This is a genomic window from Fictibacillus sp. S7, from assembly GCF_004127935.1.
GTDB classification, from domain to species: Bacteria; Bacillota; Bacilli; order Bacillales; family Fictibacillaceae; genus Fictibacillus_C; species Fictibacillus_C enclensis.
The window spans coordinates 2914639-3029202 of the sequence record NZ_QJKL01000001.1 but is presented as its reverse complement, the minus strand read 5'-3'; the positions used below and the strand labels follow the sequence as shown (position 1 = coordinate 3029202).

Genomic DNA, 114564 nt, shown 5'->3' with positions numbered 1-114564 from the left:
GGTCGAGGGCTTATCCTTAATTAAATCAGTAAGTTTGGATGAAGTTATCTAGTTTTGAGGGAATATGCCTCAAAAACAAACCATTTGTCAGCGACAAGAGATTCGAGGAAGCAAAACGACGACTCTCCGGAGTGTACTTTACCGTATATGAGGAAGAGGAGGAGTGAAGCTGACGAAGAAAATCGCCGGTGATCACAAATCGATAGATGGCTGGTGGCAATAGCGAAGAGGTCACCCCCGTTCCCATACCGAACACGGAAGTTAAGCTCTTCAGCGCCGATGGTAGTTGGGGGCTTCCCCCTGTTAGAGTAGGACGTTGCCGGGCAAAAATTAAGCACTGTTGAGAAATCAGCGGTGCTTTTTTGTTTTGTCGAAAGATGAAAATGACGTGATATGCAAGTAAATCGTGTCGAACCGCAAGTATCCTAGCCACCAGGGGATCAGCAGAGCCTCAAATCCTCGAACCCTCCTGAGTTCCAGCTTTGCCCGCACAAAAAACCCCTCAATTAGTCCTTTTTCTTTTCAAAAAAACAAAATCTTGCCCCAAAAAGCTCCTGACTGGTCCCAAAAATTCATTACGATCCTGCGATTACTTCGCAACAGATCATTCGTGAGCTGCGGCTTCCGCGGGTGATTGGGGCTGCGATTGTAGGAGCTGCATTTGCGGTAGCAGGAACACGTATGCAGGGGATTGCCCGGAACCCTTTGGCGGATGCAGGTATTTTAGGAATAAACGGAGGCTCCATGCTGGTCGTCGCACTCTGTTTTGCCTTTTTCCCTCATCTACCGTATTCGCTCCTGATGCTCTTTTCGTTTCTTGGGGCGGTTCTGAGCATGTTATTTATTGCGCTTGGTTCGATGTCCCCCGGGGGGATGTCTCCGCTTAGACTTACAGTTTAAAGGATTTTCTTCCTCACGTGAAAGACGAGTTGAAAAATACAAAAAACTTGGGCCTGCAGCTAATCCTGATATGAAAGCCCTGCTTGCTTTAAAGCGCTCCGCTGTTTATATGGACGAAGAATATGGTGGAAAAGAACTTGACAAATTCAAAAAAAATTGCGCCTGTTCATGTTTTTAACCTTGATGAAGGGACATGGAGAGACCATTTGAAAAAAATAGGGAAACTTGTTAATCGTGAAAAACAGGCTAATGAATTTGTCGAAGATTACGAGAAGGAAACAAAAGAAGTAAAAGGCTTAATCAAACAAGAACTTGGAAAAAACAGCAGGGCAATGGCGATTCGTGTAACCGCCAAAGAGCTGCGTGTATTTGGCACCGCTCGTCCCATGGGCCCCTTTTTATTTGATGATTTAGGGCTTACTCCTGCAAATGGGGTTAAAAAAGTGGATGCCAGCCATATCAAGTAATCTCCCAGGAGGTGCTGCCTGTTTTTAGGCAGATGCAATTTTTGTCGTAGTGAATCAGGACGATCAATCAAAAACCGATCAATCAAAACCGCCTTTAAGCAGATGGAAAACTCTGCGATCTGGAAAGGGTTAAAAGCAGTAAAAAACAAACATGTTTATGTGATTCCCGATCAGCCGTGGCTTGATTATTCGGCGATAGGCAATAGATGGCGATGGACCAGGCAAAAAAATCTTTTCCAAGCAATAGGTTGTTTCAGTAGAAGTCCCGGCGGTATTTTTGAGGGGCTTCTTTTTTTAATCCTTCAAAAAGGAACGATTAACAGGAAAAATATCGGGTAATACTGTGAGAGAAATACCTTGTTCCCCTATGAGTCAGAAAGTATTCATTAGTTGCATAAAACCTGGGAAACGGACTATAATATATACATATAGTCAAAGATAGTCAAAGTCAGAGGGGAGGGTAGCAGGTTGAGAAATATCTCAGACATTATTGAAGAATATTTGAAGCAGGTCCTTGCAGGTTCGAATGATAAATTTATTGAAATCAAACGGACGGATATTGCTGAAAAATTCCAGTGTGTCCCTTCCCAGATCAACTATGTTATTAATACACGATTCACCGTAGAAAAAGGATTTGTTGTGGAAAGCAAACGGGGGGGCGGGGGATATATCCGCATTATTAAGGTCAAAACAGAAAATTACGTCCACCTGATTGACCAGCTGCTGCTTTTGATCAATGACCGCATTTCACAGGGGAATGCCGAAAATGTGGTGCTGCGGCTGCTGGATGAACAGATCATATCGGAACGCGAGGCGAGAATTATGCTGAGTGTCATTGACCGCACTGTTCTTCAAGTGTTAGACCTTCCTGAGCGTGATCAATTGAGAGCCGAATTATTAAAAGGCATGATTCGGACGCTAAAATTTAGAACCAGATAACGTTGTATCACATTTATTAATAGGGGAGGAGAATAAAATGTTTTGCCAGGATTGCCATGAACGGCCTGCCACTTTGCACTTTACAAAGATTGTAAACGGACAGAAAACAGAATTTCATATTTGTGAGCATTGTGCAAAAGAAAAAGGAGAATTCCTTCCAGGGTCGAATACATTCTCTATTCATCAGCTGCTTTCCGGACTTCTTTACGGAGATCCGGCGATATCGGGAACAGCTTCTCCGGGACTTTCTCAGCAATCAGTTCTGGTGTGCCCGAAATGCGGCATGACATATCAACAGTTTGCCAAAATTGGCCGTTTTGGATGCAGCCATTGCTATGAAGTATTTGACTCCAAGCTTGATCCAATTTTAAAGCGGGTGCACGGAGGAAATACAAAGCATGAGGGGAAAATTCCAAAGCGGATTGGCAGCGGACTTCAGGAAAAACGGGAATTGGAGAATTTAAAGAAATCGATGCAACAGTATATCCTGAGTGAGGAATTCGAAAAAGCTGCTGAAACCCGTGATAAGATCCGGCTTTTAGAGAAGCAAAAGCATCAGGAAAAGGGGGAATAGAGCGTGTCACTTGAACATTTTATAAGTGAAGCCATCAGTCCCTGGATGAAGGAAGAAGGACCTGATTCTGATATTGTGCTAAGCAGCAGGATCCGGCTCGCCCGAAACCTGGAAAATTATAATTTCCCGGATTTTGCTTCCAAAGAAGAATCTGAAACCGTGATTCGTAAATTACACGAAGCGAATGGGGACCAGGGGTTCGGAAATTGGGGCGAATTTGAAATTCTTTCACTGGATCAGCTAAAACCCCTGGCAAAAAGGGTATTGGTAGAAAAGCACCTTATCAGCCCTCATCTTGCCGAACAATCCAAATATGGAGCGGTCATGCTGAATGAGGATGAATCGGTAAGCATTATGATCAACGAAGAAGATCATTTGCGAATTCAGTGCCTGTTTGCAGGCTTCCAGCTGAAAGAAGCGTTAAAGCTTGCCGGAGAACTGGATGACTGGCTTGAAGAAAAAGTGGATTATGCGTTCGACGAAGAAAGAGGCTACCTAACAAGCTGTCCGACCAATGTTGGAACTGGGCTTAGAGCTTCTGTTATGATGCATCTTCCGGCTTTGGTTATTACCAAACAAATAAGCCGCATTATTCCGGCCATCAACCAGCTGGGGCTGGTGGTGAGAGGAATATATGGAGAGGGAACAGAAGCTCAGGGAAATGTGTTCCAAATTTCCAATCAAATTACGCTTGGGAAATCGGAAGAAGATATCGTTGAAGATTTGCGTGGCGTTGTCCTCCAATTGATCCAGCAGGAAAGGGCCGCGCGAAACAATCTCCAGCAGGGATTGAAAATTCAACTGGAAGACCGAATCTTCAGGTCATATGGCGTCTTGGCCAACAGCCGGATCATCCAGTCGAAGGAAGCGGCGCAATGCCTATCCGATGTAAGGCTGGGAATAGATCTGGGAGTGATCCAGGGGATTTCCCGATCGATATTAAATGAGTTAATGATACTTACACAACCGGGCTTTTTACAGCAGTATGCCAATGAAATGTTAAATCCGGATGAGCGTGATATCCTTCGGGCCGCGCTGATCCGGGAAAGAGTTGAACTTGAAGAAGCTTAAAATCCGAATGGGAGTGTGAATGATTATGATGTTTGGTCGATTTACAGAACGAGCTCAAAAAGTACTTGCGCTGGCACAGGAAGAAGCCATCCGTCTTGGCCACAATAATGTTGGAACGGAGCACATTCTGCTTGGCTTAATCCGCGAAGGAGAAGGAATTGCTGCTAAAGCGCTCCATGTCCTCGGACTCGGTCCTGAGAAGATCCAAAAAGAAGTGGAAACACTGATTGGACGCGGTCAGGAATCCGTGCAAACCATCCATTACACTCCAAGGGCAAAAAAGGTGATTGAACTGTCAATGGATGAAGCGAGAAAGCTCGGACATTCTTATGTGGGAACAGAACATATTCTTTTGGGTCTGATTCGTGAGGGAGAAGGAGTAGCAGCCCGTGTACTTAACAATTTGGGCGTCAGCCTGAACAAGGCCCGCCAGCAGGTGCTTCAGCTCCTTGGAAGCAATGAAGCATCCTCCAACCACAGAGGGGCTTCCACCAATGCCAATACACCGACTCTGGACAGTCTTGCGAGAGACTTGACCGCAATCGCCAAGGATGGCAGCCTGGATCCGGTCATCGGCCGATCTAAGGAAATCCAGAGAGTCATTGAGGTGTTGAGCCGCAGAACAAAAAACAACCCGGTTCTGATCGGTGAGCCCGGTGTAGGTAAAACAGCGATCGCCGAAGGCCTTGCCCAGCAAATCATCAACAATGAAGTACCTGAAACCCTTCGTGATAAAAGGGTAATGACATTGGATATGGGAACAGTGGTTGCGGGAACAAAATACCGCGGCGAATTTGAAGACCGTCTGAAGAAGGTGATGGATGAAATCCGCCAGGCCGGAAATATCATTCTTTTCATTGATGAACTTCATACCTTGATCGGGGCAGGCGGGGCAGAAGGCGCAATTGATGCCTCCAATATCTTAAAACCTGCGCTTGCACGCGGTGAACTCCAATGTATCGGTGCTACCACGCTTGACGAGTACCGTAAATACATTGAGAAGGATGCAGCGCTTGAACGCCGATTCCAACCGATTACGGTGAACGAACCGACGAAAGAAGAGAGCACACAGATTCTTCAGGGTCTGCGCGACCGTTATGAAGCCCACCACCGTGTGACCATTACGGATGATGCGATTGAAGCAGCGGTCACCTTGTCCGACCGTTACATTTCCGACCGCTTCCTTCCTGATAAAGCGATCGATCTCATTGACGAGGCCGCATCCAAAGTGAGACTTCGTTCCTATACCGCGCCGCCAAATCTGAAAGAGCTTGAACTTAAGCTTGAAGAAGTGCGCAAGGAAAAAGACGCCGCGGTTCAAAGCCAGGAGTTCGAAAAAGCAGCGTCACTCCGGGATACAGAGCAGCGTCTGCGTGAAGAACTGGAGAAAACCAAGAACGTATGGAAAGAAAAGCAGGGTCAGGAAAACACCGAAGTGACTCCGGAAGACATCGCTCAAGTGGTGTCCAGCTGGACGGGAGTACCGGTTTCCAAACTGGCTGAAGAAGAGACCGAGCGCCTCTTGAAATTGGAGGAAATCCTTCATAACCGGGTAATTGGTCAGCACGAAGCCGTCCAATCGATTTCAAAAGCCATCCGCCGTGCACGCGCCGGACTAAAAGATCCGAAGCGTCCGATCGGTTCCTTCATTTTCCTGGGACCGACTGGGGTTGGTAAGACGGAATTGGCCCGTGCCGTGGCTGAATCCCTCTTTGGTGACGAAGATGCAATTATTCGCATTGACATGTCCGAGTATATGGAAAAACACACGACTTCCCGATTGGTCGGTTCACCTCCAGGATACGTTGGACACGAAGAAGGCGGACAGCTGACTGAAAAAGTTCGCCGCAAGCCTTACTCTGTTATCCTGCTGGATGAGATTGAAAAAGCGCATCCTGAAGTATTTAACATTTTGCTGCAAGTGCTTGAAGATGGCCGCTTAACCGACTCAAAAGGGCGTACCGTGGACTTCCGAAACACGGTCGTCATCATGACGTCCAATGTCGGTGCAAGCACGCTCAAACGCAACAGCTCACTCGGATTCACTGTTCATACAGAAGATCAACAATACAACGACATGAAAACGAAAGTGATGGCTGAGCTGAAAAAGGCATTCCGCCCAGAGTTCTTGAACCGTATCGATGAGATCATTGTGTTCCATTCCCTTGAGAAAACACATCTCAAGCAGATCGTTACACTGATGGCAGAATCCTTGATCAACCGTCTCAAAGATCAGGGTATTGAAATTGAGCTTACCGATGCTGCATTAGATAAGATTACCGATGAAGGTTATGATCCGGATTATGGAGCACGTCCACTGCGCCGCGCATTACAGCGTAAAATCGAAGACCGGTTATCGGAAGAGCTGTTACGAGGAAACATCAGCAAAGGCAACACGGTCAAAATCGATGTCGACAATAACGACTTTGTTGTAGAGACCGTCGGAGCTTCTTCATAATCGTCAGGATCGTTTTGACAGAACCCGGGAGACATACATGTCTTCCGGGTTTTTTTCCATGATATTTGCGATTTGCCAGAATTCTAAATGCCCCCAATGGAAAGAGGGGTATGATGTTTGCTAAAATAAAGACATAGAGATAAAAAGAAAGAAATTGTCTACTGTCAGACGACAGTTGAACATAGAGGAGAACGTAATGGCCAAAAACAAATCTGTTTTTATGTGCCAGGAATGTGGTTATGAATCACCTAAATGGATGGGGAAATGCCCGGGCTGCCACCAATGGAACACCATGGTGGAAGAAGTCATCAAGAAAGATACCCCAACCAGGGGGTTATCCACCTCTTCCTCATCCGGCACACAGCAAAAACCCCAATCCATTGTTTCTGTAAAAAGCGAGCAGGAGCCGCGGATCAATACGCATACTGCAGAGCTGAACCGTGTACTCGGAGGTGGCATTGTACCAGGTTCACTCGTATTGGTTGGCGGTGACCCCGGTATCGGAAAGTCTACCCTTCTTTTGCAAACCTCTGCTAAATTGGCAGAGCACGGGCAAAAGGTGCTGTATATTTCAGGAGAGGAGTCCGTCAAGCAGACGAAGCTTCGTTCGGACCGCCTGGATATAGCGGCCGAAGAGCTGTTTGTTTTGGCAGAGACGGACCTCGATCTGATTGAAAAAGCGGTGAACGAAATTAATCCGTCGGTTGTGATCATTGACTCCATTCAGACGGTTTACCGGCCGGAAGTGACAAGTGCTCCGGGCAGTGTTTCCCAGGTGAGAGAATGTACTTCGCATTTTATGCGGATCGCCAAAACGAAGGGCATTGCTATTTTTATCGTGGGCCATGTGACAAAAGAAGGGGCCATCGCCGGCCCGAGGATGCTTGAGCACATGGTGGATGCTGTGCTTTACTTTGAAGGAGAGCGCCATCATACGTACCGGATCTTACGGGCGGTTAAAAACCGCTTCGGCTCAACTAATGAAATCGGCGTATTTGAAATGAAGGAGCTGGGCCTTGCTGAGGTGCTCAATCCGTCGGAAATTTTCCTGGAGGAACGTTCGAAAGGCGTAGCGGGATCAACTGTTGTTGCCTCATTAGAAGGAACCAGGCCCATGCTTGTAGAAATACAGGCATTAGTATCTCCTACAAGTTTTGGAAATCCAAGAAGGATGGCTACCGGCATTGACCACAACCGTGTTTCGCTTCTGATGGCGGTTCTTGAAAAAAGGGTCGGCCTTTTGCTTCAAAACCAGGATGCTTACCTGAATGTTGCTGGAGGAGTAAGGCTGGATGAGCCGGCTGTTGACCTTTCGGTGGCTGTAAGCATCGCTTCGAGCTTTCGGGATGCGCCCACACGCCCAACTGATGTGATCATTGGCGAGGTGGGATTAACAGGCGAGGTCCGGCGGGTATCGAGGATTGACCAGCGGATCCATGAAGCAGCCAAGCTGGGCTTTGAGAGGGCCATCATTCCGGATAAAAACCTTGGGGGCTGGACGATCCCTAATGGAATTGAGGTTATCGGTGTGTCTACTGTCGAAGAGACATTGCACTATACTTTGGGAGGATAACGTATGGATCATATTCTAAAAGAAGCAATCATCAGCAACATGCTGCAGCTTGTTGCGCCGGGAACGCCCCTCAGAGAGGGTATAGACAATGTGCTCCGTGCCAACACCGGCGGCCTCATTGTTGTCGGTTATAATGATAAAGTCACTCAGCTCGTTGATGGAGGGTTCTCTATCAACTGTAAATATTCTCCTGCATCTCTCTATGAGCTGGCCAAAATGGATGGAGCCATCATCCTGAGCGAGGATGCATCACGTATCCTGTACGCCAATACACAGCTTGTACCGGATACCTCCATTCCTTCCACGGAAACGGGAATTCGGCACCGAACGGCTGAACGGGTGGCCCGCCAGACAGGGAACCTTGTCATTTCCATCTCGCAGCGCCGAAATGTCATCACGCTCTATCAGGGTGTGATCCGCTACTCGCTGAAAGATATTGGTGTTATTTTAACGAAGGCCAATCAGGCGATCCAAACGCTTGAAAAATACAAAGTTGTGTTTGACCAGAGTGTTACCAACCTCGGCGCCCTGGAATTTGAAGAACTGGTGACGTTCCAGGAGGTATCCCAGGTCATTCATCGTATTGAAATGGTTCTAAGAATAAAGAATGAAATCATAAAATATGTTAATGAGTTAGGCGTCGAGGGAAGATTAATACGGATGCAGATGGAAGAACTTGTCGCAAACATTGAAGATGAGGCTGTTCTTCTGATCAAGGATTATGTAAAAGACAGAAAGCACGACCCGGCTCATATTCTGCGGCAGCTGAAGAAACTGTCGAGTGATGAACTGTTTGACGAGAATGTCATTGTTAAACTGCTGGGGCATTCGCCTTCCGCTAATGTGCAGGAGGAAACGGTTCATCCGCGCGGCTACAGGATCCTTTCAAAGATTCCAAGACTTCCAACTCTGATTGTAGAGAATTTGATCGGCACGTTCGACAGTCTTCCGAGCATTCTCCGGGCTTCCATCAAAGAACTGGATGAAGTGGAAGGCATCGGGGAAATTCGCGCCAAGAAAATTAAGGAAGGGCTGAAACGGATTCAGGAGCAGCTTTTTGTAGACAGGCATATTTAAATGACGAAAATTTTATGGAAATTCTCACATGAACACGTTTCAAAACAGACTTTCTGTAAATAATGGTTAAGGGAGGTGAAATGCATGCTAAAAAGGTTTGTACAGCTATTTTTTGTTGTTGTTGGCGGCATGCTTGGTTTTATCTATGTCCCTGACATTATCCGTATATTGAATTTGGGTGATTTGCCCAGCGAATTAACGTCTTCTTATGCGGGAGCGGTCTTAGGGGCACTTATATTCTTTTTATCTACATTTTGGGTAACAGATTACATCGTTGGGCTGATTCGATGGGTGGAAGAAACCGTCGTTAAAGCACCGGTCACGGATGTACTCTTTGGAACAATCGGACTTATATTTGGACTTATAGTAGCGTTTTTTGTGCAGCTTCCGCTTAACAACATCAATATCGTGGTCTTTAGTTCTGTTCTTCCTATCTTTCTTACCCTTTTGCTCGGGTATCTCGGATTTCAGGTGGGCTTTAAAAAGCGGGACGAACTCATCGCCCTTTTTTCCATTAACCGGGCCGGAAAAGAACGAAAAAAGGATGCTGAAGAAGAAAAGCTGAAAGGGAAGTACAAAATTCTGGATACCAGTGTCATTATTGACGGCAGGGTAGCCGATATTTGCCAGACTGGCTTTTTGGAAGGTCCGCTGATTATTCCCCGTTTTGTACTGGAAGAGCTTCAGCACATTGCTGATTCCTCTGATGTCCTGAAACGAAACAGAGGAAGGCGGGGGCTGGATATCCTGAACCGCATCCAAAAAGAGCTTTCGATCAAGGTTGAAATTTACGAAGGAGACTTTGAAGAGGTCAGCGAGGTTGACAGCAAATTGGTGAAGCTTGCCCAGCTGCTGTCTGGTGTCGTTGTAACCAATGATTTTAACCTGAACAAGGTTTGTGAGCTTCAAAATGTGTTAGTATTGAACATAAATGATCTTGCCAACGCGGTAAAACCTGTCGTTCTTCCGGGTGAAGAATTAATCGTGCAGGTGATCAAGGACGGCAAGGAACACAATCAGGGAGTCGGCTATTTGGATGACGGCACGATGATCGTAGTCGAAGAAGGCAGAAATTACATTGGCAAGACGATTGATGTCTTGGTTACCAGTGTGTTGCAGACATCTGCAGGACGTATGATTTTTGCGAAGCCGAAACTGCTGGAAAAAGCATTATAACTACAAGCTTACAGGAGAGCTGATTTCTCTGTATGCAGTCTAGAGTGGTGGAGAAGGTTGTTGGAGTATAGCATGGTAATCCCTGCAGCGGGACAGGGGAAAAGGATGAATGCAGGCAAGAACAAACAATGGATCGAGCTGAAGGGAAAGCCGCTGATTGCCCATACGCTGTCCGTCTTTGAGGAAGATCCATGGTGCCGTGAAATTATCCTCGTCGTGAACGAGGCGGAGCAGCATCAATTTCATAAGGCGGTGGACCGTTTTTCTTTTCAAAAGGTCACCAAGATTGTTCGTGGCGGAGCGGAGCGTCAGCACAGTGTATTTGAAGGACTGAAGGCAGTGGCGGAAACGGATCTTGCGTTGATTCATGATGGTGCCCGTCCTTTTGTCCAGCAAGACAGCATCCATAAACTCGTGGTTAAAGCAAATGAAACAGGAGCCGCTATTCTGGCGGTTCCGTTAAAAGATACGGTGAAAAAAGCAAAGGGCGAAACCGTGACGGAAACGATAGACCGTGCGAGCTTGTGGGCTGTCCAAACACCACAAGCTTTTCGTCTGCCTGTCGTTTTACAGGCCCACCAAATAGCGGCGGAATCGGGCTATCTCGGCACCGATGACGCCAGCCTGGTGGAGCAGACAGGGTACCCGGTTTCCATCATTGAGGGAGATTATTTAAATATTAAATTAACGACCGTACACGATCTTATTTTTGCCAATGCGATTTTGGAACAAAGGGAGAGAGAAACATATGATTCGAGTGGGACAAGGCTATGATGTGCACCAGCTGGTGGAAGGGCGGCCACTGATTATCGGGGGAATCACGATTCCTTCTGAAAAAGGCCTGCTTGGCCACTCTGATGCGGATGTGCTTTTGCATGCCGTTACGGACGCGTTGCTCGGTGCTGCTGGAGAAGGGGACATCGGCCAGCATTTTCCGGACACAGATGAAGCCTTTAAAGATGCCGATTCCAAAAAACTTCTTCAGGAGTCATGGGAGATTGTGAAGCAAAAGGGATACGAACTTAACAATGTGGATTGCACCATCATTGCTCAAAAGCCAAAAATGGCGCCATACATCGAGGAAATGCGTAATGTCATTGCCGGAATTTTTGGAGCAGAAACTGACCAGATCAATGTAAAGGCGACGACAACCGAGAAGCTGGGCTTTACGGGCCGCAGTGAGGGCATTGCTGCCAACGCAGTAATCCTTATTACCAAAAAGTAGACGAAAGTGGTACAATGAACAAAGCATAAAAATGAACGAGGTGGACGTAAAATGTCAAACGACGTAAGGGTAAGGTATGCGCCAAGCCCAACAGGACATTTACATATAGGGAATGCAAGAACGGCGCTGTTTAATTATTTGTTTGCCCGTCATCATAACGGTAAATTGATCATCCGTATTGAAGACACAGACCAAAAGCGAAATATCAAGGGCGGAGTGGAAAGCCAGTTAACGTATTTAAAATGGCTGGGCATGGACTGGGATGAAAGCATTGATATCGGTGGAGAGTACGGTCCATACACTCAAATGGAGCGCCTGGACATCTATAAAGAGCATTATCAGGATTTGCTTGACCGCGGTTTGGCTTATCCATGCTATTGTACAGAAGAGGAGCTTGAAGCTTCACGCGACGAGCAGGTAGCACGAAATGAAACGCCGCATTATTCCGGAAAGTGCCGTCATCTTACTGAGGATCAGCGCAAGGCGCTTGAAGCGGAAGGACGAAAGCCGAGCATTCGTTTTGCTGTGCCGGCAGACCACACCTATGCATTTTCCGATATGGTAAAAGGTGATGTTTCATTCGATTCCAATGGGATCGGGGATTATGTCATTGTGAAAAAAGATGGCATCCCAACGTATAACTTTGCGGTGGCCATCGATGATCATTTGATGAAGATTTCGCATGTACTGCGCGGGGATGATCATATCTCCAACACACCAAAACAGCTGATGGTTTATGAAGCATTCGGCTGGGAACCACCGGTGTTTGGCCACATGACACTGATTTTTAACGAAAATCGCAAAAAGCTCAGCAAGCGTGACGAGTCGATCATTCAGTTCATTGAACAGTATGAACAGCTCGGCTATATTCCTGAAGCGTTGTTTAACTTTATTGCACTGCTTGGCTGGTCTCCAGTTGGAGAGGAAGAAATTTTTACCAAGGATGAGTTCATCGAAATTTTTGATGCTTCCCGCCTTTCCAAAGCTCCGGCTATTTTTGACAAGCAGAAACTGCTTTGGGTAAACAACCAGTACATGAAAAAGCAAGACCTGGAAACGGTCATTGAGCTTACGATTCCGCATCTGGTGGAAGCCGGACGCTTAAAAGAGGACATGTCAGCAGAGGACCGTGAGTGGGCAGCCAAGCTTGTAGCTCTTTATCAAGAAAAACTCAGCTACGGCGCTGAAATCGTTGAGCAGACCGACGTGTTCTTCAAGAAACAGATTGAATATGAAGAAGAAGCACTTGAAGTGCTGAAAGGCGAAACCGTTCCTGAAGTTGTCGCTTCCTTCAAAGGGCACGTTGAAGCGATCACCGATTTCTCTGCAGAAGAAGTAAAGGCTGCGATCAAGGCAACCCAAAAGGAAACAAAGCAAAAAGGGAAAAATCTCTTTATGCCAATCCGCGTAGCAACCACAGGTCAAACGCACGGACCGGACCTTCCGCAGGCCATTTCCCTGTTCGGAAAAGAAGAGATCCTGAAACGCCTGGATCATACGGCAGCGCACCTTGCATAAATTTATCAGGCAAAATTAGTTAACATTTTGCCCGCAATGTAATATATTAAAAGAAATTAATTACAGCGACAGCAAGGATGAGGAGAGTAAGTTTCTCATTTTCATATTAGAGAGAACCACCTTGGCTGAAAGTGGTTTATGAAAAAGGAAACTGAAGTGCACCTCGGAGCCTTTTATCGAACCAATAGTAGATAAAAGCGGCCCTCCACGTTACGGAGTACAAGGGAAGAGCAAAAATACTGAATTTCCTCGTTGTTTTCGTATTTTTGTTGTTAAACAGAGTGGAACCGCGCCAAAAGCGTCTCTGTGCATATGCACAGAGACGCTTTTTTATATGCCCATGGGCGGGTTCCACGGGGTTTACAAGCGGAAATGGAAGATTTACCGGCGGAAATGAAGTAAATACAGGGCATAACAAAGGATTTACCCGCCGAAATCGCGCATTTACCCGCCAAAACAGGATTATGGTCAACTAGAAGGCAAAGGTTAGCCGTTTCAGCTTTTCTTGATCCAGCTTCAACGGCCAAAAGCTCGGTCGTTTCACTCTTTCACCACAACACAAAAGGCGTGTTGCCATTCAAGAGTTCCAACGCCTGCCGCTTTTTAACGGCCGTTTCAGCTTTTCTTAACTAAGGGGGGATTTCCATGTGGAAGCGCATGAGGGAGGATATACAGGCAGTTTTTGATAATGATCCAGCGGCACGAAGCAAGCTGGAGGTCATTTTAACGTATTCGGGCGTGCATGCGGTCTGGGCCCACCGGGTGGCTCACAAGTTGTTTAGGCACAATTTCTTGTTTCTCGCCCGTCTGGTTTCACAGATCAGCCGCTTTTTTACAGGAATTGAAATTCATCCGGGTGCGCAGATCGGGCGCCGGTTGTTTATAGATCATGGGATGGGTGTAGTTATTGGAGAAACGTGTATTATCGGAAATAATGTTACATTGTATCAGGGAGTAACACTTGGTGGTACTGGTAAGGAAAAAGGAAAACGGCATCCGACACTTGAGGACCATGCATTGGTTGCTTCGGGAGCTAAAGTATTGGGATCCATCACAATTGGGAAACATTCTAAGATAGGGGCCGGTTCGGTTGTTCTTCGGGATGTGCCACCGAACTCGACAGTAGTCGGGATTCCCGGTCGGGTCGTTGTACAGGATGGCGTGAAGGTCGGCCAGGAGCTGGATCACTGCAATCTTCCGGATCCGGTGGCTGCCCAATTCCGCGAACTGCAGGCGGAGATTGAAAGATTGCAGGAAGATATGGAACGTTTACGAAAGGGAAGTGAAGTGCGATGAGCTTAGTGATTTATAATACGTTAACCCGTCAAAAAGAGGTATTTAAACCCCTTGAGGAAGGGAAAGTAAAAATGTATGTATGCGGACCGACCGTTTACAACTACATTCATATCGGAAATGCCCGTCCGGCCATCGTATTTGATACGATAAGACGCTACCTTGAATACCGCGGCTATGACGTGAATTTTATATCCAATTTTACCGATGTGGACGATAAACTCATTAGGACGGCTAAAGAGCTCGGTACCGATGTTCCCACAGTAGCAGAACGTTTTATTAACTCGTATCATGAAGATGTTTGCGCGCTTGGTGTCCAGGAAGCGGACTATCATCCAAGAGTAACCGAGACCATGCCGGAAATTATCGATTTTATCAGCAAGCTGGTTGAAAAAGGCTACGGTTATGAAGCAAAAGGCGATGTGTATTTTAAAACACGAGCCTTTGACGGATATGGCAAGCTTTCACATCAATCAATTGATGATCTTCGTTCCGGGGCACGGATTGAAGTAGGCGACATCAAGAAGGACCCTCTAGATTTTGCACTGTGGAAATCAGCCAAAGAGGGAGAAATCTCATGGGAGAGCCCATGGGGGAAAGGCCGTCCGGGCTGGCACATCGAGTGCTCGGCCATGGCGAAAAAGTACCTTGGGGATTCCATTGACATTCATGGAGGAGGCCAGGATTTAACCTTCCCTCACCACGAGAATGAAATCGCCCAGTCAGAAGCGCTAAATGAAGCGCCGATGGCAAAATATTGGATGCATAACGGGTATATTAATATCAATAACGAAAAGATGTCCAAATCACTCGGGAACTTCGTGCTTGTTCACGATATGATTAAAGAGTTCGACCCGCAGGTGATCCGCTTTTTCATGATGGCCGTTCATTATCGCAACCCGATCAACTTTAGTAATGAATTGCTTCAAAGTGCCGAGGTCAGCTTGAACCGGATTCGTACGGCTTATGGAAATCTGAAGCACCGCCTGGAAGTCAGCGCGGATCTTGCTTCTGATGCCGAGCAATGGAACGAAAAAATAGAGCAATTCAAACAAAGCTTCATCACTGAAATGGATGATGACTTCAATACCGCAAACGCCATTGCAGTCCTGTTTGATATGGCAAGAGAGGCGAATGTGTACTTGCAGTCAGAAAACACCTCAACCGCGGTGCTTGCCAAATTTATCGGTCTTTTCGAAGAGCTTGCCGGAGTGCTTGGCCTGACGCTGACAGAAGAGAAAGAGCTGCTGGACGAAGACATTGAAGCGCTCATTGAAGAGCGGAACAACGCCAGGAGAGAATGCAATTTCGCCCGGGCGGATGAAATTCGTGACCAGCTGCGCGACCTGAATATCGTATTGGAAGATACGCCGCAGGGTGTTCGCTGGAAGAGGCAGTAAATGAGCAAACAAATCACTAATGCTGATGTTAAACAATTAAATGGAATGACCCTTGCGTATATGGGAGATGCCGTGCTGGAAACGTTTGTGCGGCATCACCTCATTCATTCAGGGCAGGTGAAACCGAACAAACTCCATACCCTTGCCACCAAGTATGTATCTGCGAAAGCGCAGGCATCGGTCGTTAAACGGCTGCTTGAAGAGGGCTTTTTTGATGAAGAAGAAACTGCTGTCATCATGCGGGGCAGAAACGCAAACCAAGGGTCAGTCCCAAAAAATACAGATGTCCAAACGTACCGGTACGGGACAGGCTTTGAAGCCATTATTGGCTATCACCATTTGTTGGGCCGAGAGGAACGGCTGGATATGATTTTTGAAAAAGTAGTGTCTTTCGTTGAACAGGCGGAAGAGGGAGGAAAACAATGAGCGAAGAATTTATTATCGGAAGAAACCCTGTACTCGAAGTGCTGCGTTCAGGAAGAGATATCAATAAAATTTTTGTGGGAGAAGGCTCTCAAAAAGGGCCAGTGAGCCAGGTCATACACATGGCCAAAGAAAATAATGTGCTTGTTCAGTTCGTTCCGAAAAAAAAGCTGGATTTGCTGAGTGATGGAGGAAACCACCAGGGTGTCATTGCGGCAGTAGCGGCTTATGAATATTCAGAGATCGACGATTTATTTCAAAAAGCGGAAGAAAAGGGAGAAGATCCTTTTTTCATTATTCTGGATGAAATCGAGGATCCCCACAATTTGGGCTCGATCATCAGAACGGCTGACGCGGTCGGAGCGCATGGCGTCATTATTCCCAAACGGCGGGCGGTAGGGCTTACGGCGGCTGTTGCCAAAGCCTCCACGGGAGCCATTGAATATATCCCGGTTGTTCGTGTGACGAATATTGTTCAAACGATGAAGGAATTGAAGGAGCGCGGCCTTTGGTTTGTGGGAGCCGACATGAAAGGGCAAGAAGACTACAGGGAAGCCAAGCTGGATTTGCCGATCGGCCTTGTCATTGGAAGTGAGGGCAAGGGGATGGGCCGCCTGGTGAAGGATACATGCGACTTTCTTGTACGGCTGCCGATGGAAGGGAAGGTTACTTCTCTTAATGCATCAGTGGCAGCAGGTCTGCTCTTATACGAGGTTTACCGCAAACGCCATCCGCAATCATCATAATGGAAAACATCCTGATCGTTGACGGATACAATGTGATTGGAGCCTGGCCGGAGCTGAGATCCCTGAAAGACTTGGATTTTGCGAAGGCCAGGGATATTCTCATTGAAAAAATGGCAGAATATCAGGCATTTACCGGATACAGAGTGATCGTGGTCTTTGACGCTCACTTGGTGCCGGGCATTGAAAAGAAATCAAAGAACTATAAGGTTGAAGTCATTTTTACAAGAGAGAATGAAACCGCAGATGAACGGATTGAGAAACTGGCTTCGGAGTTTAAGAATGTGAATACCCGGATTTTCGTAGCGACTTCGGACTATACCGAACAATGGGTGGTTTTTGCTAAGGGGGCTCTTCGAAAGTCTTCCAGGGAACTGAAAATCGAGATGGAGGATATCGAAAAGCGGATTGACCGAAAAGTAAAGTCGGCCAGGGGACGCAACTTCTCGAGTATCTCTTTGTCTGAAGAAATCGCTGAAATATTCGAAAAATGGAGAAGAGGACAAAAATAAACAATCTTGACGCAATTTCCTGCCATGCTGTATAATATTGTTATATTTTGCCTTGCATTCAGGCGCTGACCGGGGGGATTGTCGTGAGCATTTACCTCAAAGAAATGACGGTTCTGGATTATGAACAGATCGAAGACGAAAGTCTGGTAGAACATGTCCATGTAGGAGACAGTGCCGCGTTGGAATTTTTGATTAACAAATACAAAAATTTTGTGCGCGCAAAAGCAAGGTCCTATTTTCTAATCGGTGCTGACCGGGAAGATATTATCCAGGAAGGCATGATCGGCCTTTATAAAGCCATCAGAGATTATAAAGAGGACAAGCTTTCATCCTTTAAGGCTTTTGCCGAACTGTGCATCACACGGCAAATGATAACGGCCATCAAAACCGCAACAAGGCAAAAACACATACCGCTGAATTCGTATGTCTCGCTGGACAAGCCGATTTATGATGAAGAATCGGACAGGACATTGATGGATGTGATATGCGGAACAAAGGTAACCGATCCGGAAGAACTCATCATTAACCAGGAAGAGTTCGATGATATCGAGCTGAAAATGGGTGAGATATTAAGCGATCTCGAACGGAAAGTGCTGATGCTCTACCTGGATGGAAGGTCATATCAGGAAATATCCATTGACCTGGACAGGCATGTCAAGTCGATAGACAATGCACTTCAGCGTGTAAAAAGAAAACTTGAACGATATCTTGAATTACGGGAAATAACATTATAAGCAGGGGGGCTACCCCTGTTTTTCTTTTTGTATTCATAAGGCCGGTTGCTGCCGCCAGAGCCGTTCCGACCTTTATTGACAAGCCTTTTGCCCTGTGATAATGTGGTAAAAGTAATATAGATATCGTGGATGAGTGGGTCTAAACAGCATGGAAGGTGTTATTATGCGAAAAAAAGTTATTTTAGCCTGCGATCAATGCAGCAGCCGAAATTATACCACCATGAAAAACCAGGCAGCAAACCCTGAACGTATCGAGGTTAAGAAATTTTGCAGTCATTGCAATGCACACACTACCCACAAAGAAACGAAATAAGATGCCGGCTTGCCGGCTGTTTGCACATATATTAACTTTTAGCTAATGGGGGTAACATGATGGCTGACATTGCAGAAAAAACAAGAAAGTCTCCTGCAAAGTTTTTATCCGACGTTAAGAAGGAAATGAAGAAAGTTAGCTGGCCGAAGCGGGATGAATTGATTCGCTATACAACGGTTACGATCGGTACTGTTATAGTGATGGCGCTCTTCTTCTGGGTAGTTGACCTAGGCATTTCAAAACTTGTTGAACTCATTGTTGACTAATTTGTTTATATAGAAAGATAACTGGATACACTGCTTAGAGTATATCCGCTTAGGAGGGAAAGGACACGGGTTGTCCCGATAAATATGGAAAAAAACTGGTATGTCGTTCATACGTATTCAGGGTATGAAAACAAAGTGAAAACGAACCTGGAAAAGCGCGTGGAATCAATGGGGATGTCGGACAAGATCTTCCGTGTGCTCGTTCCTGTCGAAGAAGAAACGGAAGTAAAGAACGGCAAAACAAAAACAGCCATGAAAAAGGTTTTCCCTGGTTATGTTTTGACTGAAATGGTCATGACTGACGATTCATGGTATGTAGTTCGAAATACCCCGGGTGTTACAGGATTCGTAGGATCTGCAGGAGCGGGTTCCAAACCAACTCCGCTTTTGCCTGAAGAGGTTGAACACATCCTTAAAGGCATGGGTATGGAAGAGCCTCGCATCGAAGTGGACTTTGAGCTTAAGGAAGCAGTGAAAGTGAAGGAAGGTCCGTTTGCTGACTTTGTGGGTACGATTGAAGAGATCGATCCGACCAAGCGGAAACTTAAGGTTCATGTCAACATGTTTGGCCGTGAAACGCCGGTTGAATTGGATTTCAACCAGGTCGTCAAGCTCTAGTTTCAAAGTAATTTTAAAAACGCTTGAAATCCAACTTAAAAAGTGATAGACTTTTTAATGTTTGATATTTCTAAACAACTGCTTTCTCCTAAGCATGGGGGAAGCGTATTTTTGAGTGGGAGGGTATTGCACCCATATACCACATCACGGACTTAAGGAGGTGTGTCGCGTGGCTAAAAAGGTTATTAAAATGGTAAAGCTTCAGATCCCTGCTGGTAAAGCAAATCCGGCACCACCGGTTGGACCTGCATTAGGACAAGCTGGTGTTAACATCATGGGATTCTGTAAAGAGTTCAACGCTCGTACTGCTGATCAAGCTGGTTTAATTATCCCGGTTGAAATCACGGTTTTTGAAGACCGTTCATTTACATTCATTACTAAAACCCCTCCAGCTGCTGTACTTCTAAAAGTAGCTGCTGGTATCGAGTCTGGTTCTGGTGAGCCAAACAAGAAAAAGGTTGCAACTGTAAAACGTGATAAAGTTCGCGAAATTGCAGAATCAAAAATGCCTGACCTAAACGCTGCAAACGTTGAGTCTGCAATGCGTATGGTTGAAGGTACAGCACGCAGCATGGGAATTGTTATCGAAGACTAATCCTGATGCGTCAAACGGGTTGCGAGTAAAGGAGACATCCTACCGGTAAAACGGTTCGCAACCTTTATTAATGAAACAAAGCCTGAAAGCACCGGCGTTTAATTCCGGTGCCAGAGAGGCGCAGCGGCCCTCAAAATCTCGGGTGGCCGTTTAAGTGGGAGGTATATCCGCTAAACCACATAAGGGAGGAAATTTTTACAATGGCTAAAAAAGGTAAGAAATACCAAGAAGCGGCTAAATTAGTAGACCGCCAAAAAGCTTATGAGGCTACTGAAGCGATTGAGCTTGTAAAAAAGACTGCAACAGCTAAGTTTGACGAGTCTGTTGAAGTAGCAGTACGTCTTGGGGTAGACCCTAAGAAAGCGGACCAACAAATCCGTGGTGCTGTCGTGCTACCGCACGGTACTGGTAAAACTCAACGTGTATTAGTATTCGCTAAAGGCGAAAAAGCAAAAGAAGCAGAAGCTGCCGGAGCTGACTTCGTAGGCGATACTGACTACATCAACAAAATCCAACAAGGATGGTTCGACTTCGACGTAATCGTGGCAACACCTGACATGATGGCTGAAGTTGGTCGCCTTGGACGTGTATTAGGACCTAAAGGCTTAATGCCAAACCCTAAAACAGGTACTGTAACTTTTGAAGTTGAAAAAGCGGTTAACGATATTAAAGCAGGTAAAGTGGAATACCGTGTTGACAAAGCCGGTAACATTCACGTGCCGATCGGGAAAGTTTCTTTCGAAGACAACAAATTGTCCGAGAATCTTGGAACAATCATCGATACGCTTATTAAAGTTAAGCCAGCTGCTGCAAAGGGTACTTATATCCGCAACGTAGCGATCTCTTCTACAATGGGACCTGGAATTAAAGTTAACCCGTCTAACTTTTCTCTTAAAAAATAGTTGACAAACATTTTTTAAACTGATATAGTTTGGAATGTTGAAAATAAATATCTATGTCATGCCGTAGACAGCAGGGGCTTTATGCTTAATCATCCTGCCGAGGTGTGTAGCACAGAATACATCAATTTTTAATTGCTTGATTTCTGAAACTACGCCTTCATGTCTAACATGAAGGCTTTTCTTATGGCTACGGTATGAAGATGACTAGACTATTCTACAGGAGGTGTAAGGATGAGCAGCATTATTGAAACTAAGAAGCAGTTGGTTTCTGACATCGCTGGACAATTGCGCGAGAGCAAATCAACAATTCTTGTTGACTATCGTGGTTTGACTGTAGCGGCAGTAACTGAGCTTCGTAAACAACTTCGTGAAGCTGGAATCGAGTTTAAAGTTTACAAAAACTCAATGACTCGACGTGCAGCTGACGAAACCGGCTTATCTGAGATTAACGAGCATTTGGTTGGACCTACAGCGATTGCATTCAGCAATGACGATGTAGTGGCTCCGGCTAAAATCCTTAACAACTTTGCTAAGGAACACGACGCTCTTGAAATCAAAGCTGGTGTAATTGAAGGCCGTATCGCAACACTTGAGGAAGTTAAAGCTCTTGCGGATCTTCCATCACGCGAAGGACTTCTTTCTATGGTACTCAGCGTGCTTCAAGCGCCAATCCGCAACTTTGCGTTGGTTACTAAAGCCGTTGCTGAACAAAAAGAAGAACAAGGCGCATAAGCCTTTCGTTTTAAATCAAATAAGATTTAACTAACTAAGGAGGAAATTATAATGTCTAAAGAAATCATTGAAAGCCTAAAAAGCATGACAGTTTTAGAACTTAACGACCTAGTTAAGGCAATTGAAGAAGAGTTTGGTGTAACTGCTGCAGCTCCTGTAGCTGTTGCTGGTGGAGCTGCTGGTGCAGACGCTGCTGCTGAGCAAACTGAATTTGATGTAGTTCTTACAAGCGCTGGCGCTTCTAAGATCAAAGTTATCAAAGTAGTTCGTGAGCTTACTGGACTTGGTCTTAAAGAAGCTAAAGAACTAGTTGACGGCGCTCCAAGCAATGTTAAAGAAGGCGTTGCTAAAGAAGAAGCTGAAGAAGTCAAAGCTAAACTTGAAGAAGCTGGAGCTTCTGTAGAAGTGAAGTAATTTTAAATCTAAAAAAGGTTCGCCAACAGGCGGGCCTTTTTATTTGAAATCATTTGGGTAATACTGATACCAGGAATTCCTTTGGATGAAAGGGAGAAAAACATGAGTGGCCATTATTATTCAGAAAATCCTGATGCAAAAAGCAATCCGAAAACCTGGACGTTTGTTCTGAGAGACCGCGAATTGAAATTCACATCGGATGCCGGTGTGTTCTCCAAAAAAGAAGTCGATTTTGGGAGCAGGCTGCTGATCGAGGAATTTGTCTTTCCGGAAATCGGTGGAGATTGTTTGGATGTGGGCTGCGGGTATGGTCCGATTGGGCTTTCGCTCGCCAAAGAAGATGAAAGCCGTCAATTATTGATGGTGGATGTGAACGAACGGGCGCTCGAGTTGACCCGGGAAAACGCAAGGAAAAATGGAATCTCCAATATTGAGGTGCGAAAGAGTAATCTTTTTGACAATGTGCAGGAGTCGGAATTTGCAGCTATACTCACCAATCCGCCCATCCGTGCAGGAAAAAAGGTTGTTCATCAGCTTTTTGAAGATTCCTACGGGAAATTGCAAAGCAATGGAGAGCTGTGGGTTGTGATTCAAAAGAAGCAGGGAGCTCCTTCTGCCATCGAGAAACTGAAGGGAGTTTTCGATGAGGTGGAAATTGTTTCCAAGAACAAAGGATATTATATTATTCGCGCAAAAAAACATTGACTCTGCCTATGCTCTATGCTATTATTGTAAAATGCCAATGAATTCACATTTTCTGCCTTTGTGCTCAAATGCAGAAAAAACCTCGATATAACAACTATTTCTAGGTATATCAAGAGAAGAAATTGGACAAAATTATATAATCTGTTGCTCGATTGAAATTGTGGTTTTGTAAGAAAACCCTTTTTCTTTTTGTCTTTCTGGCATTCGATAGTAGAATGTTAGAGTATATAGGAACAAGAAAAAACGCTGGATTTGAGGGGTGAATCAGTTGACAGGTCAACTAGTTCAGTTTGGACGCCACCGCCAACGAAGAAGTTACGCAAGAATTAGCGAAGTGCTTGAATTACCGAATCTAATTGAGATTCAAACCGCTTCGTATCAGTGGTTTCTTGATGAGGGACTGCGTGAAATGTTCCAGGACATTTCGCCAATTGAAGATTTTACAGGAAATCTCGTGCTAGAGTTTATCGACTATAGCTTAGGAGAGCCAAAATATCCTGTAGAAGAATCAAAAGAGCGTGATGTAACTTATGCTGCGCCGCTTCGAGTAAAGGTGCGTCTCATTAATAAAGAGACTGGCGAAGTGAAAGAGCAAGAAGTATTTATGGGAGATTTCCCGTTAATGACAGATACAGGCACGTTTGTGATCAACGGTGCTGAACGTGTAATTGTTTCTCAGCTTGTTCGTTCACCAAGTGTCTACTACAGTGAAAAGATTGATAAAAACGGTAAAAAGGGTTTCACTGCCACTGTTATACCAAACCGGGGTGCCTGGCTTGAGTTTGAAACAGACGCCAAGGACATCGTTTATGTGCGCATTGACCGCACAAGGAAAATCCCTATTACCGTATTGCTTCGTGCATTAGGGTTTGGTTCTGATCAAGAAATCATAGACCTTCTTGGCGAAGACGAGTATTTAAGAAACACTCTTGATAAAGACAACACAGAGGGTACGGAAAAAGCACTCCTGGAAATCTATGAGCGCCTTCGCCCCGGCGAACCGCCTACAGTCGATAATGCCAAGAGTTTGTTAGACTCACGCTTCTTTGATCCAAAACGTTATGACCTTGCAAGCGTGGGCCGTTATAAAATCAACAAAAAGCTTCATATCAAAAACCGCTTATTCAACCAAAAGCTGGCTGAAACCCTTGCAGATCCAGAAACAGGCGAAGTTCTTGCGGAAGCAGGCACTCTGCTGGACCGGCGTACGCTGGACAAGGTGCTTCCGTACCTTGAAAACGGCATTGGGTTCCGTCATGTGACTCCGGCAGGCGGAGTAGCTGAAGATCAGGATATCCCGCTTCAGTCTATTAACATTTATGCTCCGGACGATCCAGACGGTGAGCGCGTCATTAAAGTAATTGGTAATGCGTACGTTGAGAAGTCTGTTAAAAACATTACAGTCTCTGATATTATCGCTTCTATTAATTACTTCTTCAACTTGCTTCACAGTGTGGGTAACACCGATGATATTGACCACCTTGGAAACCGCCGCTTGCGTTCTGTAGGCGAGCTGCTCCAAAACCAGTTCCGTATTGGTCTGTCCCGTATGGAGCGTGTGGTTCGTGAGCGTATGTCCATTCAGGATACAAACGCCATTACACCACAGGCATTGATCAATATCCGTCCGGTAATTGCTGCAATCAAAGAGTTCTTTGGAAGCTCTCAGCTTTCTCAATTCATGGACCAAACCAACCCGCTTGCAGAACTTACACATAAACGCCGTCTATCCGCATTGGGACCAGGTGGACTTACGCGTGAGCGCGCAGGATTTGAGGTTCGTGACGTTCACTATTCCCACTATGGGCGTATGTGTCCGATCGAGACGCCAGAGGGACCAAACATTGGTTTGATCAACTCCTTATCCAGCTATGCGAAGGTAAATGAGTATGGTTTCATTGAAACTCCATACCGTCGCGTTGACCCTGAAACTGGTAAAGTAACAGAGCGAATCGACTACCTCACAGCTGATGAGGAAGATAACTATGTAGTAGCACAGGCGAACTCCCTTCTTGGTGATGATGGTTCGTTCCTGAACGAAGACGTTATTGCCCGTTTCCGTGGTGAAAACACGATTGTCCGCCGTGATCGAATTGATTACATGGACGTTTCCCCAAAGCAGGTTGTATCTGCTGCGACAGCCTGTATCCCGTTCCTTGAAAACGATGACTCCAACCGTGCCTTGATGGGCGCGAACATGCAGCGTCAAGCGGTTCCTTTGATGGTTCCGGAAGCGCCGGTTGTCGGAACAGGAATGGAGCACGTGTCTGCAAAAGACTCTGGTGCAGCTGTTATCTGTAAATACGAGGGAATTGTTGAAAAAGTAACTGCGAAACAAGTCCAGGTGCGACGAATTCAAGTCGTGGATGGAAAAGAAGTAGAAGGTCAGCTTGACCGCTACAACTGTCTTAAATTTATCCGTTCCAACCAGGGAACGTGCTATAACCAGCGTCCGATCGTTTCTAAAGGCGACCGCGTAGTAAAAGGAGAAATCCTTGCAGACGGACCATCCATGGAAAAAGGAGAACTTGCGCTTGGCCGTAACGTTCTTGTCGGATTCATGACATGGGAAGGCTACAACTACGAGGATGCCGTTATCATGAGTGAGCGTCTGGTAAAAGACGATGTGTATACATCTATTCACATCGAGGAGTACGAGTCTGAAGCACGTGATACAAAACTCGGGCCTGAAGAGATTACAAGAGACATCCCGAACGTAGGGGAAGAGGCTCTTCGCAATCTGGATGACCGCGGTATTATCCGTGTTGGTGCTGAAGTAAAAGACGGAGATATTCTTGTAGGTAAAGTAACACCTAAAGGGGTTACCGAGCTTACAGCTGAAGAACGTCTTCTACACGCCATCTTTGGTGAAAAGGCACGTGAAGTTCGCGATACATCCCTTCGAGTGCCTCACGGAGGCGACGGGATTATCCTTGACGTAAAAGTATTTAACCGTGAAGACGGCGATGAGCTGCCTCCTGGTGTGAATCAACTTGTGCGTGCTTATATCGTGCAAAAGCGTAAGATCCACGAAGGAGATAAAATGGCGGGCCGCCACGGTAACAAAGGTGTTATCTCCCGCATTATGCCGGAAGAAGATATGCCGTACCTTCCAGATGGAACACCAATCGATATCATGTTGAACCCGCTGGGCGTACCTTCCCGTATGAACATCGGGCAAGTGCTTGAACTTCACTTGGGAATGGCTGCAAGACAGCTGGGCCTTCATATGGCAACGCCAGTATTTGACGGAGCCCGTGAGGAAGATGTTTGGGAAACCATCGAAGAAGCAGGAATGGCCCGTGACGGTAAAACCGTTCTTTATGACGGAAGAACCGGTGTTCCATTCGACAACCGTGTGTCTGTCGGGGTCATGTACATGATCAAACTGGCTCACATGGTTGATGATAAACTTCATGCCCGTTCAACCGGACCATACTCTCTTGTTACCCAGCAGCCGCTTGGTGGTAAGGCGCAGTTTGGTGGACAGCGTTTCGGTGAGATGGAGGTATGGGCACTCGAAGCATACGGTGCCGCTTATACACTTCAAGAAATTCTTACCGTTAAGTCCGATGACGTGGTCGGCCGTGTGAAAACATACGAAGCGATCGTCAAAGGCGAGAACGTTCCGGAACCAGGAGTTCCTGAATCATTCAAAGTATTGATCAAAGAACTTCAGTCACTCGGAATGGACGTTAAGATCATGTCCGGAGACGACACAGAAATTGAAATGCGCGAGCTTGATGATGAAGAAGATCAGGCAAGCGAAAAGCTTAATCTAAATCTTGAATCTTACACTGTGAGTGAATAAAAACAGGATATCATAAGGGAGGTTTGCTCCTTGATAGACGTAAACAATTTTGAGTATATGAAAATAGGCCTCGCTTCTCCAGACAAGATCCGTTCCTGGTCAAGAGGAGAAGTGAAAAAACCAGAAACGATCAACTATCGTACATTAAAGCCTGAAAAAGACGGTTTGTTCTGTGAACGAATTTTTGGTCCCCAAAAGGACTGGGAATGTCATTGCGGAAAATACAAACGCGTCCGTTATAAAGGCGTTGTATGTGATCGCTGTGGCGTAGAAGTAACTCGTGCTAAAGTTCGACGTGACCGTATGGGCCACATCGAGCTTGCTGCACCTGTTTCGCACATTTGGTATTTCAAAGGAATACCAAGCCGTATGGGTCTTGTACTCGATATGTCTCCAAGAGCACTGGAAGAAGTCATTTACTTTGCATCTTACGTGGTGACAGATACGGGTGAAACGCCGCTGGAGAAAAAACAGCTGCTTTCTGAAAAAGAATACCGGTCATACCGTGAAAAATACGGTCAGGGCTTTTCTGCACAAATGGGAGCGGAAGCGATCCGCCGTCTTCTTGAAGATATTGATCTTGTAAAAGAAGTCGACCAGCTGAAAGAAGAATTGAAAACAGCGCAAGGACAGCGCCGTACCCGTGCGATTAAACGCCTTGAAGTACTGGAAGCGTTCCGTCATTCAGGAAACGAGCCACACTGGATGATCTTGGATGTTCTTCCTGTCATTCCGCCTGAGCTTCGCCCGATGGTGCAGCTTGACGGAGGACGTTTTGCCACATCCGATTTGAACGACTTGTACCGCCGTGTGATTAACCGTAACAACCGTTTGAAGCGTCTTTTGGACTTGGGTGCGCCGAACATCATCGTACAAAACGAAAAACGTATGCTTCAGGAAGCGGTTGATGCGCTAATCGACAACGGACGCCGCGGCCGTCCTGTAACAGGGCCAGGTAACCGTCCATTGAAATCACTTTCTCATATGCTTAAAGGGAAACAAGGTCGTTTCCGTCAAAACCTTCTTGGTAAGCGTGTTGACTATTCCGGCCGTTCCGTAATCGTAGTAGGTCCTCACCTTAAGATGTACCAATGTGGTCTTCCTAAGGAAATGGCTCTTGAGCTTTTCAAACCATTTGTAATGAAAGAGCTCGTGGCCAAAGGTCTTGCTCATAATATTAAGAGTGCGAAGCGCAAAGTAGAGCGCGTTCAGCCTGATGTATGGGATGTGCTTGAAGATGTAATCAAAGAGCACCCGGTACTCCTGAACCGTGCCCCTACGCTTCATAGACTGGGTATCCAGGCATTCGAACCAACACTTGTTGAAGGCCGTGCGATTCGTCTTCACCCGCTCGTATGTACAGCATACAACGCTGACTTTGATGGTGACCAAATGGCGGTTCACGTACCTTTATCCGCTGAAGCACAAGCTGAAGCACGTTTGCTCATGCTGGCTGCACAAAACATCCTAAATCCGAAAGACGGTAAACCGGTTGTTACACCGTCACAGGATATGGTATTAGGTAACTACTACCTTACAATGGAGCGTGCAGGTGCAATTGGTGAAGGATCTGTCTTTAAAGATGCAAACGAAGCAATCGTGGCGTACGAAAATGGTTATGTCCATCTTCATACTCGTATTGCTGTTCCAGTTTCAACTTTAAACAAACCTTCATTTAAAGAACACCAGCAAAACATGATGTTGATGACAACTGTCGGTAAACTTCTCTTCAACGAGATTCTTCCGGAGTCGTTCCCATACATCAATGAGCCGACAACAAACAACCTGCAAATTGAAACACCAGAGAAATACTTCCTTCCTCAAGCTGCGAATATTAAAGAAGAAATCGCTAAACATGATGAAGTAGATCCGTTCAAAAAAGGAATTCTCGGGAAAATCATTGCAGAAGTATTTAAACGATTCAAGATTACTGAAACATCCAAGATGCTTGACCGCATGAAAGAGCTTGGATTTAAATATTCCACACGAGCTGGTATTACCGTTGGTGTTTCCGACATCGTCGTATTGCCGGAGAAACAAGGTATCCTTGAAAAAGCGGAAGAAAAGGTTACTACGGTAACGAAACAATTCCGCCGCGGTCTGATTACAGAAGACGAGCGATATGAGCGCGTTATCAACATCTGGAGCCAGGCGAAGGATGAAATCCAGCAAAAACTGATGCTTACCCTTGATAAGAGAAACCCGATCTTCATGATGAGTGACTCTGGTGCCCGTGGTAACGCATCTAACTTTACACAGCTTGCCGGTATGCGTGGTCTCATGGCCAACCCGGCTGGTAAAATCATTGAGTTGCCGATCAAGTCCAGCTTCCGTGAAGGTCTGACGGTACTCGAATACTTTATCTCTACACACGGTGCACGTAAAGGTCTTGCCGATACTGCACTGAAAACAGCTGACTCCGGTTACTTGACACGCCGTCTTGTAGACGTTGCACAGGACGTTATTGTCCGTGAGGATGACTGCGGAACTGACCGCGGCCTTAAAGTGGCAGCGATCAAAGAAGGCAACGAAGTAATCGAGAACCTATACGAGCGTCTTGTTGGCCGTACAGCCTTCAGAACCGTATACCATCCGGAAACGAATGAAGTTCTTGTCAGCAAAAACGAACAAATTACGGAAGACTCCGCTCAGGCTGTAGTCGATGCCGGAGTGCAAGAAGTAACCCTTCGTTCCGTATTTACATGTGATACCCGTCACGGTGTTTGTAAGAAATGTTACGGCCGCAACCTGGCAACAGGCTCTGACGTCGAAGTTGGGGAAGCGGTTGGTATCATCGCTGCACAATCCATCGGGGAGCCGGGAACACAGCTTACCATGCGTACCTTCCATACAGGTGGTGTAGCAGGAGACGATATCACACAAGGTTTACCGCGTATCCAGGAATTGTTTGAAGCACGTAACCCGAAAGGTCAGGCATTGATTTCTGAACTTGAAGGTACCGTAATTAACATCAACGAGTCCAAAGAGAAGCGTGAGATCCTTGTTCAAGGTGAAATCGAAACCCGTTCTTACACCGTTCCATATGGTGCCCGCATTAAAGTTGCAGAAGGTGATGTAGTAACTGCCGGTCAGGTACTGACTGAAGGTTCTATTGACCCGAAAGAACTGATCAAAGTCCGTGGAGCAGAAGGTGTTCAGGAATACTTACTGCGTGAAGTTCAAAAAGTATACCGTATGCAAGGGGTAGAAATTGGCGACAAGCACGTGGAAGTAATGGTTCGCCAGATGCTTCGTAAAGTCCGTATCATCGATGCCGGCCATACCGATGTATTGCCTGGTGCGTTGGTTGATATTCATACCTTTACCGATGCAAACAGAAAGATTCTTCTCGAAGGTGGAATTCCGGCAACAGGACGTCCTGTATTGCTTGGTATTACCAAAGCATCTCTTGAAACTGAATCCTTCTTGTCAGCAGCATCCTTCCAGGAAACAACTCGTGTCCTGACTGATGCGGCAATCAAAGGTAAGCGCGATGAATTGCTCGGATTGAAAGAGAACGTAATTATTGGTAAACTGATTCCTGCAGGTACAGGTATGTCCCTATACCGCAACGTTGGAATGGATTCTCCGGTCTCCACTGACGAAGAAACTGTAGGTTCAGAAGCAACAGAGCTAGTCTCTCAAGATTAACAAGAGAAGTGTTGACATTGGGAGCACAAGAGTGATATTATATCTGAGTGCTCCTAAGAAATGTTACTTTGGAGGATATAACGATGTCTTATGAAAAAGTGACACAGGCTTCTGATTTTATCGTAGGAACTAAGCAAACCATTAAGGCTTTGCAAAACGGGGAAGTTAGAGAGCTCGTCGTTGCTGACGATGCCGACCCTCGTGTAACCGGTAAAGTATTGCAGATTGCACAGGAAAGACTTGTCCCGATTACGAGAGTCGATTCCATGAAAAAGCTTGGCAAAGCTTGCGGGATTGATGTTGGAGCCGCAACTGTTGCGATAAAAGGATAAATTAAATGTTTTTGCGACGCCGCCTGCGTGGCCTCTCGCAAAAACTTTCTTTTGTCCAAAGATGAACCACCTGGTTCAGTGGTCTTAGAAAAAAGGATAAGAAGGGAGGAAAAACAAATGCCTACAATTAATCAATTGGTTCGTAATGGCCGTGAGTCAAAAGGTAAAAAATCTGACTCCCCAGCACTTAACAAAGGTTATAACAGCTTCAAGAAAGCTCAAACCAATGTTTCATCTCCGCAAAAACGTGGGGTATGTACTCGTGTTGGTACAATGACACCGAAGAAACCGAACTCGGCTCTTCGTAAATACGCTCGTGTACGTCTAACTAACGGAATTGAAGTGACTGCTTACATCCCTGGGATCGGGCACAACCTTCAAGAGCACAGCGTTGTGTTGATTCGTGGCGGACGTGTAAAAGACTTACCGGGGGTACGTTACCACATCGTTCGTGGTGCGCTTGATACTGCTGGTGTAAACAACCGTATGCAAGGACGTTCCAAATACGGAACTAAGCGTCCTAAAGCTGCTAAAAAGTAAGCTGAAATAAATAAAAAATAAATAGGAGAAAGGAGGGGACACAATGCCTCGTAAAGGACCTGTATCTCGTCGTGATGTGTTACCTGATCCAATTTACAAGTCTAAGCTTGTAACTCGTCTAATCAACAAAATTATGATTGACGGTAAAAGAGGAGTAGCACAAACCATTCTTTATAATGCATTTGACATTATTAAAGAACGCTCAAACACAGAGCCAATGGAAGTTTTCGAACAAGCTCTTAAAAACATCATGCCTGTTCTTGAAGTTCGTGCCCGCCGTGTGGGTGGAGCCAACTATCAAGTTCCAGTTGAAGTTCGTCCCGAGCGCCGTACGACTCTAGGACTTCGTTGGTTGACTAACTACGCTCGTCTTCGTGGTGAAAAGACAATGGAAGAACGTCTTGCCAACGAAATCATGGATGCTGCTAACAATGCTGGAGCTTCCGTGAAGAAGCGTGAAGATATGCACAAAATGGCAGAAGCGAACAAAGCGTTTGCTCACTACCGCTGGTAGAAAACACATGAGACAGTTTATTGGCTGTCTCTATCCCACTATAAAAAATTATTTCCTATGTATAGGAAGGAGAGAAATTCATGGCACGAGAATTCTCCTTAAAAAATACGCGTAACATCGGGATCATGGCTCACATCGATGCCGGTAAAACGACAACAACTGAACGTGTACTTTACTATACAGGTCGAATCCACAAAATTGGTGAAACTCACGAAGGTGCTTCCCAAATGGACTGGATGGAGCAGGAACAAGAGCGCGGAATCACAATCACTTCCGCTGCTACAACTGCTCAGTGGAAAGGTCACCGTATCAACATCATTGATACTCCTGGACACGTAGACTTTACAGTAGAAGTAGAACGCTCATTGCGTGTATTAGACGGAGCTGTAGCTGTACTAGATGCACAGTCTGGGGTTGAACCACAAACTGAAACTGTATGGCGTCAAGCAACAACTTACGGGGTTCCCCGTGTAGTTTTCGTAAACAAAATGGACAAGATTGGTGCTGATTTCCTTTACTCTGTAAAGACACTTCATGACCGTCTTGGTGCAAACGCACACCCAATTCAGCTTCCAATCGGTGCTGAAGATCAATTCGAAGCCATTATCGACCTTATCGAGATGAAAGCTGTATTCTACAGTAACGACCTTGGAACTGATATCACAATAGGTGAAATTCCTTCTGAATATCAAGAACAAGCAGAAGAGTACCGTGGAAAGCTTATCGAAGCTGTAGCTGAGCTTGATGAAGAATTGATGATGAAATACTTAGAAGGCGAAGAGTTGACTAACGACGAAATCAAAGGCGCAATTCGTCAGGGTACTGTAAATGTTGAATTTTACCCTGTAATCTGTGGCTCTGCTTTCAAAAACAAAGGTGTTCAGCTTATGCTGGATGCGGTTCTTGACTACTTGCCGGCTCCTACTGATGTAGAAGCGATCACAGGACATCTTCCTGATTCTGAAGAAGAAGTTTCTCGTCTATCAAGTGACGAAGCTCCATTCTCAGCATTGGCATTTAAAGTTATGACTGACCCTTACGTTGGTAAACTTACTTTCTTCCGTGTATATTCCGGTACATTGAACTCAGGTTCATACGTACAGAACTCTACAAAAGGTAAGCGTGAGCGCGTAGGACGTATCCTTCAAATGCACGCAAACCACCGTGAAGAGATCTCTACTGTATATGCTGGAGATATCGCTGCAGCTGTAGGTTTGAAAGATACTACAACTGGTGATACTCTTTGTGATGAGAAGGATCAGGTTATCCTTGAATCCATGGTATTCCCTGAGCCGGTAATCCACTTGTCCATCGAGCCTAAATCCAAGGCTGACCAGGACAAAATGGGTATGGCTCTTGCGAAACTTGCTGAAGAGGATCCAACGTTCCGAACTGAAACTGATGAAGAAACAGGACAAACGATCATCGGCGGTATGGGTGAACTTCACCTTGATATCCTTGTTGACCGTATGAAGCGTGAATTTAAAGTTGAAGCAAACGTTGGTGCTCCGCAGGTTGCTTACCGGGAAACCATCCGCCAAGCGGCTAAGGTTGAAGGTAAGTTCGTACGTCAGTCCGGTGGTCGTGGTCAATATGGTCACGTTTGGATCGAGTTCGAACCAGGTGAAGAAGGATCTGGATTCGTATTTGAAAACAAAATCGTCGGTGGTGTAGTTCCTCGTGAATACATCCCAGCGGTACAATCCGGTATTGAAGAATCAATGAAAAATGGTATGCTTGCAGGATTCCCATTGCTTGATCTTAAAGCAAGAATCGTTGACGGTTCTTACCATGACGTTGACTCCAACGAAATGGCGTTTAAGATTGCCGGTTCAATGGCACTTAAGAACGCTAAATCAAAATGTGACCCTGCTATCCTTGAGCCAATCATGAAAGTTGAAGTGGTTGTTCCTGAAGAATACATGGGAGACATTATGGGTGACGTAACTTCCCGACGCGGACGTGTTGAAGGTATGGAAGCTCGCGGTAACGCTCAAGTGGTTAAAGCGATGGTACCACTTGCTGAAATGTTTGGTTATGCAACATCTCTTCGTTCTCGTACACAAGGACGTGGAACTTATTCCATGCACTTTGACCACTACGAAGAAGTGCCAAAATCCATTTCAGAAGAAATCATCAAAAAATCAACTGGACAATAATGGTTGACAGTTGTAACAGGCTTGCTTTTCATGTAAGCTAGAATAGGCAGACAATCTGTCTGTTTATATAAATAAATCAACTAATTTTCACACATAATAAGGAGGAATCTTTCTCATGGCTAAAGAGAAATTTGATCGTTCCAAAACGCATGCCAATATCGGCACAATTGGTCACGTTGACCACGGTAAAACAACTTTAACAGCTGCTATCACATCTGTACTTGCTAAAAGAAGCGGTAAAGGTGCTGCAATGGCTTACGACCAAATCGACGGTGCTCCAGAAGAGCGCGAACGTGGAATCACAATCTCAACTGCACACGTTGAGTACGAAACTGACAAGCGTCACTATGCACACGTTGACTGCCCAGGACACGCTGACTATGTTAAAAACATGATCACTGGTGCTGCACAAATGGACGGAGGGATCCTAGTAGTATCTGCTGCTGACGGCCCAATGCCACAAACTCGTGAGCACATCCTTCTTTCTCGTCAAGTAGGTGTTCCTTACCTAGTTGTATTCTTGAACAAATGTGACATGGTAGATGACGAAGAACTTCTTGAACTAGTTGAAATGGAAGTTCGTGACCTTCTTACCGAGTACGATTTCCCAGGAGACGATGTTCCTGTAATCAAAGGTTCTGCTCTTAAAGCTCTTGAAGGAGATGCTGAGTGGGAAGAAAAAATCATCGAACTTATGGACGCAGTTGACGAGTACATCCCAACTCCTCCACGTGACACTGAAAAGCCATTCATGATGCCTGTTGAGGATGTATTCTCAATCACTGGCCGTGGTACAGTTGCTACTGGACGTGTTGAGCGTGGACAAGTTAAAGTCGGTGACGTTGTTGAGATCCTTGGTCTTACTGAAGAGCCAAAATCAACTACTGTAACTGGTGTTGAAATGTTCCGTAAACTTCTTGACTATGCTGAAGCTGGTGACAACATCGGTGCACTTCTTCGTGGGGTATCCCGTGAGGATGTTGAGCGTGGACAAGTTCTTGCTAAGCCAGGAACTGTTAAAGCTCACACTAAATTCAAATCTGAAGTTTACGTTCTTTCAAAAGAAGAAGGTGGACGTCACACTCCATTCTTCTCTAACTACCGTCCTCAGTTCTACTTCCGTACAACTGACGTAACGGGTATCATCCAACTTCCAGAAGGAACTGAAATGGTTATGCCTGGAGACAACATCGAAATGACTGTTGAACTAATCGCTCCAATCGCGATCGAAGAAGGAACTAAGTTCTCTATTCGTGAAGGTGGACGTACAGTAGGTGCTGGAGTAGTAGCAACTATCACTGAATAGTCTTTCATATAAAAAAGCATCCCGATTGCCGGGGTGCTTTTTTTGTTTTTATAATATAGAAGAAACACGACATGACCATTTTTTCAATTTGTATTTTCCCTTGATTTTGAGCGGTTTTACCCCTATAATAGTAAAAGTGTGCGATCGAGAAAAATATTTATAAGAATAGCTTGCAATGGGCAGCTGTTTTTACTATAATAAGTAATGTTGGTCATTCATTTGCGATGATCCGGAAGGTTGCTGACACACCCGGCCCCATTGCCATGGCGGATGTCTGTCAGGTAAATTTCTGTGGGAGTAATGTCTGTTTATCAAAATGGGCGAATAAAGGAGGGAAAATAATGGCAAAGCAAAAGATTCGTATTCGATTAAAAGCGTATGATCACAGAATTCTTGATCAGTCTGCTGAGAAAATTGTTGAGACAGCAAAACGTTCTGGTGCAAAAGTATCCGGACCGATTCCGCTTCCAACTGAGAAAGCTGTATACACAATCCTTCGTGCGGTGCACAAATATAAGGATTCTCGTGAGCAGTTCGAAATGCGTACACATAAGCGCTTGATCGATATCATCGAGCCAACGCCGCAAACTGTTGATTCATTAATGCGTTTGGATCTTCCATCTGGCGTGGACATTGAAATCAAACTTTAATTCGTGTGAATTCACAATATAAAAACAACATTTAACATTTAATAGGAGGTGTGACTAATGGCCAAAGGAATCTTAGGTAAAAAAGTTGGAATGACTCAAGTGTTTGCAGAAAACGGTGATCTTATCCCAGTTACTGTGGTAGAAGTTACTCCAAACGTTGTTCTTCAAAAGAAAAGTGCTGAAAACGACGGATACGAAGCAATCCAATTAGGATTTGATGACAAGAAAGAAAGCCGTGTGAACAAGCCTGCAAAAGGGCATGCTGCTAAAGCTAACACAAACCCTAAGCGCTTCGTTAAAGAATTCCGCAATGTAGAAGGCGCGGAATATGAGGTTGGTCAGGAAGTCAAGGTTGATATTTTCGCAGAAGGTGACATCGTGGATGTAACCGGCACATCAAAAGGTAAAGGATTCCAAGGTGTAATCAAGCGCCACGGACAATCCCGCGGACCGATGAGCCATGGTTCCCGTTACCACCGTCGTCCTGGTTCTATGGGTGCAGTTGACCCTAACCGTGTATTCAAAGGTAAAAACCTACCTGGACGTACAGGCGGAGATACAATTACTGTTCAAAACCTAGAAGTAGTAAAAGTTGACGCTGAGCGCAACTTGCTTCTAATCAAAGGTAACGTACCTGGTGCGAAGAAAAGCTACGTTACAATCAATGCAGCTGTAAAAGCAAAAGAAGCTAAATAAGAAGGGAGGATACATCGATGCCTAAAGTAGCTATTTACAAACAAGATGGTTCTCAAGCAGGCGACCTAGAGCTTAATGCTTCCGTTTTCGGTATTGAACCAAACCAAAATGTGTTATTTGATGCTGTTGTTATGCAGCAAGCGTCTCAACGCCAAGGTAACCATGACGTGAAAAACCGTTCTGAAGTTGCTGGTGGTGGACGCAAGCCATGGAGACAAAAAGGAACTGGACGTGCTCGTCAAGGTTCAATCCGCTCTCCACAATGGGTTGGCGGTGGAGTGGTTTTCGGACCAACACCAAGAAGCTATTCATTTAAATTACCTAAGAAAGTACGCCGTTTAGCAATTAAATCCGCACTTTCTTCAAAGGTTATCGATAATAACCTAGTCGTACTTGAAGCTCTTTCTTTTGACGCTCCTAAGACAAAAGACATGAAACAAGTACTAACAAATCTATCCGCAGATCGCAAAGCACTTGTTGTGACAGGTGACTTCAACGAATTTGTTGCGTTATCTGCTCGTAACATCCCTGGTGTAACAGTCGTTACAGCAAGCGGTGTAAACGTGCTTGATGTGCTTAACCACGACAAGCTTGTTATGACAAGAGACGCTGTGGAAAAAGTAGAGGAGGTGCTTGCATAATGGATGCACGAGATATTATTAAGCGCCCCGTAATTACAGAGCGTTCTACTGAAATTATGGCTGATGGTAAATACACTTTTGAAGTCGACACTCGCGCAACAAAGACTCAAATCAAGTCTTCTCTTGAAGAAATCTTTGGGATTAAAGTTGCATCAGTAAACACTGTAAACTCCAAAGGGAAATTCAAGCGTGTAGGTCGTCATTCTGGTTACACTGCAAAGCGTAAGAAGGCGATTATTACACTAACTCCAGAAAGCAAAGAACTAGACTTCTTTGAGGGAGTATAAACCGAGAAACAGGTAAAGGAGGGAAACACACATGGGTATCAAAAAGTTTAAACCGATCACTAACGGTCGTCGTAATATGACTCAATTGGACTTCGCTGAGATTACAACTGACCAACCGGAAAAATCATTGCTTGCTCCACTAAGCAAAAAGGCTGGACGTAACAACCAAGGTAAACTTACTGTTCGTCACCAAGGCGGTGGGCACAAGCGTAAATACAGAATTATCGACTTTAAGCGTAACAAAGATGGAATACCAGGACGCGTTGCTACGATCGAATATGATCCAAACCGTACGGCTAACATCGCGCTAATCAACTATGTTGATGGTGAAAAACGTTACATTCTTGCTCCTAAAGGACTTAAAGTTGGTCAAGAAATCATGGCCGGCCCTGAGGCTGACATTAAAGTAGGGAATGCACTTCCACTTGCGAACATTCCTGTAGGTTCTACAATCCACAATATCGAGCTTAAACCTGGTAAAGGCGGTCAGCTGGTTCGTTCTGCTGGTGCTGAAGCTCAGCTTCTTGGTAAAGAAGAAAAGTACGCTCTTGTTCGTCTAGGTTCTGGCGAAGTTCGTATGATCCTTCTAACTTGCCGTGCAACAATCGGTCAAGTAGGTAACCTTGAACATGAACTAGTTAACGTAGGTAAAGCCGGTCGTTCTCGCTGGATGGGTATCCGTCCGACAGTTCGTGGTTCTGTAATGAACCCTAATGATCACCCACACGGTGGTGGTGAAGGACGCGCTCCAATCGGACGTAAATCACCAATGTCACCATGGGGCAAACCGACTCTTGGTTACAAGACTCGTAAGAAAAACAATCCAACAGACAAGTACATCGTACGTCGTCGTAAAAAATAACGTGTTTGTTCTACGGTTCAATCGAACCGTAGCGCAATCGCGAAGGGAGGTTCACGTATGGGTCGCAGTTTGAAAAAAGGACCTTTTGTTGATGACCACTTAATGAAAAAAGTTGAAGGCTTGAACGAATCTAATGACAAAAAAGTTATTAAAACTTGGTCTCGCCGTTCAACAATTTTCCCGGAATTCATCGGACACACATTAGCAGTATATGATGGCCGTAAGCATGTACCGGTTTATGTTACAGAAGACATGGTCGGACACAAGTTGGGTGAATTTGCACCAACACGTACTTATAAAGGTCATGCCGCTGATGATAAGAAAACAAGACGTTAATTGAGGGGAGGTACACAAAATGCAAGCAAAAGCTGTTGCTAAACAAGTGCGTATTGCTCCTCGTAAAGCTAGAATTGTTATCGATTTGATTCGAGGTAAGCAAGTAGGCGAAGCACTTGCGATTCTACGCCTTACACCAAAAGCTGCTTCTCCAGTGATTGAAAAGGTGTTAAAATCTGCTATCGCAAACGCGGAACACAACTATGAAATGGAACCAAACAACCTTGTGGTATCATCTGCATTCGTAGATGAAGGCATTACGTTAAAACGTTTCCGTCCTCGTGCAATGGGACGTGCAAGCCGTATTAACAAGCGTACTAGCCACATCACTATCGTTGTTTCTGAAAAGAAGGAGGGATAAGACGTGGGTCAAAAAGTAAATCCGATAGGACTACGTATTGGCGTTATTCGTGACTGGGATTCAAAATGGTACGCTGATAAAGACTATGCTGATCTATTACACGAAGATCTTAAAATTCGTAAATATATCGAAAAACGACTAAAAGACGCGGCTGTATCCGGTGTTGAAATCGAGCGTGCAGCAAACCGCGTAAATATCACGATCAAAACTGCTAAGCCTGGTATGGTTATCGGTAAGGGTGGTACTGAAGTTGAAGCACTTCGTAAAGCACTTAACGAACTAACTGGCAAGCGAGTACACGTAAACATTTTTGAAATCAAGCAAGCGGATGTTGATGCTAAGCTTGTTGCCGAAAATATTGCTCGTCAATTGGAAAACCGTGTGTCTTTCCGCCGTGCAATGAAGCAATCAATCCAACGTTCTATGCGTGCTGGAGCAAAAGGTATCAAGACTGAAGTTTCCGGACGTCTTGGTGGAGCTGATATCGCTCGTTCAGAATCTTACAGTGAAGGAACTGTTCCTCTTCATACCCTTCGTGCAGACATCGACTATGGAACTGCAGAAGCTGACACAACTTACGGTAAAATCGGTGTGAAAATCTGGATCTACCGTGGGGAAGTCCTTCCAACAAGAGGAACGAAAAAAGAGGAAGGAGGCAAATAATATGTTATTGCCAAAACGTGTTAAATACCGCCGTGAACACCGCGGAAAAATGCGCGGACGTGCAAAAGGCGGAGCTGAAATAGCATTCGGCGAATATGGTTTGCAAGCTATTGAAGCATCTTGGATTACTAACCGTCAGATCGAAGCAGCTCGTATCGCGATGACTCGTTATATGAAGCGTGGCGGTAAAGTATGGATCAAAATTTTCCCGTCAAAGCCTTACACAGCTAAGCCTCTAGAAGTTCGAATGGGTTCCGGTAAAGGGGCACCTGAAGGATGGGTTGCTGTAGTAAAACCAGGAAAAATTATGTTTGAAATCGCTGGTGTATCTGAAGAAGTAGCTCGTGAAGCACTTCGTCTTGCTGCACACAAGCTTCCAATCAAATGTAAATTTGTAAAACGCGAAGAAGTGGGTGGTGACACTAATGAAGGCTAATGATATCCGTAACATGACCACTGCTGAAGTCGAACAAAACGCTAAGTCTCTAAAAGAAGAGCTTTTCAATCTTCGTTTTCAACTCGCTACAGGTCAATTAGAAAACCCTGCCCGCATTCGTGAAGTTCGTAAAGCAATTGCCCGTGCAAAAACTGTTTTACGTGAAAGAGAGCTAGGGATTACTAACGCTTAATATTGAGAGGAGGTTCGCACAATGAGTGAACGAAATCAACGTAAAGTTTATCTTGGCCGTGTAGTTTCTGACAAGATGGACAAAACAATCACTGTGCTTGTAGAGACTTACAAAAAGCACCCTTTATATAACAAGCGTGTTAAGTACTCTAAAAAGTTCAAAGCTCATGATGAAAACAACACTGCAAAAGTGAATGATTTGGTAAGAATCATGGAAACTCGTCCGCTTTCTAAAGACAAGCGTTTCCGTTTGGTAGAAGTGGTTGAAGAAGCAGTAGTTATTTAATATATGTTCGGATCGAAAATGTATCCGAAAGGAGGTCAATTCGCATGATTCAACAAGAGACTCGTTTAAAAGTAGCTGACAACTCTGGTGCTCGTGAGTTACTATGCATTAAAGTTCTTGGCGGCTCTGGACGCAAATACGCTAACGTTGGTGACATCATCGTCTGTTCTGTAAAATCCGCAACACCAGGCGGCGTTGTTAAGAAAGGTGACGTTGTTAAAGCGGTAGTTGTTCGCACAAAACGCGGAATGCACCGTAACGACGGATCCACTATCCGTTTTGACGAGAACGCAGCAGTAATCGTTCGTGATGATAAAGGTCCTCGTGGTACTCGTATCTTTGGACCAGTTGCTCGTGAACTTCGTGACAAACAGTTCATGAAGATCGTTTCACTTGCTCCAGAAGTGCTTTAATATCAATAGAATGCAAGGCTCAAATCTGCAGGCTTGTAAGGAGGTGCAACACGCTCATGCCAATGCATGTTAAAAAAGGCGATAAAGTACAAGTGATTTCCGGTAAGGATAAAGGCAAACAAGGAGTAATTCTTGAAGCTTATCCGAAACAAAATCGTGTCCTTGTAGAAGGCGTTAATATCGTTAAGAAACACTCGAAACCGTCTCAGGCTAATCCACAAGGTGGAATCGTAAGCCTAGAAGCTCCGGTTCATGTTTCTAACGTAATGCCTCTAGATCCAAAGACAAACGTTCCTACCCGTGTAGGATACAAAGAAGTCGATGGTAAAAAAGTTCGTGTAGCTAAATCAGGTGAAGTTTTAGATAAATAATCGCAGTGAAAGGAGGGCATCTTGATGAACCGTCTACAAGAGCGTTATAAAAGTGAGATTGTTCCTTCTCTAGTAGAGAAGTTTAACTACACTTCTGTAATGGAAGTTCCAAAGATCGAAAAAATCGTAATCAACATGGGTGTTGGTGACGCAGTTTCCAACTCTAAAGTGCTGGATACAGCTGTTGAAGAACTAACTACAATCGCTGGTCAAAAGCCAGTTATTACTCGTGCTAAGAAATCTATCGCAGGCTTCAAGCTTCGTGAAGGGATGCCAATCGGTACAAAAGTTACTCTTCGCGGAGAGCGCATGTATGATTTCTTAGACAAACTAATCGCAGTTGCACTTCCACGTGTACGTGACTTCCGTGGTATTTCAAAGAAAGCTTTTGATGGCCGTGGTAACTACACTCTTGGTGTTAAAGAACAATTGATCTTCCCAGAGATCGATTACGATAAAGTAAATAAAGTTCGCGGTATGGACATCGTTATCGTAACGACTGCCAACACGGACGAAGAGGCTCGTGAGCTATTGACTCAAGTAGGAATGCCTTTCCAAAAATAATCTTTAAGCCAAAGGAGGTAAACCCGTGGCAAAGAAATCTATGATTGCTAAGCAACAACGCCAGCAAAAGTTCAAAGTGCAGGAATATACTCGCTGTGAACGATGCGGGCGTCCTCATTCAGTCATCCGCAAGTTTAAACTCTGCCGTATTTGCTTTAGAGAACTTGCTTATAAAGGTCAAATTCCTGGTGTTAAAAAAGCCAGCTGGTAATACCCTGAACAAAGGGAAGGAGGTAAATATCAATGGTCATGACAGATCCAATTGCAGATATGCTTACTCGTATTCGCAACGCTAACACCGTTCGTCACGATAAATTAGAGGTTCCTGGTTCTACAATTAAAAAAGAGATCGCAGAAATCCTCAAGCGTGAAGGTTTTGTACGCGATGTAGAATACATTGAAGATAACAAACAAGGGATGATTCGCATCTTCCTTAAATACGGTTCTAACAATGAACGTGTAATTACTGGTCTTAAGAGAATCAGTAAGCCTGGACTTCGTGTATACGCAAAATCAACTGAACTTCCACGAGTACTTGGAGGATTGGGGATTGCGCTTGTATCCACTTCAAAAGGCATTCTAACTGACAAAGAAGCTCGCCAGCAACAAGTCGGCGGCGAAGTATTAGCATACGTTTGGTAAAATTTTAGCAGCGAATGGAGGTGTCATTATGTCTCGCATAGGTAATAAACCTGTTGAGATCCCAAGCGGCGTAACAGTTGATGTGAAGGATAACTTCGTAACTGTTAAAGGTCCAAAGGGAGAACTAACTCGACAATTCAGCAAAGATATTAAAATTAACGTGGCTGAAAGCACAATCACTTTTGAACGCCCGAGCGATCACAAAGAGCACCGTGCTTTACACGGAACAACTAGAAGCGTACTTAACAACATGGTTATCGGTGTTACTAACGGCTACGAAAGAGCACTTGAAATCATTGGTGTAGGTTACCGTGCATCTAAATCTGGAAACAAACTGATCCTTAACGTTGGATACTCTCACCCAGTAGAAATCGTTCCTGAAAATGGAATCGACATCGATGTTCCTTCTAACACAAGAGTGGTAGTTAAAGGTATCGATAAGCAGCGTGTTGGTGAAGTTGCAGCAAACATCCGTTCAATCCGTTCTCCAGAGCCTTACAAAGGTAAAGGAATTCGGTATGAAGGTGAGTTTGTACGACGTAAAGAAGGTAAGACTGGTAAATAAGACCGGTTAAGAAGTTAGCGGAAAGGAGTGCATAGGATGATCACTAAAGCGGATAAAAATGTCGCTCGTAAAAAAAGACATGCTCGTGTTCGCCGCTCTGTAATCGGAACAGCAGAACGTCCTCGTTTGAACGTATTCCGTTCTAGCAAGCACATTTATGCTCAACTGATCGACGATGTGAACGGAGTAACAATCGCATCTGCCTCTTCTATGGATAAAGAAGCAGGTATCGAAAACGGCGGTAACGTTGAAGCAGCGAAAGCAGTCGGCGAAGCTATTGCTAAGCGTGGTTCAGAAAACGGCGTTAAAGTAGTAGTATTCGACCGTGGCGGTTATTTATATCATGGACGTGTAAAAGCATTAGCTGATGCAGCCCGTGAGGCTGGGTTAGAATTTTAATAGAAGGAGGGAAACTGATGCGTATCGACCCTAATAAACTTGAACTTGAAGAACGTGTCGTAACGGTCAACCGTGTAGCGAAGGTTGTAAAAGGTGGACGTCGTTTCCGCTTTGCTGCAGTTGTTGTCGTTGGTGACAAAAATGGTCATGTCGGATTTGGTACTGGTAAAGCTCAAGAGGTACCAGATGCGATCCGCAAAGCAATTGAAGACGCAAAGAAAAATCTTATTACAGTACCAGTTGTTCGTACAACAATCCCTCACCAAATTACAGGACAATTTGGCGCAGGAAAAGTATTGCTTAAGCCTGCTTCCGAGGGTACTGGAGTTATCGCAGGTGGACCTGTCCGTGCGGTACTAGAACTTGCTGGAGTAGCTGATATTCTTTCTAAATCACTTGGATCTAACAACCCAATCAACATGGTGCGTGCTACGATCGAAGGATTAAGAAATCTTAAACGTGCTGAGGACGTTGCGAAACTTCGCGGCAAATCAGTCGAAGAGCTTTTAGGTTAAGGAGGGAACAGTAGATGGCTAAGAAATTAGAAATCACCCTCACACGCAGTGTTATCGGACGTCCTGAGAATCAGCGTGTAACTGTTAAGACTTTAGGTCTTAGAAAAATGCATCAAACGGTTGTACACGAAGACAACCAAGCTATCCGTGGTATGGTTAACAAGGTATCTCACCTTGTAACTGTAAACGAAATCGACGCGTAAAACGCTAATAAAATCATGAGGAGGTGCTCACATGAAACTTCATGAGTTGAAACCAGCTGAAGGATCCCGTTCAACACGCAACCGCGTAGGACGTGGTATTGGTTCAGGAAATGGTAAAACAAGTGGTCGTGGACACAAAGGTCAAAAAGCACGTTCTGGTGGCGGAGTTCGTCCTGGATTTGAGGGTGGACAAAACCCATTAGCACGTCGTTTGCCTAAACGTGGATTCACAAACCCAACTCGCAAAGAGTACTCAATTGTTAATCTTGAAAAGCTTGCACGTTTTGAAGAAGGTACAGAGGTAACTCCGGAACTTCTTATCGAAACTGGTGTGGTAAGCAAAGAAAACAGCGGCATTAAAGTGTTAGGAAATGGCAAGTTAGGAGTTAAGCTTACAGTTAAGGCCCATAAGTTCTCCGCTTCTGCTAAAGAAGCGATTGAAGCGGCCGGCGGAAAAACTGAGGTGATTTAATGTTCCGGACAATCTCCAACATTATGCGTGTGGGTGATCTCAGAAACAAGATTCTATTTACACTTTTGATGCTGATCGTTTTCAGGATCGGAACGTTTATTCCTGTTCCAGGTGTGAATCGCGAGGTCCTTAAGTTTGGTACTGAAAATAACGCAAGTATTTTTGGATTCTTGAACACGTTCGGTGGTGGAGCATTAAAAAACTTCTCCATCTTTGCAATGGGTATCATGCCATACATTACAGCATCAATCATTGTTCAGCTGCTTCAAATGGATGTGGTTCCTAAGTTCACAGAGTGGAGTAAACAAGGGGAAGTGGGCCGACGCAAGCTGGCTCAGTTCACCAGATACGGAACGATTGTCCTTGGATTTATCCAGGCCATCGGGATGTCTATCGGGTTTAACAACCTGTTCCCTGGACTGATTTCAAACCCTGGAATCATGACGTATTTGTTTATTGCGTTGGTGTTGACTGCCGGAACTTCCTTTTTGATGTGGTTAGGTGAGCAGATTACCCTTAAGGGAATCGGAAATGGGATTTCCGTTCTCATTTTCGCGGGGATTGTCGCAGCTATTCCTACAGCTGTTAACCAGATATATGCAGCGCAATTCAAAGGCGCAAACGATCAGATGTTTATGCACATTGTAACTGTACTTCTGTTACTGGTAGCTATTATTTTAATCGTTGTCGGCGTTATCTACATTCAACAAGGTTTACGTAAGATCCCGATTCAGTATGCAAAACGCGTCGTCGGTACAAACCCTGTTGGCGGCCAATCCACGCATTTGCCGATTAAAGTCAACGCGGCAGGAGTTATCCCGGTTATCTTTGCGATTTCCCTGATTATTACTCCTCGTACGATTGCCGGCTTTTTCGAGCAAAACGATATAACAAAGTGGATTGTCAGCACGTTTGACTACACCCAGCCAGTCGGAATGATTTTATATGCGCTTTTAATTATTGGATTTTCGTACTTCTACACGTTCATTCAGGTCAATCCAGAGCAAATGGCTGATAACTTGAAGAAACAGGGTGGTTACATCCCGGGTATTCGTCCAGGAGCAAACACCCAATCGTATATTACGAAAATTTTATATCGATTAACTTTTGTAGGATCTCTATTCCTTGCGTTTATCGCTATTCTCCCGGTAATCTTTACAGCAATTCCAGGGCTCAACCTTCCGTCTTCGATTCAGATTGGCGGCACGAGCTTACTGATTGTTGTAGGTGTGGCATTAGACACGATGAAGCAGATTGAAAGCCAGTTGATTAAACGGCATTACAAAGGCTTCATTAAGTAGAGGAAAGGGAAGACGTCTTCTTCCCTCAAACCCTCGGTCTATTGGCAAGATTAGTGAGTATGGAGGGATTAGATGTATCTTGTATTGATGGGATTGCCTGGTGCCGGAAAAGGGACACAGGCAGAACAAATTGTTGAGCAGTACGGCATTCCCCATATCTCAACAGGAGATATGTTCAGGGCTGCAATCAAGGAAGGCACTCCTCTTGGTCTGAAGGCAAAGTCATATATGGATTCCGGTAACTTGGTTCCGGATGATGTAACGATCGGAATTGTCCGTGAACGTCTTGCCAAAGATGACTGTGAGAAGGGATACCTGCTTGATGGTTTTCCTCGGACTGTTGCTCAGGCCGAAGCGCTTGAGGACATCACGTCTGAGCTGGATCGCCGAATCGATTATGTACTCAACATCTCTGTAGAAAAAGATCAGTTGATGCAGCGATTGACCGGCCGCCGGATTTGTCCGGTATGCGGAACCACTTATCACATCATTTTCAATCCTCCAAAAGTGGATGGGAAATGTGATAAGGATGGGGCTGACTTAATCCAGCGCGAAGATGACAACGAAGAAACGGTTCGTACTCGCTTGGAAGTAAACATGGAGCAATCCAAACCATTATTGGATTTCTATAAGGGTAAAGGCTACCTCAAGAATATTGATGGTGACCAGGAAATCAATAAAGTCTATGCAGACATTAACGAACTTATCGGAGGGCTGGCAAAATGATTATCTGCAAAACGCCGCGGGAGATCGATCTCATGCGGGAAGCAGGGAGAATCGTTGCCCTAACTCACGAGGAGTTAAAGAAACACATTAAACCTGGTGTGACAACAAAAGAGCTGGATAACATTGCTGAAAAGTTTATTCGCAGCCAGGGTGCAATCCCTTCATTCAAGGATTATAATGGATTTACGGGAAGCATCTGTACTTCCGTGAATGAAGAGCTTGTACATGGAATTCCGGGAAAGCGTGTATTGAACCATGGCGACATTATCTCTTTGGATATAGGGGCGAAATACAAAGGCTACCACGGCGATTCTGCCTGGACTTACGGAGTCGGAGAGATCTCGGAAGAGTCTCGAAAGCTTCTTGATGTAACTGAGCAATCTCTTTTCAAAGGATTGGAGAAAGCGAAGGCAGGTGCCAGACTTACAGATATCTCCCATGAGATTCAAGTATATGCAGAGGCTGAAGGGTTTTCTGTTGTACGTGAATATGTGGGGCATGGAGTCGGCCAGGAATTGCATGAAGATCCGCAAATTCCTCATTATGGACCGCCCGGTAAAGGGCCGATCCTGAAAAAAGGAATGGTCTTGGCCATCGAGCCGATGATCAATGCCGGATCTCGTTATGTTAAAACATTATCCGATAACTGGACGGTTGTGACAACGGATGGCAAATGGTGTGCTCATTTTGAACATACTGTGGCCATTACGGAGGAAGGATACGAAATCCTAACAAAGATCTAGGTGAAGGTGATATAATGGTTAGCGATTCTGAATCGATGCCTCAGATAGGACAGATGGTTCGAATCATAAAGGGAAGAGACGCAGAGAAATTAGGTGTCATCGTAAATATCCTGGATGATCGCTTTGTACTTGTCGCAGATGGCGATAAGCGCAAATATGATCGCGCCAAACGTAAAAACCTGATTCACTTAGAACTTCTTGATTTTATTTCTCCGGAAGTTGCAAGAAGCATTCTTGAAACAGGCCGTGTAACAAATGGCAAACTACGGTACGCAGTAGCGAAGTTTTCCGACGAGAAAGTCATTGCTCTGAAGAAGGGAGACCATATCGATGGCTAAAGACGATGTAATTGAGGTAGAAGGTACGGTTATCGAACCACTGCCAAACGCCATGTTCCGAGTGGAGCTTGAGAATGGACATAAAATTCTAGCACATGTTTCCGGAAAGATCCGCATGCACTACATTCGGATTTTACCAGGAGATAAAGTTACCGTAGAATTGTCTCCATATGACTTATCACGTGGTCGTATAACGTATCGCTTTAAATAAAAAATCGTACTCCGTGACATAAGGAGGTTTAAAAAAATGAAGGTTAGACCATCAGTCAAACCCATTTGTGAAAAGTGTAAAGTTATTCGTCGTAGAGGAACTGTAATGGTGATCTGCGAAAACCCTAAACACAAGCAAAAACAAGGTTAATCTAAGGAGGTGCTACATTATGGCACGTATTGCAGGAGTCGACGTTCCACGCGATAAGCGAGTTGTCATTTCACTAACTTACATCTTTGGAATCGGTAAAGCGAAAGCTCAACAAGTTCTTGCTGAAGCTGGTGTATCTGAAGAAACTCGCGTTCGTGATCTTACAGAAGATGAATTGAATAAAATCCGTGAAGCAATCGACAAGATTAAAGTTGAAGGTGACCTTCGTCGTGAAGTATCCCTTAACATCAAACGTCTAATCGAGATCGGCAGCTTCCGTGGAATCCGCCACCGTCGCGGTCTTCCAGTTCGCGGTCAAAATACGAAGAACAACTCTCGTACTCGTAAAGGACCTCGTCGTACAGTAGCGAATAAGAAAAAGTAAGTAAAGGAGGTAAACTCTAATGGCGAAGCAACAACGTAAAACAAACACTCGTAAACGTCGTGTGAAAAAGAATGTTGAGACCGGTATCGCGCATATCCGTTCTACTTTCAACAACACAATCATTACGATTACTGATACACACGGGAACGCAATCTCTTGGGCTACATCTGGCCACATGGGATTCAAAGGTTCTCGTAAATCAACTCCATTCGCAGCACAAATGGCAGCTGAAACTGCTGGTAAGACTGCAATGGAAAATGGCATGAAAACACTAGAGGTTTCTGTTAAAGGCCCTGGTGCTGGCCGTGAAGCTGCGATTCGTGCCCTTCAAGCGGTAGGTCTAGAAGTAACAGCTATTCGCGATGTTACACCTGTTCCTCATAACGGATGCCGTCCTCCAAAACGCCGCCGCGTGTAACTTTAGTTACACTCTGCGGTATATTATATGTATAACCTGTCTATAATGGGTATGTATAATATAAGTTTTGGTGAAGAACACTAATTAGTTGTTTTAGTCGGGAATGCCATTGGGGAATTTCGGCTGGGCAATTCGCCCGAAGTCGAGGTTCGACGTTTGAAGGAGGGTTTAGTTGAATGATCGAAATCGAAAAGCCAAGAATTGAAACGGTTGAAATCAGCGACGATGCCACATATGGAAAGTTTGTTGTTGAACCACTTGAACGTGGATATGGTACTACACTGGGCAACTCCTTACGTCGTATCCTATTATCCTCACTGCCTGGTGCAGCTGTTACATCCATTCAGATTAATGGCGTGTTGCATGAGTTCTCTACAGTAGAAGGTGTGGTGGAAGATGTAACTACCATCATCCTTAACCTGAAGAAGCTTGCAATGAAGATTTATTCTGATGAAGATAAGACATTGGAAATAGATGTACAGGGTGAGGGAGTCGTTACAGCTGGTGATATTACACATGATAGTGATGTAGAGATTCTGAATCCGGATCTTCACATTGCCACTCTTGCGGAAGGTGCTCATTTCCAAATGAAGCTGAATGCGAGAAGAGGCCGCGGTTATGTACAAGCGGAAGGCAATAAGTCAGAAGATCTTCCAATCGGAGTTATTCCGGTTGATTCTATCTACACACCGATCTCCCGTGTGAACTACCAGGTTGAAAATACTCGCGTTGGACAAGTGACAAATTACGATAAACTCACATTTGACATTTGGACAGATGGAAGCATCCGTCCTGAAGAGGCAGTTTCTCTTGGAGCGAAGATCATTACCGAACATTTGAATATCTTTGTCGGACTAACCGATCAAGCGCAAAAAGCAGAAATTATGGTTGAAAAAGAAGAAGACCAAAAGGAAAAAGTTCTTGAAATGACGATTGAAGAACTTGATCTTTCTGTGCGTTCTTACAACTGCCTTAAACGCGCTGGTATTAATACAGTTCAAGAACTTGCTAATAAATCAGAAGAAGACATGATGAAAGTACGCAACCTCGGTAAGAAGTCTCTTGAAGAAGTTCAGGAGAAACTTGACGAGCTTGGGCTTTCCTTACGTGCTGACGATTAATCTGACAGACTAGAATTTGCTTTTTCACAGGTGACTGTTACTTGTAACAGCCTCCCTGTCTGCAAAAAGCACAGAAGGAGGGAATAGACATGGCATACCAAAAGTTGGGTCGTGTTTCAGCTGTTCGCCGCGCAATGCTGCGTGACTTGGCAACAGACTTAATTATCAACGATCGTATCGAAACAACAGAAGCGCGTGCTAAGGAAGTACGTAAATTTGTTGAGAAGATGATCACGCTTGGTAAGCGTGGAGACCTTCACGCACGCCGTCAAGCTGCAAGCTTCGTTCGCAACGAAGTAGCTAACGAAGAATCTGGCCAAAAGGCACTTCAAAAACTATTTAGTGACCTTGGACCTCGTTATGCAGAGCGTAATGGTGGTTACACTCGTATCGCTAAGATCGGTCCTCGCCGTGGTGACGGTGCACCAATGGTCATCATTGAATTAGTTTAATAATGAATAAAGGGCGGGACAGGGTCATTACGATCGTTTCTTGCCCTTTTTTTATGTTTTAAATGGCATTTATCAATAGAGCTGAGCTGAGGGGGAGAAAAACGTGAAGGAACTCATTACAGTTAACAACGTTTCCTTCCAGTACCCGAGTGAGGAAGACTTGACTCTGACAGAATTGAGCCTCTCGGTGTACAAAGGAGAATGGCTGGCGATCGTCGGCCATAACGGTTCTGGGAAATCTACATTGGCCAAGCTGCTCAATGGACTTCTTCTGCCTACCTCAGGAGAAGTTAAGGTAGAGGACTATACAACCGCAAATGAAAAAGAGCTCTGGGAGATCAGAAGGCGGGTCGGCATCGTTTTTCAGAATCCGGACAACCAGTTTGTCGGGACAAGCGTAAGAGACGATGTGGCATTCGGCCTTGAGAACTTTGGAGTGCCCCGTGATGAAATGATCGAGCGCATACAAACGAGTATTGCCCGAGTGAACATGCAGGACTTTATCGAGAGTGAGCCCCATCATCTTTCTGGAGGGCAAAAACAGCGAGTGGCCATTGCAGGCATTATCGCCCAAAAGCCATCCATCATTATTCTGGACGAAGCGACGTCCATGCTTGATCCGATGGGCCGCAAGGAAGTTATTGATACAGTGAAACAGCTGAATGAGGAAGAAGGAATTACCGTCATTTCCATCACTCATGACCTGGAAGAAGCCGTACGCGCTGACAGGGTGATTGTGATGAAACAAGGAGCCATTCTGGCGACCGGCAGTCCACGGGAAGTGTTTCAGAACGAAGCGCTGCTGCTGAGTGCAGGGCTTGATCTTCCATTTTCGCTTAAACTTGGACTGGCGCTCAGGGACTATGGCGTCAGCCTGAAAGAACAACATTTGACACAGGAAGAATTGGTGGATGCATTATGGACATTAAAATCAGCGGATTGACCCATCGCTACAAAGCAGGAACGCCCTTTGAGCGGCTTGCCCTCCATGATGTCAGCCTGTCCATCCCCTCGGGGACATTCCTTGCTGTCATCGGCCACACCGGTTCAGGCAAATCAACCTTGATTCAGCATTTGAATGGGCTATTAAAGCCATCTGAAGGAACCATTAAAGTAGGGGACCTCACGATTGCTGCCGGAGGAAAGAAAAAACAGCTGAAGGCACTCCGCAAACGGGTGGGAATTGTCTTTCAATATCCTGAACATCAGCTGTTTGATGAAACGGTGGAAAAAGACGTTATGTTCGGACCGATGAACTTTGGCCAAAGCGAAGAGGCGGCCAGAGCGGCAGCGCATGAGATGATTAAGCTTGTCGGACTTCCTGTCGAGGTGCTTCAGAAGTCACCCTTTGATCTCAGCGGAGGACAGATGCGCCGGGTAGCTATAGCCGGAGTGCTCGCCATGGAGCCTGACGTCTTGATTCTGGATGAACCGACAGCGGGCCTTGATCCGCGTGGAAGAAAAGAAATTATGGATTTGTTCCGTACCCTTCATGATCAAAGGAACATGACGACCATCCTTGTCACGCATTCCATGGAGGATGCGGCTTATTATGCAGACCGCATTCTTGTTATGGAAAAAGGGTCCACCTATCTTGAAGGGACCCCCGCTGAAATCTTTGCTAAACGGGAAGAACTTCAGGCGGTCGGCCTGGATGTTCCTGAAACCGTTCAGTTTTTGCTGAGGTGGCAGGGGAAGACCGGTAAACCGGCAGAGATGTCGTCATTTACCATTGAGGACACAGCCAAGGCCATCTCTGCCGACTTTGGCAAAGGAGGGTCCACATGTTAGATAATGTGATCATCGGCCAGTATATACCGGGCACCTCCGTACTTCACAAAATGGATCCGCGGGCGAAGCTTCTTGGCATCTTTGTGTTTATCTTTGTTGTCTTTTTGGCTAACAACTGGCTGACCTACGGGATCCTCGGTGTGTTTGCAGTGGCTGCGATCCTGTTGTCGCAAGTCTCACTCCGTTATATGTATAAAGGCCTGAAGCCGATCTTTTTTATTGTAATCTTTACGTTCGTCCTGCACATCCTTATGACCAAGCAGGGAGAGGTGGTCTATGACCTGGGATGGCTGAAAATCTACAACGGCGGGGTGAAGCAGGGTGTCTTCATTTCCCTGCGGCTGGTGTATCTTGTCCTTGTCACATCTCTTTTGACATTGACGACCACACCAATCGATATTACGGACGGACTTGAATACCTGCTGGCCCCGTTTAAAAAGATCAAGCTCCCTGTTCACGAGTTTGCTCTTATGATGTCAATCTCCCTCCGTTTTATTCCGACCCTGCTTCAGGAGACAGAGAAGATCATGAAGGCCCAGATGGCCCGTGGTGCGGAGTTTACCGCAGGACCAATTAAAGAGCGGGTCAAAGCCTTTGTGCCGCTTCTGGTACCCTTATTTATCTCTTCATTTAAGCGGGCGGAAGACCTGGCTCTGGCCATGGAAGCACGCGGCTACCGTGGAGGAGAAGGAAGGACAAGGCTCCGTGTTCTCCACTGGAGGTTCAGGGATACAGGAGCGCTTTTGCTGCTGGTGATTCTGGCGGCTGTGCTGGTTGTTTTAAGGACGCATGGGTAAAGGAGAGTTTGAGGTATGCAGCGCTGGAAAGCGACCGTAAGCTACGACGGCACTCAATTTGCCGGGTATCAGGTCCAGCCTGGAGCCCGCACGGTTCAGGGGGAGATTGAAAAAAGCCTGTCCAAAATGCATAAAGGGACCTCTGTAAGAATTTCCGCTTCCGGAAGAACGGATGCAGGGGTACATGCCATCGGGCAGGTGTTCCACTTTGACAGCCCGCTTGCCATTGTCCCGGAACGATGGCAAAAGGCGGTGAATGCCCTGTTGCCGGCCGACATTCGTATCCTGGAAGTGGAAGCAGTGCCTTTGGACTTTCATGCGCGTTTCAGTGCGGTAGAGAAGGAATATCATTACCGGCTGATGACAAGCGGCGAACCGGATGTTTTTCGGCGGAACTATGCCTCCCATTTCCCTTATCCACTGGATCATACGGCGATCCAGGAAGCCATGGGGATCTTCATGGGCACCCATGATTTTACGTCGTTTTCCTCGGCCCGCTCGGAAGTGGAAGATAAGGTAAGGACCATTACCATGTTTGAGCTGGTAACAGCGGGAGACGAGCTTATTTTTAAAGTGCGGGGCAACGGCTTTTTATATAACATGGTCCGGATAATGGCCGGTACGCTTTTGGATGCCGGACAGGGCAAAATTCAGCCGGAGGAAATCCGTTCCATGCTCGCGGAAAAGGACAGAAGCGCCGCAGGTAAAACGGCACCGCCGCACGGTTTGTACTTATATCGCGTCACCTATAAATGATGCGAAAAATACTCTCGGAAATTTCGCGACACACTTGACATCGTTGTTTATATGTTATAAGATATTCTTTGGTATTTCTAAGATTATCTCCCTGCCCCGGAAGGTAATCCGGTGAAATGTTTAGTAATTAAAAATGTTCAGCTGACCGTAATTTACAGTGAGTGGAACAGCACCCATAAAAAAATTAAGCGATTTAGCGAATGAAGATACAGGAGGGAAAATTCATGCGTACGACATTCATGGCGAAAGCTTCTGAAGTAGAACGTAAGTGGTTGTTGATCGACGCTGAAGGAAAGACTTTAGGTCGTCTTGCAAGTGAAGTTGCAGCAATCCTTCGCGGAAAACACAAACCAACTTTTACACCACATGTTGATACTGGGGATCATGTAATCCTAATCAACGCTGAAAAAATTCATCTAACAGGTAAGAAGTTAAGTGACAAGATTTACTACCGTCACACTGGACATCCAGGTGGACTTCGTACAAGAACTGCATTAGAAATGCGTACAACTCGTTCTGAGCAAATGCTTGAACTAGCGATCAAAGGTATGCTTCCTAAGAACAGCCTTGGCCGTCAAATGATCAAAAAGCTTCACGTATATGCTGGAGCTGAGCACCAACATCAAGCACAAAAGCCAGAAAAATACGAATTACGCGGATAATAAAAGGGAGGTATTCACGTGGCACAAGTACAATATTACGGTACTGGGCGTCGTAAGCACTCCGTTGCTCGCGTACGTTTAGTTCCTGGTGATGGCCGTATCGTAATCAACGGTCGCAGCATTGACGAATATTTCGGTTTGGAAACACTAAAACTTATCGTAAGACAACCACTTAACGAAACAGCAACAGAAGGTAACTACGACGTTCTTGTTACTGTTCAAGGTGGAGGATATACAGGACAAGCAGGAGCGATCCGTCATGGTATCTCTCGCGCTCTTCTACAAGCTGATCCTGAATTCCGCGGCAACCTTAAAGCTGCTGGATTCTTGACTCGTGACGCTCGTATGAAAGAACGTAAGAAATACGGTCTTAAAGGCGCTCGTCGTGCACCACAGTTCTCAAAACGTTAATTCTCAACGTTTGGAAGGCTCTCAACCATTTTGGTTGGGGGTCTTTTTTATACATAAAAATCGTTTCTGACCACATTTTGACCACGGAATATATTTTCGAGTTAAATTGATCACCAGTTATAGCTCGATGTACCTTTGGAATTTCTCTGCCGTTTGCTCCTTTAGCGTATCTGTAACGTGTGTATATATGTTCATGGTCATTTTGATATCTGTATGCCCTAACCGCTCCTGCACTTCCTTTATGCTGGCTCCCGCTTCGAATAGGAGAGAAGCATGAGTGTGCCTTAAACCATGAATGGTAATCCTTTGGAGTTTATGTTTTTTAATTATGATATCGAGTTTTTCATTAAGATAGGCCAGCCTCATTGGTGTACCGTTCTCTCGTGTAAAAACCACATTTTGATGCTTGATATTACCACCGCTTGCTAAGAGGCCCTCATTTTGCTTTGTACGCCATTTTTTCAGCAATTGGAGGGTATTCCTGTCCAAACTGATTAAACGTCGAGATTCCTTAGTTTTGGGCGTTTGAAATACGAAGCTGCCTTCGTTTTGAAAAAGAGTTTTTGCTAAACGAATAGATCCATCATTAAAATTAATATCATCCCATGTAAGAGCCAATAACTCACCCTTCCTTGCTCCCGTATAAATCAAAAGATGAAATAGTACGTGATCCCGGAACTGCAATTCACGTTCCGTAGTCATCAGAAATTTTTTAATTTCGTCTTTTCTCCAATAATTTCTTTCCGCTTCATTATGATCGCCGCTAACCATTTCTTTTTGATTTCTCGGTACACTGACATGCTCCATTGGATTTTTTGAAAGGATATCCATTTTTATCGCGTATTTAAATACCTGATTGGCCTGAATTTTTATATCGTTTACTGATGTTATAGACTCTGCTATATCATTAATCATCTTCTGGCAATAAGCCTTGGTTATATCCTTTATTTTTAATTTTCCGAAGCGGGGTAGGATATGCCTCTTGAATTTAGATTTAATTGTTTTTTGAGTACTGGCCTTGATGGTTTTGCTGTGATTAGTGAACCAATCGTTGAATACTTGATCGAAGGTATAATTATTATGGTTCACTATATTGCCATTCAATATTTCAAGTTGAAGCGATTGAGCCGCTGACTGAGCTTCCTTTTTAGTTTTAAATCCTCGACGTGTTGTTGTTTGACGTTTGCCTGTCGTAGGATTAATTCCGGTATCCATTTTGAATAACCATAGCTGTCCTTGTTTGGTTGTATATTTTTGAAATGATGCCATAATACACTCCTGATTGTTATTTGTTTTGCCGCTTCTTTGTTATTGTCCTTCATTAGACAAACCAGTTTTTAACTTCGCTAATTGGCCTTCCAATTGATTCTGCCACTTCCTCAATAGATCGTCCCTTACTATTTACAGCTTTTCTGGCACGACTTTTCATCTGATTATAGCTATTTTGACAGGAACTGTGGCTTCCATAATTTAAAGGAGGACAAAATCTGCCATTAGGTTTTCTTGGTACAAACAAAGATCCACAATTCATACACTTACGAAATTGCTTACCCTGTGTCATTGCTTCACGGATTTGATAAAAAACAGCCCCCAATAATGAGGTGGAAGAAAATGATGGTAAAGGCTCTTCTTCTTGACCTAGGTTAATGCTCGGTGAGACAAATCTGAGCCCTCTGTTTACCAGTCTTATATTTTTTCTTTTAAGTACCTTTATTTCTTGAAGTAGGGATTCATCGTTTGTTTGTTCATATAACTTTTCTTTTAAAGGAACTTCGTTGAAGTATTCATCGATGATCATCTGAATAATTGCAGTATTTCGTTTAAACTCTTCATACGATTCAAGAAGGTTAATAAGCACTTCTTCTTTAACCTCAAGTTTTAAAGGATCAGCGGTTAAGTGAAGCTGGTTATTTAAAACGCTTTGACCATATAAACCGTATTTATTGCAAAATTCCAATGTCTCATCCTGATCGTAAAAATTTAAATTTGCTAATTCTGGTAATAAATCGTCGTCATCAAAAGGATTATAGTATGTCGGGTTTTTAAACATGTGTTTAAACTCTCTGATTGTGAGATCTGGCTTAGACCTAAGATCCGGTTGTTGTAGAAACCATGCAGCAATAATTGTTGGAGTACCTTGGTATTCAAAAATTTCGTAAGGTGCATGGACAGGAAGTTTTGTCGTAAATAATGCATCTTCTAATTCAGGAGGATGAATGATCTTCTTTTTTAAATTCTCTGCATTTTCAATTGTTTTTGCGGATTTTACTCTTTTCAAATAATTTACCACCTTTCGATTAGAGTAAGAGGCATAGTAAGCGGCAAAACTATTTTTACCTCTTACATTTGAATGTACTATAAAGATATAGCTTTAGCAACAACAAAAGGAGGTAAGGTCGAATGAACAAGTTAGAACATACTCGAAGGAAGCTCGGTTTGTCGCAAACTCAACTGGGTCTTAGATTGGGGATTCATCCTACCAATATAACTATGGTTGAACGTGGGCATAGGAGAGCATGGCCAAAATTAAGAAAGCAGCTTGCAGAGGCACTCGGGGTTGTTGAAGAAGATTTATTTGATGATTATGGGAACTTGAAAAAATTTGAGTACTAAAGCTGGATAAGGGAGGACCAAAATGCATTTCAAATTAGAAGTACCAGAAGATACGTTGTTGGTTAGCCGTTCAGATTTAAAGGAAGCTCTTCGAGAGCTTTTAGAAGAGACAAAGAATAATTCACCAGAGGAAGAAATCATGACCATAAGTGATGCAGCAGCATACTTGAAGGTAAGTATTCCTACAGTTCGCAACTTGATTAGCCGAAAAGAAATTCCTTTTTTTCAAAGAGGACAAGTCATACGCTTGAATCGAATGGATCTCAAAGAATGGATGAAAACAAATTCAAGAAAGGGTTAAGGGGGAGATTTATATGAATGAAAAAGAAAAAGAGGCTGCTCATCACTCGGGAGAACAACCTCAAATTACTACACATGAGAAAAGTATATCACATTTGAGTAACCTGGCCACTGCAGATCCATTAGTAAATGAAATACAGGAAGAGGCTAAAACATTAGCGTTCGCTGAAACTCATGGCTTTCCCATCGATTTTTTCCCAGAACGAGTCTTGAATTTTATCAAGGATACCTCAAAAGCTTTATCTTGTCCCCCGGATTTTGTAGCGATGGGGGTGCTAGTATGCGCGAGCGTTGCTATAGGAAATGGAGCAGCCTTACAATTAAAAAAAAGTTGGATAACAGGGGCAAGTCTTTATTGTGGAATTGTAGCTGAACCTGGAAGTGCAAAAACTCCAGCTTTGTCAAAGGCAGTGCAACCTCTTTATGATTTGCAAAAAGAAAACTTTGTTGAGTATGAAGGCAAATTGGCTGATTATGAATTGGAAAAGGGTAGGTATGATAAAAGGCTTGAACAATGGAAGGAAGGTTTAGTAAATGAGGTCGGTTCAGACTTAAACAAGCCTAAACCACCCCAAAAGCCCAAACTTAAGCAAATTGTCTCAGTTGATTCTACAATGGAAGCTTTACAGGAGATTCTTCTAGTGAATCAAAGAGGAATATTGAAATCTCATGATGAATTGCTTGGTTTCATTAAAAGCTTGAATCAATACCGTGCGGGTGCTGACAGACAGTATTATTTATCGATGTATTCAAATGAAACAATTGTTATTAACCGAAAGGCAAAGGACCCGATTGTAATTCCAAAACCGTATGTAAGCATTATTGGTGGAATACAGCCAGAGATGATTGAAGAGTTAATAAAAGAAGGGGGTGAAGGAGTGTCAAAAGATGGTTTTATTGACCGATTTTTATTTTGTTACCCTGAGCCTGTTCCCTCAAACTGGACTGATGATGATGTAAGCGATGATGTGATAGAGGGTTACAGTGATGTAATTCAAAAGCTCTATTTTTCTTTAGATGAAAAGTTACCAAGCATATTCGAATTTGAGCAAAAGGCAAAAGAGGCTTTTACGTTGTGGTTTAATGCAACAGAAGATCAAACAGGGGAAGCGGGATTTCCAGACGCGTTAAAAGGCATATGGAGAAAGCTAAAAGGCCTACACCCAAGAATATTGTTAATCATGCACCTATTGGAGTGTTCAGATGGTAACGGAGAAATAAAGGAAGGGTCAATCCATGAAGATACAGTAGTGAATACCAACTATATTATGGATTATTTTAAGATACAGGCTAGAAAGGTATTTCAAATAACCCATTCAAGCTACCATGAAAAAAGGGCATTAAAGTTGATGGAGTATGTTCGTAGGAAAGGAAAAAAAAATGAACAAGGCCTGTCAATACGCATTAATTCGCTGAATAGGGGGAAAGTGTTTGGAAGAAATACAAATATTAATATGATTGAGGAAACAATTGACTATATTCTGAAACAGGAACTTGGAGAGGTTCACCAATACACTATTAAGAATGGTTTTATTCGTGAATTCATCTTGTATCAAAAAAATGTATAGTTCGATGTTTTGTGACAACAGAGGTGTAGAACATGTATAAGGAAAGTGGAACAGATGGTCAACACTACAAAGCCTGATTAAAAAAGGATTATCATACATCGTGGAACACTCGAACTTAGATAGCCAAAAGTACATAAACATACTTGGATTTGGTTATACGTGTTCCACGGGTGATTTGCCTTTACTGGCTGTAAGTGTCAAAGAGGTTGACCTGCTAGTCTACGGGTTCTACCCAAGCCAAGTAAGTAAACCTAGATAGTGGGGAACTATGAATAAAAAGGAGTGTGTATGGATGGTTCAGTTTTCGAAAATGGAACAGAAGGAGCTATTTATTGAATACCGCGCACGAGAAATACCATATGAACAGATTGCAAAAGAAATTGGGGTAAGTAAGCCAACACTGCTTAAATGGGGACGAGAACTTGAAGTTGAGATTGGAAACTGTCGGGCAATGGAATTAGAACTATTACAGGAAAAATATTTTGTCTCAAAAAGAACAAGAATTGAGCTATATGGAAAGCAATTAAATAGATTATCCACCGAGTTAGACAAGCGGGATTTTTCTGGACTATCTACTGAAAAGTTAATTGAATTACAAATGAAAATCATCTCAAACTTAAAACAAGAAGAAACACCTATTCATCTAAAAGAGAAAAGAAGCATTGAGGATACGCTTTTCAGTGATCTTGATACAAGTGTTGTAGAATGGAGAGCTTAATACACGTAATTATAAACCAAAAGTTTACCTGTTTTTAACCAAATTATAAGTTAAGAAGCGGCTGTTAATGATTGATTAACGGCCGCTTTTTCAGGGTAAAATTGATCTAGGACTTACTTATATATTGATGTTTTAATGCGACTAACCCGTACTCTTTATGTAGATCAATAACTTTATCCCTAATATACTCAATAGGTGTTTCAAATTCAAAATCTTCAAATTTTAAAGCGGGAAGTGGGTTTTCCATTTTAAACCGCTGTTGGTGACCTAACATAAAAACTAATTTTGAAAAACAATATTCAAAAGAAACTGAGCTGAACGGTATACTTATCATAAAGTCAGTAATCATTTTTTTATCAAGGTTTGAGCAAAATTCTGTAAATTCATAACCATTAAAAACTGGCCTATTATTGAGATGTTGATAAATTTCTTCAACAGTGCTTTTAAGAATGGGTGCATCTGTATTAAGTATAATCATTTTTATGAGATGTCCAGCGCATTTATAATGACCAAGTTCAATTGCCTTAGTTGAACATAAAAGGAAAATTTTAGTTACCGATTCTATTCTTTCTGATGTTTGCTCGAGTATTAGATTAACGGTATCCGTTAGAAGTTTAATATCATTTTTATTAATTGCTTCAATTAGAAAGGCTGAGTACAAGGTAAAAACTTCCTCGCTCGTAAATGATCCAGAAGAGCTTGAGTCAGCTTCATCAGATAAATTCTTCATATTTCTTAGCAACAGCATTTCATCCCAGTATTTATTATTACTTAAAGTAAAGGTTAGAGATTTTACTGTCTGAATATATGAGTAACGAAAAGAGTTTAAAACTTGTTGGAAATCTTTAAGATTAACCCTTTCTGTAATAAGATATGCCTTATTAAAGGTTTCTGTAAAAACATAAGGGCCAATAGTTGCACTATTGAAAAAGGTAATTAAGGTTTCTAAGTCTTTACTTTTCCCGTTTTTTGAGGAATACTCTGTTAGTAATTCAATATTTCTGAGTATACTATTATACACGTTGAGAAACTCCCCCAATAAATTTAATGAAGCAATATGCTCAAGGTTTAACTTAGTTGTGATTTTTATGAATTCATCTAACTCTTTAATTAATAACGAGAGGTTCTCAGAGAATTCTTTTGGAAGGTTATACTTTATTTTTGACATTAAAATTTGTGAAGTAATCTGAACGCTAATATCAATGGAGCCGAATCTTTTCGATAATTTCTTTTTTAATTTTTTATCTACCATTACCCATCTTTTTTGCCAGTATTTCTGAAACAGGCTCCATTTTGAATTAATTGCTTTTTGATATAAATCGTTGGACTTCCTTTGCTTAATGGTAAGGATCTCTCCTGTTTTTTGATTGTCTTTTATTATTGAATCTAAATTATTGTCAAAAACATGAAAGATGCTAACAGAATTAAATATTTCAAAATATAGTATTAATAATAAAATCCCCCAGCCTAGGGATAATACAATTAAAAGAACATCAAAAAATAAATTCTTGAATTTCAAAAAATGGTCTAAATAAAAGAATAATGAAATAGCAATTGAAAATATGATAAATGTTAAAGCAGCGCCGCTCAACTTTTTAGATCGTAAGTAAGAGTATGTAATATCTTTTCTTTCTTTATAGGCAAATAAATATATGGTCATGCTTAAAGGTATAATTATTCTTAAAAATGCCGGTAAATGAACTTTTAAAAGGTCTGCATTCGAGGATAAAAAATTAGTAACAGTGGTGACTACAGATAAAATTAAATACACATAATTCCCCCCTTAAAAAAACGGCCCTTATTAGGCCGTCACTGGTGAAGCAAAGTATTCAAAGATGGATTTTTTAGTTATCGTAGTGTTTGTAGAAATAAAGGGTGGTAAATCACCGCGAATATCTTTCCATGGACCGTTTTCATGAGTGATATTCTCAAGTTCTTTCCCATTATATTGTTTATATTGATTCCAAACTCTTTCCAGTATATCGAGATAATATCTGTTTTCTTGCTCCTCAACATTTTCAATTATATCAATTATGTTTTCTGTACCCTCTTTAGAGATCTCCATAAATTTGTAGTCGCTGTACTTAAAATATACTTCAGGAACAACAGGTCCGTGTGCCCAAGCTTTTATTTCATCTTCAAACAATGGTGTGTTGGGCCCATGCTCAGCTAAATATTCCCCTTGGGCAAAATACAATAGTTTTTGCAGTTTTAAGTTAGTAATATTTTCTTTGGTTCCGGGGATGCTCATAAAAATAAAATATTGGGCTACTTGTTGTGCCGTTAACATTTTAAATCCCCTCCTTCATATTGTAATAATTCGACATTTATAAAAAAATCCCTGCTGTTATTAAAAATTATAATTACCCTTTATTTTTAAAAATTATGTTTAAATTATTGCATTCTGTGCATATAATAGCAAGATATTCTTATTGTGGTATCAACAACAGGTTTTTATACAATATATGGAATGTTTTAAAAAGCGCTTGTGCAAATGGAATATTTTTATCAGCTCTGTTTCAATTATATTTTGGATTATCAGATTTAGGATTTTAAAATTTAATTTTTTATTTTAATGACATGAGAATACCATTGTTATCGTACCTGTAAGGAAAATATTGTCCTTTATAACATACGAAGATCTTGGGATTATAAAATCGGAGATGTTCAATTGCAAAAATTATATAACGATTAAAAAACGAGAAGTGTAAATAATCCCCCCTACACCAAAATGGTTAGGGGTTTTTATATTAAATTAAAACCAATTCATTTCATACCCGCTTTTTATTGGATATAATTAGGTATATTTACAACCAAGGGGTGTAAGTGTGATGACAAACGGCAATTTTCATTTCCTTTCAACTAAATGGGATATCCTGGGGAACTTAGGAGAAACCGCAGAAAGAAATGTTTTTATAGACCCGAACACAACCTTGATGAAGCTCCGCGTGTTTGCTGAGACGTTAACAAAATTTGTATTGGCATATGAGGGAATAAAGGAAACTTATGATACAAAACAAACTGATCGGATACAAGTACTTCGAAGAGAAGATCTTATTACTCAGGAGTTAGAGGACATCCTTGAGACAATTCGTAAAAAAGGTAATAAAGCTATGCACGAGGGATATGGAACTCAGCTGGAAGCAAAGACTTTAGTTCATATGGCTTTCCGGCTCGCTGTTTGGTTCATGCAAGTTTATGGATCATGGGATTTCACAGAACCAGGATACAAGGAGCCAGTTCCAGAAAATAAGGATGATCAGGATTCTCTCTTAAAATTGTCTGCTGCTTATGATGAAAAATTGGCTAAGCTTGAAAGTGAACTTCAGATGCTTCGACAAGCACAATCGTACATACCAGGTAGAGATAAGCAGCAAAGAAAGAAAGACGCAAAGAAATATGGAACCCATTTAAATTTAACAGAAGCTGAAACACGTATAAAAATTGATGTGCAATTACGCGATGCTGGATGGGAAGCAGACACAGAAAAGCTTCGATACAGTAAAGGTATACGTCCACAAAAAGGAAAGAATCTAGCTATTGCTGAGTGGCCATTAAAGAGAGGGTTTGCGGATTATGCCCTGTTTATTGGATTGGATTTTATAGGAATCATAGAAGCAAAAAGAATTAGTAAGAACATCCCCTCAGATATTGAACAGGCAAAAAATTATGCCCGATTAGTTGAGAGAAAGGGCGGGGAAGTCATTCTTCAACCCTATGGTGACTACTTCGTTCCATTTTTGTTTGCAACCAACGGCCAGCCGTTTGTAAAACAGTTTGCTGAGAAGTCGGGAATATGGTTTTTAGACGCTAGGAAATCAACCAATCATCCTCGTCCGCTTAAAGCTTGGTACTCTCCCCAAGGTTTAAAAGAACTATTGAAGCAGGATGTTGATCGAGCAAATCAACAGCTCCATGATGAAAATTTAGACTATCTAAATTTAAGACCATACCAAGAGGATGCAATTAAATCTGTGGAACGTGCTGTAAGTGATGAACAGCGCCATATTCTATTAGCAATGGCAACAGGAACAGGTAAAACAAGGATGGCCATCGGGCTCATCTATCGCCTTATTAAATATAAGCGTTTTAAGCGGATTTTATTTTTAGTCGACAGGACATCACTTGGGGAACAAGCAGAATCTGCATTTAAAGACTCGAAGCTGGAAAATTACCACTCATTCACAGAGATATTTGAGCTTCAGTCTTTGGAGGATAATAAACCTAATCCAGAAACGAAGGTACAGATTGCCACTGTTCAAGGAATGTTGAATAGAGTTTTATACTCCGACAACGATGAAGATAAACCAACTGTTGACCAGTATGACTGTATCATCGTTGATGAAGCTCACCGTGGGTACACACTTGATAAAGAAATGTCGGAGGTTGAAGAATTATTTAGGGACCATCAAGACTATGTAAGTAAGTATCGCCAGGTGCTTGATTATTTTGATGCAACAAAGATTGGTCTAACTGCTACGCCCGCTCTACACACTGTTGAAATTTTCGGAAAGCCAGTTTACACGTATTCATATCGAGAAGCTGTAATAGATGGGTATTTAATTGATCATGAACCGCCTTATCAATTTGAAACAGCTTTAAAGAAAACAGGAATAAAGTGGTCGGCAGGTGAAACTGTTGATGTATACAATACTCGAACAGGGGAAATTGAAACAGAGCTTCTGGAAGATGAGGTTAACATTGAGGTAACCAATTTTAACAGAACGGTCATCACAGAAAATTTCAATCGGGTTATCTTTGCTGAGTTAGCAAAGTACATTGACCCAACAAGTCCTGGAAAAACCCTAATCTTTGCCGCAACAGATGATCATGCTGATATGGTGGTTCGTATATTCAAAGATGAGTTAGAACAAATCCATGGGCCTATTGATGACAATGCTGTTATGAAAATTACAGGATCCATAAAAAATCCATCGCAAGCCATTAAACTTTATAAAAACGAACTGTTACCGAACATTGCAGTAACGGTTGATTTGCTGACAACAGGGATTGATGTTCCAGCTATTACGAATTTGGTTTTTTTAAGACGTGTTCGTTCTCGTATTCTTTATGAGCAAATGTTAGGTCGTGCAACGAGACGTTATGACGAGATTGGCAAGGATCATTTCTCCATTTATGATGCGGTTGGTATTTATGAATCACTAAAGCCTTATACAACAATGAAACCAGTTGTAACAAGTCCAAAAATTACAGTTCAGCAATTAGTGAACGAATTGAAACAAATAGAAGATAAAAACCAACAAGAGCAGCATAAAGAAGAGTTAATGGCAAAAGTTCAACGTAGGAAGCAGCATTGGCTGGAAAAGGACTATGAAGACTTTAAGGTCCTTTCAGGCGGTAAAACAGTCAATGAATTTATTGCCTGGATGAAACAAGCTGAACCGAAAGAGGTTGTAGAAAAGCTGACGACAAATCAAAACATTCTACGGTTTTTAGATGAAAACAGGGGGAGGCCTGCGCTTCAGTATATTTCCACACATGAGGATGAAATAAAAGAAGTAACTCGTGGTTATGGAGATGCAGAAAAACCAGAGGACTATTTGCAAAGCTTTAGTCAATTTATTAAGGAAAACATGAACTTAATACCAGCACTTCAGGTTGTTTGTACGCGTCCGAAAGAATTGACGCGCAATCAGTTAAGGGAACTAAGGATTGCTCTTGATCAAAAGGGCTTTACCGAAAAGGGCCTTCAAACCGCGTGGCGTGATACGAAGAATGAAGATATCGCAGCAGATATTATAAGTTTTATTCGACAGCAAGCTTTAGGGGACCCGCTCATCGATCATGAGGACCGCATTAAACAAGCAATGAAAAAAATTTATTCTATGAAACCATGGCCAAAAGTACAAAGATCATGGTTAGAACGTATTGAAAAGCAATTATTGAAAGAGTCTGTATTGGACCCTGACCCTGAGCAGGCTTTTAATGTCGAGCCTTTCAAAAGTCGGGGAGGCTACAAACAATTAAATAAGATCTTTAGTGGACAATTAGATGATATTGTTAGTAAAATCAACTATGCTTTATACGTTTATGATGAAAAGGAGCAAGCTTAAAGAATGGGCAACCAGCAGATTGTGCAGAAATTATGGAATTTATGTAATGTCTTACGTGATGATGGAATTACGTATCATCAATACGTGACAGAGTTAACATATTTGTTATTTTTGAAAATGATGAAGGAAACTAATAATGAAGAACCTATTCCAGAAGGATACCGTTGGGATTCACTGACAAATTTTCATGGGTTGGAGCTCAAAACCCATTATCAAAAGCTCTTGATTGATTTGGGCAACGAAAGTAACGATATCCTTAAACAAATTTATACTAATGCTCAAACAAACATTGATGAGCCTAAAAACCTTGAAAAAATTGTGCGTTCAATTGATGAATTAGATTGGTACAGTGCCAAAGAAGAGGGGCTAGGTGACCTTTATGAGGGGCTATTAGAGAAAAATGCGAGTGAGACTAAGTCTGGTGCAGGGCAGTACTTTACACCACGTGTTCTGATTGATGTGATTGTAAAATTGGTTAATCCACAACCTGGTGAGAGATGTAATGATCCAGCAGCTGGAACATTTGGATTTATGATTGCAGCAGATCGACATGTTCGTGAACAAACAGATGACTATTTTGAACTTGGACAAAAAGAAGCAGAATTTCAAAAATATAAAGCCTTTTCCGGAGTAGAATTAGTCAGAGATACTCACCGCCTTGCATTAATGAATGCCATGCTGCACGATATACAAGGAGATATTGTTTTAGGTGATACCTTATCTGATATAGGAAAAGACCTGAAAAACTTTGATGTAATCATGACTAATCCTCCTTTTGGGACGAAGCAAGGGGGAGAACGTCCAACTCGTGATGATTTAACATTTACATCAACCAATAAACAATTAAATTTCTTACAGCATATTTACCGCGCGTTAAAATCAGATGGGAGAGCGAGAGCTGCAGTTGTTTTGCCTGATAATGTCCTTTTTGAAAGTGGTATTGGTGCGAAAATACGTAAAGATTTAATGGATAAGTGTAATTTACACACGATACTACGTTTACCAACGGGGATTTTCTATGCCCAAGGTGTAAAAACAAATGTTCTTTTCTTCACTCGTGGTACTGAAGATAAAGGCAATACAAAGGAAGTTGGGGTATATGACCTACGTACTAATATGCCGAGCTTTGGAAAACGCACCCGACTAACTGAACAGCATTTTGGATCATTTATAAAAGCGTATAAAGCTTATGATAAGGTAAGTATAAATGATGAGCGGTTTACAGTCTTTACACGTGAAGATATAGAGAACAAAGGCAACAATTTGGATATTGGATTGATTGCTGATGAATCTTTGTCTATATACGAAAACTTAACGGATCCTATTGGGTCAGCTGAAGAGGCAATTGTTAAATTAGAACAAGCTGTTGAATTATTAAGTGAGGTTATTGAAACACTTCGTTCAACAGAGGCCCCGCCTATTTATAGATCTTCAATTAATAGTCAAAGTAGGGTAGCTGAAGCTACTGGAGTGGATAGGCATGAATAAACAATCAAATAAACAAAAGGCAGTTGAGGAACTATTAAACGACGTTTTAGTTTCAGAGGACGAACAGCCTTATAGTATACCGGATAATTGGGTGTGGATTAAAATAAAGGCTATAAATAAAGGTAAAAGATTAACCATACAACCAAATAAATTTCCAGATGAAATTTTTGAATTATATAGTGTACCCAGTTTTGATACAAAAAGTCCGGAATACATTACGGGCAAAGAAATTGCCTCTAATAAGCAGTTGGTGAATCCAAATGATATTTTGATATGTAAAATTAATCCTAGGATAAATAGAGTTTGGTGTGTAGAAAATGAGGTGAAACAAAGGCAGTTAGCATCAACTGAATGGATTGTAATTCCTGATACTAAGGTAACCAATCCAAAATACTTGTTGTATTTGTTCAGGTCTCCATTTTTTCGAAAGTTAATCACCTCTAATGTTTCTGGCGTAGGAGGTTCATTAACAAGAGCAAGGCCAAAAGAGGTAGAAAAATTTCCAATCCCTTTACCACCTATAAAAGAACAAAAGCGAATTGCTGACAAAGTTGAACGTCTTTTAAGTAAGGTTGACGAGGCAGAACAATTGATTGATCAAGCAAAGGAAACGTTTCAACTACAACAAGCAGCTATTTTGGATAAGGCGTTTCGTGGAGAACTGACTAATAAATGGCGCCGGGAAAACCCAAAAGCTTTAAATCCTTTAGCATTAAGTCCCGAAGCTAAACCTATAGAAAATTATTTTCCAAGCTCGTGGATTTTATCGAATTTTCAAAGCATAGCGTCTGATGAAAGGTACTCGCTTTCCATAGGGCCATTTGGAAGTAATTTGAAGGTTGCAGACTATAAAGATAGAGGTATTCCTTTAATCTTTGTTCGTAATATCAGAAGTTCCGATTATAATTTAGGAACTAAATTTATTACAGAAGAAAAAGCTCAGGAGCTAAAGGCACATACGGTTACTGCGGGTGATGTATTAGTAACTAAAATGGGGGATCCTCCAGGAGATGCTGATTTATGTCCTAATACAATAGAAAAGGCAATAATTACTGCTGACTGTATAAAACTGAGAGTGAATAAAGAAATAGTGAATAATAAGTTTATTATGTATGCTATTAGAAGTTCATTTGTAAGGCAACAAATAAGGGCGCATAGTAAAGGTGTAGCTCAACAAAAAATCACCTTGAAAATCTTTAAAGAAGTGGAAGTACCTATACCGCCTTATGAAGAACAAATTGAAATTGTTAATTTTTTAGATAATTATCTAAAAGCAGAAAAGGACATATTACAAAATTCTATGCAGGCCTTAGGTAAAATAGCTTCGTTAAAACAATCAATTTTAGACACAGCATTTCGAGGTCAACTTGGAATAAATGATCCTTCAGAAGAAAGTGCAATTGAGTTGTTAAAGGAAATGCTCCAAAAGCGAGCATGAATACATCCTGGGTGACCACATTCTGACCACTAATCATATTTAGGGATTTATAATCTGTTTATCATTAACGTTAAAAAAGCCCGATAATCAGGCTTTAATGTAAATTATATTCTTCCGTGTTTCTTCATATTTATTCCACAAATTAAAGAACGTAAGAAATACGGTCTTAAAGGCGCTCGTCGTGCACCACAGTTCTCAAAACGTTAATTCTCAACGTTTCAAAGGCTCTCAACCATTTTGGTTGGGGGTCTTTTTTATATTTTGCTCATGTTCCCGGCTCGATTCGCAAACAATAGGCATAACACCATTTTCCAACAGGAGGAACAGGATGTCTGAGATCATGGAAGTCTTTTGGCGGACGTTACTGGCGTTTACGCTGTTTATCGGAATTGCGCGTCTTCTCGGCAAACAGACGATGTCCTATTTAACGTTGAACCATTTTATTGCGGCTGCCACGCTTGGATCAATTACGGCAAACCTTGCCTTTAACCTGAATATCAAAACCTGGCACGCCGTTTTTGCGATGCTGACCTTTTTTGGTACCTCCATACTGGTCCTGGTCTTCACCGTCAAAAGCAGAAAAGCTCGCCGCTGGATATCGGGAGAACCTACCGTGCTGATTGAAGATGGTCACATTTTGGAAAAAAACATGGGAAAAGCGAAATTCACAATTGATAACTTAAACCAGCTCCTCAGGGAAAAGGGAATCTTTGATATGTATGAAGTGCAATATGCCATTCTTGAAACAAACGGCGGAATCTCCATTCAAAAAAAGCCGCCATTCCGCTCGGTTACCCGCCAGGATTTAAATCTGACGTTCCAAAAAGACTCACAGTTCCCGGTGGAACTCATCATGGAAAAAGAAATCCTTGGCGATAATCTGAAGGAGAACAAACTTTCCGAAGCCTGGCTGCAGGCGGAGCTCAAAAACAGAGGCCTGGCTCTTGAAGATGTGTATTATGCCGTACAGGGAACAAACGGCAATCTATATTTCGATTCCTACGCCGACCGACTGAAGGCGCCCATTGATAAAGAATAAGTTAAACGATCGTTTAAGTTTGCATGTTTAAACGGTCGTTTAATTTTGTTTTGTGCTTCAGCTTTTGAGATTTGTCCAGCTTCAACGCCTAGAGACTCGATCACTTCGCTCCTTATCAGAAAACAACAAGCGTTTTATGATAAGGCCCTCCAGTGCTTTTTGTCTCTGAACAGGCGTTTCAGCATTTCAGCATCCAGCTTCAGCGGCCAAAGACTCGATCGTTTCACTCTCTCACTACAACACAAAAAGCGTGTTGTTGTTCAAGAGTTCCAACGCTTTTCGTCTCTAAGCGGCCGCTTCAGCTTTTGAGATTATTCCCATCATTTACGCAGGATGATGCTCTTGTGTTTTGCAAAAGATGTAGGTAAGGGTGTACCCACTATATAGATATGTGATTGGCGCATTCGCGCGGGAAGAGGATAAATGATGGCGATTGTAATTACAACATTTAGGGAGAAACAGCGTACGAAAAAAGCGGAGTACGAAAGAAAAGTGCTAAGGGATCTTTCGTTAGGGAAAATTAAAAAGGAAATTCAAACTCTGTACCAGCCTTTTTTTCAGTATTCGCTCTTATATCAGCAGGACATTGAGGATGCCTGTATTGATCTGGCCATAGATGCTTATTTGCTCGGTGCGGCTTACAGCCGGTTCGCCTACCACGGGGAAGCACTGGAAGACATCAAGAAACGGAGCCGGCATGCCGAAAAGGAATTGACGGAAAGCTTGTTTGATTACTGGCAGTTCTGGTGCTGGGGCACCGAGCAGATGATGGAATCCTTGTACTTGTGCTGTGAAGTGTACATTGAGCACTGGTGGCTTGAAGGATATTGGAATGGTGAGAAAAGATATAGAATGAAGCTCCATTAAGTACTAATTGGTTTCTTGTCCCATATATATAGACATATACGTCTGTTGATTAGGGGGCAAGGAATGAAAAGACGGGTAAAGCAAGTCGCCTTTGCCTTGGGATTTACCCTTTTGCTATTTATTTTTACGTATCAGTTTTCGGAAAAAGGAACCTGGAAACCGTGGAGCCTTCCGCTGTCGGGAAAAGTAATCGTGCTTGATCCCGGGCATGGCGGAATGGATGGCGGAGCGGTAGGCAGAGACGGGGTATTGGAAAAGGATATTTCATTGGATATCTCCTTAAAGCTAAGGGATTATTTGCAGGAAGCTGGTGCGCTTGTCATTATGACCAGAGAGCGGGATATGGACTTAAGCGGCAGAGATAGCGGGAGGATCCGTGCCCGAAAATGGGACGATCTCAGAAAACGAAAAAAAATCATTAATGAATCCAACGGCGATTTATATGTGAGCATTCATCTGAATGCACTTCCTTCTTCGCGCTGGCGGGGAGCGCAGGTGTTTTATTCACCCTCCGATAAGAAAGGCGAGGCCGCGTCCAAATTTATTCAAAGTGAACTGAAGCGAAACCTTCAGAACACAGACCGGATCGCAAAATCCATTGAGGGCATATTTTTGCTCCGGACGAGCAAGCTGCCCGGAACACTGGTTGAAGTCGGGTTTCTATCCAATCCGAGCGAAAGGGAACTGCTGAAAACAAAATCGTATCAGCATAAAATATCCGCCTCTGTCTATCAGGGAATTTTACGCTATTATACAAAAGAAAAAGTACCAAATTGAAGGTGCACGCCAAACCGGCTTGCACCTTCAATCGTCTGTAGTCTACGATTAAGCTCATCTGTGATATACTTGTTAAGGAGTGAAATCGAATACATGCAAAGGAAGTGTCTTATCCATGACAGAAGAAAAAGTAATTGAACTTTTATCTCGAATCCAAGACCCTTTTTTACATAAAAGCCTTGTCGAGTCCGGAGCGATTCAAGAACTAAAAGTAAAGGAAGGGTATGTCAGCCTGAAGGTTGCACTTCCCCAAACCGGATCTCAGGAGCAAATGATGCTTCAGCAGGAGATCGTCAATACGCTAAAAGGCGCGGGAGTTGAATCTGTCGGCCTGCGGTTTGAGGAGAGAAAGCCCGTTAAGGGAAGCCAGCAGCAAGCTGCAGCACCGGGTGTTCCGACATTGCTTGCACCGGAAAGCAAAACCCAATTTATCTCCATCGCCAGCGGAAAAGGCGGTGTAGGAAAGTCAACCGTATCGGTAAACCTCGCGGTGGCGCTGGCCCGTCTTGGCAAAAAAGTCGGATTGATTGATGCCGATATTTACGGATTCAGTGTACCTGATATGATGGGGATTACTGAGCGCCCGAAAGTCGTTGGAGAAACCATTCAGCCGGTGGAGCGGTTTGGAGTGAAAGTGATTTCCATGGCTTTCTTCGTGGAAGATAACGCACCTGTCATCTGGCGCGGGCCAATGCTTGGAAAAATGCTCATGAACTTCTTCAGCGAAGTGAATTGGGGAGACCTTGATTATGTTCTGCTCGACCTGCCGCCTGGAACAGGAGACGTAGCTCTCGATGTTCATAAAATGCTGCCGAAGTCCAAAGAGATCATTGTGACCACACCTCATGCGACAGCTGCCTTTGTTGCAGCCAGAGCAGGAAGCATGGCGCTAAAGACGGATCATGAGATCCTTGGGGTTATTGAAAACATGGCTTTCTTTGAGAGCAAGATCACAGGCGAGAAAGAATATGTATTTGGCAAAGGCGGAGGAGAACGCCTGTCAGACGAGCTTGGAGTTCCGATGCTCGGACAGCTGCCTCTCGGACAGCCTGATATTAACGAAGAGGATTTTGCGCCAAGCGTTTATGCCCGAGACCATCGTTTGGGACAAGCCTATGAAGACATCGCACAAAAAGTCATCGACCATTTAAACTAAACAAAACGAAACCTCGTACCGTTTACGTACGAGGTTGTTTTATATTTACTGTTGTCCGCCGCCTTGTTGCTGGCCTTGCTGCTGTTGTCCTTGCGATCCTTTTTTAGAGGTCGACTGGTCGATCTCATCATGAGCGGCTTTTTGCAGCATTTCTGACAATTGCGTACGTACCAGTGGGCTATCGAAGGTTTCCATCATGATTTTCTTTACTTCTTTTCGGTATTGAGGCGAATTGGAAAGGTCCAGTACTTCTTTGCCCATTTCCGGGCTTTTCAGGATATTCATCATAAGCTGCTGATACGCCGGATCTTTCATCAGGCCTTTCATCAGCTTTTCATGTTCAGTCTTCATGCTTTTTGCATAGGCTGCAGCAAATTTCGGATCTTTAAAGGCTTGCTGCCAAAACTTCTCACCTTTTGGCGACAAGAGTTCTTTTTCAATCGTTTGTTTGATGAGCGCCTGATCAAGCAAAAGTTGTTCCTTCATTTTTTCATCAGACAACACATCGGTGATGGCTTTTTTTCCATCATCTGTTTTTAAAATATCCACCAGCATTTTTTTGGTGGCGTCATAATCCATGTTCTGGGGACTGCTTCCTTGTGCTTCATTCTGGGCACAGCCGCTAAGGGCTAAAAGAAGAAAACAGAAGAGGCATGGGATCCACGTTTTTCTCACGTCTGCTCCTTCTCCTTTCTATGAGTTCTTACCATTAGGGTGGGTGTTTTACGGAGATTTATGCAGGACAAATATAGGAAAACAGTATGGCTTTTTTTGGTTAGGATTGATACAATCGATAACGGTTACATTTGGATTGGAGGCAATCATGTGAAGTCAAGAAACTGGGTCTTTTTATTTATCACGACGTTACTTATTGGGATTGGCTGTGCCATTGTTGCAGGTTTAATTTCACAATTTCCCGAAACCGGGGGCGTGAAAGAATTTCTTATCTATATACTCGGTCTTGTTGGCTTTGGCGCTTTATTTAGTGTGTTCAGCCAGATGGGATTTTTCGCTTACTTGACGGTTCACCGGTTTGGTCTGGGCATTTTCAGATCGCAGTCCCTGTGGAACGGTGTTCAGATTGTCCTTATTATTGTTGTTCTTTTTGATTTGTTTTACTTGCGGTATACCGCATTTCATAAAGCGGGGCAAAGCCTTGCCTCCTACAGTTTAATTCCTATCGGGGTTTTCGCTCTTGGTTTGCTTGTAGCGTATATGAAACAGAAGCAAACGAACAAGGGAGCGTTTGTACCCACATTGTTTTTTATGATTGTGGTGACTACCATGGAATGGGTGCCCGTCTTAAAAACGAATGCACCAAGCGCCATGTGGATGGCATTCGCTTCCCTTGGTGTGTGCAACCTTTATCAGATTCTTATGCTTCACCGGCTCATTCAGCCAAAATCCGCTGCCAAATCAAAAACTTCCGCCTAAAATGGACGGAAGTTTTTTACTTATTATTTTAATGAACCTCCTGGCTGTGTGCCTGTGTATTGGCAATCATTTCACCGACACTGACAAAGGAAAAGCCTTCTGACTTTAACTTGCCGATAATTTCCGGCAATGCTTTATGAGTTTGCTTCACAGAGTCGGAAGCATGGAGCAGCAGAATATCTCCGGGTTTCACATGATTGGTTGCATTCGAAACAATTTTATTAACTCCAGGATTTTTCCAGTCTTTTGTATCGATACTCCAGTGTACGACAGAATGATGAGTACCTTCTGATACCTCAAGTACCCGTTTATCAAAACTTCCATTCGGCGGCCGGATTAAAGATGTCGTCTTGCCGGACACTTTTTTGATCTTTTCCTGTGCAGTTAAGATGTCACGTCGGATCTGCGGATCTTTCCAGTCGGTATAGTCCTTGTATTGGTAACCAAGGCTCGCCAGTTCATGGCCGTCTTTTACAATGCGCTCCACAATTTCCGGATGTCGCTCTGCCCAGGCGGCTGATACGAAGAACGTACAGTTTTTGATGCCCTGCTTTTTCAAAATATCCAATATAGGCAGAGCCCGTTTATCGCCCCAACTGATGTCGAACGTTAAGGCGACTTTATTTCCTTTTGCCTCGCCTTTATAAATGGCACGCGGTCCGTCTTTGGATGAAAAAACAGATAATTGCTCTTGCCCCATAAAAGCGAGTGAAGCTGCAAAAAAAGCAGCGAATACAACAACCATGTACTGCTTTGCCTTTTTGCCATTAACCACCATAAAGAATTTCATGCCGTCCCCCCTGATCCCAATGAATTCGGTGATCCTTTTCTCTGTCAATGCTGTCTAAGGAGATGTATATGACCGCGGAGGACAAGATATAACTCTATACATAGAAATTGAAGGAGCGGGAAACATACGACAAAAAACAGATAAAGGATGTTGCAGTGTCTCATGATAGGCATAATGCTCAATAAAAGAGAAGCGAAGGAAATGGTATACCTGCTTAAAAAAGAACTCGAGGAGCTTTTGTCAGATCTTAAAGATGATCAGATTGAGCCGATGGTAAAGACTGTGCTTGAAGAACGGTATCACTTGCTTTTCCGGCTTTTTACCCTGTTGGCCTCCCCGGCAGAGTGCACACGCTTCTGTCGAAGGAAACAAGAGTACCAGTAAGGAAAAATCGGAATGGATATCTTTTTTTAAAAAAAGTGTTGACTCTAAAAACAGGTACGTGGTATATTATTTCTTGTCGCTGCTGACACAGTGACTTGCAACAAACTATCAACAAAAAAAGTTGTTGACATGATAGTTGCTAAGATGTTATGATATAAAAGTCGCCAAAACGAGCGGCGCAAACAAAATGTTCTTTGAAAACCAAACAAAAGCCAGAGTAAGTCAGGGATTTTACAATCCCATCAATTTCTTATTTTTAAACATTAAGAGCTATATCAAACACTTTATTGGAGAGTTTGATCCTGGCTCAGGATGAACGCTGGCGGCGTGCCTAATACATGCAAGTCGAGCGAATGACGAGGAGCTTGCTCCTCTGATTTAGCGGCGGACGGGTGAGTAACACGTGGGTAACCTGCCTGTAAGACGGGGATAACTCCGGGAAACCGGAGCTAATACCGGATGATAACGAGAAGCGCCTGCTTCTTTTTTGAAAGTCGGTTTCGGCTGACGCTTACAGATGGGCCCGCGGCGCATTAGCTAGTTGGTGAGGTAACGGCTCACCAAGGCGACGATGCGTAGCCGACCTGAGAGGGTGATCGGCCACACTGGGACTGAGACACGGCCCAGACTCCTACGGGAGGCAGCAGTAGGGAATCTTCGGCAATGGACGAAAGTCTGACCGAGCAACGCCGCGTGAGCGATGAAGGCCTTCGGGTCGTAAAGCTCTGTTGTCAGAGAAGAACAAGTACCGGAGTAACTGCCGGTACCTTGACGGTACCTGACCAGAAAGCCACGGCTAACTACGTGCCAGCAGCCGCGGTAATACGTAGGTGGCAAGCGTTATCCGGAATTATTGGGCGTAAAGCGCGCGCAGGCGGTTTCTTAAGTCTGATGTGAAAGCCCACGGCTCAACCGTGGAGGGTCATTGGAAACTGGGAGACTTGAGTGCAGGAGAGAAAAGTGGAATTCCACGTGTAGCGGTGAAATGCGTAGAGATGTGGAGGAACACCAGTGGCGAAGGCGGCTTTTTGGCCTGTAACTGACGCTGAGGCGCGAAAGCGTGGGGAGCAAACAGGATTAGATACCCTGGTAGTCCACGCCGTAAACGATGAGTGCTAGGTGTTGGGGGGTTCCACCCTCAGTGCTGACGTTAACACATTAAGCACTCCGCCTGGGGAGTACGGCCGCAAGGCTGAAACTCAAAGGAATTGACGGGGGCCCGCACAAGCAGTGGAGCATGTGGTTTAATTCGAAGCAACGCGAAGAACCTTACCAGGTCTTGACATCCTCTGACCACTTGAGAGATCAAGCTTTCCCCTTCGGGGGACAGAGTGACAGGTGGTGCATGGTTGTCGTCAGCTCGTGTCGTGAGATGTTGGGTTAAGTCCCGCAACGAGCGCAACCCTTGACCTTAGTTGCCAGCATTCAGTTGGGCACTCTAAGGTGACTGCCGGTGACAAACCGGAGGAAGGTGGGGATGACGTCAAATCATCATGCCCCTTATGACCTGGGCTACACACGTGCTACAATGGGTGGTACAAAGGGTTGCGAAGCCGCGAGGCCGAGCCAATCCCAAAAAGCCACTCTCAGTTCGGATTGTAGGCTGCAACTCGCCTACATGAAGCCGGAATTGCTAGTAATCGCGGATCAGCATGCCGCGGTGAATACGTTCCCGGGCCTTGTACACACCGCCCGTCACACCACGAGAGTTTGTAACACCCGAAGTCGGTGGGGTAACCTTTTGGAGCCAGCCGCCGAAGGTGGGACAGATGATTGGGGTGAAGTCGTAACAAGGTAGCCGTATCGGAAGGTGCGGCTGGATCACCTCCTTTCTATGGAGACATGAGCACTCAGGTGCCTCATGAATCTTACTCTGAGCTTTTGTTTGGTTTTGAAAGAACATCGTTTCTTTCAATTCATAAAGGTTACACATTTGATGTGGCCATGTTCCTTGAAAACTAGATAACGAAACATCCAAACAAGCCAACTAATTCATTAGTTGTGCGCTGATTTAGTGATTTTTTTACGATCTTACGATCGTGTTTAAAGGTTAAGCTAGAAAGGGCGCACGGTGGATGCCTTGGCACTAGGAGCCGAAGAAGGACGGGACGAACACCGATATGCCTCGGGGAGCTGTAAGTAAGCGTTGATCCGGGGATTTCCGAATGGGGGAACCCACCATCCGTAATGGGATGGTATCCATATCTGAATACATAGGATATGAGAAGGCAGACCCGGGGAACTGAAACATCTAAGTACCCGGAGGAAGAGAAAGCAAATGCGATTTCCTGAGTAGCGGCGAGCGAAACGGAAACAGCCCAAACCAGAGGGCTTGCCCTCTGGGGTTGTAGGACACTCTACATGGAGTTACAAAGGAACGGGGTAGATGAAGCGGTCTGGAAAGGCCGGCCAAAGAAGGTAACAGCCCTGTAGTTGAAACTTCGTTCCCTCCTGAGTGGATCCTGAGTACGGCGGGACACGTGAAACCCCGTCGGAATCCGGGAGGACCATCTCCCAAGGCTAAATACTCCCTAGTGACCGATAGTGAACCAGTACCGTGAGGGAAAGGTGAAAAGCACCCCGGAAGGGGAGTGAAAGAGATCCTGAAACCGTGTGCCTACAAGTAGTTGGAGCCCATTAACGGGTGACAGCGTGCCTTTTGTAGAATGAACCGGCGAGTTACGATAACGTGCAAGGTTAAGCCGAGAAGGCGGAGCCGCAGCGAAAGCGAGTCTGAATAGGGCGCCATAGTACGTTGTCGTAGACCCGAAACCGTGTGATCTACCCATGTCCAGGGTGAAGTTCAGGTAACACTGAATGGAGGCCCGAACCCACGCACGTTGAAAAGTGCGGGGATGAGGTGTGGGTAGGGGTGAAATGCCAATCGAACACGGAGATAGCTGGTTCTCCCCGAAATAGCTTTAGGGCTAGCCTCGCGGCTAGAGTCCTGGAGGTAGAGCACTGATTGGACTAGGGGCCCCCACAGGGTTACCGAATTCAGTCAAACTCCGAATGCCAGAGACTTATCCGCGGGAGTCAGACTGCGAGTGATAAGATCCGTAGTCAAGAGGGAAACAGCCCAGACCATCAGCTAAGGTCCCAAAGTATACGTTAAGTGGGAAAGGATGTGGAGTTGCCCAGACAACCAGGATGTTGGCTTAGAAGCAGCCACCATTTAAAGAGTGCGTAATAGCTCACTGGTCGAGTGACTCTGCGCCGAAAATGTACCGGGGCTAAACGTATCACCGAAGCTATGGATTGTACCATCAGGTACAGTGGTAGGGGAGCGTTCGAAGTGCGGTGAAGTCAGACCGGAAGGACTGGTGGAGCGCTTTGAAGTGAGAATGCCGGTATGAGTAGCGAAAGACAAGTGAGAATCTTGTCCATCGAAAGCCTAAGGTTTCCTGAGGAAGGCTCGTCCGCTCAGGGTTAGTCGGGACCTAAGCCGAGGCCGAAAGGCGTAGGCGATGGCCAACAGGTTGAAATTCCTGTACCACCTCCTTTCCGTTTGAACGACGGGGGGACGCAGGAAGGTAGGGAGAGCGCGCGAATGGAAATGCGCGTCTAAGCAGTTAGGCTGATTGTGAGGCAAATCCCGCAATCGTGAAGGCTGAGCTGTGACGGCGAGGGAAATTACAGTACCGAAGTCCCTGATCCTACACTGCCAAGAAAAGCCTCTAGTGAGGAAAGAGGTGCCCGTACCGCAAACCGACACAGGTAGGCGAGGAGAGAATCCTAAGATGATCGGGAGAACTCTCGTTAAGGAACTCGGCAAAATGACCCCGTAACTTCGGGAGAAGGGGTGCTCTGGTAGGGTTTATCGCCCGAGAGAGCCGCAGTGAATAGATCCAAGCGACTGTTTAGCAAAAACACAGGTCTCTGCGAAGCCGCAAGGCGAAGTATAGGGGCTGACACCTGCCCGGTGCTGGAAGGTTAAGAGGAGGGGTTATCCCTTAGGGGAGAAGCTCTGAATTGAAGCCCCAGTAAACGGCGGCCGTAACTATAACGGTCCTAAGGTAGCGAAATTCCTTGTCGGGTAAGTTCCGACCCGCACGAAAGGTGTAACGATTTGGATACTGTCTCAACGAGAGACCCGGTGAAATTATAGTACCTGTGAAGATGCAGGTTACCCGCGACAGGACGGAAAGACCCCATGGAGCTTTACTGCAGCTTGATATTGGATTTTGGTACAGTTTGTACAGGATAGGTAGGAGCCTGAGAAGTCGGAGCGCCAGCTTCGATGGAGGCGTCGGTGGGATACTACCCTGACTGTATTGAAATTCTAACCTGGAACCGTGATCCGGTTCGGAGACAGTGTCAGGTGGGCAGTTTGACTGGGGCGGTCGCCTCCTAAATCGTAACGGAGGCGCCCAAAGGTTCCCTCAGAATGGTTGGAAATCATTCGCAGAGTGTAAAGGCACAAGGGAGCTTGACTGCGAGACCTACAAGTCGAGCAGGGACGAAAGTCGGGCTTAGTGATCCGGTGGTTCCGCATGGAAGGGCCATCGCTCAACGGATAAAAGCTACCCTGGGGATAACAGGCTTATCTCCCCCAAGAGTCCACATCGACGGGGAGGTTTGGCACCTCGATGTCGGCTCATCGCATCCTGGGGCTGAAGTAGGTCCCAAGGGTTGGGCTGTTCGCCCATTAAAGCGGTACGCGAGCTGGGTTCAGAACGTCGTGAGACAGTTCGGTCCCTATCCGTCGCGGGCGCAGGAAATTTGAGAGGAGCTGTCCTTAGTACGAGAGGACCGGGATGGACACACCGCTGGTGTACCAGTTGTTCCGCCAGGGGCATAGCTGGGTAGCTACGTGTGGACGGGATAAGTGCTGAAAGCATCTAAGCATGAAGCCCCCCTCAAGATGAGATTTCCCATCACGTCAAGTGAGTAAGACCCCTTAGAGATGATGAGGTTGATAGGTCTGGTGTGGAAGCGTGGTGACACGTGGAGCTGACAGATACTAATCGGTCGAGGGCTTATCCTTAAAAACAAAAGCGGAATGAACCGCTTATATCCGACAAGCGTTGGAAACCCTGACAAGAACACGGTTTTGGTGTTCATTGGAAGGGGCGAAACGACCTCGAGGATAGGGTTCATGAAGCTGGACGTTATCAGCACGTTTGGATGAAGTTATCTAGTTTTGAGGGAATATGCCTCAAAAAAAGGTCTTGCCAAAAGAGCAAAAACATTGTAAAATGTATCTTGTCCTTGTAATTTAGGACAAACTTTGAAAGACAGTCTGGTGGCGATAGCGAAGAGGTCACACCCGTTCCCATACCGAACACGGAAGTTAAGCTCTTTTGCGCCAATGGTAGTTGGGGGCTTCCCCCTGTTAGAGTAGGACGCTGCCGGGCTTTCATTTCAAACCTTTTTGTTTGTGGATTTCTAATTAGTTTATTATTCCACAGTAGCTCAGTGGTAGAGCTATCGGCTGTTAACCGATCGGTCGTAGGTTCGAGTCCTACCTGTGGAGCCATGCTTCCATAGCTCAGTAGGTAGAGTGCTTCCATGGTAAGGAAGAGGTCACCGGTTCGAGCCCGGTTGGAAGCTCCAGTCGGCCCGTTGGTCAAGCGGTTAAGACACCGCCCTTTCACGGCGGTAACACGGGTTCGAATCCCGTACGGGTCACCAAGTTTTTTCATGAAAATGAAAACAACCAAGTTCTTTTGAAAAAAAGAACCAAGTTCTTTTGAAGAAAAGAACCAATAATATTCAATTTGGAGGATTAGCTCAGCTGGGAGAGCACCTGCCTTACAAGCAGGGGGTCGGCGGTTCGAACCCGTCATCCTCCACCATTTTTATTACCATTGTTTACAACGCCGGTTTAGCTCAATTGGTAGAGCAACTGACTTGTAATCAGTAGGTTGGGGGTTCAAGTCCTCTAGCCGGCACCATTTTAATAAGAAATACCGGAATCCTTTTTTTATGTGGAGGGGTAGCGAAGTGGCTAAACGCGGCGGACTGTAAATCCGCTCCCTCCGGGTTCGGCGGTTCGAATCCGTCCCCCTCCACCACTTATTTTTTTAAAACCATTTTGGTAAGCAACATGAGCCATTAGCTCAGTCACGAACTACGCTTCGTGGTTGAACAGCGAGTTGTCTCGACGGATATCATATTCTCCTTGCTTTAACTTTTAGGGGAAGAGACAGGGGACCGACGGACATAACAACATGAGCCATTAGCTCAGTCGGTAGAGCATCTGACTTTTAATCAGAGGGTCGAAGGTTCGAGTCCTTCATGGCTCACCACTTTCTGAATAAAAGACAGAAAGCATGGACATAACATTATAATAAGGTTAATATGCGGGTGTAGTTTAGTGGTAAAACAAGAGCCTTCCAAGCTCTGGTCGTGAGTTCGATTCTCATCACCCGCTCCATTTTATTTTGGGGCCTTAGCTCAGCTGGGAGAGCGCCTGCCTTGCACGCAGGAGGTCAGCGGTTCGATCCCGCTAGGCTCCACCATACATAATAAACGTAAAGCCTTTGGACTTTTGTCCAAAGGCTTTTTTTATTGCCGAATGCCAGACTCCTATTCCTTGATTGGATCCAACTGTCTATCTTATCTAATAATTATCCACTCTATCTATAGAAAGCGCTTACTACCGGGTATATCTATGCAATTTTTTGTCCAGTTGAACCACCTGTAAAGGACAGGCTAAAATTAATTGATAGAATATTGAAACGCAGCTTAGGGGGAGGCCTACAAATGAAGAAGGATATTACACTTATCGGGGTACCAATGGATTTAGGGCAAACACGGCGGGGAGTAGATATGGGTCCAAGCGCCATTCGATATGCAGGCATTGTGGAACGGCTGAAGGATATTGAATACAACGTTCTCGACTTTGGGGATATTGAGATTGCCCGGCCGGGAACGATCGAGGAAACCATTGAAACAAACCTGAAGAACCTGGAAGAGGTGGCTTCTGCCAGTGAGAACCTGGCTCAGGCCGTTTCGAATGTTATTCAGGAGAACCGCTTTCCGCTTGTTCTGGGAGGGGACCACAGTATCGCGATCGGAACACTTGCAGGCATCTCCAACCACTATGAGAACCTTGGGGTCATATGGTATGATGCCCATGGAGACTTGAACACAGCAGATACCTCACCAAGCGGAAACATTCATGGTATGCCTCTTGCTGCAAGTTTGGGCATTGGCCATGAATCGTTAACTCGCATTGGGGGATACGAACAGAAAGTTAAACCGGAAAATATCGTTATCATCGGGGCGCGTTCTCTTGATGAGGGAGAAAAGACGTTGATCAAGGAACGCGGGATCAAGGTGTATACGATGCATGAGATTGACCGGATCGGTATGACGAAGGTGATGGAGGAAACGATTGAGTACTTGTCCGCAAAAACAGATGGAGTTCACCTCAGTCTTGACCTTGACGGGCTCGATCCCCAGGATGCCCCGGGAGTGGGTACACCGGTTCTCGGCGGAATCAGCTACAGAGAAAGCCATTTGGCGATGGAAATGCTGGCTGAATCACAGCTCATTACTTCCGCGGAATTTGTGGAGGTCAACCCGATTTTGGATGAACGAAATAAAACAGCGACAGTAGCGGTCGCCTTGATGGGCTCCCTTTTTGGTGAAAAGCTTCTATAATAAACAAATTAAAAACAGCTGCTCTATTTTGATCTGAACCCAAAAAGTTAGACACGAAATTTTAAGCAGCTACTTCGGCATGAGTCCGGTATTGAACCGGGCTCATGCCTTTTAATTTTGCTTTTATCCGGTTTTTATTGTAGTAATCGATATACTGTTCCAATTCTTTTTTAAAGTGTTCCATACTTTCAAATTCTTTGAGATAAAGCAATTCACTTTTCAATAAGCCAAAGAAACTCTCCATGGCGGCGTTATCAAGACAGTTGCCCTTACGGGACATGCTTTGTGTTATATTTTTTTCTTTCAATGCATGCTGGTACGGTTTCATTTGATAATGCCATCCCTGATCAGAGTGAAGGATGGGGGCATCGTTCTCTTTCAATTGTTTGAATGCCTTATCCAGCATCTTTGAAACCAAAGAGTAAACCGGACGGTGTTCCATCTGATAGGCAACGATTTCTCCATTATATAGGTCAAGAACTGGCGATAAATATAGCTTTTCACCATGTAATTGAATTTCCGTCACATCGGTTACCCACTTTTCATTCGGTTTCACTGCTTGGAATTTACGTGCTATAACATTTGGAGCGATTTTTCCAACATTTCCACGATAGGAGCGATATTTCTTCACCTTCACCAGAGACTTGATCTTCATTTTATTCATTAAGCGACGGACAGTTTTATGATTAAGTGAATAGCCTTGATTTTGTAATTCCCATCGGATCCGACGATAGCCATATCGACCTTGGTGCTCATTAAAAATCTGTTGAATAACAGCTTTCACTTCATGATATTTATCTGCACGATTCTTTTGTTTCATCCAGTAATAATACGTGCTTCGTGGAATGCCTGCGACCTCAACGAGGTCAATGACTTTATATTCCTGCCTTAACTCATCAATCACTTCCGCTTTGACTTGTTCTGTGATTTTTCCTCTTCTTGAATTAAGGCTTGTAACTTTTTTAAGTATGCATTCTCCATACGTAATCTCTCATTTTCAGCTCGTAGAGCTTCGACGGATCCTTCTGATGGCTGCTTTCTTTTTGAATCTTTTTTCATGGATGAACGCCCCTTTATCTTTGATCGAAGAGCCTCAATCCCTTGCGTTTCAAAAAGTTGATACCAATTCCAAACGGTGCTGGGAGAAGCCACGTTGAAATGGGCGGCAGCTTCTGAGATAGATACTCCCGTTTCGTTTATATAGTGAAGTACGTCCATTTTAAACTCAATAGAATGATTTGTATATGATTCTTGAAAAGCCATTTCTCCGTGTTTTCGAAACTTGGCCACCCATTCTTTTAACATTGATGAAGTCACACTGTGTTTATGAGCGGTCTCTTTAAAGGAATCTCCCCCCTGAAGATAAGCATGAACAGCAGCTAATTTAGTCTCCAAAGAATACTTGGTCATGAAAAAACTGCACCTCCTATTGTTAGATGTGTCTAACAAAAGGGGTGCAGTTCATTTTAAGAGTAGCTGTTTTTTACGTTCGCTTTTTGGAATTCATTTAAGAGGGCATCTATATGTTGGCTCATTTCAACGATTTCATCAGCGATTAATGGCATAAATTTAGACATTTCATTCATTTTTTTTCGAGATACTTCAATTTCTCTAAGTAGGATATTGCGGTCCATAGATACACGCTCCTTATAGATTATCTTAATTTCCATTATTCCCGCAATTATCCATTGTGAAACTTTATTTGTAAAAAATGTATAAAAATATTTTCGATAGTCTTACCGTTTCATGCTAAAATTAAAACTGCTTTATTTTTTTAAGAACTTGAAACTTTTTTGTATTCGATACGTAGAAAAATACGAACCATAACTGGTGGTGGACAATTGAAATGGAATCATTAATAAACAGCCTGGTTACTCAGGTTAAATCGGGTAACCGGGAGGCTTTTGAAGGCCTGGTGGAGATCTATAAGGATAAGATCTACCGGCTGTGCTATAGAATGGTCGGCGACAGGCATGAAGCAGAAGATCTGGCACAGGAGGCCTTTGTACGGGCTTTTGTGAACATAGATAAATACAGCGGAAGCTATAAGTTTTCAACTTGGCTGTACCGGATCGCCACAAATTTATGCATTGACCGGCTGAGGAAAAGAAAGCCGGATTACTCCATGGATGCAGAAATTCCGGGGACGGAAGGTGCCACATTGTACAGCCAGGTAGCAGATGCGGATCCGCTTCCGGAAGAAGAAGTGGAAGAAAAAGAAAAACATGACCATCTGCAGCAGGAAATCATGAAGCTTCCTGAAAAATACAGAACAGCCATATTGCTGAAGTACATTGAGGACATGTCTCTCGAGGAGATCAGTTCTGTGATGGACCTGCCGGTTCCTACCGTGAAAACCAGAATCCATCGGGGAAGAGAAGCGTTGAAAAAGGCATACAAAAAGGTTGCGAAATCGAGGTGAACATAATGTCATGTGAATCAGAAGAATATATGGATCTCATTGATAAAGCCCTTGATGGGGAAATTACAGCAGAGGAACAGACAGAGCTGGAGCGTCATATGGAAAGCTGTGAGAGCTGCAAAGAGCATTATCATGCATTAAAGGAAATTATTTATGAAATGAAAGAAGCATCCCCTGTAGTGGCGCCTGCACATTTCACAGAAAATGTAATGAAAAAGCTGCCGGAAGTGAAAAAGCGGAGTATGCCGGCACAATGGATCAGGCGTTATCCCGTCTTAACCGCCGCGGCTGTTTTCTTAATCTTAATGTTTGGCTCCGTGATGGCAGGCTGGAATACGGAGAATGATTTTGCAGTGCATTCAGCAGCCAGTAATATAAAGGTGAATTCTGCTGCCCATACAGTAACCGTGCCAAAAGGGGAAACGGTCAAAGGAGATTTGGTCGTTGAAAATGGCGACATTAAGGTCGAAGGCAAGGTCGAGGGCAATGTGGTGGTTATAAAGGGAGAAAAATATATGGCTTCTGCCGGACAAATCACCGGGGACAGCCAGGAAATTCATGAGGCAGTAGAATGGGTTTGGTATAAACTAAAAACGTTCTTTACCGGACAGGAACAAAAATAGGATTGCACATCGAATGATTATAGAGTAGTTGATAAGCCGCCTGAAGCGAAGGCTGGCTTTTTCCTTTATTACGCCAATTAAACAGATTCAAATAGCGTTGAATTTTTAAAGGAAAGGTCTGGATATGCTATAATAAGGGATGTTGTATATTATGACCATTGTTGCACTACATTAACAGAAAGGGTAGTTCCCGAAGTGGAGTGATGTCATGTTACCTGTTGGAAGTTTTAGCTTAGGTAACTATATTAGCCAGATTGTTGATATTTTACTGGTTACCTATGTTTTTTATAAATTGATCATGCTGATCCGCGGAACAAAAGCGGTACAGCTGTTAAAAGGAATTGTTATAATCGTAGCCGTTTGGCTTGCCAGCAGCTTCTTTGAACTGAGGACCATGAGCTGGCTGATGGATAAGGCCATTACATATGGACTGCTTGCGATTATTATTATTTTTCAACCTGAACTGAGGCGCGCACTGGAACAGCTTGGGCGCGGTAAACTGTTTTCAAGAGCGGGCGGGGCTGAGGAAGAGGAAATGGAAAAATCCATTGCTGCCATCGTGAAGGCTACCGGCTATATGGCCAAACGCCGTATCGGAGCGATCATGTCGTTCGAACGGGAAACGGGGCTGACGGATTATGTGGAAACGGGAATTCCCATCCATTCCAAACTCACTTCAGAGCTCTTAACCAATATTTTTGTACCCAATACTCCATTGCATGATGGAGCCGTTATCTTGCGGCCAAATGAAATTATAGCAGCAGGCTGCTATTTACCGCTTACGGAAAGCCCATTTGTGTCCAAGGAACTTGGTACAAGACACAGGGCAGCCATTGGAGTCAGCGAAGTGACCGATGCGATAACAGTGGTTGTTTCAGAGGAAACGGGTGGAGTTTCCATTACCAAGAACGGGGAAATTCACCGTAACCTGGATGAGGAATCTTTAAAAAATTTATTAACTGCCGAACTCATGGGTTCGGGCCGCTCGGCTTCCTCATCACGCTGGAATTGGAGGGGGAAGAAAAATGGACAAACTCCTTAGAAGCAATTGGTTCGTAAAGATCATCGCTTTTCTTCTGGCTCTCATGCTTTACACCGTGATATCGATGGAAGACCAGCAGCAGACCAGCAGGAATGCTCTGTTTACATCGGTGTCCAAAAACACTCAAACCGTGAACGGAGTAGAAATTGTCCCATACTTCGATGAAAATAAATATGTACTTACTGACATGCCTCGATCCGTGGATGTCAAACTTACGGGTGAGTCCAACCTGGTGACCAAGGCTTTGAAGGTCGACCGGAAAATACAAGTTTATATAGATCTGACCAAGTTAGGACCAGGTACTCATACCGTTCCGGTCAAATTGAAAAATGTACCGGATGAACTCGATGCTGTGCCTTCCCCAAAACAAGTGAAGGTAACGCTTCATCAAAAACGAACCAGGCAGATTCCGATAAGTCTTGATCTTAAAAACAAAGCAAAGCTGCCGGAAGGATATGAAACCGGCAAGGTCGACTTCTCACCGAAATCTGTTTACGTGACCGGGCCGGATGATTACATCAGCAGCATTGAAAGCGTACGGGCGTCGGTCGATGTTTCAAATGCAAAAGACAATGTGGAAACAAGAGTACCTTTAAGAGCGTATGACAGCCAGGGGAACCTTGTGGATGTGCTGATTGATCCGAAGTCAGTCAATGTGACGGTGCCGATCTCCAAGCCGGAAAAGACCGTTCCGCTGAGCATCAATAAAAAAGGAGATCTCCCGGAAGGCTTGACCCTTGCAGGGATCACATTTGATCCAAAAGTGGTTACACTGTCAGGGCCATCTTCCGCTCTGGATAAAATTAATGAAATCAGCGATGTTGATGTAGATTTATCAAAAATAAAGAAAGATTCAATGGTTGATGTGGATGTACCTCTTCCGGACGGAGCAGAATCGGTCAACCCAAAGCAAGTGAAGGTGAACGTTGACGTGGAGAAAGATACGGGAACAAAGACGTTAAAAAACGTTCCCATTGAAATCCGCGGAGAAGACAGTGAGCAGCCGGCTTCCTTCGTATCGCCTTCTGACGGGAAAATGGATGTGACCATCTCAGGAAGCAAGAAGACCATCGATGGACTGGATGCTTCTGACATTACGGCCTATGTCGATGTGAGCAACCTGGAACCAGGGGAACACACAGTAACCATCCATGCCTCAAATTCCAAGAACCTGAAGATGGATACAGAGGTTTCTGAAGCGACCATTTCCATTGAAAAACCTGCTTCCGAGACAAATAATAGTACAGACGAGCAGAACAACGACACGCCTGCACAGCCTGACGAGAACAGCACCACCAATAAAGACGATGGAAAAAAAGAGAACCCAGCCGTAGCAAAATCAAAATCAGAGGAAAAATCGAATCCTACCGAATCACAGACTGAAGGAGAGAATTAAATCATGGGAAAATACTTTGGAACAGACGGGGTAAGAGGCGTTGCCAATACAGAACTTACCCCGGAACTAGCATTTAAACTGGGCCGCTTTGGGGGATATGTATTAACAAAGGAAACTCAAAAGCCAAAAGTTCTGATTGGACGGGATACACGAATTTCCGGACATATGCTTGAAGGAGCATTGGTTGCGGGCCTATTATCCACCGGAGCTGAAGTATTGCGGTTGGGTGTTGTCTCTACACCATGCGTCGCCTATTTGACAAAGGCGCTTGGCGCTCAGGCAGGGGTCATGATCTCCGCTTCTCACAATCCGGTTGAAGACAACGGAATCAAATTTTTCGGGTCAGACGGTTTCAAGCTTCTTGATGAACAGGAGGCTGAAATTGAGGTACTGCTCGATCAGGAGCAGGATCAACTTCCGCGTCCGTCAGGCGGAGATATCGGATCTGTTGGCGATTACTTTGAAGGCGGTCAGAAGTACCTTCAGTATCTTAAACAGACGGTTGAGGGAGATTTCTCCGGCCTTCATATTGCGCTTGACTGCGCCCACGGAGCGACCTCTTCTCTTGCGCCGCATCTATTCGCGGACCTGGAAGCTGATATTTCGACCATGGGAACCAACCCGAACGGCCTGAACATTAATGACGGAGTGGGCTCGACCCATCCCGAAAAACTGGCCGAACTGGTGAAGGAAAAAGGAGCAGACATGGGTCTTGCCTTTGATGGGGACGGCGATCGTCTGATTGCGATTGATGAGAACGGTGAGATTGTAGACGGCGACCAGATCATGTTTATTTGTGCCACATACCTGAAAGAACAAGGCGGACTTAAAAATGACACGATCGTTTCTACGGTCATGAGCAACCTTGGCTTCTATAAAGGACTCGAAGAAAAAGAGGTAAAATCGGTCCAAACAGCGGTTGGTGACCGATATGTCATGGAAGAAATGAGAAAGAACGGCTATAACCTCGGGGGTGAACAGTCCGGACATATCATTTTCCTTGACCATACAACAACAGGTGACGGAATGCTCTCTGCTATTCAATTGGCAAGCATCGTAAAGCAAACCAAGCGTCCATTATCCGAGCTTGCCAATGAAATGAAAAAATTCCCTCAGCTTTTGATCAATGTGAAAGTCGCAGATAAAACAAAGCTGCAGGGCAATAATACAGTGAAGGCTGCCATCGACAAGGTGGAAGACGAGATGAATGGAAACGGCCGCGTTCTTGTCCGTCCGTCCGGAACAGAACCGCTCGTCCGCGTTATGGTTGAAGCTCCGACAAAAGAGCAGTGCCAAACCTACGCTGAAGAGATTGTTGAAGTGGTGAAGGCGGAGCTTGTTTAACAAAAGGCACCCTCATTTGACTAAATAGACACGAAAAGTATGCATAAGCGTATCACCTAGCGATGCGTTTATGCATATTTTATTAAATATTTATTAAGCTACCTGGCCACCAATTGACGCTTGGTAAAAAACAGGCTATCATAAAGTTTATCTTGACTCAGAAACGGGAAGGAGTACAGAGTGGTAAGTTAAATAAAAAGCGCCTGAACTATTTTCGGACGAAAAGAAAATAGTTGACGAGGAAGAGGTTCATCGATCATTCGGCGGATGCCTCTCGGAATCAGTCACTTTCGTTAGCTTTTATCTAAAACAGGCAAGGCGACTTCCTGTACAAAAATAAAAGCAGTGGCTAATTACCATAAAAAATAAACATAGGTGGGGCTGTGAGCCCCGCTCACAGTCCCCCTGTCCGGCGGGTTCAGCATCAGATAAAGAGCTGTTCCTGACCTAAGGGAGGATAAATTAAATGTGCGGAATTGTAGGTTATGTAGGTAATAAGGATGCGAAGGAAATCTTGCTTCGAGGACTTGAAAAGCTGGAGTATCGCGGTTATGACTCTGCAGGAATTGCAGTAGTTGATCAGGACGGCGTGCAGGTTTTCAAGGAAAAAGGAAGAATTGCTGTGTTGCGCGACATCGTTGACTCAGGCGTTGAATCAACAATGGGGATCGGACATACCCGCTGGGCAACCCACGGAGCGCCAAGCAAAGTGAACTCTCATCCACACCAAAGTTCTGCTGAACGTTTCACACTGGTTCATAACGGTGTAATCGAGAACTACGGAAAAGTAAAACGAGAATACTTACAGGATGTAACATTCGTAAGTGATACAGATACAGAAGTTGTCGTGCAGCTCATCGAGAAATTCGTGAACGAAGGCGAAAGCGTTGAAGAAGCTTTCCGCCATGCTCTTTCTGTCATCAAAGGTTCTTACGCCATTGCATTGGTTGATAACCAAGATCCAGACACCATCTATGTTGGAAAAAATAAAAGCCCGCTTTTGGTTGGTGTTGGGGAAGGCTTTAACGTTGTAGCAAGTGATGCTATGGCGATGATTTCCCAAACTGACAAATACGTGGAGCTTATGGACGAAGAAATCGTCATCGTGACGCGTGATTCATATACCATTAAAACGCTCGACGGCCAGGAAGTCTCTCGTGAGCCTTACACTGCCGAGCTTGATGCAAGCGATATTGAAAAGGGAACTTACCCTCACTATATGCTCAAGGAAATTGATGAACAGCCATTCGTAATGCGTAACATTATTAAACATTACCAGAACGAAGACGGCAATCTGAAGCTTGACGATGATATTCGCCAGGCGATGAAAGAAACCGACCGCATTTACATTGTTGCTTGCGGTACCAGCTATAATGCCGGTCTTGTTGGTAAGCAATTGATCGAAAATATTGCAAAGGTACCGGTTGAAGTACACATTGCAAGTGAATTTGTCTACAACATGCCGCTTCTTTCTGAGAAGCCGCTGTTTATCTTCATTTCCCAATCCGGGGAAACAGCTGACAGCCGTGCAGTGCTTGTAGCGATCAAGAAGCTTGGACACAAGGCACTGACTATTACAAACGTTCCTGGATCCACGCTTTCAAGGGAAGCAAACTATACGCTTAATCTTTATGCAGGGCCTGAAATTGCAGTAGCTTCTACCAAAGCGTATACTGCGCAAATCGCAGTACTTGCCATCCTTGCAGTGGATGCGGCTCGTGCGCAGGGAATTGAACTTGATTTCAACCCGCTTCAAGAGCTTGCGATCGTGGCAAATGCGATTGAATCATTAACCGACCAAAAAGAAACCATGGAGCGTGTCGCTCAGGAATACCTTTCCGAAACACGCAATGCCTTCTTTATTGGCCGTGCGGTTGACTACTTTGTCTGCCTTGAAGGCTCTCTGAAGCTGAAAGAGATTTCTTACATCCAGGCTGAAGGATTTGCCGGAGGAGAACTTAAGCACGGTACGATCGCATTGATCGAAGATGGCACACCGGTTATCGCGCTTTCCACTCAGCAGCACGTGGACCTCAGCATCCGCGGTAACGTGAAGGAAGTAGCAGCACGCGGAGCCAACACATGCGTGATCAGTACAGAAGCAACAAAGGACGAAGGAGACCGTATCGTACTTCCAGAAGTACATGAATACCTTACTCCGCTCGTATCTGTTGTACCGCTTCAATTGATTGCCTACTACGCTGCCCTTCACCGTGATTGTGACGTGGATAAGCCGCGTAACCTTGCGAAAAGTGTAACGGTTGAATAGGAAATAATTCAAGCAAGACCCAATTCCTTCAAGAGGGATTGGGTCTTTTTAAATAGTTAGTATGGATTCATCTGCTTCAATTTCTGCTTTAAGGCTTAACCATTTCACCTTCTTTTCTTTGTCTGCCGTTTTCCAGTCATACCGTTGATGAAGATAGTTGTAAACCACCAACCTGCGATATTTTAGGAAGCGGGGCATTGCTTCTAGCCACCAATCATCGAAATGGTGTATCTGTTGGTAGCCTTTTAAAAACGAGGAAAGAAAAAGAGACATATAATCATCGAGGGACTCTCGCTTTCCTTCCTGTTGGTTAAATTTACTGATGACCGAATACAGGATAACGGCAATGTCATAAGCGAACCAATGGTAGCATGAATCGTCAAAATCAAAGGCTGTGAGAGCACCTTCATCTGTAACAAAAAAGTTGCGGGCATGGAGGTCACAGTGTACAAGGCCGTAATTCTTTGAACACATGGGAAGCGTATTTAACCAGGTTAACAGCTCAGTTGCTCTGTGGCAGACTATTTTTTCTTTCTGAGGCAGTTGCCTTAAATCCATCCAGGACTCTTGCTTCCAATCACGGCGGTTTAGATTTTCTAATGGGGTATAAGATTGGGTGAGTATATGCATTTGTCCTATCAATCGCCCCCAATTGACAACCATATTCGAGTTCCAATCTTCACCGACAGGGGTATGGCCAGGAGCTTTAACGAACATGCAAGCATGATATCCATTGGTTGCTGGTTCAACCCATCTTCCTGCTTGCGAAGTCAAAATCTTAGGTACAGAAACGCCATTATCATACAAATAGTTCATGAAATGCAATTCTGCGGCGGTTTCATCTTCATTACGCCATCGTTTATGCGTCAGGCGTAATATCCGGGAAGGATTACTGTTTTCTGCTGGGTAATTATAGACATCATTTACGTTGCCGCCTATGTGTGTAAGCCATTTGCAATTGAGTCCAAATGCATCAGATGCTGCCATCAATACTGATTGATCCACCCGCTCACTCCTCTTTTCGAATTCTCAATACATATTTAATTTAATAGTAAGGGTTGAATATCCTGCAAAAATACGAAAGTTGATTCGGAGGGGAAGATTCATCCAATATATTTCTTCAGGCTGATTTAATCCTTTAATTAAAAATTATGCCGTGTGACAGTCAGCTGAATCACAATCCCGAATGGATCTCTGACACGTGCATAGCCAGGGCTGAATGAGTTTTTTTCAAAAGGTGTCAGGACCTGGACTTTTTCGTGCTGAGTGAGTTTTTCATAAATTGCCTCTATGACGGGGTAATCTTTGGACTGGATACATAGGGAAAAGCTGTTGCCAGGCTGCCAGGGGTGGGCGGGATCCATTTCCTCTTCCGCTATCATGATTTTATTGGATCCGATTTGCAATACAGAATGAGTAATGTAGTTTTCCTCGCCTTCTTTATACGTAAAACGAGGGTCCATCTCTGTCATCTCTTTGTATGTTTTTTTGAATAATACTTCGGCTCCTAAATACGATTCGTAAAACGTGATGGCCTCTGCACCTCTGCCGTTCAATGATAAAAAAGGGATCACTTCCAGTTTCATGGGGTTGCCTCCTTGGATTTTGTCTTTTACACTTTAAGTGTATAAAAATAAGGTGACAGATCGTGGCACCTATAAGGTGAGGAAAATGAAAAAAGCAGAACGGATCAATCAGATGCTGCGTTATATCAACAAAAAACAGCGATTCACGTTAAATGACTTGATAAACGAATTCGATATTTCAAAGAGGACGGCGCTCCGTGACATTGAAGCGCTGGAGGAGATGGGTGTTCCGCTTTATGCGGAATATGGACGTTATGGAGGCTATCGCTTGGTGCGAACGATGAATTTGCCTCCGATTACATTCACCAGCCATGAAGTTTTTGCGCTTTATTTTGCGATGCAGGCGATCAAAAGTCTTGCCCGCTCTCCGTTTCGGGTCACTTTTCAATCGATCTCTGAAAAATTCTTGGAAAGTATCTCTCCAAAACAGAGGGAACAAATTGACAACATGCAGAACCGACTCTCGTTTTTTCATGGGAATCAGACGCACGAAGGGCATTACTTGGAAGAGATCCTGATGGCAGCGATAGAACAAAAGGTCATTCGAATCGAATATGCTGGGGCAAAGGGACCAACAAGCCGTTCCATCCAGCCCATTGCACTTTATGCGAGGAAAGGGTATTGGTATTGCCAGGCGTATGATGTGGAGAAAACCGCATACCGGGTGTTTCGGTGTGACCGTGTCATCTCTCTAAAAGATGCAAATGTTGAACATGGATTGGATTTAAAAGAGATAACCATTCACAATGCTCATCGCCTATGGAAGCCGACCGATCAAGCCATATCCTTCAGCTGCCGAATCACCTCCGAAGGTGCGGAGAAATTTAAGCAGGAGAATTTCCCTTCCATGAAAATCACGGAAAGGGAGGAAGAGCTTTATCTTACCGGAACCTATGAACCTGCAGAGATTGATTTTATTGTTTCCTATCTTGCTGGATTCGGCAGAAGTCTTTCTGCCATTGAGCCGTCAAGTTTGAAAGAAGAACTAAGACGGTACTATACAGAACTCATCCGTTCTTTGTTCTAAAGGGTTTTAATGTTTAGTATTGTTGCCACAGATCAGGGGAATTAAAGAAATGACAACAAGTATCGTGACAAAACCCCGTTTTCTTTCCGTTGTAGAAAGACTGTAACCGCTTTACAATTAATACATAAGTCCTATTTACTAATTAATTTTAAAGCGATACATGAAGGGAGTTTTGATAGATATGGCTAATCCTGAAGTGAAAAAGTCAGGCGCTAAAGTGAAAATTCAGCGCTTTGGCAGCCATTTGAGCGGTATGATTATGCCGAACATCGGGGCGTTTATCGCCTGGGGTATTATCACCGCATTATTTATTCCAACCGGATGGATTCCGAATGAAGACTTGGCGAAGCTGGTCCCACCGATGATCACCTACTTGCTTCCGCTACTGATTGGATTTTCCGGCGGACGCATCGTCTACGATTTGCGCGGTGGTGTGGTCGGTGCAACGGCAACCATGGGGGTTATCGTTGGTGCTGACATTCCGATGCTTTTAGGTGCCATGATTATGGGTCCTCTTGGCGGATGGGCGATCAAGAAATTCGACAAGATGATCGATGGAAAAGTCCGATCCGGTTTTGAAATGCTTGTCAATAACTTTTCTGCCGGTATCATTGCCGGTATTCTTACCCTCGTTGCCTATAAAGGCATCGGGCCGGTCGTATTAACACTGAACAAAACATTGGCAGCAGGTGTCCAGGCGATCGTTGACGCTCACCTATTGCCACTGGCCAGTATCTTTATTGAACCAGCAAAGGTATTGTTCCTGAACAACGCGATCAACCACGGTATTTTGAGCCCGCTCGGTATTGAACAGGCGGCCAAAGCCGGCAAATCCATCCTCTTCTTGCTGGAGTCCAACCCTGGACCTGGGTTTGGTGTGCTTCTTGCCTACATTCTTTTTGGAAGAGGAATGGCGAAACAATCTGCACCGGGAGCAGCAATCATTCACTTCCTGGGCGGAATTCATGAGATTTACTTCCCGTACATTTTAATGAAGCCAATGCTCCTTTTATCCGTTATTGCCGGTGGTGCATCCGGTGTATTCACATTCTTGCTCTTTGATGCAGGTCTTGTGGCTGCTCCATCACCAGGAAGCATTTTCGCACTGATTGCCATGACACCAAGAGGACATTATCTTGGCGTACTCGCAGGGGTGCTTGTAGCAACAGCAGTATCCTTCTTGATCTCGTCTGTTATATTGAAATCTTCCAAGAAAACAGATGACGATGATGACGAATTGACAAAAGCAGCAGAAAAAACATCTGCGCTAAAAGGTAAAGAAAGCCGTGCTTCTTCTCTAATCAACAAACCTGAAGCGAAAAAAGAAGAGCCAGTAGCTGCGAAAACACGCAGTGATGTAAACAAAATTATTTTTGCATGTGATGCAGGAATGGGCTCCAGTGCGATGGGTGCTTCCATTCTGAAAAATAAAGTTCAAAAAGCAGGACTGGATATCGCGATATCCAATACGTCCATCAACAACCTTCCGTCCGATGCGGATATCGTCATCACACACAAGGATTTGACCGACCGTGCGAAGGCGAAGCTGCCGGGTGCAGAGCACATTTCAGTGGAGAATTTCCTGAACAGCCCGAAATATGACGAGCTGATGAATGAGCTGAAAGAGGGACAGGGTGCTGCTCCGGCTGAAGCTGTGTCAGAGCCCGCAGCAGAGCAAGCAGAAGATAATGAGTACACCGATGTTTCCAAGATTATTTTCGCATGTGATGCAGGAATGGGCTCAAGTGCGATGGGTGCCTCTATCCTGAAAAACAAGGTGAAGAAAGCCGGACTCGATGTTGCCGTGTCCAACACATCCATTTCCAACCTGCCTGACGATGCCGATGTGGTCATCACGCATAAAGATTTGACCGATCGTGCTAAGACTAAGCTTCCGGGTGCGAAACACATCTCAGTGGAAAACTTCTTGAACTCACCCAAATATGATGAGCTGATGAGCAAATTGGAATCAGCCAAAAAATAAGCGAAGGAAAGCCGGACACTGTGTCCGGCTTTTGCGCTTCGTATTTAAATGTTGGCAACAACCCGAATGACGAAAATGCTTTTTCATTTTGTTGTTTCAAGGGTTTTTAAAGATTTATTATAAATTATAGGGTATACAATTTAAAAGTTGTCATCAATCTAAGAAAAGATTCACCAAACCTGCACCTGCTTATGGGAGTGAGGAACATGTATATATCGGCAAGAGAACGGCTGATATTCGAGATCTTGTTATCCAAAAAGGAAGAGATGACAGTCAAAGATCTTGCGGATGCCATTGATGTCAGTACCCGCACCATTCACCGCGATTTAAAAGAATTGGAAAATACGCTGAAAAGCTATAATTTAGAGCTCGTTAAAAAGTCAGGGGTCGGCATCCAGATTGTCGGATCCGAGGAAAACATGGAAGAGCTGAGGATGGCGCTCTTTCAACTGTCGTATAACGAATACACGCCGGATGAACGGCAGATGATTATCGTTTGCACACTGCTCGAAGCGAAGGAACCGGTGAAGCTTGTTTCCCTGGCCCACGACCTCAACGTCACCATTGCCACCATCAGCAATGACCTGACGAAACTCGAAGGGCGGCTGAATGAGTTTCACCTGACCCTTGTGAGAAAACGAGGCTATGGGGTGGAAATCACCGGAGACGAGAGCGCCAAACGGAGAGCGATGAGCCAAATCATCGCGCAGAACCTGAACGAAACTGACTTTTTGTCACTTGTTAAGGAAAATATCCAGAAGCGTTCCCTGCAAACGGCCGATTCGATTTCTGAACGGCTGCTTGGCCTGGTGGAAAAGAACCGGCTCATTATGGTAGAGCACGCCATCGAGGAAGTGAACGAAGAGCTTCCTTATCCAATTGCCGACAGCGCCTATATCGGACTTGTCGTTCATTTATCTCTGGCGATTGAGCGGATTCTTCAGGGTGAAAACATCAACATGGATGATGCGTTTCTGGAACGACTGAAGCTTGAGCCAGAGTATAAAGCAGCAGAGAAGATCATCAACAAGCTGAAGAGGGTATTCAACACCGACATCCCTGAAGCGGAAATCGGCTACATTACGATGCATCTTCAGGGGGCCAAGCTCCGGCGGGACAAAGAATACCTGCTGGAGGAGTCCAGTTTTCAAACCGCGGTAAAAGCCAAGAGCCTGATTACCTTTATCGCTGACAAAACGGGTACCGACCTGCTGCAGAACACATCGCTTTTTCAGGGGCTGGTTACCCACTTAAAACCTGCCCTCTACCGCATTAAGCAACAAATGGGCATATCCAACCCGCTTCTGCCGAAGATTAAGACCGATTATAAAGATCTCTTTGACTTAGTGAGGGAAGCGGTATCCGTTATCTTTCCAGATCTGGACGTTCCGGATGAGGAAATCGCCTATCTGGTCATGCACTTTGGATCGGCACTGATGAACGGCCGCGAGTCCAATGATCTGAAGGCACTCGTCATTTGTTCCACCGGGATTGGAACATCCAAAATGCTGGCTACCGTGCTCAAGCGGGAAATTCCGGAGATCAGCGAACTGAAAAACGCCTCGCTCTTTGAATTGAACAATATGGATACCACTTCATATGATCTTGTCATCTCAACAGTTAACCTGCCGGATTATCATCTGCCGCATATTGTCGTCAGCCCAATTCCCGATCAGGAAGAGCTAAAGAAGGTCAGACAATGGGTTGCCGAAACAAAGAGCAGGCAGCAAACAACAGAACGTGTTCCGTCAGAAACTGTAAGACAGGAGCGGGATCCCCTGCAGGTACTGGCCGAAATGGAAAACATCAAGCATTATACGGATGCTGTTACCGATGTACTTCGCGGGTTTCAACTCTTTCTTTCGGGAAGCGGGCAAGATGTGGAAGACGTGTTGAGAGAGGCATGCGAAACATTAAAGGCTCTAGAGGTTTTACAGGATAGCGAAGGTGTCCTTGATGCATTGATCGAGCGTGAAAGGTTAGGCGGATTGGGGATCCCGAATACGTCACTGGCACTTTTTCATGCGCGAAGCCCGCACATCGCAAAACCCTCCTTCACGATTTTTGAGCTGAAATCTGAAGTGACGGTTACGGCCATGGATCAATCGGCCATTGAAATTAACCGCATTTTACTGCTGCTTGCTCCAGAGGCGTTTACCAGTCAGGGGTTGGAGGTACTGAGTACTATCAGCTCTCTTATTATTGAAGATCAGGAGAGCATCACGCGGTTTGAAACAAAGGAAGAACAACACATATTGTCTTATCTTACAGAAAAGCTTCATCAGTTTTATGACGAAAAACTACAGGAAATAAGGAGAGGTTAACATGTCAACGATTCTAAACGATCAAAACATAGTACTGAAAGCAGAAGTGAACAACAAGGAAGAGGCCATCCGCCTGACCGGAAAATTGCTTGTGGAAAACGGCTATGTTGAACCGGACTATATTGAGAAAATGCTTGAGCGAGAGGAATTAACTTCTACGTACATGGGGAACTATGTAGCCATTCCTCATGGAACAGAGGATGCCAAAAAATCAGTAAAGGAATCAGGAATTGTAATCATCCAAGTGCCTGGCGGTGTGGAATTTGCACCAGGGAGCGATGTTAAGCTCTTGATTGGTATTGCCGGAAAAGGCGATGAGCACCTTGAGCTTCTTTCCAAAATTGCGATTGTATGTTCCGCGGAAGAAAACGTCATGGGTATTGTGAATGCTTCTTCCAAGGAAGAAATCATGTCATTCTTTGAGGATGTTGAGTAACATGCTGGCAGTACATTTCGGAGCAGGCAACATCGGCAGAGGATTTATTGGCAATTTATTGTACCAGTCAGGCTATGAAACAGTGTTCGTGGACGTAAATGACGAACTTGTCTCACTTTTAAATGAAAGAAAGCAATATACCGTTGTTCTGGCAGATCAAAGCCAGCAAGAGCAAATCATCAAAAACGTTAGTGCGATAAACAGCAGTACTGATGCTGAAACAGCAGTGGATATGGTCGCAAAGGCTGATCTGGTAACAGCTGCTGTCGGGCCAAACATTCTGCCTTTTATCGCCGGAACCATCGCAGAAGGATTGCGAAAGCGGGCAGCGGCAAGTGACGCACCGCTGAACATCATCGCCTGTGAAAACATGATCGGCGGAAGCACCCTTCTAAAGGAAAAGGTGTTTGAAAAATTGAATGAAGATGAAAAACAACAGTTTAAATCCCGGTTTGGATTTCCGGATGCAGCGGTCGACCGCATCGTGCCAAACCAATCCAACGAAGACAAACTAATGGTCAAGGTGGAGCCTTTCTATGAATGGGCTGTGGATCAAACCAAAATTGTGGGAACCAAACCGGATGTGGAGGGCATTACGTATGTAGATGACCTGAAGCCGTATATTGAACGTAAATTGTTCACCGTAAATACCGGGCATGCGGCAGCTGCCTATCTCGGTTATCATGCGGGTGTGCCAACGATTGATGGAGCCATGAACAACCCGGCAATCAAAGAAGTGATCGAGGGTGCAGTGAAGGAAACCGGAGACATGCTCATCAGCAAATACGGCTTTGAGCGTGCAGCGCATGAAGCGTATGCTGCCAAGATTGTAAACCGGTTCACGAACCCGTATATTTCGGATGAGGTGACCCGTGTGGGCCGCTCTCCGATCCGTAAACTTGGACCGAAAGACCGCCTCGTCAGCCCTGCGAAGCAGTATCATGAATTGACCGGCGACATTCCAGCTTCTTTAACCAAAGTCATTGCAGCCGCTCTGCTGTATGACTACAAAGAAGATCCCGAGGCAGTAACCGTTCAGGAGACGATTGCTTCCAAAGGACTGGAGCAGGCAATCGAGCTGTTTACAGAAATTCCAGCAGCGTCTGAGCTGTCCAAGGCGATCATCAGCCACTATGAGAATATGAAAAAATAAAAAAAAGCAGGAAGGCTTGGGAATAGCCTTCCTGCTTTTTTTTTGTTAGAAAACCCGGCCGGTGCTGATGACGGTCTGGCCGCCTGTCTCTTTCAAGATGCGGTTCAAGTCAGTGAGGATCGCCCCCACATCCCGCAAAATGGTCAGTGATTCATACCGTTTCAGAATCACTAGGCAACGGGATTGAGTTTCTTGTGCCTCTTTTAAGCTTGAGATCAGAATCAACAAATTATCAGCCGATGGATTAATGACCGTTTCTCCATAATGAGTAACACAAATCGCTGTTTGTTCAATTGCCCGGTTTAGTTCTTTAATCTCCTCAGAGTCGGTGCTTGTATCAATAATCGATGATAAGTCCCGGATGCCGCGCGCAATGCCCCGGATTTGCAGGGTAATGTGATTAAGATGCTTCATGCCCGTTTCGAGATGGGTGAGCCGGATTCTTCGTTTCGTGAAAAACGGGGTGAAACGAAGATTTTCACGCGCGAGAATGACGGCTTCGATTCCTTTCTCGTTCCGTTCTGTGAGTTCCTTGACTTCCTGCTGAATCTCCCGGCGGTGAGCCGGATCCCTGTCCCACAGCACGACCAGATCCTTTAATGTCCTGGAAGCCTGATTGGATAGTTTAAGAAGAAGCTCTTCTGCTGCCGGAATGGCATTCGGAGGAACAAGCAGCGCATTGGTCAGAACGGCGATCGCGGAACCAATGAACGTTTCAATGATTCGGCTGAACGCATAACCCTTTCCAAAAGCGAGAACCAGGATCGAGCTGACGCACACCTGTGACGTTACACCGGCAGGCATCTTAAAGGCGGTCGTTACGGCCATGCCTATCAAGACAACAAGCATGATGGAGCCAGCATTTACTTGAAGAAAATACCCGATCAGCATGCTGATAATCACGCCACCTATGACGCCGCACACCCTGTAAAACCCTTTTTGAAGAGAGCCGGCGATGGTGACCTGCATGGTCAGAACAGCGGCCAGCGGGGCGAAAAAGGGGTAGTCATTTTGAGAGAGATGGGAAGATACGGTCCAGGAAAGCGCGGCTGCGATGGCTGTTTTTAACACTTGAAGAGTAATCCCAAGTCGAAGTAAGACTTCCAATCCTTTTTTCAATGGCGTTTTCCTTTCTATAGAAAGTTTCTATTATTGGTCTTTTTCCACAAGGAAAGAGGATGAAACCTGCTTGAGCGATCTTTTCTATACTCAGTATTTCCTTATATGCAGGTATTTTAACAGATTTCAGGTGACTAGGAGGAGATGTAGTTTGGGCGCAGGTTTTGTCTTGGGAATGTTTCGTTTCTCACCGCAAAAGGGTAAGTATAATTACCCCCCTTTGATTTTGCTTCTAAAAGCAGGGAAACAAAAATACAATGGTTGAAAGATTAAATTGTATTTACCGAAAAATTTTGACTATTTAGGCAGCAAGCGTTATAATAAGCCAAAAGGAAGTGAGAATAAATGAATATGCTAAAAAAGATTGTTATTCGAGGGATCGGATCTAATCTTCTTGTGCTGTTTGCCATTTTGCTTCTTCCGGCGTTCCTGTTGACGGACAATGTCAACGTCTTTCAAGAGCTGGTTGATTATATTTTCAAGCCTGATTAATCGATAAACACCACGTTATGTGTGGTGTTTTTTATGTGGGGAAAAGATTAGGCAGCATGATAAAAGTGAGGAGAGAACATCCATGGGGAAAATCATAATGCTCGTGATTGTTTTGCTTGCCGGCATGGGACAAGGCATGCAGGCAGCTGTAAATGGAACGCTCGGAAAAAGGATCGGCTCCATTGAAGGGGCATTTGTTTCCTTTTTTACAGGAACGGTCATGCTTTTGGTGATTATGCTGATCTGGGGAAACGGAAGCTTGAGCACTGTCTGGCAGGTGCCGAAATGGAACCTGATCGGTGGCATACTGGGAGCCATCTATGTGTTTATCGTCATTCTTGCCGTACCGAAAATTGGAGTGACGAGCGCCATTACCGCTGTTATTATCGGCCAGCTCATGATGAGTGTAATCATTGACCACAACGGCTGGTTTGGCAATGAAGCGATTCATTTTACATATAAAAAGATGATTGGATTGGTATTGTTATTGGCCGGTTTGTACTTTGTTTTTTCGGACAAGCATTGAGCATGTTTTTTGGTGAATTTCAAGCATTGTTTAAACGAAAGGCCTGTGATAATTTAAAAAAGAGCTGTGTTTCAGAGCCAGTTGGTGGCGGCTGCTGAAGGACAGGGGAAATCCGCCTGTGTGTGAAAGCGTTATCAGATGAAGGCGGACAGAAAGAGGGGGAGAGACAATGGAATACGGAGTAATGATCTCCATCGCCATTTATATGGTGGGGATGCTTTTGATCGGTTATTTTGCCTATCGCCGGACGGCCAATTTATCGGATTATATGCTGGGCGGCAGGGATCTGGGGCCGGCAGTTACAGCACTCAGTGCCGGAGCATCGGATATGAGTGGCTGGCTGTTGATGGGTCTTCCCGGGGCGATGTATGTTTCGGGATTAAGCGCAGGCTGGATTGTGGTCGGATTAACATTAGGGGCTTATTTGAACTGGCTGTTTGTTGCTCCGCGGCTGCGTACCTATACAGAAATTGCGAACAATTCCATTACCATTCCGGATTATTTTGAAAACCGGTTTAAGGATACTTCACGGATTTTGCGCATAACATCGGCAATTGTTATTTTAATCTTTTTTACATTTTATGCGTCATCCGGCATGGTAGCAGGGGGCGAACTTTTTAAATCAGCGTTCGATCTCGATTATTCAGTTGGCATCTGGCTGACTGGCAGTGTGGTGGTGTTGTATACGTTGTTCGGTGGCTTTCTCGCGGTCAGCTGGACTGATTTTGTGCAAGGCACCATTATGTTTGTTGCGTTGATCCTAGTGCCGGTCGTCACTATTTTCAACCTTGGCGGAACAGGGACTACCTTTTCTGAGATTCACTCCATTAATCCTGAATTGCTTGATGCCTTCAAAGGAACAAGCATTATTGGCATTATTTCTCTATTAGCCTGGGGGCTCGGATATTTCGGGCAGCCGCATATTATCGTCCGGTTTATGGCCATTAACTCTGTAAAACAAATGAAAAGTGCCCGAAGAATCGGCATGGGCTGGATGATCTTTTCCATTGTAGGCGCCATGTTTACCGGGCTTGTGGGAATAGCATATTTCCACCTGAACGGCGGAAAGCTTGAGAAGCCGGAAACGGTGTTCATCGTATTGTCCGATGTATTATTTCATCCATTAATCACCGGGTTTCTGCTGGCAGCCATTTTGGCCGCGGTCATGAGTACGATTTCTTCTCAGCTGCTCGTGACATCCAGCGCGGTAACCGAGGATTTTTATAAAGCTTTTTTCAGAAGATCCGCTTCGGACAAAGAGCTGGTCCTGGTTGGCCGATTGGCGGTTCTGGGTATATCTCTGATCGCGCTTCTTCTGGCGTTTCATCCGAACAAAACGATTCTCAATCTTGTGGGTTATGCGTGGGCCGGTTTTGGAGCGGCCTTCGGACCCGTTGTTCTTCTTAGCCTGTACTGGAAACGCATGACGAAATGGGGAGCGTTCTTCGGAATGATTTCCGGTACACTTACCGTGATTATTTGGGAACAAGTCAAAGCGCTTGAAGCTGTATATGAAATTATTCCCGGGTTCATTGTCTGTGGAATTGTCATTATCGCCGTCAGCCTTCTGACAGCAAAGCCATCAGCTGAGGTAGAAAAAGAATTTAAAGAAGCACAACAGATTGCATAATAAGCGATAAGGACCGTCCTTTTTACAAGGGCGGTTTTTTTCTGCTTACTAAAGGTCATTGTTGCTGTAAGAACATTGCTGTTAAAGAATCTTCATTGATTTGTTGATTGAAGTGTAAGGTGCGAGACTCCAGCAGGGAAAGCGGGACAGGTGAGACCAAGGAAGGCGCTTGCGCCGACGGGCTCACCGCACGCCCTGCGGAAAGCGAGCATCTGAAACGGAAATCAACTCCCAAGAGCAACAGCGTTACTCCTGTCACCAAATTGTCATCTTGTTCTTGTGTTGAACAGTTCAACTCTTGAACTAGTTATGGTCTAATAGAAAACAGAGGTGAATAGAATGGATGTTGGAAAATGGAAAAGCATTTTCGGTCGGTATGAAGCGGCTTCTTTCACGGTGAACAAGCGGTTTGGCTCGATGATCAAGGAACAGCTTCAGGATGTATTGACCGTTGAGCAGCAAATGACACTGAGCTATATCAAACGGTTTGGTTCTTGTACTACTACAGAGCTGGCAGAAGCCTTTTGTGTGCAAAAAAGTGCCATTACCGCCATTGTCACGAGGCTGGCGGAAAAAGGATACATTCACCGGCTCAGAGATGAAAAGGACCGGAGAATCGTTTATCTAAAATTGACAGAGGAAGGGTCTGATGTTTTTCAGTGGGGAGAAGAAAAAGTGTTTGAAGTGGTGTCTCCTTATTTAAAAACGTTCAGTGATGAAGAGATAGAAACCTTCTTAACGCTTTATGAAAAGCTGGCATCTCAGGTGAATGAAGAATAAGAGAGGGGAAACAGAATGAAAGCTGTGCTAAAAGCAAAGTGGGTTATTGCCGTTGTCTGGATTGCTCTGGTCGCGGCTCTGGTGCTGCTGGCGCCCAATATGGCGGAGCTGGTTCGTGAAAAAGGGCAGATCAACGTGCCGGACGGGTATTCTTCCAGCTTTGCACAGAAGCTTCTTGATGATGTAGACAAGAAAGAGAAATCAGCGGATGAATCACAGGTTGCGCTTGTGTTTCACAAAAATGAGAAGCTGAGCAATGGTGACCTCAAAGAAATAAAAACCGCAACGCATCAATTGAAACAAGATAAAGAAAATGCGGGGATTACGGAGGTTCTCACCCATTTTGATAATAAGGAGCTGAAGGATCAGCTGGCGTCCAAGGATGGGAAAACCGTTCTTTCCCTTGTGACGGTCAATACCGCGAACAAGGAAGCAGCTGAGATTTCCGACTCCCTCTATAGCGAGTTAAAGGATGTTAATGTTCCTCACTACTTTACGAGCAGCTGGATGATCGATGAGGATGTGGTGGCAAGTTCACAGGAAGGATTAAAGAAAACGGAATACATAACCGTCGTCTTCATTCTCGCCGTCCTGTTTGTTGTTTTCCGTTCTTTTGTGGCACCGCTCATTCCGCTCGTGACCGTCGGAATCTCGTATATTGCGGCGCAGTCGATTGTAGCCTTTTTGGTGGACCGCTGGAATTTCCCGCTGTCCACATTCACGCAAATTTTCCTGGTGGCGGTTCTTTTCGGAATCGGGACCGATTATTGCATCCTTCTGCTCAGCCGGTTTAAGGAAGAGATGGGCAGGCATGAAAGCTTGCCTGATGCGATTCTGGCTACGTATAAAACGGCAGGCAGAACCGTGTTTTTCAGCGGCCTTGCCGTGATGATCGGATTTGCAGCGATTGGTTTTTCCACTTTTAAACTCTATCAATCTGCTTCAGCTGTAGCGATCGGGGTAGCTGTGCTGCTGCTTGCTCTATTAACACTGGTGCCGTTTTTTATGATGGTTCTCGGCAGCAAGCTGTTCTGGCCATCGAAAGCGGCAATGGAGCACAAGCAAAGCAAAATTTGGGGAGCGGCCGGTTCATTTTCATTTAAGCGACCACTCGCAACCCTCATTATTGTTGCTGCGATCGTCACTCCTTTTCTGGCAACCTATGACGGCGATCTATCATTTAATTCGTTGGATGAAATCGGGGATAAGTATAATTCCGTTAAAGCTTTTAATGTGATTTCAGAAAGCTTTGGCCCGGGAGAGTCTCTTCCTGCCAAAATTGTACTGAAAAACGACGAACCGCTGGATAGCTCGGAGTACATGGCAACGATTGAAAATATCAGCCGGGAAGTCGAGCAGGTGAACGGTGTTGACCAGGTGCGGAGCGCCACCCGTCCGGTAGGTGAGCAATTAAAAGAATTGCAGGTTACCAAACAGGCAGAGTCACTGGATGACGGACTATCCAAAGGGAATGACGGATTGAAGAAAATCAGCGGCGGCCTTTCTAAAGCAAGCTCACAGCTTAGTGATTCCCAGCCGAAAATGAAACAAACGACTGATGGAATTGGTGAACTAGTAAATGGCACCAATAAACTGAAGTCAGGAATCGGCGACTTATCCGGTGCGCTTTCCCAAATTGAAAAAGGGATGCGTGACGGTTCCCAAGGTGCAGGAGATTTGAAGGCCGGCGTAGAGAAGGCGAAATCGAGTGCGGATCTGCTGGCCAACAGCAGTCAACAGCTTCTTTCCGGCTATCAGGCGATGGAGAACGGACTCGGAAAGCTGCAAGGCGGTTATGCACAAGTGGGGCAGCAGCTGAAGACCACAGCAAACGGTCTTTCCCAGTTGCAAGGCAGTTTTGCTCATCTTGAATCCAAATACGGCAGTGAAGATCCAAACCAGGATATTAACAGAGACCCGCAATATCAGGCCATTAAAGGCACCTTCACCCAACTGCAGGGCGGACTCGGCAAGATGGCCGGCGGGCTCGAGCAGCTGAACGGAAACCTGAATACCGTTAAGACCAATATGAGTAAAGCAAACGATGGTCTCGGCAAGGTGGTTTCTGGTCAAAAGCAACTGGCTGACGGTCTTGGTTCGATTTCGGCAGGCCTTGGCGAACTTGAATCAGGAATCAATAAAGCAGCGGACGGCCAGCAGCAGGTAATTGCAAAACTGCCTGAAGTACAGGGCGGACTTGCGAAGATTGCCGGTGGGCAGGAACAGCTGAAAAGCGGCCTCGGGCAAATGGATTCCCAGCTGGCAGAGCTGTCTGACGGGCTAAATTCCAGCGCCAAAGGCATAAAGAAGGTATCTGGAGGAATCGACTCGGCCAATGATTATCTTCAGTCCCTGTCTTCCGCAAAAGATCCCGAGATGGCAGGCTGGTTCTTGCCTGAGGATGTTTTAAAAGAAAAAGAGTTTCAGCAGGTGTTTGACGAGTACATGCCGGGTGACCGGAAATTGACCACACTGGACGTGATTTTTAAGGAAAATCCTTATTCCCAGGATGCGCTGGGCCAGGTGGATGAAATCAAGAAAGCCGTAAAGCGGGCCAGTACCGCCACCAACCTTGAAAATGCGAAGCTTGGGATCAGCGGCGTCACAAGTATCTATTCGGATCTGAACGATATATCTGCATCCGACTATTCCAGAACCGTCGTATTGATGCTTGTGGGAATCGCGATCATCCTCATCATTATGCTGCGTTCCTTTATCATGCCGCTGTACATTATCGCTTCATTGATTCTGACGTACTACACAGCCATGGCGTTTACCGAATCGATTTTTGTGAACATGCTCGGGTATTCCGGCATTAACTGGGCAGTGCCGTTTTTTGCCTTTGTCATACTGGTGGCTCTTGGCGTAGACTACAGCATCTTCCTGATGGACCGGTTCAACGAATACAAATCGCTTTCTGTTAAAGAAGCCATGCTGCTATCCATGAAGAATATGGGGACGGTAATCATTTCGGCGGTGGTCATACTGGGAGGAACATTTGCCGCGATGTTACCTTCAGGTGTTCTCTCCCTTCTCCAGATTGCAACCATTATTTTAAGCGGGCTGCTGCTTTATGCGTTTGTTATTTTGCCGTTGTTTGTGCCCGTGATGGTCAAAACCTTCGGAAAAGCAAACTGGTGGCCTTTTATGGAAACGAAAAAAGAATAGTGTCATTCAAGCAGTGTGCCGGGAGCACACTGCTTTTTTTGCAGGTAAACAAAAAAAGAGACAAGATATAAAATCTTGTCTCCAGGGATGATTAGCAGCCGCCTTTTCCGCAACCGCTGAGGAAGCCGCCGCCATCATGGCCGCCCCCGCACCACGAACAGCCGATGATAATCAACAGAATGAACAGAACGACGATGATCGCAAAGCCGCGGCCATAACCACAGCCGCCCCAGCCCGGATATCCATATCCATAGCCAAATCCGCCTGCGCCGCCGAATCCTACGCCGCCAACCCCAGCGCCTCCAAATCCACCAGCGAATCCCGGGCCGTAGCCATAGCCGCCGCCAAATCCGCCGCCATAGCCGTAGCCAAATCCTTGACGCTTATTTCTGTAACCAGACAATGTGTAGATCTCCTTTCATCCAGCATTTTTATTAAAAGTTACTTGCCATATAGAATATGAAAATTGGCTGGAAGGGTTTGGACATCTACTGGGACAATGGTGGAATTTGCCGGGTTTTAAGACGGCGAAATTTAGCGAATTTCCCCGGAAATACAAGGATCTTTTTTTCAATTCATGCTCCATTCTTCCGGTGAGCGTAAAGAAAAACATTTTAAAATCAGCGCGCAAAGACCAGAAAGGATGGCCAAAAGTGGCAGGTTTGTTTCCTTCGATAAAAAAGTGGCTGTACCAGGCCAGACTATACGCTGTAATTGGTGCAGCCAGCAAGAACCAGGCGTTTAACGTGGCGCCGAGTGCGAGAAAAATAAAGACAAGGGATGTACCTGTAAAATGCCAGGCCCTTGTGCTTTTCTTGGAGTGTTGTGATAAATAAAAAACCCAAAATTCATCAAAGGTCTTTTTTTCCGGTTTCTCTGCCTGGTGATCAACATGATGCATAGCAGTGTTCCTCCTTCAAAGCTTGTGTATATTAATTTCGATACCTATCACTTTTTTCCTTTAAAAGGAAGAAGTTGTCCTCTTGACCATGCAAAAAAAGATTAGCTTTTTGACATAAGGGTAAATTAACGGAGACAAGTGTTACAGGAAAAAAAGGAAGGTGCCAATATGCTAAAACCACAAACAAAAGAACGCGTAGATGTGCTGTATTCTCTTTTGGGGCAACAGCTTCAAAATGAAGACTTTAATGAAGACCGACTACAGAAAATCACTGAGATCAGCCAGCTTCTAAAAGAAGATGTGGAAGTAGGAGAACAGACGACAGAAGTCTTTGACGATATTGTTTCCGTGGGCCAGGACGCCATGGAAACCAAGCAGGATAAAAAAGAATTTCTTGCATCCAAATCCAGAGAGCTGAACGAGTATTATGAGCACCTGAAGAAGTTGATCGAAGAATAAATAGTTTTAAATTAAACGTTCCGGGGAACAGACACAAGTGAAAAGAGTCTAAACTTGGAGGGATTGCAAATGGATGAGAAAAAAGTAGTTGGCGTTTTTTCAACGGAAGAAGAAGCGGTGTCGGCGATTAATTCTTTGAGAGAACGAGGTTATGAGGAAGATGACATCTCTGTAATCGCCCGGGATAAAGAGGAACGGCGCCATATTGAAGACGAAACGGGAACCAAAGCCGGAGAGGGCGCTGCTGCAGGTGCGGCGACAGGCGGTGTCCTTGGAGGTGTGAGCGGTCTTTTGGCCGGACTAGGAGCCCTAGCGATCCCCGGAATCGGACCGATTGTAGCTGCTGGTCCAATCGCAGCTACTTTGGGCGGAGCGGCGATTGGAGCTGGAGCTGGCGGCCTGGTCGGTGCATTGGTCGGTATGGGTATTCCTGAAGATGAAGCTGAGGAATACAACAATTATGTGGAAAGCGGAAATATTCTTGTTCTTGTGGACGGAGATAAGGAACGCCGGGAATACGTTTACGACACGTTCCGAACCAACAACACACTGAACTCCCGTTATTACGACAGAGATCTGCCTGGAGAAGACAGCGGCAAAATCTATTAATAAGCGAAAACCATTGAAGAAAGCTAAAGCAGCGTAAACCGGTTGCTTTAGCTTTTTTTATATTGCGCCTTTTGTCGATGAAATGTTGTTGATTAGAAGGGTGAGTTGGTGTAAAAATAAAATAAAACGACTAGTCATTTTATTGGAGGAGATTGGATTGTTGACATTCAAAAGGTTCAGCATGTTAAGTATTGAAGAAGCGGTTCATCTGTTCAATGAGGGGTTTAGGTATTATTTTACCAATATTCATCTTACGGTGGATGCTCTGATTAAAAAGATGGCCAATGAAGAGATATCACCGGAACGCTCCCTGGTTGCCTATGACCAGGACCAACCGGTAGGGTTTGTCCTGAATGGTTTCAGAACGATCAATGGCCAGAAGGTTTCCTGGAATGGAGGCACGGGCGTGATTCCGGACTACAGAGGAAAAGGAATCGGCAAAGAACTGATGAACGCCTGCATGGATCTATATAAGCAGGAAGGAGTCGGCTGTCTCATGCTTGAGGCGATTTCCGAAAATACAAAGGCCATTAAGCTTTATGAGAAGATAGGATATAAAAAAACGGATGACCTGATTTTCTATGTTTCTAACGAAAGTCTTTCCAGGGATGCTTTCTCCTACAGCGGAAGCTATGATGTGGTTCGTGCTCTTCCGCAGGAGATAGTGGCTCTCGATTTTTATGAGCATTTTTCGCCATGGCAGACACAAGCACAAGGTCTGGCAGGCGCAGAGGCAGTGGTAGTCAAATCGGGTGAAGAATCCGTGGGGTATGCGCTGTACCGAAGCGTGAGAAACAGTGAGGGCAAGATTGAGAGTATCGTCCTATATCAGTGCGAAGGAAAACCGGAATTTAATGAGAAGGAAGATGTGATCCTGTGTTTGCTGCATTCTGTGTTTCAACCTGCCCTTACGGATTGCAAGCGCACGACCTTCAATTTTCCGAAAAGCAACGATCTTGCATGCCGGGCGTTTCAGAATGAAGGGTTCAACACGACCATTCAACAGGTGCATATGTCAAAAACAATTTAACACCCCGGATTTTCAGAAATTAAAAGGGTTTTGGAGGTTCACACAGAAAAAGGTGTGCATACAACCATGAGATCAGTACATTGGAGGAAAAAGCATGCCAAAGGTTTCAGAACAGTATAAAGAGGAAAAGAAAAACTTAATTTTGCAGGGAGCACTCCGCTGTTTTGGTGAAAAAGGATATGAGGCGACCACGATCGACGATATTGTGAAAGTGTCCAATTTAAGCAAAGGAGCCATCTATAACTACTTTACCAGCAAGGAAGAAATCTATTTGCAGCTTCTTCAGGGAGAAACAAGGGACTTTTTCCTGGAGGTTCAAAGCGAGTACCATACCTTAAAGACGGCCACTGAAAAATTGAGGTTTTTGTTTCAGCGGTTTCAGAAACAGCAGCTCACGGATGAACGGCGAAAATCCTTCAGGCTCTACACCGAGTTTTGGCTGTACAGTGCCCGTCAGGAGGATTTAAAGAAGTTGATGGAAGAACGGTATCAGGAATTCACTGATTTTATCCAGGAAATTATAAAAGAGGGACAGGAGTCAGGCGAATTCAAACCCATGGATGCTGAATTCATTGCCCAAATTTTTTGGGCCATCCGTGACGGCAATGCGCTTCATTCTTCACTGCTTGGTGAAGAAGAAAAATATAAAAAAACATGGGAAATGATTGAGGAGTTTTTTATCAGGGGCATTTCTTCATCAACCAGTCGGGAGTAAACCATGTCTCCCGATTTTTTTGTGCCATAAAAGCGAATAATTTCCCGGGTTATAAATGATTGTGTCGAAATGATCCACGTTATCCTCATTACAAACGGTTGTCTGTCAAATAAGCTCGTATTTTATCAACTGGTTACACATTGCCATTTACAGGAAATGGGGTAAACTTAAATTTGGGTTTTTTTGCAACCTTTTGATCAGGTGTATCGACTAATGAGTAGTTAGACAGGGGGGCAACGCAGTGAATGACTCGTTTGACCGGTTGTATGGTGACTATCATCAATCTCTGTTTCAGTTTATTTTTTATATGGTCAGGGACAGGGAGGCAGCGGAAGATATTGTTCAGGAAGTTTATATCAAGGTGTTAAAAGCATACCAAACGTTTCAGGGAAAAAGCTCGGAAAAAACGTGGCTGTACTCGATTGCCAGGCATGTCACGATTGACTGGATTCGCAAGCAAAACCGGCGGAAGAAAAAGCTTCTTTTTTTCAACCTGTCACAGAAGGAAAATCAGCTTGCGGACCTTCAGCCACTTCCGGATGAGTTCGTCACACAAAAAGAGTCGGTCAAAGAACTGTACCGCGCATTAGGCAGCTGTACGATCCAGCAGCAGCAGGTACTGGTTCTGCGTTATATCCAGTCGCTTTCAATAACAGAAACAGCCGCAATTCTCGGCTGGACGGAGAGCAAGGTAAAAACTACACAGCATCGGGGCCTTAAGAAACTTAAAGGGCTGCTCGACCAGAGGCCTGGTTTGGAGGAGGAATGGAAAGATGGAATCGTCTAAATGGACAGAAGAAGAGATTCAAAAACAACTGGAGAAAATGCCATCTGTTAAAGATAAACGTTCAAAAGAATTCATCTTTCATGAAATCGAAGGAAAGCTGACCGCATCGTCTGTACATAAAACAACAGTCAAAAAAACGTGGATGATGCCAGGGCTGGCCATGGTTTGTTTGCTGGCGGTTGTCTTTCTTCTCATGCCGTTGCCTTTTTTCAAAAAAGAAGCTTCGGCACCAAGCCCGCCGGAACGTACGCTGCCAGGCAGAAACCAGGTAAAACCGAATGTAGTAGCGAGGGATCCGGAGCCGCCTGCAGAAAGAGTGGATCCAAGCGAACATGAAAATAATGCTCCCATAAAGGAGAAAGAAAAGGACCGGCCGGAACCGAAAATTGAAAAACCGCAGGATGAGAATCAAGGTAGTACTGCCCCATCAACGCAAAAAGAGCTGCCGGCGGATAAAAAAGCCAATGGAGATCAGGAAGCACCTCCTGTAACGGTCGAGGCATCAAGTGATGAAAACTATCACTCTCCTCTCATGAAGGATGAACTGAATCAGCAGCTAAAAGAAGGAAAATCCCTGGTGACCGTTGCCTATCGCGATGATCAGGCGGAGCTTGTGGTCCCACTCTCCTTTCTTGTAAAGGGGGGAGGAACGTATGCTGATAAAGTGGAGGATGTGCTAGGTTCTTTCCATCCGGAAAAGGTCGGCCTTCAGCCAACACTGCTGAACCAGGCAAAGCTGTCGGAAAAAGAAGGAGCAGTTGTTGTTAATCTTCCAGCAGGCTCTGTCTCTTCTTCTGAAGAAGCACTGCTTCCGAAAGTACTGGGCTACACGTTTGGTTATAGTGAAGGCTATTCCAAGGTGAAGTTTGAAACGGATGGAAAACCAGGTTATGAGTTTTCCAATCTGGGTTCAAAGGAAGAATTGGATGTGGACGGAGTAAGGGGAGGTCCCGCTTTTTCTTATACGACCTCAACGGGCGATGAATTTTTGGTAGACAGCAATGCGACCACCTTCGCAAAACCGGCCGAAAACCTGGAGAAAGCCATGGATCAGATGAAAGAAGGCTATAAAGACAAAAAGCTAGTGCCGGCTGTGCCGGAGGATACAACCCTCCATGCTGACCGTTCGGGAACGAAGGCAACGGTTACTGTAGAAGGAAAGGGCAAAGCGGACGATGAAGAAACTCGCAAAATGTTGGATGCCGCCCTTGTGACGGTAAAAAATTACGGAAGCGATACGGTAGCCATTGACGATGGAGCCGGTACCGAAAAACAGGCAGAGGAACAGCAGACAGAACAGGTGGGTGCCGTCAATTTTATGGTAACGAAAGAACAGTAGTAGTAAGCAACCAGGTGTATGCCACCTGGTTGTTTTTTGTTTGTACCTTGTATTTTCCATTGGGAATACTCGGCATTTTTTATTCAGAGCCCGGAAGCGGGAATAGGTGGTCCGAAAATCAGCATTAAAACCGATACCGGTGATATCGATCTGAACTAAATATAAAACGAAAACTGCCTGGATTCCAGGCAGTTTTTTTTACAAGGCCTTATTGATGCTGATGGGTTTTGCGGGAAGTCCTGTTCCTTTCTGGCGGGACAGTCCGAGGTAAATACCTGCCACAATGAGCAAAAGGGCGAGCGCATGATACAAGTGGATCTTTTCATTCAGAAAAAGGGCGGCGAAGAACAAGGAGCTGATCGGCATGACATTCAAAAATAAGGTGGTTT

General features: G+C 44.4%; 118 protein-coding genes, 9 tRNA genes, 5 rRNA genes, 4 pseudogenes and 2 other annotated features (1 of these 138 only partly in view). Of the genes and pseudogenes, 122 read left to right on the top strand and 14 right to left on the bottom strand.

Annotated elements, in window-relative coordinates:
* The 72 genes and pseudogenes from DMO16_RS15760 to rpsI (DMO16_RS15405) form a co-directional block, all read left to right on the top strand.
* A 23S ribosomal RNA gene (locus DMO16_RS15760) occupies positions 1 to 18 on the top strand; it begins 2921 nt to the left of the window's first position.
* A gap of 191 nt (positions 19 to 209) precedes the next feature.
* Positions 210 to 325: ribosomal RNA gene (gene rrf / locus DMO16_RS15755) — 5S ribosomal RNA — on the top strand.
* Between the two features lie 251 nt (positions 326 to 576).
* Positions 577 to 897: pseudogene (locus tag DMO16_RS15750) on the top strand (iron chelate uptake ABC transporter family permease subunit); the annotation flags it as partial.
* Positions 897 to 1627, top strand: a pseudogene (locus DMO16_RS15745) (ABC transporter substrate-binding protein); the annotation flags it as partial. The pseudogenes DMO16_RS15750 and DMO16_RS15745, both read left to right, overlap by 1 nt.
* A gap of 208 nt (positions 1628 to 1835) precedes the next feature.
* Positions 1836 to 2306, top strand: a complete 471-nt coding sequence (locus tag DMO16_RS15740) for a CtsR family transcriptional regulator (RefSeq protein WP_061975615.1) — start codon at positions 1836 to 1838, stop codon at positions 2304 to 2306.
* Positions 2307 to 2343: 37 nt separating this feature from the next.
* On the top strand, positions 2344 to 2880 hold the full coding sequence (locus tag DMO16_RS15735; RefSeq protein WP_061975617.1) for a UvrB/UvrC motif-containing protein: 537 nt from the start codon (positions 2344 to 2346) through the stop codon (positions 2878 to 2880).
* Positions 2881 to 2883: 3 nt separating this feature from the next.
* Positions 2884 to 3951, top strand: a complete 1068-nt coding sequence (locus DMO16_RS15730) for a protein arginine kinase (RefSeq protein WP_129478543.1) — start codon at positions 2884 to 2886, stop codon at positions 3949 to 3951.
* Positions 3952 to 3976: 25 nt separating this feature from the next.
* Positions 3977 to 6409: an ATP-dependent protease ATP-binding subunit ClpC gene (clpC, locus tag DMO16_RS15725; protein WP_061975767.1), complete on the top strand. Its 2433-nt coding sequence runs from the start codon at positions 3977 to 3979 to the stop codon at positions 6407 to 6409.
* Between the two features lie 196 nt (positions 6410 to 6605).
* Entirely contained in the window at positions 6606 to 7982 is a 1377-nt protein-coding gene (gene radA, locus DMO16_RS15720; RefSeq protein WP_061975621.1) for a DNA repair protein RadA, read from the top strand.
* Positions 7983 to 7985: 3 nt separating this feature from the next.
* Entirely contained in the window at positions 7986 to 9059 is a 1074-nt protein-coding gene (gene disA / locus DMO16_RS15715; RefSeq protein WP_061975624.1) for a DNA integrity scanning diadenylate cyclase DisA, read from the top strand.
* Positions 9060 to 9143: 84 nt separating this feature from the next.
* Entirely contained in the window at positions 9144 to 10235 is a 1092-nt protein-coding gene (locus tag DMO16_RS15710; RefSeq protein WP_061975626.1) for a PIN/TRAM domain-containing protein, read from the top strand.
* A gap of 60 nt (positions 10236 to 10295) precedes the next feature.
* Positions 10296 to 11009, top strand: coding sequence for a 2-C-methyl-D-erythritol 4-phosphate cytidylyltransferase (gene ispD, locus DMO16_RS15705; RefSeq protein ID WP_129478541.1), 714 nt, complete (start codon positions 10296 to 10298; stop codon positions 11007 to 11009).
* Positions 10984 to 11460, top strand: a complete 477-nt coding sequence (gene ispF / locus DMO16_RS15700; protein WP_129478539.1) for a 2-C-methyl-D-erythritol 2,4-cyclodiphosphate synthase — start codon at positions 10984 to 10986, stop codon at positions 11458 to 11460. The genes ispD and ispF overlap by 26 nt, the downstream gene beginning before the upstream one ends.
* 51 nt (positions 11461 to 11511) lie before the next feature.
* Complete coding sequence (gene gltX / locus DMO16_RS15695; RefSeq protein WP_061975632.1) at positions 11512 to 12978, top strand: glutamate--tRNA ligase; 1467 nt, start codon at positions 11512 to 11514, stop codon at positions 12976 to 12978.
* A gap of 65 nt (positions 12979 to 13043) precedes the next feature.
* Positions 13044 to 13287 (top strand) — a binding site (T-box leader).
* Positions 13288 to 13623: 336 nt separating this feature from the next.
* The gene (gene epsC / locus DMO16_RS15690; RefSeq protein ID WP_061975634.1) at positions 13624 to 14274 is read left to right on the top strand and encodes a serine O-acetyltransferase EpsC; all 651 of its coding nucleotides are present in this window, start codon (positions 13624 to 13626) and stop codon (positions 14272 to 14274) included.
* Entirely contained in the window at positions 14271 to 15671 is a 1401-nt protein-coding gene (gene cysS, locus DMO16_RS15685) for a cysteine--tRNA ligase (protein WP_129478537.1), read from the top strand. Before epsC ends, cysS begins: the two co-directional genes overlap by 4 nt.
* Positions 15672 to 16097: a Mini-ribonuclease 3 gene (locus DMO16_RS15680; RefSeq protein ID WP_129478535.1), complete on the top strand. Its 426-nt coding sequence runs from the start codon at positions 15672 to 15674 to the stop codon at positions 16095 to 16097. It begins immediately after the preceding gene.
* Positions 16094 to 16840, top strand: coding sequence for a 23S rRNA (guanosine(2251)-2'-O)-methyltransferase RlmB (gene rlmB, locus DMO16_RS15675; RefSeq protein ID WP_061975640.1), 747 nt, complete (start codon positions 16094 to 16096; stop codon positions 16838 to 16840). The genes DMO16_RS15680 and rlmB overlap by 4 nt, the downstream gene beginning before the upstream one ends.
* Complete coding sequence (locus DMO16_RS15670; RefSeq protein ID WP_061975642.1) at positions 16840 to 17349, top strand: NYN domain-containing protein; 510 nt, start codon at positions 16840 to 16842, stop codon at positions 17347 to 17349. The genes rlmB and DMO16_RS15670 overlap by 1 nt, the downstream gene beginning before the upstream one ends.
* 83 nt (positions 17350 to 17432) lie before the next feature.
* Complete coding sequence (gene sigH / locus DMO16_RS15665) at positions 17433 to 18083, top strand: RNA polymerase sporulation sigma factor SigH (RefSeq protein ID WP_090239693.1); 651 nt, start codon at positions 17433 to 17435, stop codon at positions 18081 to 18083.
* Positions 18084 to 18246: 163 nt separating this feature from the next.
* Positions 18247 to 18396, top strand: coding sequence for a 50S ribosomal protein L33 (gene rpmG / locus DMO16_RS15660; RefSeq protein WP_074440646.1), 150 nt, complete (start codon positions 18247 to 18249; stop codon positions 18394 to 18396).
* Between the two features lie 59 nt (positions 18397 to 18455).
* Positions 18456 to 18662, top strand: a complete 207-nt coding sequence (secE, locus tag DMO16_RS15655) for a preprotein translocase subunit SecE (protein ID WP_061975644.1) — start codon at positions 18456 to 18458, stop codon at positions 18660 to 18662.
* Between the two features lie 84 nt (positions 18663 to 18746).
* Complete coding sequence (gene nusG / locus DMO16_RS15650; protein ID WP_061975646.1) at positions 18747 to 19280, top strand: transcription termination/antitermination protein NusG; 534 nt, start codon at positions 18747 to 18749, stop codon at positions 19278 to 19280.
* Positions 19281 to 19449: 169 nt separating this feature from the next.
* A complete protein-coding gene (rplK, locus tag DMO16_RS15645) occupies positions 19450 to 19875 on the top strand; it encodes a 50S ribosomal protein L11 (RefSeq protein WP_053356210.1) in 426 nt (141 codons plus the stop codon).
* A 200-nt stretch (positions 19876 to 20075) separates the two neighbouring features.
* On the top strand, positions 20076 to 20777 hold the full coding sequence (rplA, locus tag DMO16_RS15640; protein ID WP_061975648.1) for a 50S ribosomal protein L1: 702 nt from the start codon (positions 20076 to 20078) through the stop codon (positions 20775 to 20777).
* 43 nt (positions 20778 to 20820) lie between these two features.
* Positions 20821 to 20968 (top strand) — a sequence feature (ribosomal protein L10 leader region).
* Positions 20969 to 21008: 40 nt separating this feature from the next.
* Positions 21009 to 21509 carry a 50S ribosomal protein L10 gene (gene rplJ, locus DMO16_RS15635; protein WP_061975650.1) on the top strand — a complete coding sequence of 167 codons (501 nt, stop codon included), beginning with the start codon at positions 21009 to 21011 and terminating at the stop codon, positions 21507 to 21509.
* Between the two features lie 51 nt (positions 21510 to 21560).
* Positions 21561 to 21923, top strand: coding sequence for a 50S ribosomal protein L7/L12 (gene rplL / locus DMO16_RS15630; RefSeq protein ID WP_061975652.1), 363 nt, complete (start codon positions 21561 to 21563; stop codon positions 21921 to 21923).
* A gap of 102 nt (positions 21924 to 22025) precedes the next feature.
* Entirely contained in the window at positions 22026 to 22628 is a 603-nt protein-coding gene (locus tag DMO16_RS15625) for a class I SAM-dependent methyltransferase (RefSeq protein WP_129478533.1), read from the top strand.
* Between the two features lie 268 nt (positions 22629 to 22896).
* A complete protein-coding gene (gene rpoB / locus DMO16_RS15620; RefSeq protein ID WP_061975656.1) occupies positions 22897 to 26439 on the top strand; it encodes a DNA-directed RNA polymerase subunit beta in 3543 nt (1180 codons plus the stop codon).
* A 30-nt stretch (positions 26440 to 26469) separates the two neighbouring features.
* A complete protein-coding gene (gene rpoC, locus DMO16_RS15615; protein ID WP_061975658.1) occupies positions 26470 to 30090 on the top strand; it encodes a DNA-directed RNA polymerase subunit beta' in 3621 nt (1206 codons plus the stop codon).
* An 83-nt stretch (positions 30091 to 30173) separates the two neighbouring features.
* Positions 30174 to 30422 carry a 50S ribosomal protein L7ae-like protein gene (locus tag DMO16_RS15610; protein WP_061975660.1) on the top strand — a complete coding sequence of 83 codons (249 nt, stop codon included), beginning with the start codon at positions 30174 to 30176 and terminating at the stop codon, positions 30420 to 30422.
* Positions 30423 to 30539: 117 nt separating this feature from the next.
* Positions 30540 to 30962, top strand: a complete 423-nt coding sequence (gene rpsL / locus DMO16_RS15605) for a 30S ribosomal protein S12 (RefSeq protein WP_061975662.1) — start codon at positions 30540 to 30542, stop codon at positions 30960 to 30962.
* A 43-nt stretch (positions 30963 to 31005) separates the two neighbouring features.
* Complete coding sequence (rpsG, locus tag DMO16_RS15600) at positions 31006 to 31476, top strand: 30S ribosomal protein S7 (RefSeq protein ID WP_061975664.1); 471 nt, start codon at positions 31006 to 31008, stop codon at positions 31474 to 31476.
* Positions 31477 to 31556: 80 nt separating this feature from the next.
* The gene (gene fusA / locus DMO16_RS15595) at positions 31557 to 33635 is read left to right on the top strand and encodes an elongation factor G (protein WP_061975666.1); all 2079 of its coding nucleotides are present in this window, start codon (positions 31557 to 31559) and stop codon (positions 33633 to 33635) included.
* Between the two features lie 115 nt (positions 33636 to 33750).
* Positions 33751 to 34941 carry an elongation factor Tu gene (tuf, locus tag DMO16_RS15590; RefSeq protein WP_061975668.1) on the top strand — a complete coding sequence of 397 codons (1191 nt, stop codon included), beginning with the start codon at positions 33751 to 33753 and terminating at the stop codon, positions 34939 to 34941.
* Positions 34942 to 35282: 341 nt separating this feature from the next.
* Complete coding sequence (rpsJ, locus tag DMO16_RS15585; RefSeq protein ID WP_007203552.1) at positions 35283 to 35591, top strand: 30S ribosomal protein S10; 309 nt, start codon at positions 35283 to 35285, stop codon at positions 35589 to 35591.
* A 57-nt stretch (positions 35592 to 35648) separates the two neighbouring features.
* Positions 35649 to 36287, top strand: a complete 639-nt coding sequence (rplC, locus tag DMO16_RS15580) for a 50S ribosomal protein L3 (protein ID WP_061975670.1) — start codon at positions 35649 to 35651, stop codon at positions 36285 to 36287.
* 17 nt (positions 36288 to 36304) lie between these two features.
* Positions 36305 to 36928: a 50S ribosomal protein L4 gene (gene rplD / locus DMO16_RS15575; protein WP_061975672.1), complete on the top strand. Its 624-nt coding sequence runs from the start codon at positions 36305 to 36307 to the stop codon at positions 36926 to 36928.
* Entirely contained in the window at positions 36928 to 37215 is a 288-nt protein-coding gene (rplW, locus tag DMO16_RS15570; RefSeq protein WP_061975674.1) for a 50S ribosomal protein L23, read from the top strand. The genes rplD and rplW overlap by 1 nt, the downstream gene beginning before the upstream one ends.
* Positions 37216 to 37246: 31 nt before the next feature.
* Positions 37247 to 38077 (top strand): 50S ribosomal protein L2, encoded by an 831-nt coding sequence (rplB, locus tag DMO16_RS15565; protein WP_061975676.1) that lies wholly within the window; start codon positions 37247 to 37249, stop codon positions 38075 to 38077.
* A 57-nt stretch (positions 38078 to 38134) separates the two neighbouring features.
* The gene (gene rpsS, locus DMO16_RS15560) at positions 38135 to 38413 is read left to right on the top strand and encodes a 30S ribosomal protein S19 (RefSeq protein WP_061975678.1); all 279 of its coding nucleotides are present in this window, start codon (positions 38135 to 38137) and stop codon (positions 38411 to 38413) included.
* Between the two features lie 19 nt (positions 38414 to 38432).
* Positions 38433 to 38774, top strand: coding sequence for a 50S ribosomal protein L22 (rplV, locus tag DMO16_RS15555; protein WP_007203546.1), 342 nt, complete (start codon positions 38433 to 38435; stop codon positions 38772 to 38774).
* Positions 38775 to 38777: 3 nt separating this feature from the next.
* Positions 38778 to 39437, top strand: coding sequence for a 30S ribosomal protein S3 (gene rpsC / locus DMO16_RS15550; RefSeq protein WP_061975680.1), 660 nt, complete (start codon positions 38778 to 38780; stop codon positions 39435 to 39437).
* 1 nt (position 39438) lies between these two features.
* Positions 39439 to 39873, top strand: coding sequence for a 50S ribosomal protein L16 (rplP, locus tag DMO16_RS15545; RefSeq protein ID WP_061975682.1), 435 nt, complete (start codon positions 39439 to 39441; stop codon positions 39871 to 39873).
* Positions 39863 to 40066, top strand: a complete 204-nt coding sequence (gene rpmC / locus DMO16_RS15540) for a 50S ribosomal protein L29 (RefSeq protein ID WP_061975685.1) — start codon at positions 39863 to 39865, stop codon at positions 40064 to 40066. The genes rplP and rpmC overlap by 11 nt, the downstream gene beginning before the upstream one ends.
* 21 nt (positions 40067 to 40087) lie before the next feature.
* Positions 40088 to 40351 (top strand): 30S ribosomal protein S17, encoded by a 264-nt coding sequence (gene rpsQ / locus DMO16_RS15535; RefSeq protein ID WP_061975687.1) that lies wholly within the window; start codon positions 40088 to 40090, stop codon positions 40349 to 40351.
* A gap of 44 nt (positions 40352 to 40395) precedes the next feature.
* On the top strand, positions 40396 to 40764 hold the full coding sequence (rplN, locus tag DMO16_RS15530) for a 50S ribosomal protein L14 (protein WP_061975689.1): 369 nt from the start codon (positions 40396 to 40398) through the stop codon (positions 40762 to 40764).
* Between the two features lie 62 nt (positions 40765 to 40826).
* Positions 40827 to 41135: a 50S ribosomal protein L24 gene (gene rplX, locus DMO16_RS15525; RefSeq protein ID WP_061975769.1), complete on the top strand. Its 309-nt coding sequence runs from the start codon at positions 40827 to 40829 to the stop codon at positions 41133 to 41135.
* Positions 41136 to 41159: 24 nt separating this feature from the next.
* Positions 41160 to 41699 carry a 50S ribosomal protein L5 gene (rplE, locus tag DMO16_RS15520; RefSeq protein WP_061975691.1) on the top strand — a complete coding sequence of 180 codons (540 nt, stop codon included), beginning with the start codon at positions 41160 to 41162 and terminating at the stop codon, positions 41697 to 41699.
* A 25-nt stretch (positions 41700 to 41724) separates the two neighbouring features.
* Complete coding sequence (gene rpsN, locus DMO16_RS15515; RefSeq protein ID WP_007203538.1) at positions 41725 to 41910, top strand: 30S ribosomal protein S14; 186 nt, start codon at positions 41725 to 41727, stop codon at positions 41908 to 41910.
* Between the two features lie 32 nt (positions 41911 to 41942).
* Positions 41943 to 42341, top strand: a complete 399-nt coding sequence (rpsH, locus tag DMO16_RS15510) for a 30S ribosomal protein S8 (protein ID WP_061975693.1) — start codon at positions 41943 to 41945, stop codon at positions 42339 to 42341.
* Between the two features lie 28 nt (positions 42342 to 42369).
* Positions 42370 to 42906, top strand: coding sequence for a 50S ribosomal protein L6 (gene rplF, locus DMO16_RS15505; protein ID WP_061975696.1), 537 nt, complete (start codon positions 42370 to 42372; stop codon positions 42904 to 42906).
* A gap of 36 nt (positions 42907 to 42942) precedes the next feature.
* Entirely contained in the window at positions 42943 to 43305 is a 363-nt protein-coding gene (gene rplR, locus DMO16_RS15500) for a 50S ribosomal protein L18 (RefSeq protein ID WP_061975699.1), read from the top strand.
* Between the two features lie 14 nt (positions 43306 to 43319).
* The gene (rpsE, locus tag DMO16_RS15495) at positions 43320 to 43820 is read left to right on the top strand and encodes a 30S ribosomal protein S5 (RefSeq protein WP_074440648.1); all 501 of its coding nucleotides are present in this window, start codon (positions 43320 to 43322) and stop codon (positions 43818 to 43820) included.
* Between the two features lie 14 nt (positions 43821 to 43834).
* Positions 43835 to 44023, top strand: a complete 189-nt coding sequence (rpmD, locus tag DMO16_RS15490) for a 50S ribosomal protein L30 (RefSeq protein ID WP_061975703.1) — start codon at positions 43835 to 43837, stop codon at positions 44021 to 44023.
* A gap of 31 nt (positions 44024 to 44054) precedes the next feature.
* A complete protein-coding gene (rplO, locus tag DMO16_RS15485; RefSeq protein ID WP_053356181.1) occupies positions 44055 to 44495 on the top strand; it encodes a 50S ribosomal protein L15 in 441 nt (146 codons plus the stop codon).
* Complete coding sequence (gene secY, locus DMO16_RS15480) at positions 44495 to 45796, top strand: preprotein translocase subunit SecY (RefSeq protein ID WP_061975707.1); 1302 nt, start codon at positions 44495 to 44497, stop codon at positions 45794 to 45796. The genes rplO and secY overlap by 1 nt, the downstream gene beginning before the upstream one ends.
* 72 nt (positions 45797 to 45868) lie before the next feature.
* Positions 45869 to 46522, top strand: a complete 654-nt coding sequence (locus DMO16_RS15475) for an adenylate kinase (RefSeq protein WP_061975709.1) — start codon at positions 45869 to 45871, stop codon at positions 46520 to 46522.
* Complete coding sequence (map, locus tag DMO16_RS15470) at positions 46519 to 47265, top strand: type I methionyl aminopeptidase (RefSeq protein WP_061975711.1); 747 nt, start codon at positions 46519 to 46521, stop codon at positions 47263 to 47265. The genes DMO16_RS15475 and map overlap by 4 nt, the downstream gene beginning before the upstream one ends.
* A 35-nt stretch (positions 47266 to 47300) precedes the next feature.
* Positions 47301 to 47603 (top strand): KOW domain-containing RNA-binding protein, encoded by a 303-nt coding sequence (locus tag DMO16_RS15465; RefSeq protein ID WP_241840581.1) that lies wholly within the window; start codon positions 47301 to 47303, stop codon positions 47601 to 47603.
* Complete coding sequence (gene infA / locus DMO16_RS15460) at positions 47596 to 47814, top strand: translation initiation factor IF-1 (protein WP_007203527.1); 219 nt, start codon at positions 47596 to 47598, stop codon at positions 47812 to 47814. The genes DMO16_RS15465 and infA overlap by 8 nt, the downstream gene beginning before the upstream one ends.
* Positions 47815 to 47850: 36 nt before the next feature.
* The gene (rpmJ, locus tag DMO16_RS15455; RefSeq protein WP_007203526.1) at positions 47851 to 47964 is read left to right on the top strand and encodes a 50S ribosomal protein L36; all 114 of its coding nucleotides are present in this window, start codon (positions 47851 to 47853) and stop codon (positions 47962 to 47964) included.
* A 19-nt stretch (positions 47965 to 47983) separates the two neighbouring features.
* Positions 47984 to 48349, top strand: coding sequence for a 30S ribosomal protein S13 (rpsM, locus tag DMO16_RS15450; RefSeq protein ID WP_061975715.1), 366 nt, complete (start codon positions 47984 to 47986; stop codon positions 48347 to 48349).
* Between the two features lie 19 nt (positions 48350 to 48368).
* A complete protein-coding gene (rpsK, locus tag DMO16_RS15445; protein ID WP_061975716.1) occupies positions 48369 to 48767 on the top strand; it encodes a 30S ribosomal protein S11 in 399 nt (132 codons plus the stop codon).
* Positions 48768 to 48943: 176 nt separating this feature from the next.
* Positions 48944 to 49888, top strand: coding sequence for a DNA-directed RNA polymerase subunit alpha (locus DMO16_RS15440; protein ID WP_061975719.1), 945 nt, complete (start codon positions 48944 to 48946; stop codon positions 49886 to 49888).
* 89 nt (positions 49889 to 49977) lie between these two features.
* Positions 49978 to 50340: a 50S ribosomal protein L17 gene (rplQ, locus tag DMO16_RS15435; protein WP_061975721.1), complete on the top strand. Its 363-nt coding sequence runs from the start codon at positions 49978 to 49980 to the stop codon at positions 50338 to 50340.
* Between the two features lie 103 nt (positions 50341 to 50443).
* Positions 50444 to 51283: an energy-coupling factor ABC transporter ATP-binding protein gene (locus DMO16_RS15430; protein ID WP_129478531.1), complete on the top strand. Its 840-nt coding sequence runs from the start codon at positions 50444 to 50446 to the stop codon at positions 51281 to 51283.
* Positions 51259 to 52131: an energy-coupling factor ABC transporter ATP-binding protein gene (locus DMO16_RS15425; RefSeq protein WP_061975725.1), complete on the top strand. Its 873-nt coding sequence runs from the start codon at positions 51259 to 51261 to the stop codon at positions 52129 to 52131. The genes DMO16_RS15430 and DMO16_RS15425 overlap by 25 nt, the downstream gene beginning before the upstream one ends.
* Positions 52125 to 52928 (top strand): energy-coupling factor transporter transmembrane component T family protein, encoded by an 804-nt coding sequence (locus tag DMO16_RS15420; protein ID WP_061975727.1) that lies wholly within the window; start codon positions 52125 to 52127, stop codon positions 52926 to 52928. The genes DMO16_RS15425 and DMO16_RS15420 overlap by 7 nt, the downstream gene beginning before the upstream one ends.
* Before the next feature lie 15 nt (positions 52929 to 52943).
* Positions 52944 to 53684, top strand: a complete 741-nt coding sequence (gene truA / locus DMO16_RS15415; RefSeq protein ID WP_061975729.1) for a tRNA pseudouridine(38-40) synthase TruA — start codon at positions 52944 to 52946, stop codon at positions 53682 to 53684.
* A gap of 224 nt (positions 53685 to 53908) precedes the next feature.
* Complete coding sequence (rplM, locus tag DMO16_RS15410) at positions 53909 to 54346, top strand: 50S ribosomal protein L13 (protein ID WP_007203517.1); 438 nt, start codon at positions 53909 to 53911, stop codon at positions 54344 to 54346.
* Between the two features lie 18 nt (positions 54347 to 54364).
* On the top strand, positions 54365 to 54757 hold the full coding sequence (rpsI, locus tag DMO16_RS15405; RefSeq protein WP_061975732.1) for a 30S ribosomal protein S9: 393 nt from the start codon (positions 54365 to 54367) through the stop codon (positions 54755 to 54757).
* A gap of 117 nt (positions 54758 to 54874) precedes the next feature.
* Here the strand turns inward: rpsI (DMO16_RS15405) and DMO16_RS15400 are convergent, their stop codons facing one another.
* Positions 54875 to 56026 (bottom strand): site-specific integrase, encoded by a 1152-nt coding sequence (locus DMO16_RS15400; RefSeq protein WP_129478529.1) that lies wholly within the window; start codon positions 56024 to 56026, stop codon positions 54875 to 54877.
* A 52-nt stretch (positions 56027 to 56078) separates the two neighbouring features.
* A complete protein-coding gene (locus tag DMO16_RS15395) occupies positions 56079 to 57035 on the bottom strand; it encodes a hypothetical protein (RefSeq protein WP_129478527.1) in 957 nt (318 codons plus the stop codon).
* A gap of 122 nt (positions 57036 to 57157) precedes the next feature.
* Here DMO16_RS15395 and DMO16_RS15390 point away from each other — a divergent pair, with 122 nt between their 5' ends.
* From DMO16_RS15390 to DMO16_RS15375, 4 genes are all read left to right on the top strand, one after another.
* Positions 57158 to 57370 (top strand): helix-turn-helix domain-containing protein, encoded by a 213-nt coding sequence (locus DMO16_RS15390; RefSeq protein ID WP_129478525.1) that lies wholly within the window; start codon positions 57158 to 57160, stop codon positions 57368 to 57370.
* Between the two features lie 22 nt (positions 57371 to 57392).
* Positions 57393 to 57671, top strand: a complete 279-nt coding sequence (locus tag DMO16_RS15385; RefSeq protein WP_129478523.1) for a helix-turn-helix domain-containing protein — start codon at positions 57393 to 57395, stop codon at positions 57669 to 57671.
* Positions 57672 to 57684: 13 nt separating this feature from the next.
* Complete coding sequence (locus DMO16_RS15380) at positions 57685 to 59238, top strand: DUF3987 domain-containing protein (protein ID WP_129478521.1); 1554 nt, start codon at positions 57685 to 57687, stop codon at positions 59236 to 59238.
* A gap of 292 nt (positions 59239 to 59530) precedes the next feature.
* Complete coding sequence (locus DMO16_RS15375) at positions 59531 to 59956, top strand: hypothetical protein (protein WP_129478519.1); 426 nt, start codon at positions 59531 to 59533, stop codon at positions 59954 to 59956.
* A 106-nt stretch (positions 59957 to 60062) separates the two neighbouring features.
* Here the strand turns inward: DMO16_RS15375 and DMO16_RS15370 are convergent, their stop codons facing one another.
* Both DMO16_RS15370 and DMO16_RS15365 read right to left on the bottom strand, forming a co-directional pair.
* Positions 60063 to 61727: a hypothetical protein gene (locus tag DMO16_RS15370; protein ID WP_129478517.1), complete on the bottom strand. Its 1665-nt coding sequence runs from the start codon at positions 61725 to 61727 to the stop codon at positions 60063 to 60065.
* 30 nt (positions 61728 to 61757) lie between these two features.
* Positions 61758 to 62246 carry a Panacea domain-containing protein gene (locus DMO16_RS15365; protein WP_129478515.1) on the bottom strand — a complete coding sequence of 163 codons (489 nt, stop codon included), beginning with the start codon at positions 62244 to 62246 and terminating at the stop codon, positions 61758 to 61760.
* Between the two features lie 541 nt (positions 62247 to 62787).
* Between DMO16_RS15365 and hsdR the strand changes: the two genes are divergently transcribed.
* The 8 genes and pseudogenes from hsdR (at position 62788) to DMO16_RS15325 (ending at position 72795) form a co-directional block, all read left to right on the top strand.
* Positions 62788 to 66030 carry a type I restriction-modification system endonuclease gene (gene hsdR, locus DMO16_RS15360; RefSeq protein ID WP_129478513.1) on the top strand — a complete coding sequence of 1081 codons (3243 nt, stop codon included), beginning with the start codon at positions 62788 to 62790 and terminating at the stop codon, positions 66028 to 66030.
* A gap of 3 nt (positions 66031 to 66033) precedes the next feature.
* Positions 66034 to 67518, top strand: a complete 1485-nt coding sequence (locus DMO16_RS15355) for an N-6 DNA methylase (protein WP_129478511.1) — start codon at positions 66034 to 66036, stop codon at positions 67516 to 67518.
* On the top strand, positions 67511 to 68956 hold the full coding sequence (locus tag DMO16_RS15350) for a restriction endonuclease subunit S (protein ID WP_129478509.1): 1446 nt from the start codon (positions 67511 to 67513) through the stop codon (positions 68954 to 68956). The genes DMO16_RS15355 and DMO16_RS15350 overlap by 8 nt, the downstream gene beginning before the upstream one ends.
* A gap of 135 nt (positions 68957 to 69091) precedes the next feature.
* A pseudogene (gene rpsI, locus DMO16_RS15345) lies at positions 69092 to 69163 on the top strand (30S ribosomal protein S9); the annotation flags it as partial.
* A 121-nt stretch (positions 69164 to 69284) separates the two neighbouring features.
* Positions 69285 to 69995 carry a DUF421 domain-containing protein gene (locus DMO16_RS15340; RefSeq protein ID WP_061975753.1) on the top strand — a complete coding sequence of 237 codons (711 nt, stop codon included), beginning with the start codon at positions 69285 to 69287 and terminating at the stop codon, positions 69993 to 69995.
* Positions 69996 to 70421: 426 nt separating this feature from the next.
* On the top strand, positions 70422 to 70862 hold the full coding sequence (locus DMO16_RS15335) for a DUF2521 family protein (RefSeq protein ID WP_206738113.1): 441 nt from the start codon (positions 70422 to 70424) through the stop codon (positions 70860 to 70862).
* A 63-nt stretch (positions 70863 to 70925) separates the two neighbouring features.
* A complete protein-coding gene (gene cwlD, locus DMO16_RS15330) occupies positions 70926 to 71639 on the top strand; it encodes an N-acetylmuramoyl-L-alanine amidase CwlD (RefSeq protein ID WP_129478505.1) in 714 nt (237 codons plus the stop codon).
* A 115-nt stretch (positions 71640 to 71754) separates the two neighbouring features.
* Positions 71755 to 72795, top strand: coding sequence for an Mrp/NBP35 family ATP-binding protein (locus DMO16_RS15325; RefSeq protein WP_061975759.1), 1041 nt, complete (start codon positions 71755 to 71757; stop codon positions 72793 to 72795).
* A 45-nt stretch (positions 72796 to 72840) separates the two neighbouring features.
* Here DMO16_RS15325 and gerD read toward each other — a convergent pair whose 3' ends face one another.
* On the bottom strand, positions 72841 to 73470 hold the full coding sequence (gene gerD / locus DMO16_RS15320) for a spore germination lipoprotein GerD (protein ID WP_129478503.1): 630 nt from the start codon (positions 73468 to 73470) through the stop codon (positions 72841 to 72843).
* 150 nt (positions 73471 to 73620) lie between these two features.
* Here gerD and DMO16_RS15315 point away from each other — a divergent pair, with 150 nt between their 5' ends.
* Positions 73621 to 74229, top strand: coding sequence for a KinB-signaling pathway activation protein (locus DMO16_RS15315; RefSeq protein ID WP_061975771.1), 609 nt, complete (start codon positions 73621 to 73623; stop codon positions 74227 to 74229).
* Between the two features lie 28 nt (positions 74230 to 74257).
* Here DMO16_RS15315 and pdaB read toward each other — a convergent pair whose 3' ends face one another.
* On the bottom strand, positions 74258 to 75019 hold the full coding sequence (pdaB, locus tag DMO16_RS15310; RefSeq protein WP_061975763.1) for a polysaccharide deacetylase family sporulation protein PdaB: 762 nt from the start codon (positions 75017 to 75019) through the stop codon (positions 74258 to 74260).
* A 162-nt stretch (positions 75020 to 75181) separates the two neighbouring features.
* On the opposite strand from pdaB, the gene DMO16_RS15305 reads away from it, so the two are divergent.
* From DMO16_RS15305 to rocF, 15 genes are all read left to right on the top strand, one after another.
* Positions 75182 to 75403 (top strand): hypothetical protein, encoded by a 222-nt coding sequence (locus tag DMO16_RS15305; RefSeq protein WP_061975765.1) that lies wholly within the window; start codon positions 75182 to 75184, stop codon positions 75401 to 75403.
* A 284-nt stretch (positions 75404 to 75687) separates the two neighbouring features.
* Positions 75688 to 77235 (top strand): 16S ribosomal RNA (locus DMO16_RS15300).
* Between the two features lie 216 nt (positions 77236 to 77451).
* A 23S ribosomal RNA gene (locus DMO16_RS15295) occupies positions 77452 to 80390 on the top strand.
* Between the two features lie 15 nt (positions 80391 to 80405).
* The gene (locus DMO16_RS25205) at positions 80406 to 80534 is read left to right on the top strand and encodes a hypothetical protein (protein WP_277873759.1); all 129 of its coding nucleotides are present in this window, start codon (positions 80406 to 80408) and stop codon (positions 80532 to 80534) included.
* A 110-nt stretch (positions 80535 to 80644) separates the two neighbouring features.
* Positions 80645 to 80760 (top strand): 5S ribosomal RNA (gene rrf, locus DMO16_RS15290).
* Together the 16S, 23S and 5S rRNA genes with 9 tRNA genes alongside form the textbook arrangement of a ribosomal RNA operon.
* Positions 80761 to 80807: 47 nt before the next feature.
* A tRNA-Asn gene (locus tag DMO16_RS15285) sits at positions 80808 to 80882 on the top strand.
* A 1-nt stretch (position 80883) separates the two neighbouring features.
* Positions 80884 to 80959 (top strand) — tRNA-Thr (locus DMO16_RS15280).
* A 3-nt stretch (positions 80960 to 80962) separates the two neighbouring features.
* A tRNA-Glu gene (locus tag DMO16_RS15275) sits at positions 80963 to 81037 on the top strand.
* 88 nt (positions 81038 to 81125) lie between these two features.
* Positions 81126 to 81201, top strand: a tRNA-Val gene (locus tag DMO16_RS15270).
* A 23-nt stretch (positions 81202 to 81224) separates the two neighbouring features.
* Positions 81225 to 81300, top strand: a tRNA-Thr gene (locus DMO16_RS15265).
* Positions 81301 to 81335: 35 nt separating this feature from the next.
* Positions 81336 to 81420, top strand: a tRNA-Tyr gene (locus tag DMO16_RS15260).
* 158 nt (positions 81421 to 81578) lie between these two features.
* Positions 81579 to 81654, top strand: a tRNA-Lys gene (locus DMO16_RS15255).
* Between the two features lie 54 nt (positions 81655 to 81708).
* Positions 81709 to 81782 (top strand) — tRNA-Gly (locus DMO16_RS15250).
* 9 nt (positions 81783 to 81791) lie between these two features.
* A tRNA-Ala gene (locus DMO16_RS15245) sits at positions 81792 to 81867 on the top strand.
* A 244-nt stretch (positions 81868 to 82111) separates the two neighbouring features.
* On the top strand, positions 82112 to 83014 hold the full coding sequence (rocF, locus tag DMO16_RS15240; RefSeq protein WP_061975774.1) for an arginase: 903 nt from the start codon (positions 82112 to 82114) through the stop codon (positions 83012 to 83014).
* A gap of 61 nt (positions 83015 to 83075) precedes the next feature.
* Here the strand turns inward: rocF and DMO16_RS15235 are convergent.
* Positions 83076 to 84424, bottom strand: a protein-coding gene (locus DMO16_RS15235; RefSeq protein ID WP_129478501.1) for an IS3 family transposase whose coding sequence is annotated in 2 segments (ribosomal slippage) — positions 83076 to 83965 and positions 83965 to 84424 — 1350 coding nt in all. Because the reading frame shifts where the segments join, the coding sequence is not laid out codon by codon here.
* A gap of 56 nt (positions 84425 to 84480) precedes the next feature.
* Positions 84481 to 84648, bottom strand: a complete 168-nt coding sequence (locus tag DMO16_RS15230; protein WP_082635932.1) for an aspartyl-phosphate phosphatase Spo0E family protein — start codon at positions 84646 to 84648, stop codon at positions 84481 to 84483.
* 212 nt (positions 84649 to 84860) lie between these two features.
* Here DMO16_RS15230 and sigW point away from each other — a divergent pair, with 212 nt between their 5' ends.
* The 6 genes from sigW (at position 84861) to glmS (ending at position 92110) form a co-directional block, all read left to right on the top strand.
* Positions 84861 to 85436, top strand: a complete 576-nt coding sequence (sigW, locus tag DMO16_RS15225) for an RNA polymerase sigma factor SigW (RefSeq protein WP_129478497.1) — start codon at positions 84861 to 84863, stop codon at positions 85434 to 85436.
* A 5-nt stretch (positions 85437 to 85441) separates the two neighbouring features.
* Positions 85442 to 86059: an anti-sigma factor family protein gene (locus DMO16_RS15220; protein ID WP_061975779.1), complete on the top strand. Its 618-nt coding sequence runs from the start codon at positions 85442 to 85444 to the stop codon at positions 86057 to 86059.
* 208 nt (positions 86060 to 86267) lie between these two features.
* Positions 86268 to 87101: a diadenylate cyclase CdaA gene (gene cdaA / locus DMO16_RS15215; RefSeq protein WP_061975781.1), complete on the top strand. Its 834-nt coding sequence runs from the start codon at positions 86268 to 86270 to the stop codon at positions 87099 to 87101.
* Positions 87085 to 88497, top strand: coding sequence for a CdaR family protein (locus tag DMO16_RS15210; RefSeq protein WP_129478495.1), 1413 nt, complete (start codon positions 87085 to 87087; stop codon positions 88495 to 88497). The genes cdaA and DMO16_RS15210 overlap by 17 nt, the downstream gene beginning before the upstream one ends.
* 3 nt (positions 88498 to 88500) lie before the next feature.
* A complete protein-coding gene (glmM, locus tag DMO16_RS15205) occupies positions 88501 to 89841 on the top strand; it encodes a phosphoglucosamine mutase (protein WP_129478493.1) in 1341 nt (446 codons plus the stop codon).
* Positions 89842 to 90307: 466 nt separating this feature from the next.
* The gene (gene glmS / locus DMO16_RS15200; protein ID WP_129478491.1) at positions 90308 to 92110 is read left to right on the top strand and encodes a glutamine--fructose-6-phosphate transaminase (isomerizing); all 1803 of its coding nucleotides are present in this window, start codon (positions 90308 to 90310) and stop codon (positions 92108 to 92110) included.
* A gap of 48 nt (positions 92111 to 92158) precedes the next feature.
* Here glmS and DMO16_RS15195 read toward each other — a convergent pair whose 3' ends face one another.
* Positions 92159 to 93115: a phosphotransferase enzyme family protein gene (locus DMO16_RS15195; protein ID WP_129478489.1), complete on the bottom strand. Its 957-nt coding sequence runs from the start codon at positions 93113 to 93115 to the stop codon at positions 92159 to 92161.
* A gap of 137 nt (positions 93116 to 93252) precedes the next feature.
* Positions 93253 to 93696: a VOC family protein gene (locus DMO16_RS15190; protein ID WP_129478487.1), complete on the bottom strand. Its 444-nt coding sequence runs from the start codon at positions 93694 to 93696 to the stop codon at positions 93253 to 93255.
* Positions 93697 to 93781: 85 nt separating this feature from the next.
* Between DMO16_RS15190 and DMO16_RS15185 the strand changes: the two genes are divergently transcribed.
* The 5 genes from DMO16_RS15185 (at position 93782) to DMO16_RS15165 (ending at position 100620) form a co-directional block, all read left to right on the top strand.
* Positions 93782 to 94723, top strand: coding sequence for a helix-turn-helix transcriptional regulator (locus DMO16_RS15185; protein WP_129478485.1), 942 nt, complete (start codon positions 93782 to 93784; stop codon positions 94721 to 94723).
* Positions 94724 to 94904: 181 nt separating this feature from the next.
* The gene (locus DMO16_RS15180; RefSeq protein ID WP_129478483.1) at positions 94905 to 96707 is read left to right on the top strand and encodes a PTS mannitol-specific transporter subunit IIBC; all 1803 of its coding nucleotides are present in this window, start codon (positions 94905 to 94907) and stop codon (positions 96705 to 96707) included.
* 206 nt (positions 96708 to 96913) lie between these two features.
* Positions 96914 to 99031 (top strand): BglG family transcription antiterminator, encoded by a 2118-nt coding sequence (locus tag DMO16_RS15175; protein WP_129478481.1) that lies wholly within the window; start codon positions 96914 to 96916, stop codon positions 99029 to 99031.
* A gap of 1 nt (position 99032) precedes the next feature.
* Entirely contained in the window at positions 99033 to 99467 is a 435-nt protein-coding gene (locus tag DMO16_RS15170) for a PTS sugar transporter subunit IIA (protein ID WP_061975801.1), read from the top strand.
* A 1-nt stretch (position 99468) separates the two neighbouring features.
* Entirely contained in the window at positions 99469 to 100620 is a 1152-nt protein-coding gene (locus tag DMO16_RS15165) for a mannitol-1-phosphate 5-dehydrogenase (RefSeq protein WP_129478479.1), read from the top strand.
* 45 nt (positions 100621 to 100665) lie between these two features.
* Here DMO16_RS15165 and DMO16_RS15160 read toward each other — a convergent pair whose 3' ends face one another.
* On the bottom strand, positions 100666 to 101739 hold the full coding sequence (locus DMO16_RS15160) for an FUSC family protein (protein ID WP_164988939.1): 1074 nt from the start codon (positions 101737 to 101739) through the stop codon (positions 100666 to 100668).
* 345 nt (positions 101740 to 102084) lie between these two features.
* On the opposite strand from DMO16_RS15160, the gene DMO16_RS24370 reads away from it, so the two are divergent.
* The 5 genes from DMO16_RS24370 to DMO16_RS15140 all read left to right on the top strand — a co-directional run bounded on the left by DMO16_RS24370 (position 102085) and on the right by DMO16_RS15140 (position 108335).
* A complete protein-coding gene (locus DMO16_RS24370; protein WP_156412606.1) occupies positions 102085 to 102231 on the top strand; it encodes a hypothetical protein in 147 nt (48 codons plus the stop codon).
* A gap of 82 nt (positions 102232 to 102313) precedes the next feature.
* A complete protein-coding gene (locus tag DMO16_RS15155; protein ID WP_061975806.1) occupies positions 102314 to 102757 on the top strand; it encodes a DMT family transporter in 444 nt (147 codons plus the stop codon).
* Positions 102758 to 102926: 169 nt separating this feature from the next.
* Entirely contained in the window at positions 102927 to 104387 is a 1461-nt protein-coding gene (gene putP / locus DMO16_RS15150) for a sodium/proline symporter PutP (protein WP_129478475.1), read from the top strand.
* Between the two features lie 339 nt (positions 104388 to 104726).
* Positions 104727 to 105167 carry a MarR family winged helix-turn-helix transcriptional regulator gene (locus tag DMO16_RS15145; protein ID WP_129478473.1) on the top strand — a complete coding sequence of 147 codons (441 nt, stop codon included), beginning with the start codon at positions 104727 to 104729 and terminating at the stop codon, positions 105165 to 105167.
* A 15-nt stretch (positions 105168 to 105182) separates the two neighbouring features.
* Positions 105183 to 108335 (top strand): MMPL family transporter, encoded by a 3153-nt coding sequence (locus DMO16_RS15140; protein ID WP_129478471.1) that lies wholly within the window; start codon positions 105183 to 105185, stop codon positions 108333 to 108335.
* 91 nt (positions 108336 to 108426) lie between these two features.
* Here the strand turns inward: DMO16_RS15140 and DMO16_RS15135 are convergent, their stop codons facing one another.
* Positions 108427 to 108738, bottom strand: coding sequence for a YjcZ family sporulation protein (locus tag DMO16_RS15135; RefSeq protein WP_129478469.1), 312 nt, complete (start codon positions 108736 to 108738; stop codon positions 108427 to 108429).
* A 162-nt stretch (positions 108739 to 108900) separates the two neighbouring features.
* Positions 108901 to 109236: pseudogene (locus tag DMO16_RS15130) on the bottom strand (Mpo1-like protein); the annotation flags it as partial.
* A gap of 168 nt (positions 109237 to 109404) precedes the next feature.
* On the opposite strand from DMO16_RS15130, the gene DMO16_RS15125 reads away from it, so the two are divergent.
* The 6 genes from DMO16_RS15125 (at position 109405) to DMO16_RS15100 (ending at position 114175) form a co-directional block, all read left to right on the top strand.
* Positions 109405 to 109695, top strand: a complete 291-nt coding sequence (locus DMO16_RS15125; RefSeq protein WP_129478465.1) for a hypothetical protein — start codon at positions 109405 to 109407, stop codon at positions 109693 to 109695.
* A gap of 69 nt (positions 109696 to 109764) precedes the next feature.
* Positions 109765 to 110304, top strand: coding sequence for a general stress protein (locus tag DMO16_RS15120; protein ID WP_061975820.1), 540 nt, complete (start codon positions 109765 to 109767; stop codon positions 110302 to 110304).
* A 160-nt stretch (positions 110305 to 110464) separates the two neighbouring features.
* Positions 110465 to 111334, top strand: a complete 870-nt coding sequence (locus DMO16_RS15115; RefSeq protein ID WP_164988938.1) for a GNAT family N-acetyltransferase — start codon at positions 110465 to 110467, stop codon at positions 111332 to 111334.
* A gap of 94 nt (positions 111335 to 111428) precedes the next feature.
* The gene (locus DMO16_RS15110) at positions 111429 to 112049 is read left to right on the top strand and encodes a TetR/AcrR family transcriptional regulator (protein WP_129478461.1); all 621 of its coding nucleotides are present in this window, start codon (positions 111429 to 111431) and stop codon (positions 112047 to 112049) included.
* A gap of 241 nt (positions 112050 to 112290) precedes the next feature.
* Positions 112291 to 112836, top strand: coding sequence for an RNA polymerase sigma factor SigX (locus DMO16_RS15105; RefSeq protein ID WP_061975825.1), 546 nt, complete (start codon positions 112291 to 112293; stop codon positions 112834 to 112836).
* Positions 112823 to 114175 carry a hypothetical protein gene (locus tag DMO16_RS15100; RefSeq protein ID WP_129478459.1) on the top strand — a complete coding sequence of 451 codons (1353 nt, stop codon included), beginning with the start codon at positions 112823 to 112825 and terminating at the stop codon, positions 114173 to 114175. The genes DMO16_RS15105 and DMO16_RS15100 overlap by 14 nt, the downstream gene beginning before the upstream one ends.
* Before the next feature lie 198 nt (positions 114176 to 114373).
* Here DMO16_RS15100 and DMO16_RS15095 read toward each other — a convergent pair.
* Positions 114374 to 114564, bottom strand: a 191-nt coding sequence (locus tag DMO16_RS15095) for an EamA family transporter (protein ID WP_164989018.1), incomplete at its 5' end; no start/stop codon positions are given.

Excerpts from the sequence above, each read along its gene's own strand:
- map (WP_061975711.1), top strand. The coding sequence starts at position 46,519 with ATGATTATCTGCAAAACGCCGCGGGAGATCGATCTCATGCGGGAAGCA.
- rpsJ (WP_007203552.1), top strand. The coding sequence starts at position 35,283 with ATGGCAAAGCAAAAGATTCGTATTCGATTAAAAGCGTATGATCACAGA.
- DMO16_RS15185 (WP_129478485.1), top strand. The coding sequence starts at position 93,782 with ATGAAAAAAGCAGAACGGATCAATCAGATGCTGCGTTATATCAACAAA.
- secY (WP_061975707.1), top strand. The coding sequence starts at position 44,495 with ATGTTCCGGACAATCTCCAACATTATGCGTGTGGGTGATCTCAGAAAC.
- fusA (WP_061975666.1), top strand. The coding sequence starts at position 31,557 with ATGGCACGAGAATTCTCCTTAAAAAATACGCGTAACATCGGGATCATG.
- DMO16_RS15375 (WP_129478519.1), top strand. The coding sequence starts at position 59,531 with ATGGTTCAGTTTTCGAAAATGGAACAGAAGGAGCTATTTATTGAATAC.
- DMO16_RS15670 (WP_061975642.1), top strand. The coding sequence starts at position 16,840 with ATGGAAAACATCCTGATCGTTGACGGATACAATGTGATTGGAGCCTGG.
- DMO16_RS15175 (WP_129478481.1), top strand. The coding sequence starts at position 96,914 with ATGTATATATCGGCAAGAGAACGGCTGATATTCGAGATCTTGTTATCC.
- DMO16_RS15340 (WP_061975753.1), top strand. The coding sequence starts at position 69,285 with ATGTCTGAGATCATGGAAGTCTTTTGGCGGACGTTACTGGCGTTTACG.
- infA (WP_007203527.1), top strand. The coding sequence starts at position 47,596 with ATGGCTAAAGACGATGTAATTGAGGTAGAAGGTACGGTTATCGAACCA.
- radA (WP_061975621.1), top strand. The coding sequence starts at position 6,606 with ATGGCCAAAAACAAATCTGTTTTTATGTGCCAGGAATGTGGTTATGAA.
- rpsG (WP_061975664.1), top strand. The coding sequence starts at position 31,006 with ATGCCTCGTAAAGGACCTGTATCTCGTCGTGATGTGTTACCTGATCCA.
- rpsK (WP_061975716.1), top strand. The coding sequence starts at position 48,369 with ATGGCGAAGCAACAACGTAAAACAAACACTCGTAAACGTCGTGTGAAA.
- DMO16_RS15120 (WP_061975820.1), top strand. The coding sequence starts at position 109,765 with ATGGATGAGAAAAAAGTAGTTGGCGTTTTTTCAACGGAAGAAGAAGCG.
- rpmJ (WP_007203526.1), top strand. The coding sequence starts at position 47,851 with ATGAAGGTTAGACCATCAGTCAAACCCATTTGTGAAAAGTGTAAAGTT.
- truA (WP_061975729.1), top strand. The coding sequence starts at position 52,944 with ATGCAGCGCTGGAAAGCGACCGTAAGCTACGACGGCACTCAATTTGCC.
- clpC (WP_061975767.1), top strand. The coding sequence starts at position 3,977 with ATGATGTTTGGTCGATTTACAGAACGAGCTCAAAAAGTACTTGCGCTG.
- DMO16_RS15475 (WP_061975709.1), top strand. The coding sequence starts at position 45,869 with ATGTATCTTGTATTGATGGGATTGCCTGGTGCCGGAAAAGGGACACAG.
- DMO16_RS15710 (WP_061975626.1), top strand. The coding sequence starts at position 9,144 with ATGCTAAAAAGGTTTGTACAGCTATTTTTTGTTGTTGTTGGCGGCATG.
- rpsL (WP_061975662.1), top strand. The coding sequence starts at position 30,540 with ATGCCTACAATTAATCAATTGGTTCGTAATGGCCGTGAGTCAAAAGGT.
- DMO16_RS15220 (WP_061975779.1), top strand. The coding sequence starts at position 85,442 with ATGTCATGTGAATCAGAAGAATATATGGATCTCATTGATAAAGCCCTT.
- DMO16_RS15425 (WP_061975725.1), top strand. The coding sequence starts at position 51,259 with ATGGACATTAAAATCAGCGGATTGACCCATCGCTACAAAGCAGGAACG.
- DMO16_RS15735 (WP_061975617.1), top strand. The coding sequence starts at position 2,344 with ATGTTTTGCCAGGATTGCCATGAACGGCCTGCCACTTTGCACTTTACA.
- rplR (WP_061975699.1), top strand. The coding sequence starts at position 42,943 with ATGATCACTAAAGCGGATAAAAATGTCGCTCGTAAAAAAAGACATGCT.
- DMO16_RS25205 (WP_277873759.1), top strand. The coding sequence starts at position 80,406 with ATGAACCGCTTATATCCGACAAGCGTTGGAAACCCTGACAAGAACACG.
- DMO16_RS15230 (WP_082635932.1), bottom strand. The coding sequence starts at position 84,648 with ATGGACCGCAATATCCTACTTAGAGAAATTGAAGTATCTCGAAAAAAA.
- DMO16_RS15380 (WP_129478521.1), top strand. The coding sequence starts at position 57,685 with ATGAATGAAAAAGAAAAAGAGGCTGCTCATCACTCGGGAGAACAACCT.
- ispF (WP_129478539.1), top strand. The coding sequence starts at position 10,984 with ATGATTCGAGTGGGACAAGGCTATGATGTGCACCAGCTGGTGGAAGGG.
- rplD (WP_061975672.1), top strand. The coding sequence starts at position 36,305 with ATGCCTAAAGTAGCTATTTACAAACAAGATGGTTCTCAAGCAGGCGAC.
- DMO16_RS15155 (WP_061975806.1), top strand. The coding sequence starts at position 102,314 with ATGGGGAAAATCATAATGCTCGTGATTGTTTTGCTTGCCGGCATGGGA.
- nusG (WP_061975646.1), top strand. The coding sequence starts at position 18,747 with ATGGAAAAAAACTGGTATGTCGTTCATACGTATTCAGGGTATGAAAAC.
- rpsM (WP_061975715.1), top strand. The coding sequence starts at position 47,984 with ATGGCACGTATTGCAGGAGTCGACGTTCCACGCGATAAGCGAGTTGTC.
- rocF (WP_061975774.1), top strand. The coding sequence starts at position 82,112 with ATGAAGAAGGATATTACACTTATCGGGGTACCAATGGATTTAGGGCAA.
- DMO16_RS15400 (WP_129478529.1), bottom strand. The coding sequence starts at position 56,026 with ATGGCATCATTTCAAAAATATACAACCAAACAAGGACAGCTATGGTTA.
- cwlD (WP_129478505.1), top strand. The coding sequence starts at position 70,926 with ATGAAAAGACGGGTAAAGCAAGTCGCCTTTGCCTTGGGATTTACCCTT.
- hsdR (WP_129478513.1), top strand. The coding sequence starts at position 62,788 with ATGACAAACGGCAATTTTCATTTCCTTTCAACTAAATGGGATATCCTG.
- rplO (WP_053356181.1), top strand. The coding sequence starts at position 44,055 with ATGAAACTTCATGAGTTGAAACCAGCTGAAGGATCCCGTTCAACACGC.
- epsC (WP_061975634.1), top strand. The coding sequence starts at position 13,624 with ATGTGGAAGCGCATGAGGGAGGATATACAGGCAGTTTTTGATAATGAT.
- tuf (WP_061975668.1), top strand. The coding sequence starts at position 33,751 with ATGGCTAAAGAGAAATTTGATCGTTCCAAAACGCATGCCAATATCGGC.
- DMO16_RS15625 (WP_129478533.1), top strand. The coding sequence starts at position 22,026 with ATGAGTGGCCATTATTATTCAGAAAATCCTGATGCAAAAAGCAATCCG.
- DMO16_RS15110 (WP_129478461.1), top strand. The coding sequence starts at position 111,429 with ATGCCAAAGGTTTCAGAACAGTATAAAGAGGAAAAGAAAAACTTAATT.
- rpmC (WP_061975685.1), top strand. The coding sequence starts at position 39,863 with ATGAAGGCTAATGATATCCGTAACATGACCACTGCTGAAGTCGAACAA.
- DMO16_RS15100 (WP_129478459.1), top strand. The coding sequence starts at position 112,823 with ATGGAATCGTCTAAATGGACAGAAGAAGAGATTCAAAAACAACTGGAG.
- DMO16_RS15465 (WP_241840581.1), top strand. The coding sequence starts at position 47,301 with ATGCCTCAGATAGGACAGATGGTTCGAATCATAAAGGGAAGAGACGCA.
- rpsS (WP_061975678.1), top strand. The coding sequence starts at position 38,135 with ATGGGTCGCAGTTTGAAAAAAGGACCTTTTGTTGATGACCACTTAATG.
- DMO16_RS15390 (WP_129478525.1), top strand. The coding sequence starts at position 57,158 with ATGAACAAGTTAGAACATACTCGAAGGAAGCTCGGTTTGTCGCAAACT.
- DMO16_RS15190 (WP_129478487.1), bottom strand. The coding sequence starts at position 93,696 with ATGAAACTGGAAGTGATCCCTTTTTTATCATTGAACGGCAGAGGTGCA.
- rplL (WP_061975652.1), top strand. The coding sequence starts at position 21,561 with ATGTCTAAAGAAATCATTGAAAGCCTAAAAAGCATGACAGTTTTAGAA.
- rpsQ (WP_061975687.1), top strand. The coding sequence starts at position 40,088 with ATGAGTGAACGAAATCAACGTAAAGTTTATCTTGGCCGTGTAGTTTCT.
- rplF (WP_061975696.1), top strand. The coding sequence starts at position 42,370 with ATGTCTCGCATAGGTAATAAACCTGTTGAGATCCCAAGCGGCGTAACA.
- DMO16_RS15385 (WP_129478523.1), top strand. The coding sequence starts at position 57,393 with ATGCATTTCAAATTAGAAGTACCAGAAGATACGTTGTTGGTTAGCCGT.
- DMO16_RS15170 (WP_061975801.1), top strand. The coding sequence starts at position 99,033 with ATGTCAACGATTCTAAACGATCAAAACATAGTACTGAAAGCAGAAGTG.
- glmS (WP_129478491.1), top strand. The coding sequence starts at position 90,308 with ATGTGCGGAATTGTAGGTTATGTAGGTAATAAGGATGCGAAGGAAATC.
- rplJ (WP_061975650.1), top strand. The coding sequence starts at position 21,009 with ATGAGCAGCATTATTGAAACTAAGAAGCAGTTGGTTTCTGACATCGCT.
- gltX (WP_061975632.1), top strand. The coding sequence starts at position 11,512 with ATGTCAAACGACGTAAGGGTAAGGTATGCGCCAAGCCCAACAGGACAT.
- DMO16_RS15165 (WP_129478479.1), top strand. The coding sequence starts at position 99,469 with ATGCTGGCAGTACATTTCGGAGCAGGCAACATCGGCAGAGGATTTATT.
- rplA (WP_061975648.1), top strand. The coding sequence starts at position 20,076 with ATGGCTAAAAAAGGTAAGAAATACCAAGAAGCGGCTAAATTAGTAGAC.
- DMO16_RS15145 (WP_129478473.1), top strand. The coding sequence starts at position 104,727 with ATGGATGTTGGAAAATGGAAAAGCATTTTCGGTCGGTATGAAGCGGCT.
- rplB (WP_061975676.1), top strand. The coding sequence starts at position 37,247 with ATGGGTATCAAAAAGTTTAAACCGATCACTAACGGTCGTCGTAATATG.
- disA (WP_061975624.1), top strand. The coding sequence starts at position 7,986 with ATGGATCATATTCTAAAAGAAGCAATCATCAGCAACATGCTGCAGCTT.
- DMO16_RS15140 (WP_129478471.1), top strand. The coding sequence starts at position 105,183 with ATGAAAGCTGTGCTAAAAGCAAAGTGGGTTATTGCCGTTGTCTGGATT.
- DMO16_RS15440 (WP_061975719.1), top strand. The coding sequence starts at position 48,944 with ATGATCGAAATCGAAAAGCCAAGAATTGAAACGGTTGAAATCAGCGAC.
- DMO16_RS15610 (WP_061975660.1), top strand. The coding sequence starts at position 30,174 with ATGTCTTATGAAAAAGTGACACAGGCTTCTGATTTTATCGTAGGAACT.
- rplM (WP_007203517.1), top strand. The coding sequence starts at position 53,909 with ATGCGTACGACATTCATGGCGAAAGCTTCTGAAGTAGAACGTAAGTGG.
- rplW (WP_061975674.1), top strand. The coding sequence starts at position 36,928 with ATGGATGCACGAGATATTATTAAGCGCCCCGTAATTACAGAGCGTTCT.
- rplC (WP_061975670.1), top strand. The coding sequence starts at position 35,649 with ATGGCCAAAGGAATCTTAGGTAAAAAAGTTGGAATGACTCAAGTGTTT.
- DMO16_RS15180 (WP_129478483.1), top strand. The coding sequence starts at position 94,905 with ATGGCTAATCCTGAAGTGAAAAAGTCAGGCGCTAAAGTGAAAATTCAG.
- rplP (WP_061975682.1), top strand. The coding sequence starts at position 39,439 with ATGTTATTGCCAAAACGTGTTAAATACCGCCGTGAACACCGCGGAAAA.
- DMO16_RS15305 (WP_061975765.1), top strand. The coding sequence starts at position 75,182 with ATGATAGGCATAATGCTCAATAAAAGAGAAGCGAAGGAAATGGTATAC.
- cdaA (WP_061975781.1), top strand. The coding sequence starts at position 86,268 with ATGTTACCTGTTGGAAGTTTTAGCTTAGGTAACTATATTAGCCAGATT.
- sigW (WP_129478497.1), top strand. The coding sequence starts at position 84,861 with ATGGAATCATTAATAAACAGCCTGGTTACTCAGGTTAAATCGGGTAAC.
- rplE (WP_061975691.1), top strand. The coding sequence starts at position 41,160 with ATGAACCGTCTACAAGAGCGTTATAAAAGTGAGATTGTTCCTTCTCTA.
- DMO16_RS15420 (WP_061975727.1), top strand. The coding sequence starts at position 52,125 with ATGTTAGATAATGTGATCATCGGCCAGTATATACCGGGCACCTCCGTA.
- DMO16_RS15355 (WP_129478511.1), top strand. The coding sequence starts at position 66,034 with ATGGGCAACCAGCAGATTGTGCAGAAATTATGGAATTTATGTAATGTC.
- rlmB (WP_061975640.1), top strand. The coding sequence starts at position 16,094 with ATGAGCGAAGAATTTATTATCGGAAGAAACCCTGTACTCGAAGTGCTG.
- rplQ (WP_061975721.1), top strand. The coding sequence starts at position 49,978 with ATGGCATACCAAAAGTTGGGTCGTGTTTCAGCTGTTCGCCGCGCAATG.
- glmM (WP_129478493.1), top strand. The coding sequence starts at position 88,501 with ATGGGAAAATACTTTGGAACAGACGGGGTAAGAGGCGTTGCCAATACA.
- cysS (WP_129478537.1), top strand. The coding sequence starts at position 14,271 with ATGAGCTTAGTGATTTATAATACGTTAACCCGTCAAAAAGAGGTATTT.
- DMO16_RS15335 (WP_206738113.1), top strand. The coding sequence starts at position 70,422 with ATGGCGATTGTAATTACAACATTTAGGGAGAAACAGCGTACGAAAAAA.
- rplN (WP_061975689.1), top strand. The coding sequence starts at position 40,396 with ATGATTCAACAAGAGACTCGTTTAAAAGTAGCTGACAACTCTGGTGCT.
- secE (WP_061975644.1), top strand. The coding sequence starts at position 18,456 with ATGGCTGACATTGCAGAAAAAACAAGAAAGTCTCCTGCAAAGTTTTTA.
- DMO16_RS15210 (WP_129478495.1), top strand. The coding sequence starts at position 87,085 with ATGGACAAACTCCTTAGAAGCAATTGGTTCGTAAAGATCATCGCTTTT.
- DMO16_RS24370 (WP_156412606.1), top strand. The coding sequence starts at position 102,085 with ATGAATATGCTAAAAAAGATTGTTATTCGAGGGATCGGATCTAATCTT.
- DMO16_RS15365 (WP_129478515.1), bottom strand. The coding sequence starts at position 62,246 with ATGTTAACGGCACAACAAGTAGCCCAATATTTTATTTTTATGAGCATC.
- rplV (WP_007203546.1), top strand. The coding sequence starts at position 38,433 with ATGCAAGCAAAAGCTGTTGCTAAACAAGTGCGTATTGCTCCTCGTAAA.
- rpmD (WP_061975703.1), top strand. The coding sequence starts at position 43,835 with ATGGCTAAGAAATTAGAAATCACCCTCACACGCAGTGTTATCGGACGT.
- putP (WP_129478475.1), top strand. The coding sequence starts at position 102,927 with ATGGAATACGGAGTAATGATCTCCATCGCCATTTATATGGTGGGGATG.
- DMO16_RS15325 (WP_061975759.1), top strand. The coding sequence starts at position 71,755 with ATGACAGAAGAAAAAGTAATTGAACTTTTATCTCGAATCCAAGACCCT.
- DMO16_RS15125 (WP_129478465.1), top strand. The coding sequence starts at position 109,405 with ATGCTAAAACCACAAACAAAAGAACGCGTAGATGTGCTGTATTCTCTT.
- DMO16_RS15350 (WP_129478509.1), top strand. The coding sequence starts at position 67,511 with ATGAATAAACAATCAAATAAACAAAAGGCAGTTGAGGAACTATTAAAC.
- DMO16_RS15680 (WP_129478535.1), top strand. The coding sequence starts at position 15,672 with ATGAGCAAACAAATCACTAATGCTGATGTTAAACAATTAAATGGAATG.
- rpsH (WP_061975693.1), top strand. The coding sequence starts at position 41,943 with ATGGTCATGACAGATCCAATTGCAGATATGCTTACTCGTATTCGCAAC.
- rplX (WP_061975769.1), top strand. The coding sequence starts at position 40,827 with ATGCATGTTAAAAAAGGCGATAAAGTACAAGTGATTTCCGGTAAGGAT.
- pdaB (WP_061975763.1), bottom strand. The coding sequence starts at position 75,019 with ATGAAATTCTTTATGGTGGTTAATGGCAAAAAGGCAAAGCAGTACATG.
- rpmG (WP_074440646.1), top strand. The coding sequence starts at position 18,247 with ATGCGAAAAAAAGTTATTTTAGCCTGCGATCAATGCAGCAGCCGAAAT.